The 109,906-nt window shown below is 69.8% G+C and carries 112 protein-coding genes, 1 tRNA gene and 3 pseudogenes (1 of these 116 cut by a window edge); 39 read left to right on the top strand and 77 right to left on the bottom strand.

Annotation, left to right across the window (positions count from 1 at the left end):
- Positions 1-106, top strand: partial view of an ATP-binding protein gene (locus ACFZBP_RS34545; protein WP_391419059.1) — the 3' portion only. The gene continues 1,610 nt to the left of window position 1, outside the view; the window shows 106 of its 1,716 coding nt (coding positions 1,611-1,716); its start codon lies beyond the left edge, outside the window; it ends in the stop codon at positions 104-106.
- On the top strand, positions 103-810 hold the full coding sequence (locus ACFZBP_RS34540) for a response regulator (RefSeq protein WP_383460016.1): 708 nt from the start codon (positions 103-105) through the stop codon (positions 808-810). The genes ACFZBP_RS34545 and ACFZBP_RS34540 overlap by 4 nt, the downstream gene beginning before the upstream one ends.
- A 323-nt stretch (positions 811-1,133) precedes the next feature.
- Here ACFZBP_RS34540 and ACFZBP_RS34535 read toward each other — a convergent pair whose 3' ends face one another.
- Positions 1,134-1,685, bottom strand: a complete 552-nt coding sequence (locus tag ACFZBP_RS34535; protein ID WP_383460014.1) for a hypothetical protein — start codon at positions 1,683-1,685, stop codon at positions 1,134-1,136.
- A gap of 27 nt (positions 1,686-1,712) precedes the next feature.
- Between ACFZBP_RS34535 and ACFZBP_RS34530 the strand changes: the two genes are divergently transcribed.
- The 6 genes from ACFZBP_RS34530 to ACFZBP_RS34505 all read left to right on the top strand — a co-directional run bounded on the left by ACFZBP_RS34530 (position 1,713) and on the right by ACFZBP_RS34505 (position 7,577).
- Positions 1,713-2,585 (top strand): 5'-methylthioadenosine/S-adenosylhomocysteine nucleosidase, encoded by an 873-nt coding sequence (locus ACFZBP_RS34530; RefSeq protein ID WP_391419056.1) that lies wholly within the window; start codon positions 1,713-1,715, stop codon positions 2,583-2,585.
- Positions 2,586-2,611: 26 nt separating this feature from the next.
- On the top strand, positions 2,612-3,136 hold the full coding sequence (locus ACFZBP_RS34525) for a tetratricopeptide repeat protein (protein WP_391419054.1): 525 nt from the start codon (positions 2,612-2,614) through the stop codon (positions 3,134-3,136).
- A gap of 140 nt (positions 3,137-3,276) precedes the next feature.
- Positions 3,277-4,671: an extracellular solute-binding protein gene (locus tag ACFZBP_RS34520; RefSeq protein WP_391419052.1), complete on the top strand. Its 1,395-nt coding sequence runs from the start codon at positions 3,277-3,279 to the stop codon at positions 4,669-4,671.
- A 25-nt stretch (positions 4,672-4,696) separates the two neighbouring features.
- Positions 4,697-5,584: a carbohydrate ABC transporter permease gene (locus tag ACFZBP_RS34515; RefSeq protein WP_383460006.1), complete on the top strand. Its 888-nt coding sequence runs from the start codon at positions 4,697-4,699 to the stop codon at positions 5,582-5,584.
- Positions 5,585-5,590: 6 nt separating this feature from the next.
- Complete coding sequence (locus ACFZBP_RS34510) at positions 5,591-6,430, top strand: carbohydrate ABC transporter permease (protein ID WP_383460001.1); 840 nt, start codon at positions 5,591-5,593, stop codon at positions 6,428-6,430.
- 403 nt (positions 6,431-6,833) lie between these two features.
- Positions 6,834-7,577 carry a helix-turn-helix domain-containing protein gene (locus ACFZBP_RS34505; RefSeq protein ID WP_383459996.1) on the top strand — a complete coding sequence of 248 codons (744 nt, stop codon included), beginning with the start codon at positions 6,834-6,836 and terminating at the stop codon, positions 7,575-7,577.
- 172 nt (positions 7,578-7,749) lie between these two features.
- Here the strand turns inward: ACFZBP_RS34505 and ACFZBP_RS34500 are convergent, their stop codons facing one another.
- Positions 7,750-8,775 carry an ATP-dependent 6-phosphofructokinase gene (locus tag ACFZBP_RS34500; RefSeq protein WP_391419048.1) on the bottom strand — a complete coding sequence of 342 codons (1,026 nt, stop codon included), beginning with the start codon at positions 8,773-8,775 and terminating at the stop codon, positions 7,750-7,752.
- Between the two features lie 230 nt (positions 8,776-9,005).
- On the opposite strand from ACFZBP_RS34500, the gene pta reads away from it, so the two are divergent.
- From pta to pyk, 3 genes are all read left to right on the top strand, one after another.
- Complete coding sequence (gene pta / locus ACFZBP_RS34495; RefSeq protein ID WP_391419046.1) at positions 9,006-11,108, top strand: phosphate acetyltransferase; 2,103 nt, start codon at positions 9,006-9,008, stop codon at positions 11,106-11,108.
- Positions 11,105-12,316: an acetate/propionate family kinase gene (locus ACFZBP_RS34490; protein WP_391419043.1), complete on the top strand. Its 1,212-nt coding sequence runs from the start codon at positions 11,105-11,107 to the stop codon at positions 12,314-12,316. The genes pta and ACFZBP_RS34490 overlap by 4 nt, the downstream gene beginning before the upstream one ends.
- Positions 12,317-12,410: 94 nt before the next feature.
- Positions 12,411-13,841 carry a pyruvate kinase gene (gene pyk, locus ACFZBP_RS34485; protein ID WP_391419041.1) on the top strand — a complete coding sequence of 477 codons (1,431 nt, stop codon included), beginning with the start codon at positions 12,411-12,413 and terminating at the stop codon, positions 13,839-13,841.
- 107 nt (positions 13,842-13,948) lie between these two features.
- On the opposite strand, the gene ACFZBP_RS34480 is transcribed toward pyk, so the two are convergent.
- The 5 genes from ACFZBP_RS34480 to ACFZBP_RS34460 all read right to left on the bottom strand — a co-directional run bounded on the left by ACFZBP_RS34480 (position 13,949) and on the right by ACFZBP_RS34460 (position 18,812).
- Positions 13,949-14,338, bottom strand: a complete 390-nt coding sequence (locus tag ACFZBP_RS34480; protein WP_391419039.1) for a hypothetical protein — start codon at positions 14,336-14,338, stop codon at positions 13,949-13,951.
- A gap of 131 nt (positions 14,339-14,469) precedes the next feature.
- The gene (locus ACFZBP_RS34475) at positions 14,470-15,816 is read right to left on the bottom strand and encodes a hypothetical protein (RefSeq protein WP_391419037.1); all 1,347 of its coding nucleotides are present in this window, start codon (positions 15,814-15,816) and stop codon (positions 14,470-14,472) included.
- Complete coding sequence (locus tag ACFZBP_RS34470; protein ID WP_383459980.1) at positions 15,806-16,390, bottom strand: DUF6114 domain-containing protein; 585 nt, start codon at positions 16,388-16,390, stop codon at positions 15,806-15,808. Before ACFZBP_RS34470 ends, ACFZBP_RS34475 begins: the two co-directional genes overlap by 11 nt.
- Before the next feature lie 142 nt (positions 16,391-16,532).
- Positions 16,533-17,171, bottom strand: a complete 639-nt coding sequence (locus ACFZBP_RS34465) for a DUF6230 family protein (RefSeq protein ID WP_383459974.1) — start codon at positions 17,169-17,171, stop codon at positions 16,533-16,535.
- A gap of 663 nt (positions 17,172-17,834) precedes the next feature.
- A complete protein-coding gene (locus ACFZBP_RS34460; RefSeq protein WP_383459967.1) occupies positions 17,835-18,812 on the bottom strand; it encodes a tetratricopeptide repeat protein in 978 nt (325 codons plus the stop codon).
- Positions 18,813-19,035: 223 nt separating this feature from the next.
- Between ACFZBP_RS34460 and ACFZBP_RS34455 the strand changes: the two genes are divergently transcribed.
- Complete coding sequence (locus tag ACFZBP_RS34455; protein WP_383459964.1) at positions 19,036-19,671, top strand: TetR/AcrR family transcriptional regulator; 636 nt, start codon at positions 19,036-19,038, stop codon at positions 19,669-19,671.
- A gap of 32 nt (positions 19,672-19,703) precedes the next feature.
- On the opposite strand, the gene ACFZBP_RS34450 is transcribed toward ACFZBP_RS34455, so the two are convergent.
- The 5 genes from ACFZBP_RS34450 to ACFZBP_RS34430 all read right to left on the bottom strand — a co-directional run bounded on the left by ACFZBP_RS34450 (position 19,704) and on the right by ACFZBP_RS34430 (position 24,036).
- On the bottom strand, positions 19,704-21,404 hold the full coding sequence (locus ACFZBP_RS34450) for a methylmalonyl-CoA mutase family protein (RefSeq protein ID WP_391419033.1): 1,701 nt from the start codon (positions 21,402-21,404) through the stop codon (positions 19,704-19,706).
- A gap of 74 nt (positions 21,405-21,478) precedes the next feature.
- Positions 21,479-21,811 carry a DUF3817 domain-containing protein gene (locus ACFZBP_RS34445; protein WP_234765250.1) on the bottom strand — a complete coding sequence of 111 codons (333 nt, stop codon included), beginning with the start codon at positions 21,809-21,811 and terminating at the stop codon, positions 21,479-21,481.
- Between the two features lie 48 nt (positions 21,812-21,859).
- Positions 21,860-22,369 (bottom strand): MarR family winged helix-turn-helix transcriptional regulator, encoded by a 510-nt coding sequence (locus ACFZBP_RS34440; RefSeq protein WP_383459956.1) that lies wholly within the window; start codon positions 22,367-22,369, stop codon positions 21,860-21,862.
- A 63-nt stretch (positions 22,370-22,432) separates the two neighbouring features.
- Entirely contained in the window at positions 22,433-22,747 is a 315-nt protein-coding gene (locus ACFZBP_RS34435) for an antibiotic biosynthesis monooxygenase family protein (RefSeq protein ID WP_383459953.1), read from the bottom strand.
- 20 nt (positions 22,748-22,767) lie between these two features.
- Positions 22,768-24,036 carry a cytochrome P450 gene (locus ACFZBP_RS34430; protein WP_391419030.1) on the bottom strand — a complete coding sequence of 423 codons (1,269 nt, stop codon included), beginning with the start codon at positions 24,034-24,036 and terminating at the stop codon, positions 22,768-22,770.
- A 144-nt stretch (positions 24,037-24,180) separates the two neighbouring features.
- Here ACFZBP_RS34430 and ACFZBP_RS34425 point away from each other — a divergent pair, with 144 nt between their 5' ends.
- Entirely contained in the window at positions 24,181-25,812 is a 1,632-nt protein-coding gene (locus ACFZBP_RS34425) for an FAD-dependent monooxygenase (protein WP_391419028.1), read from the top strand.
- A 35-nt stretch (positions 25,813-25,847) separates the two neighbouring features.
- Positions 25,848-26,816, top strand: a complete 969-nt coding sequence (locus ACFZBP_RS34420) for an amidohydrolase family protein (protein WP_391419026.1) — start codon at positions 25,848-25,850, stop codon at positions 26,814-26,816.
- A gap of 79 nt (positions 26,817-26,895) precedes the next feature.
- Here the strand turns inward: ACFZBP_RS34420 and ACFZBP_RS34415 are convergent, their stop codons facing one another.
- From ACFZBP_RS34415 to ACFZBP_RS34385, 7 genes are all read right to left on the bottom strand, one after another.
- On the bottom strand, positions 26,896-27,216 hold the full coding sequence (locus ACFZBP_RS34415) for a TcmI family type II polyketide cyclase (RefSeq protein ID WP_383459943.1): 321 nt from the start codon (positions 27,214-27,216) through the stop codon (positions 26,896-26,898).
- Complete coding sequence (locus tag ACFZBP_RS34410) at positions 27,201-27,656, bottom strand: SRPBCC family protein (RefSeq protein ID WP_383459940.1); 456 nt, start codon at positions 27,654-27,656, stop codon at positions 27,201-27,203. The genes ACFZBP_RS34415 and ACFZBP_RS34410 overlap by 16 nt, the downstream gene beginning before the upstream one ends.
- A 1-nt stretch (position 27,657) precedes the next feature.
- Positions 27,658-27,924 carry an acyl carrier protein gene (locus tag ACFZBP_RS34405; RefSeq protein WP_383459937.1) on the bottom strand — a complete coding sequence of 89 codons (267 nt, stop codon included), beginning with the start codon at positions 27,922-27,924 and terminating at the stop codon, positions 27,658-27,660.
- 30 nt (positions 27,925-27,954) lie between these two features.
- Complete coding sequence (locus tag ACFZBP_RS34400) at positions 27,955-29,202, bottom strand: ketosynthase chain-length factor (protein ID WP_383459934.1); 1,248 nt, start codon at positions 29,200-29,202, stop codon at positions 27,955-27,957.
- The gene (locus tag ACFZBP_RS34395; protein WP_391419021.1) at positions 29,199-30,470 is read right to left on the bottom strand and encodes a beta-ketoacyl-ACP synthase II; all 1,272 of its coding nucleotides are present in this window, start codon (positions 30,468-30,470) and stop codon (positions 29,199-29,201) included. The genes ACFZBP_RS34400 and ACFZBP_RS34395 overlap by 4 nt, the downstream gene beginning before the upstream one ends.
- A complete protein-coding gene (locus ACFZBP_RS34390; RefSeq protein WP_383459929.1) occupies positions 30,467-30,931 on the bottom strand; it encodes a cupin domain-containing protein in 465 nt (154 codons plus the stop codon). Before ACFZBP_RS34390 ends, ACFZBP_RS34395 begins: the two co-directional genes overlap by 4 nt.
- A 160-nt stretch (positions 30,932-31,091) precedes the next feature.
- Positions 31,092-32,201, bottom strand: a complete 1,110-nt coding sequence (locus ACFZBP_RS34385; protein WP_391419019.1) for a SchA/CurD-like domain-containing protein — start codon at positions 32,199-32,201, stop codon at positions 31,092-31,094.
- A 692-nt stretch (positions 32,202-32,893) separates the two neighbouring features.
- Between ACFZBP_RS34385 and ACFZBP_RS34380 the strand changes: the two genes are divergently transcribed.
- Positions 32,894-33,589: a hypothetical protein gene (locus ACFZBP_RS34380; RefSeq protein WP_391419017.1), complete on the top strand. Its 696-nt coding sequence runs from the start codon at positions 32,894-32,896 to the stop codon at positions 33,587-33,589.
- A 318-nt stretch (positions 33,590-33,907) separates the two neighbouring features.
- Here the strand turns inward: ACFZBP_RS34380 and ACFZBP_RS34375 are convergent, their stop codons facing one another.
- A complete protein-coding gene (locus tag ACFZBP_RS34375; protein WP_391419015.1) occupies positions 33,908-34,690 on the bottom strand; it encodes an alpha/beta fold hydrolase in 783 nt (260 codons plus the stop codon).
- 278 nt (positions 34,691-34,968) lie between these two features.
- On the opposite strand from ACFZBP_RS34375, the pseudogene ACFZBP_RS34370 reads away from it, so the two are divergent.
- Positions 34,969-35,397 (top strand): annotated as a pseudogene (locus ACFZBP_RS34370) (glycosyltransferase); the annotation flags it as partial.
- A 54-nt stretch (positions 35,398-35,451) separates the two neighbouring features.
- Here ACFZBP_RS34370 and ACFZBP_RS34365 read toward each other — a convergent pair.
- Entirely contained in the window at positions 35,452-35,817 is a 366-nt protein-coding gene (locus tag ACFZBP_RS34365) for a VOC family protein (protein WP_391419013.1), read from the bottom strand.
- Positions 35,818-35,909: 92 nt separating this feature from the next.
- On the opposite strand from ACFZBP_RS34365, the gene ACFZBP_RS34360 reads away from it, so the two are divergent.
- Positions 35,910-36,875 (top strand): WYL domain-containing protein, encoded by a 966-nt coding sequence (locus ACFZBP_RS34360; RefSeq protein ID WP_391419010.1) that lies wholly within the window; start codon positions 35,910-35,912, stop codon positions 36,873-36,875.
- Positions 36,876-36,999: 124 nt separating this feature from the next.
- Here ACFZBP_RS34360 and ACFZBP_RS34355 read toward each other — a convergent pair whose 3' ends face one another.
- From ACFZBP_RS34355 to ACFZBP_RS34345, 3 genes are all read right to left on the bottom strand, one after another.
- Complete coding sequence (locus ACFZBP_RS34355) at positions 37,000-37,188, bottom strand: hypothetical protein (protein ID WP_391419008.1); 189 nt, start codon at positions 37,186-37,188, stop codon at positions 37,000-37,002.
- A gap of 420 nt (positions 37,189-37,608) precedes the next feature.
- On the bottom strand, positions 37,609-37,902 hold the full coding sequence (locus ACFZBP_RS34350; RefSeq protein WP_383451972.1) for an MTH1187 family thiamine-binding protein: 294 nt from the start codon (positions 37,900-37,902) through the stop codon (positions 37,609-37,611).
- Positions 37,899-38,243, bottom strand: a complete 345-nt coding sequence (locus ACFZBP_RS34345; RefSeq protein WP_234762220.1) for a DUF3817 domain-containing protein — start codon at positions 38,241-38,243, stop codon at positions 37,899-37,901. Before ACFZBP_RS34345 ends, ACFZBP_RS34350 begins: the two co-directional genes overlap by 4 nt.
- 213 nt (positions 38,244-38,456) lie before the next feature.
- Between ACFZBP_RS34345 and ACFZBP_RS34340 the strand changes: the two genes are divergently transcribed.
- The 4 genes from ACFZBP_RS34340 (at position 38,457) to ACFZBP_RS34325 (ending at position 41,134) form a co-directional block, all read left to right on the top strand.
- Entirely contained in the window at positions 38,457-39,089 is a 633-nt protein-coding gene (locus ACFZBP_RS34340) for an AIM24 family protein (protein ID WP_391419101.1), read from the top strand.
- 1 nt (position 39,090) lies between these two features.
- The gene (locus ACFZBP_RS34335; protein WP_383451970.1) at positions 39,091-39,741 is read left to right on the top strand and encodes an AIM24 family protein; all 651 of its coding nucleotides are present in this window, start codon (positions 39,091-39,093) and stop codon (positions 39,739-39,741) included.
- Positions 39,738-40,556 (top strand): AIM24 family protein, encoded by an 819-nt coding sequence (locus ACFZBP_RS34330; RefSeq protein WP_391419004.1) that lies wholly within the window; start codon positions 39,738-39,740, stop codon positions 40,554-40,556. The genes ACFZBP_RS34335 and ACFZBP_RS34330 overlap by 4 nt, the downstream gene beginning before the upstream one ends.
- A gap of 101 nt (positions 40,557-40,657) precedes the next feature.
- Entirely contained in the window at positions 40,658-41,134 is a 477-nt protein-coding gene (locus ACFZBP_RS34325) for a MarR family winged helix-turn-helix transcriptional regulator (RefSeq protein ID WP_234762217.1), read from the top strand.
- Between the two features lie 16 nt (positions 41,135-41,150).
- On the opposite strand, the gene ACFZBP_RS34320 is transcribed toward ACFZBP_RS34325, so the two are convergent.
- A complete protein-coding gene (locus tag ACFZBP_RS34320) occupies positions 41,151-42,581 on the bottom strand; it encodes an ATP-binding protein (protein WP_391419001.1) in 1,431 nt (476 codons plus the stop codon).
- Complete coding sequence (locus tag ACFZBP_RS34315) at positions 42,578-43,246, bottom strand: response regulator transcription factor (RefSeq protein WP_383451964.1); 669 nt, start codon at positions 43,244-43,246, stop codon at positions 42,578-42,580. Before ACFZBP_RS34315 ends, ACFZBP_RS34320 begins: the two co-directional genes overlap by 4 nt.
- Before the next feature lie 139 nt (positions 43,247-43,385).
- Here ACFZBP_RS34315 and ACFZBP_RS34310 point away from each other — a divergent pair, with 139 nt between their 5' ends.
- A complete protein-coding gene (locus ACFZBP_RS34310; protein WP_391418998.1) occupies positions 43,386-44,045 on the top strand; it encodes a PepSY domain-containing protein in 660 nt (219 codons plus the stop codon).
- A 105-nt stretch (positions 44,046-44,150) separates the two neighbouring features.
- Here ACFZBP_RS34310 and ACFZBP_RS34305 read toward each other — a convergent pair whose 3' ends face one another.
- The 3 genes from ACFZBP_RS34305 to ACFZBP_RS34295 form a co-directional block, all read right to left on the bottom strand.
- Positions 44,151-45,368 (bottom strand): MFS transporter, encoded by a 1,218-nt coding sequence (locus ACFZBP_RS34305; protein WP_391418995.1) that lies wholly within the window; start codon positions 45,366-45,368, stop codon positions 44,151-44,153.
- Between the two features lie 156 nt (positions 45,369-45,524).
- Positions 45,525-46,481, bottom strand: a complete 957-nt coding sequence (meaB, locus tag ACFZBP_RS34300) for a methylmalonyl Co-A mutase-associated GTPase MeaB (RefSeq protein WP_391419099.1) — start codon at positions 46,479-46,481, stop codon at positions 45,525-45,527.
- 47 nt (positions 46,482-46,528) lie between these two features.
- Positions 46,529-47,731, bottom strand: coding sequence for an acetyl-CoA C-acetyltransferase (locus tag ACFZBP_RS34295; RefSeq protein ID WP_383451958.1), 1,203 nt, complete (start codon positions 47,729-47,731; stop codon positions 46,529-46,531).
- Between the two features lie 149 nt (positions 47,732-47,880).
- On the opposite strand from ACFZBP_RS34295, the gene mce reads away from it, so the two are divergent.
- From mce to ACFZBP_RS34260, 7 genes are all read left to right on the top strand, one after another.
- A complete protein-coding gene (gene mce, locus ACFZBP_RS34290) occupies positions 47,881-48,321 on the top strand; it encodes a methylmalonyl-CoA epimerase (RefSeq protein WP_383451956.1) in 441 nt (146 codons plus the stop codon).
- A 233-nt stretch (positions 48,322-48,554) separates the two neighbouring features.
- Entirely contained in the window at positions 48,555-52,403 is a 3,849-nt protein-coding gene (gene scy / locus ACFZBP_RS34285; protein WP_391418992.1) for a polarized growth protein Scy, read from the top strand.
- A 183-nt stretch (positions 52,404-52,586) separates the two neighbouring features.
- Positions 52,587-53,522 carry a cellulose-binding protein gene (locus tag ACFZBP_RS34280; protein ID WP_234762210.1) on the top strand — a complete coding sequence of 312 codons (936 nt, stop codon included), beginning with the start codon at positions 52,587-52,589 and terminating at the stop codon, positions 53,520-53,522.
- Positions 53,523-53,608: 86 nt separating this feature from the next.
- On the top strand, positions 53,609-54,586 hold the full coding sequence (locus ACFZBP_RS34275; protein WP_391418989.1) for an ATP-binding cassette domain-containing protein: 978 nt from the start codon (positions 53,609-53,611) through the stop codon (positions 54,584-54,586).
- A gap of 2 nt (positions 54,587-54,588) precedes the next feature.
- Entirely contained in the window at positions 54,589-55,359 is a 771-nt protein-coding gene (locus ACFZBP_RS34270; RefSeq protein WP_383451949.1) for an ABC transporter permease, read from the top strand.
- Positions 55,360-55,701: 342 nt separating this feature from the next.
- Positions 55,702-56,961: an ATP-binding cassette domain-containing protein gene (locus ACFZBP_RS34265; RefSeq protein ID WP_391418986.1), complete on the top strand. Its 1,260-nt coding sequence runs from the start codon at positions 55,702-55,704 to the stop codon at positions 56,959-56,961.
- Positions 56,958-57,827: an ABC transporter permease gene (locus tag ACFZBP_RS34260; protein ID WP_383451945.1), complete on the top strand. Its 870-nt coding sequence runs from the start codon at positions 56,958-56,960 to the stop codon at positions 57,825-57,827. Before ACFZBP_RS34265 ends, ACFZBP_RS34260 begins: the two co-directional genes overlap by 4 nt.
- Positions 57,828-57,872: 45 nt before the next feature.
- Here ACFZBP_RS34260 and ACFZBP_RS34255 read toward each other — a convergent pair whose 3' ends face one another.
- Complete coding sequence (locus tag ACFZBP_RS34255) at positions 57,873-58,205, bottom strand: ATP/GTP-binding protein (RefSeq protein ID WP_383451943.1); 333 nt, start codon at positions 58,203-58,205, stop codon at positions 57,873-57,875.
- Positions 58,206-58,428: 223 nt separating this feature from the next.
- Here ACFZBP_RS34255 and ACFZBP_RS34250 point away from each other — a divergent pair, with 223 nt between their 5' ends.
- A complete protein-coding gene (locus ACFZBP_RS34250) occupies positions 58,429-59,457 on the top strand; it encodes an LLM class flavin-dependent oxidoreductase (protein WP_391418983.1) in 1,029 nt (342 codons plus the stop codon).
- 97 nt (positions 59,458-59,554) lie between these two features.
- Here ACFZBP_RS34250 and ACFZBP_RS34245 read toward each other — a convergent pair whose 3' ends face one another.
- The gene (locus ACFZBP_RS34245) at positions 59,555-59,947 is read right to left on the bottom strand and encodes an SCO5389 family protein (RefSeq protein WP_111006621.1); all 393 of its coding nucleotides are present in this window, start codon (positions 59,945-59,947) and stop codon (positions 59,555-59,557) included.
- 273 nt (positions 59,948-60,220) lie between these two features.
- On the opposite strand from ACFZBP_RS34245, the gene nucS reads away from it, so the two are divergent.
- On the top strand, positions 60,221-60,892 hold the full coding sequence (gene nucS, locus ACFZBP_RS34240; protein WP_217213137.1) for an endonuclease NucS: 672 nt from the start codon (positions 60,221-60,223) through the stop codon (positions 60,890-60,892).
- Between the two features lie 88 nt (positions 60,893-60,980).
- On the opposite strand, the gene ACFZBP_RS34235 is transcribed toward nucS, so the two are convergent.
- From ACFZBP_RS34235 to ACFZBP_RS34220, 4 genes and pseudogenes are all read right to left on the bottom strand, one after another.
- Positions 60,981-63,557 carry an ATP-binding protein gene (locus ACFZBP_RS34235; protein WP_391418979.1) on the bottom strand — a complete coding sequence of 859 codons (2,577 nt, stop codon included), beginning with the start codon at positions 63,555-63,557 and terminating at the stop codon, positions 60,981-60,983.
- Between the two features lie 261 nt (positions 63,558-63,818).
- A complete protein-coding gene (locus ACFZBP_RS34230) occupies positions 63,819-64,142 on the bottom strand; it encodes an STAS domain-containing protein (protein WP_383451936.1) in 324 nt (107 codons plus the stop codon).
- Positions 64,143-64,348: 206 nt separating this feature from the next.
- The gene (locus ACFZBP_RS34225) at positions 64,349-65,197 is read right to left on the bottom strand and encodes a 3-hydroxyacyl-CoA dehydrogenase family protein (RefSeq protein WP_383451934.1); all 849 of its coding nucleotides are present in this window, start codon (positions 65,195-65,197) and stop codon (positions 64,349-64,351) included.
- A gap of 137 nt (positions 65,198-65,334) precedes the next feature.
- Positions 65,335-65,442, bottom strand: a pseudogene (locus ACFZBP_RS34220) (TetR/AcrR family transcriptional regulator); the annotation flags it as partial.
- Between the two features lie 100 nt (positions 65,443-65,542).
- Here ACFZBP_RS34220 and ACFZBP_RS34215 point away from each other — a divergent pair.
- Positions 65,543-66,115, top strand: a complete 573-nt coding sequence (locus ACFZBP_RS34215; RefSeq protein ID WP_383451932.1) for a cob(I)yrinic acid a,c-diamide adenosyltransferase — start codon at positions 65,543-65,545, stop codon at positions 66,113-66,115.
- Here the strand turns inward: ACFZBP_RS34215 and ACFZBP_RS34210 are convergent.
- Positions 66,112-66,726 carry a hypothetical protein gene (locus tag ACFZBP_RS34210; protein WP_391418975.1) on the bottom strand — a complete coding sequence of 205 codons (615 nt, stop codon included), beginning with the start codon at positions 66,724-66,726 and terminating at the stop codon, positions 66,112-66,114. The genes ACFZBP_RS34215 and ACFZBP_RS34210 overlap by 4 nt on opposite strands.
- Before the next feature lie 152 nt (positions 66,727-66,878).
- On the opposite strand from ACFZBP_RS34210, the gene ACFZBP_RS34205 reads away from it, so the two are divergent.
- The 3 genes from ACFZBP_RS34205 to ACFZBP_RS34195 all read left to right on the top strand — a co-directional run bounded on the left by ACFZBP_RS34205 (position 66,879) and on the right by ACFZBP_RS34195 (position 70,659).
- Complete coding sequence (locus ACFZBP_RS34205; RefSeq protein WP_391418972.1) at positions 66,879-68,066, top strand: histidine kinase; 1,188 nt, start codon at positions 66,879-66,881, stop codon at positions 68,064-68,066.
- Positions 68,063-68,704 (top strand): response regulator, encoded by a 642-nt coding sequence (locus tag ACFZBP_RS34200; protein WP_391418969.1) that lies wholly within the window; start codon positions 68,063-68,065, stop codon positions 68,702-68,704. Before ACFZBP_RS34205 ends, ACFZBP_RS34200 begins: the two co-directional genes overlap by 4 nt.
- Positions 68,705-68,832: 128 nt before the next feature.
- The gene (locus tag ACFZBP_RS34195) at positions 68,833-70,659 is read left to right on the top strand and encodes a glycosyl hydrolase family 18 protein (protein ID WP_391418967.1); all 1,827 of its coding nucleotides are present in this window, start codon (positions 68,833-68,835) and stop codon (positions 70,657-70,659) included.
- 12 nt (positions 70,660-70,671) lie between these two features.
- On the opposite strand, the gene ACFZBP_RS34190 is transcribed toward ACFZBP_RS34195, so the two are convergent.
- The 25 genes and pseudogenes from ACFZBP_RS34190 to ACFZBP_RS34070 form a co-directional block, all read right to left on the bottom strand.
- Complete coding sequence (locus ACFZBP_RS34190; RefSeq protein WP_062717680.1) at positions 70,672-71,118, bottom strand: DUF2550 domain-containing protein; 447 nt, start codon at positions 71,116-71,118, stop codon at positions 70,672-70,674.
- A gap of 162 nt (positions 71,119-71,280) precedes the next feature.
- Positions 71,281-71,655 (bottom strand): F0F1 ATP synthase subunit epsilon, encoded by a 375-nt coding sequence (locus ACFZBP_RS34185; RefSeq protein WP_030049636.1) that lies wholly within the window; start codon positions 71,653-71,655, stop codon positions 71,281-71,283.
- 129 nt (positions 71,656-71,784) lie between these two features.
- The gene (gene atpD / locus ACFZBP_RS34180; protein WP_383451920.1) at positions 71,785-73,221 is read right to left on the bottom strand and encodes a F0F1 ATP synthase subunit beta; all 1,437 of its coding nucleotides are present in this window, start codon (positions 73,219-73,221) and stop codon (positions 71,785-71,787) included.
- Positions 73,221-74,138, bottom strand: coding sequence for a F0F1 ATP synthase subunit gamma (locus ACFZBP_RS34175; protein WP_383451918.1), 918 nt, complete (start codon positions 74,136-74,138; stop codon positions 73,221-73,223). Before ACFZBP_RS34175 ends, atpD begins: the two co-directional genes overlap by 1 nt.
- Positions 74,139-74,159: 21 nt before the next feature.
- On the bottom strand, positions 74,160-75,761 hold the full coding sequence (gene atpA / locus ACFZBP_RS34170) for a F0F1 ATP synthase subunit alpha (RefSeq protein WP_234762193.1): 1,602 nt from the start codon (positions 75,759-75,761) through the stop codon (positions 74,160-74,162).
- A gap of 125 nt (positions 75,762-75,886) precedes the next feature.
- Positions 75,887-76,702: a F0F1 ATP synthase subunit delta gene (locus ACFZBP_RS34165; RefSeq protein ID WP_391418961.1), complete on the bottom strand. Its 816-nt coding sequence runs from the start codon at positions 76,700-76,702 to the stop codon at positions 75,887-75,889.
- A complete protein-coding gene (locus ACFZBP_RS34160; protein ID WP_391418958.1) occupies positions 76,699-77,244 on the bottom strand; it encodes a F0F1 ATP synthase subunit B in 546 nt (181 codons plus the stop codon). Before ACFZBP_RS34160 ends, ACFZBP_RS34165 begins: the two co-directional genes overlap by 4 nt.
- Positions 77,245-77,285: 41 nt before the next feature.
- Positions 77,286-77,519 carry an ATP synthase F0 subunit C gene (gene atpE / locus ACFZBP_RS34155; RefSeq protein WP_391418956.1) on the bottom strand — a complete coding sequence of 78 codons (234 nt, stop codon included), beginning with the start codon at positions 77,517-77,519 and terminating at the stop codon, positions 77,286-77,288.
- 75 nt (positions 77,520-77,594) lie between these two features.
- Positions 77,595-78,422 (bottom strand): F0F1 ATP synthase subunit A, encoded by an 828-nt coding sequence (gene atpB / locus ACFZBP_RS34150; protein WP_391418954.1) that lies wholly within the window; start codon positions 78,420-78,422, stop codon positions 77,595-77,597.
- Positions 78,423-78,647: 225 nt separating this feature from the next.
- The gene (locus tag ACFZBP_RS34145) at positions 78,648-79,094 is read right to left on the bottom strand and encodes a hypothetical protein (protein ID WP_391418952.1); all 447 of its coding nucleotides are present in this window, start codon (positions 79,092-79,094) and stop codon (positions 78,648-78,650) included.
- Between the two features lie 342 nt (positions 79,095-79,436).
- On the bottom strand, positions 79,437-80,792 hold the full coding sequence (locus ACFZBP_RS34140; protein ID WP_383451909.1) for an MraY family glycosyltransferase: 1,356 nt from the start codon (positions 80,790-80,792) through the stop codon (positions 79,437-79,439).
- A 140-nt stretch (positions 80,793-80,932) separates the two neighbouring features.
- Positions 80,933-82,171, bottom strand: coding sequence for a serine hydroxymethyltransferase (gene glyA / locus ACFZBP_RS34135; RefSeq protein ID WP_391418949.1), 1,239 nt, complete (start codon positions 82,169-82,171; stop codon positions 80,933-80,935).
- 103 nt (positions 82,172-82,274) lie between these two features.
- Positions 82,275-82,955 (bottom strand): protein-tyrosine-phosphatase, encoded by a 681-nt coding sequence (locus ACFZBP_RS34130; RefSeq protein ID WP_383451906.1) that lies wholly within the window; start codon positions 82,953-82,955, stop codon positions 82,275-82,277.
- Complete coding sequence (locus ACFZBP_RS34125) at positions 82,952-83,599, bottom strand: L-threonylcarbamoyladenylate synthase (protein WP_048582944.1); 648 nt, start codon at positions 83,597-83,599, stop codon at positions 82,952-82,954. The genes ACFZBP_RS34130 and ACFZBP_RS34125 overlap by 4 nt, the downstream gene beginning before the upstream one ends.
- A gap of 61 nt (positions 83,600-83,660) precedes the next feature.
- Positions 83,661-84,500, bottom strand: coding sequence for a peptide chain release factor N(5)-glutamine methyltransferase (prmC, locus tag ACFZBP_RS34120; protein WP_383452046.1), 840 nt, complete (start codon positions 84,498-84,500; stop codon positions 83,661-83,663).
- Positions 84,501-84,591: 91 nt separating this feature from the next.
- Positions 84,592-85,668, bottom strand: coding sequence for a peptide chain release factor 1 (gene prfA / locus ACFZBP_RS34115; protein ID WP_383451903.1), 1,077 nt, complete (start codon positions 85,666-85,668; stop codon positions 84,592-84,594).
- A gap of 109 nt (positions 85,669-85,777) precedes the next feature.
- Positions 85,778-86,002 (bottom strand): 50S ribosomal protein L31, encoded by a 225-nt coding sequence (gene rpmE, locus ACFZBP_RS34110; protein ID WP_018571447.1) that lies wholly within the window; start codon positions 86,000-86,002, stop codon positions 85,778-85,780.
- A 196-nt stretch (positions 86,003-86,198) separates the two neighbouring features.
- A complete protein-coding gene (locus ACFZBP_RS34105) occupies positions 86,199-87,335 on the bottom strand; it encodes an LCP family protein (protein WP_391418940.1) in 1,137 nt (378 codons plus the stop codon).
- 342 nt (positions 87,336-87,677) lie between these two features.
- Complete coding sequence (rho, locus tag ACFZBP_RS34100; RefSeq protein WP_391418937.1) at positions 87,678-89,690, bottom strand: transcription termination factor Rho; 2,013 nt, start codon at positions 89,688-89,690, stop codon at positions 87,678-87,680.
- Positions 89,691-90,101: 411 nt separating this feature from the next.
- Positions 90,102-91,031 carry a homoserine kinase gene (thrB, locus tag ACFZBP_RS34095; RefSeq protein WP_383451898.1) on the bottom strand — a complete coding sequence of 310 codons (930 nt, stop codon included), beginning with the start codon at positions 91,029-91,031 and terminating at the stop codon, positions 90,102-90,104.
- A 252-nt stretch (positions 91,032-91,283) separates the two neighbouring features.
- The gene (gene thrC, locus ACFZBP_RS34090; protein ID WP_391418933.1) at positions 91,284-92,342 is read right to left on the bottom strand and encodes a threonine synthase; all 1,059 of its coding nucleotides are present in this window, start codon (positions 92,340-92,342) and stop codon (positions 91,284-91,286) included.
- Positions 92,343-92,348: 6 nt separating this feature from the next.
- Complete coding sequence (locus ACFZBP_RS34085; RefSeq protein WP_391418931.1) at positions 92,349-93,641, bottom strand: homoserine dehydrogenase; 1,293 nt, start codon at positions 93,639-93,641, stop codon at positions 92,349-92,351.
- A gap of 159 nt (positions 93,642-93,800) precedes the next feature.
- Complete coding sequence (lysA, locus tag ACFZBP_RS34080) at positions 93,801-95,192, bottom strand: diaminopimelate decarboxylase (RefSeq protein WP_383451892.1); 1,392 nt, start codon at positions 95,190-95,192, stop codon at positions 93,801-93,803.
- A gap of 17 nt (positions 95,193-95,209) precedes the next feature.
- Positions 95,210-96,295, bottom strand: a complete 1,086-nt coding sequence (nrtL, locus tag ACFZBP_RS34075) for an ArgS-related anticodon-binding protein NrtL (RefSeq protein ID WP_391418928.1) — start codon at positions 96,293-96,295, stop codon at positions 95,210-95,212.
- A gap of 312 nt (positions 96,296-96,607) precedes the next feature.
- Positions 96,608-97,034: pseudogene (locus tag ACFZBP_RS34070) on the bottom strand (response regulator); the annotation flags it as partial.
- Between the two features lie 126 nt (positions 97,035-97,160).
- Between ACFZBP_RS34070 and ACFZBP_RS34065 the strand changes: the two are divergent.
- Positions 97,161-97,232, top strand: a tRNA-Arg gene (locus ACFZBP_RS34065).
- A 255-nt stretch (positions 97,233-97,487) separates the two neighbouring features.
- Here the strand turns inward: ACFZBP_RS34065 and ACFZBP_RS34060 are convergent.
- From ACFZBP_RS34060 to ACFZBP_RS33990, 15 genes are all read right to left on the bottom strand, one after another.
- Positions 97,488-97,685, bottom strand: coding sequence for a hypothetical protein (locus ACFZBP_RS34060; protein WP_391418925.1), 198 nt, complete (start codon positions 97,683-97,685; stop codon positions 97,488-97,490).
- Positions 97,686-97,807: 122 nt separating this feature from the next.
- Positions 97,808-98,518, bottom strand: coding sequence for a hypothetical protein (locus tag ACFZBP_RS34055; protein ID WP_391418922.1), 711 nt, complete (start codon positions 98,516-98,518; stop codon positions 97,808-97,810).
- A 212-nt stretch (positions 98,519-98,730) separates the two neighbouring features.
- On the bottom strand, positions 98,731-100,104 hold the full coding sequence (locus ACFZBP_RS34050) for a tyrosine-type recombinase/integrase (RefSeq protein WP_391419096.1): 1,374 nt from the start codon (positions 100,102-100,104) through the stop codon (positions 98,731-98,733).
- Complete coding sequence (locus ACFZBP_RS34045) at positions 100,101-100,274, bottom strand: AlpA family transcriptional regulator (protein WP_030597040.1); 174 nt, start codon at positions 100,272-100,274, stop codon at positions 100,101-100,103. The genes ACFZBP_RS34050 and ACFZBP_RS34045 overlap by 4 nt, the downstream gene beginning before the upstream one ends.
- An 11-nt stretch (positions 100,275-100,285) precedes the next feature.
- Positions 100,286-101,668 carry a replication initiator protein RepSA gene (repSA, locus tag ACFZBP_RS34040; RefSeq protein WP_391418919.1) on the bottom strand — a complete coding sequence of 461 codons (1,383 nt, stop codon included), beginning with the start codon at positions 101,666-101,668 and terminating at the stop codon, positions 100,286-100,288.
- Complete coding sequence (locus ACFZBP_RS34035) at positions 101,665-102,357, bottom strand: DNA methylase (protein WP_391418915.1); 693 nt, start codon at positions 102,355-102,357, stop codon at positions 101,665-101,667. The genes repSA and ACFZBP_RS34035 overlap by 4 nt, the downstream gene beginning before the upstream one ends.
- Positions 102,354-102,545 (bottom strand): hypothetical protein, encoded by a 192-nt coding sequence (locus tag ACFZBP_RS34030; RefSeq protein WP_391418913.1) that lies wholly within the window; start codon positions 102,543-102,545, stop codon positions 102,354-102,356. Before ACFZBP_RS34030 ends, ACFZBP_RS34035 begins: the two co-directional genes overlap by 4 nt.
- Positions 102,546-102,638: 93 nt before the next feature.
- Positions 102,639-102,977, bottom strand: a complete 339-nt coding sequence (locus ACFZBP_RS34025) for a SpdD-like protein (RefSeq protein WP_391418911.1) — start codon at positions 102,975-102,977, stop codon at positions 102,639-102,641.
- Between the two features lie 24 nt (positions 102,978-103,001).
- Positions 103,002-103,157 carry a hypothetical protein gene (locus ACFZBP_RS34020; protein ID WP_391418908.1) on the bottom strand — a complete coding sequence of 52 codons (156 nt, stop codon included), beginning with the start codon at positions 103,155-103,157 and terminating at the stop codon, positions 103,002-103,004.
- A gap of 4 nt (positions 103,158-103,161) precedes the next feature.
- The gene (locus tag ACFZBP_RS34015; RefSeq protein ID WP_391418906.1) at positions 103,162-103,371 is read right to left on the bottom strand and encodes a mobile element transfer protein; all 210 of its coding nucleotides are present in this window, start codon (positions 103,369-103,371) and stop codon (positions 103,162-103,164) included.
- Positions 103,372-103,391: 20 nt separating this feature from the next.
- Positions 103,392-104,048, bottom strand: a complete 657-nt coding sequence (locus ACFZBP_RS34010; RefSeq protein ID WP_391418904.1) for a DUF2637 domain-containing protein — start codon at positions 104,046-104,048, stop codon at positions 103,392-103,394.
- A 75-nt stretch (positions 104,049-104,123) separates the two neighbouring features.
- Positions 104,124-104,270 (bottom strand): hypothetical protein, encoded by a 147-nt coding sequence (locus tag ACFZBP_RS34005; protein ID WP_391418902.1) that lies wholly within the window; start codon positions 104,268-104,270, stop codon positions 104,124-104,126.
- A gap of 40 nt (positions 104,271-104,310) precedes the next feature.
- Positions 104,311-104,493 carry a hypothetical protein gene (locus tag ACFZBP_RS34000; protein WP_391418899.1) on the bottom strand — a complete coding sequence of 61 codons (183 nt, stop codon included), beginning with the start codon at positions 104,491-104,493 and terminating at the stop codon, positions 104,311-104,313.
- Between the two features lie 94 nt (positions 104,494-104,587).
- Positions 104,588-105,946: an FtsK/SpoIIIE domain-containing protein gene (locus ACFZBP_RS33995; RefSeq protein ID WP_391418897.1), complete on the bottom strand. Its 1,359-nt coding sequence runs from the start codon at positions 105,944-105,946 to the stop codon at positions 104,588-104,590.
- A 2-nt stretch (positions 105,947-105,948) separates the two neighbouring features.
- Complete coding sequence (locus tag ACFZBP_RS33990; RefSeq protein WP_391418894.1) at positions 105,949-106,308, bottom strand: hypothetical protein; 360 nt, start codon at positions 106,306-106,308, stop codon at positions 105,949-105,951.
- 160 nt (positions 106,309-106,468) lie between these two features.
- Between ACFZBP_RS33990 and ACFZBP_RS33985 the strand changes: the two genes are divergently transcribed.
- Together ACFZBP_RS33985 and ACFZBP_RS33980 are read left to right on the top strand one after the other, a co-directional pair.
- On the top strand, positions 106,469-107,200 hold the full coding sequence (locus ACFZBP_RS33985) for an XRE family transcriptional regulator (protein ID WP_391418891.1): 732 nt from the start codon (positions 106,469-106,471) through the stop codon (positions 107,198-107,200).
- A 41-nt stretch (positions 107,201-107,241) separates the two neighbouring features.
- Positions 107,242-107,712: an NUDIX domain-containing protein gene (locus tag ACFZBP_RS33980; RefSeq protein WP_391418889.1), complete on the top strand. Its 471-nt coding sequence runs from the start codon at positions 107,242-107,244 to the stop codon at positions 107,710-107,712.
- Here ACFZBP_RS33980 and ACFZBP_RS33975 read toward each other — a convergent pair.
- Positions 107,700-108,260 carry an HD domain-containing protein gene (locus ACFZBP_RS33975; protein WP_391418887.1) on the bottom strand — a complete coding sequence of 187 codons (561 nt, stop codon included), beginning with the start codon at positions 108,258-108,260 and terminating at the stop codon, positions 107,700-107,702. The two genes, ACFZBP_RS33980 and ACFZBP_RS33975, sit on opposite strands and share 13 nt — an antisense overlap.
- A gap of 1,271 nt (positions 108,261-109,531) precedes the next feature.
- Here ACFZBP_RS33975 and ACFZBP_RS33970 point away from each other — a divergent pair.
- Positions 109,532-109,759, top strand: a complete 228-nt coding sequence (locus tag ACFZBP_RS33970) for a hypothetical protein (protein ID WP_391418884.1) — start codon at positions 109,532-109,534, stop codon at positions 109,757-109,759.
- The last annotated feature ends 147 nt before the right edge of the window (positions 109,760-109,906 follow it).

The raw sequence follows: 109,906 nt of genomic DNA, 5'->3' as shown, positions 1-109,906 counted from the left end.
GGTGGAGGGGGCCGCCTCCAAGGCCGGTGCGGTCTCGACTCAAGGCCCGGGACCGGTGGAGGGGGCCGCCGCCGAGAGCGCGGTCGTTTCGAGAGGTGACGTATGACGGCGGCGGACGGACAGGCGATTCGGGTCCTGGTCGTGGAGGACGACCCGGTGGCGGCGGACGCGCACATGATGTACGTCGGGCGGGTGCCCGGCTTCGTCGCGGTCGGCAAGGCGCACACGGGAGCGGAGGCGCGGCGCGCGCTGGAGCGGACGCCGGTCGATCTGCTCCTGCTGGACCTGCACCTGCCGGATGTGCACGGGCTGCAACTGGCCCGTTCGCTGCGCGCCGCCGGGCATCACGCGGACGTGATCGCGGTGACGTCCGCCCGGGATCTGGCCGTGGTGCGGGAGGGGGTGTCGCTGGGGGTCGTGCAGTACGTCCTGAAGCCCTTTACGTTCGCCACGCTTCGGGACCGGTTGGTCCGGTACGCCGAGTTCCACGCGGCGGTGGGCGAGGCGAGCGGGCAGGACGAGGTGGACCGGGCGCTGGCGGCGCTGCGGGCGCCAGGGCCGGCGGCGCTGCCGAAAGGGTTGAGCGGGCCGACGTTGGAGCGGGTGACGGGGGCTGTGCGGGAGGCCGAGGAGGGGCTAACTGCGGCGGGGGTGGCCGAGGCCGTGGGGATTTCTCGGATTACGGCTCGGCGGTATCTGGAGCATCTGGTGGAGGCGGGGAGGGCTGAGCGGGCGCCGGTTTATGGGCAGGTGGGGCGGCCGGAGTTGGTTTATCGGTGGGTTCGGGGGGTGGCGGAGCGGGGGCGTTAGGGGGTGGTTTGGCCGTTGTTGAGTAACGCCGCCACCAGCCCCGCCCGCTCGGAGTCCAGCCACGCCAGCGCCTGCCCCGGTCCGCGAACCGCTCCGGCTCCGCCCTCCCCGGCAACCAGCGCAACCGGTCACCGGCCGCACTCGCCCACCGGTAAGAGAACGCCGGCACCCGCTCCCGCGCCAGTTCCCGCGCCATCCGGCGCCCGGCGTCCCCGCCCGCGCCTTCGGCCAGGGCCGCCGGCAACGCCGCTCTCATGTGGTCGTTCCGTCCCCCGCTCCCTGCCCCACCGGCCCGCGCGGAACCGTAGGTCAACGGCACGGCGTCAGGCGGGAGTTCGCGCCGGTCTCGCGTACAGCACGACCTGCACTCCGAGGCCGGCCACCGCGAGCGCCTCCAGCACCGACAGCGTGACGAGCAGTCCACCGCCCTCGCCGTCGGCCCAGAACACCACCAGCGCGGCCAGCGGCACCGCGCAGAACGCCGTCAGGTCCACCACGCTCTGGATGGCCTTCCGGGACCTGCGGCGGGCGTCGCTCCGGTGGGCCCTCTCCCAGCCGAAGGCCGCGAAGTCGCCGTCGGGCCGGGCGAGTTGGGCCAGGCGAGGGCCCAGCTCGTCCCGCACGTACCGCCCGATCGCCGAGATCTTCTCGTCGTTGACCAGGTACGTCCACCCGAGGACGACACACACGGGCGGCAGCGCGAGCAGCATGGACGCCTGCTTGGCCTGCGCCGCCGCGGCGATGACGGCGGCCACGACGGCCAGAGTCACGTACAGCAGGTTGTCGCGGAACCCGATGCGCGCCTTCTGCTCGTCCTTGACACTCTGGTACTCGGCGAGCAGCAACTGCCCGACGGTGACGTCCTGTTCCGGCACTCGATTCCCTTCCCCCGGCTGTACGTTATGAGTGTGCCGGAGACTCAGCCCGCTGTTCTCGTCCTGACCGCGCTCCCTGTCGAATACGCCGCGATACGCGCGCACGTCGAGAAGCGGCAAGAGCTGGTGCACCCTGACGGGACCCGGGTCGAACGGGGCCGACTCCCCGACTCCGCCTGGCATGTCGCCATCGCCGAGCTGGGCATGGGCGCCGAGCGGGCCGCCGCTCTCACCACACAGCTCATCAACTGGCTGCACCCCGAGGCCGTGTTCTTCATCGGGGTCGCCGGCAGCCTCAAGGACGACGTCGGGATCGGCGACGTCGTCGTCGGTACGCAGGTCTACGAGATCCACGGCGGCAAGCAGACACCCGAGGGTTTCCTGGTCCGGCCGAAGGCCCTGCCGGGCTCGCACGCACTCGAACAGGCGGCCCGTTCCGCCGTGCGGGACATGCCCGGCGTACGGGCGCACTTCATGCCGATCGCCACGGGGGACGTGGTCCTGGCGGATGCCGAGTCCGAGATCGCCGCGTTCCTCCGCCGGAGCTACAACGACGCCGGCGCGATCGAGATGGAGGGCTCCGGTGCGCTGCGGGCGGCCCACCTGAACGGCCAGTTGGACGCTCTCGTGATCCGGGGCATCAGCGACCACGCCGATGCCGGGAAGCACAGGGCCGACGCCTCGGGATCCCAGGAGCGGGCAGCCCAGCAGGCCGCCAGGGTCGCGGTCGCCGTCCTGCGGAAGCAGCGGCCGCGTGGAAGCTCCTCCGACTCCGAGGAGGGCCCCCATCCCGACCGCGCGGGCGGCGGAATCACCTACGGCGGCGATCACATCGACCTCCGGGGCGGCACCTTCCACGGGCCCGTCACCGGCAAGATCGTCGGGCGACACCCGGAGTAGCCGGGACGGGGCGACGACGGCCGGCGTTGAGGGCACAGCCCCGCAGCGCGGCGGCGATCGGCATCACCAAGGCGCCGGCTCGGGTGGCCCGGGTGGAGGAGGCGATCGACGCCCACGCCCGCGACCTCGACCTGTGTCAGGCCGTCGGGGACCGCCACGGCAAGGCCACGGCGTGGAACAACCTCGGCGTCGCCCTGCGGGAAGCGGGGCGGGTGGAGGAGGCGATCGACGCGCACACCCGCGACCTCGACCTGTGCCAGGCCGTCGGGGACCGCCACGGCAAGGCCACGGCGTGGAACAACCTCGGCGTCGCCCTGCGGGAGGCGGGCCGGGTGGAGGAGGCCATCGATGCGTACGTCAAGGCCTTGGCGGTCCACCGGGCATTCGAGGACTGGTACCGCGCCGGCCAGACCATCGGAAACCTCGCCCTGGCACACGAGGACGCCGACCGCCCCGCCGACGCCCACACTCATTGGCTCCAGGCCGCCGAAGCCTACATCCGCGCCAACGCCCCCACCGAAGCCACCGAACTCGACGAGACCGACACCTGACCCGCAAAACCTCCAGCCCTCCCTCCAGCCCCCTCTTCCAGCGGAATCCCCCGCACATCCATTGACCTGACTAGACCACTCAACCTACGTTCACCGGGCAGCCGTCCCCGCGCCACAACGAAGTGCGCCCGCAGGAGGTCATGCCCGTGCGCCCCACCGCCCGCCCCGCCCTCCCCACGCTCCTCGCCCTCACCCTCGCCGCCGCAGGCACCCTCACCGCATGCGGTGGCGGTTCCGGCAGTGATCCGGACACCATCAAGGTCTCCTTCAAGCAGTCCACGGACAACTCCATCAAGGTGATGGACACCTACCTCGCGGACATCAAGAAGCAGTTCGAGAAGGCGAACCCCGGCAAGAAGGTCGAGTTCGTGCCGATCAAGGCCCCGGACTCGGAGTACTACACCAAGCTCCAGCAGATGATGCGCTCCCCCAAGACCGCTCCCGACCTGGTCTACGAGGACACCTTCCTCATCAACTCGGACATCACCAGCGGGTACTTGAAGCCCCTCGATCCGTATCTCGCCAAGTGGAAGGACTGGGGACAGTTCATCGACACGGCGAAGGCGGCGGCCAAGGGTGAGGACGGGAAGACGTACGGCGTGCCGGACGGGACCGACACCCGGGGGCTGTGGTTCAGCAAGGACATCTTCAGGAAGGCCGGGCTGCCCGCCGACTGGCAGCCGAGGACCTGGAACGAGGTGCTGGACGCCGCCCGCACCGTCAAGGAGAAGGTCCCGGGCGTCATCCCGCTCAACGTGTACACGGGCAAGCCGGTCGGCGAGGCCGCCACCATGCAGACGTTCGAGATGCTGCTCTACGGCACGGGCACGGGCGTGAGCACCGGCAGCTCGGACCCCCTGTACGACAAGTCCGCCAAGAAGTGGATCGCGGGCAGTCAGGGCTTCAAGGACGCCCTCTCCTTCGTCGAGACCGTCTACAAGGAGAAGCTCGGGCCTGAGGTCTCCGACGCCCTCGACCCCAACGTCATGACCCGGGTCCGCGGCGAGTGGCTCCCGCAGGGCAAGCTCGCCATCGCCCTCGACGGCTCCTGGCTCCCACAGGACTGGCTGCCCGGCAGCGGCCACGAGTGGCCTCAGTGGTCGGACGAGCTCGGCCTCGCCGCCATGCCGACGCAGAACGGCCAGGCTCCCGGGAAGGTGAGCATGTCCGGCGGTTGGACCTGGTCCATTCCCGCCAAGGCAGGGAACCCCGACCTCGCCTTCGAGTTCATCAAGACGATGCAGACCAAGGCGAACGCCCAGAAGTGGTACGTCGCCAACTCCGGCATCGCGGTCCGCGAGGACGTCGCCGCCGACCCGGCGTACATCGATGCCCAGCCCGGCATCAAGTTCTTCACGGACCTGGTCGCCAGCACCCACTACCGCCCGGCCTATCCGGCGTACCCGAAGGTCTCCACGGCCGTCCAGGAGGCGATGGAGGGCGTGACGACGGGTGACATGTCGGTGGAGGAGGCGGCGAAGGGCTACGACGAGGAGCTGAAGTCGGCGGCGGACGGCCAGGTGATCGAGAAGTGAGCGCTGCCGGGACGGGGTCCCGCGGATGAAGCAGGCCCCCTCCCTCCCCCACCGCCGCCTCCAGTCCGTCATCCGCGCCCTCCCCGTCACCCCCGCCGTCGTCCTCCTCGTCCTCTTCCTCGCCGGCCCCATCGCCTACTGCGCCTACATCGCCTTCACCGACCTCCAGCTCACCGGCCAGGCCGAGGACTCCTTCGTCGGTCTCGACAACTTCCGTACGGCGTTCGACGACGAGGCGTTCCGCAACGCGGTCTGGCTCACGCTCGTCTTCACCGTGCTCTCGGCGCTGCTCGGTCAGAACACCCTGGGGCTGGCCCTGGCTGCGCTGATGCAGCGCGCGTCCAAGCCCGTACGCACGCTGGTGGGCGCCGTCGTCGTCGCGGCGTGGGTGCTGCCGGAGGTCGTCGCCGGCTTCCTCCTCTACGCCTTCTTCCGCCGTGAGGGCACCCTGAACGCCATCCTGGACTGGCTCCATCTCCCCACCCAGAACTGGCTGTTCACCCTGCCGATCCTGGCGGTGTCGTTCGCGAACGTCTGGCGCGGCACCGCCTTCTCGATGCTGGTCTACTCGGCGGCGCTGAACGAGATCCCCAAGGAGATCACCGAGGCGGCCGAGGTCGACGGCGCCGGCGGCTGGCGCCGGATGTGGCACATCACGCTCCCGATGATCCGCCGCTCCATCGGAACCAACCTCATGCTGATCACCCTCCAGACCCTGTCCGTCTTCGGTCTGATCTGGGTGATGACGAGAGGCGGCCCGGGCGGCAAGAGCCAGACGCTGCCGCTGTTCATGTACGAGGAGGCGTTCCAGAAGAGCATGATCGGTTACGGCACGGCGGTCGCCCTTCTGCTGCTGGTGGTGGGCTCGCTGTTCTCGGTGGTCTACCTGCGGCTGCTGCGGACGGAGGTGTGACGCCGTATGGCCCGTACGCTCTCCTTCCGTCGCACCGCCCGCCGGCTGGCCGCCGACGCCGGTCTTCTGGTGGTGGCCGCGGCCTTCGTGCTCCCGCTGGCGTGGGTGGTGCTGTCCTCGCTGGACACCGACGCCAACCTCCAGGTGAAGCTCCCCGACGGCGTCACCCTGGACAACTTCGACGCGGTCCTGACTCCGGACATCACCTTCACCCCGCTGCTCAACAGTCTGCTCCTGTGCGGCGGCGGAACGCTGCTGACGGTGGTGTGCGCCGCGCTCGCCGCCTACCCCCTGTCCCGGTTCCGGTCCCGCTTGAACCGGCCCTTCCTGCTGACGATCCTCTTCGCGACGAGCCTGCCCATCACGGCGATCATGGTGCCGGTGTACGCCCTGTTCGTGCAGGTGAACCTGATCGACACCATGGAGGGGACGATCTTCTTCTTCGCCGCCTCCCAACTGCCGTTCGCCATCTGGCTGATGAAGAACTTCATGGACGGGGTCCCGAAGGAGCTGGAGGAGGCCGCCTGGACGGACGGGGCGTCGTCGCTCCAGTCGCTGGTGCGGGTCGTGCTGCCGCTCATGGGGCCGGGGGTGGCGGTGGTGACGGTGTTCTCGTTCGTGATGATGTGGGGGAACTTCTTCGTTCCGTTCATGCTGCTGCTCACCCCGGACCAGATGCCGGCGGCCGTGAGCATCAACGAGTTCTTCGGGAACCGCGGGACCGTGGTGTACGGGCAGCTGGCGGCGTTCTCGATCATCTACTCGACGCCGGTGATCCTGCTGTACGTGCTGGTGGCCCGGCGGCTGGGGGGCGGGTTCGCGTTGAGCGGGGCGGTGAAGGGGTGAGCGCGGGGAGGGCGGGCAGGGCGGGGCCGTACCGCACCGTCGGGATCGAGCCGCGCGCCACCCCGTGCGTCCGCCCCGGCGGACCGTCCCCCGTTGACGCACTCGTCTTCGACACCCGCCCACATGGTCGACTCGCGCTCCGCACCCTTCACACCCGGCGCCGCGAGCCACCAGGAGATCGACTACGGAAAGCGCTCGCGAATATGCCGCCTGGCCTTGCCGTTCACCGAACGTCACCGGTGGCCGGTCGCGCCTCGACCCCGTTCCCACGGCCCCCGCACCGCCGCCCGGCCCGCCCCGCGAATGATCTCGCCCGTCAACGAACCCGCCAGTAGCCGTAGTTTCATACAATCCGTAATCCTGGCCGAACAGACCGTAGTCACGGCACCCGGCCCCGCCTACGTTGTGGCCCGTGCGCCGACCCCAAGCCCAACCGAACCAGCCCAACCGCTCCAGCCGCCGAACCCCGCCCACTCCCCCGTTCAACGCCCCCGCCGCCCGAAGACTCCGTGCCGCCCTCAACATGGGACCCGAGCACGTCGCCTACGGGATGCGCGCGTCGTACGGGCTGCCCTACGTCACCCAGGACCTCGTCGTCGCCTGGGAACGGGAGATCGCCGCCCCCGACAGCAGTGAACTCACCGCCCTCGCGGGTGTGCTGTGGTGCTCGCCCAGCGAGCTGCTGGGCAAGCCGCGGACGCTGCGCGAACACCGGCTCGCCCGTGGCCTCGCGCCCGAGGACGTGGCGCGCACCGTGGGGCACGATCTCGGCGCGTACCTGCGCATGGAGGAGAACGACGACTGGCAGGGCAACGACCGCCAGTCCGCCGCCCTCGCCGACGTCCTCGGCCTGACCGTCCCGGACTTCATCACCGTCACCGGCCGGGACAGGGCCCTCGCCGAACTGCTGCGCAGTGCCGTGACGACGCGCTGGCAGGCGTACGTCCGCCCGGTCGGCAGGATGGTGCCCCTGGACCGGCGGCTGCTGGAGGACGCTCTCCAGGAGCTGCACCAGAACTACCAGGGGCAGATGACCGCCACCCTCAGCTGGGGCGGCGGGGGCAGCGAGTCCAGTGCGGCCGGCCGCGAGTTCCTGGACCGGATCGTGGAGCAGTTCTGGGCGACGGTCGGGGACGCCACCGCGTGAACCGGCCGTCCCGGCCCCTCAGTGGTCGGTCTGCGGGTGGAGCTTGAGCAGGTCGATGCCGTAGTCGTTGCCGTTCGGCGTCCGGACGGTCGTGTGGATGTGCTGCCGGGTCGGGGTGCCGCCGGGGCCTGCCATGCCGCACCCGCCACCGTCGCCGGCGGACTTGTCGGTCCTAGAAGACCGACTCCGCCTCGTCCATCCGGTCCTTCGGCACCGTCTTCAGCTCGGTCACGGCCTCCGCCAGCGGGACCATCACGATCTCGGTCCCGCGCAGGGCGGTCATCCTGCCGAAGTCGCCCCGGTGCGCGGCCTCCACCGCGTGCCAGCCGAAGCGGGTGGCGAGGACGCGGTCGTACGCGGTGGGCACGCCGCCGCGCTGGACGTGGCCGAGGATGACCGGCTTGGCCTCCTTGCCGAGGCGGCGCTCCAGTTCGAAGGCGAGGGCCGTGCCGATGCCCTGGAAGCGCTCGTGGCCGTACTGGTCGATCGCGCCCTTGCCGTAGTCCATGGTGCCGTCGGCGGGGTGGGCGCCCTCGGCGACGCAGATCACGGCGAACTTCTTGCCGCGCGCGAAGCGCTCCTCGACCATCTTGACCAGGTCGGCGGGGTCGAAGGGGCGCTCGGGCAGGCAGATGCCGTGCGCGCCGGCCGCCATGCCGGACTCCAGGGCGATCCAGCCCGCGTGCCGGCCCATGACCTCCACGACCATCACGCGCTGGTGCGACTCCGCGGTGGTCTTCAGGCGGTCCATGGCCTCGGTGGCGACGCCGACGGCGGTGTCGAAGCCGAAGGTGCGGTCCGTCGAGGAGATGTCGTTGTCGATCGTCTTCGGTACGCCGACCACGGGCAGACCGGCGTCGGAGAGCATGCGGGCCGCCGTCAGGGTGCCCTCACCGCCGATCGGGATCAGCGCGTCGATGCCGAAGTCACGGGCGATGTCGAAGGCGCTTTCGCAGGCCTCGCGCAGCCGGTCGCGCTCCAGTCGGGACGAGCCCAGGATGGTGCCGCCGCGGGCCAGGATGCCGCTGACGGCCTCCAGGTCGAGGCTGCGGTAGTGGCCGTCCAGCAGGCCGGCGTACCCGTCCTCGAAGCCGATCACCTCGTCGCCGTACTGCGCGACCGCTCGGTGCACGACCGACCGGATCACGGCGTTCAGGCCGGGGCAGTCGCCGCCTGCGGTGAGAACTCCGATGCGCATCGTGCTGTGTCTCCTGCTCGCTGTTGATACCGGTGAGCCAGTCCGATTGTTTCACGTCCGCGAGGACGATGTCGCTCCCGTACTGACGGGCGCCTTATCCACCGCCAAGGGTATTGTCAAGAGGGTTTCGCTCACCCCACTGGGCGATTTTTCGACGCCCTCGGGGACACCCGAGACGACGACCGACGACCGACGAGAACGACGGACGACAGACGAAACGGAGAGCACGCGTGACGCGCAGCGTGTACGTGACCGGCATCGACCGCGGCGACGGCCGCCAGGTCGTCGAACTGGGGGTCATGGAGCTCCTGACCCGGCAGGTCGACCGGGTGGGGGTGTTCCGGCCGCTGGTCCACCACGTCCCCGACCGCCTGTTCGAGCTGCTGCGCTCCCGTTATCGCCTCTCCCAGGACCCGGCGACGGTCTACGGCATGGACTACCACGAGGCCTCCGCCCTCCAGGCCGAGCGCGGCACGGACGAGCTGGTGTCCACGCTGGTCGACCGGTTCCACGCGGTCGCCCGTGACTACGAGTTCGTGCTGGTCCTCGGCACCGACTTCGCCGACACCCAGCTCCCGGACGAGCTGGCCCTCAACGCCAGGCTCGCCAACGAGTTCGGCGCGAGCGTCATACCCGTCGTCGGCGGGCGGGGCCAGGTCTCCGAGTCGGTGCTCGCCGAGACGCGCAACGCCTACCGGGCATACGAGAACCTGGGCTGTGACGTGCTCGCCATGGTCGCCAACCGGGTCACCCGGGACGACCGGGACGAGATCGCCGAGCGGCTCGGATCGCGGCTGCCCGTGCCCTGTTACGTCGTCCCGGACGAGCCCGCGCTGGCCGCGCCGACCGTTTCGCAGATCGCCCAGTCCCTGGACGCGAAGGTCCTCCTCGGCGACGACTCGGGGCTCGCGCGCGACGCCCTGGGCTTCGTCTTCGGCGGTGCGATGCTGCCGAACTTCCTGACCGCGCTGACCCCGGGCTGCCTGGTCGTCACCCCGGGCGACCGCGCCGATCTGGTCGTCGGCTCGCTGGCCGCGCACAGCGCCGGCACCCCGCCGATCGCCGGTGTGCTGCTCACCCTGGACGAGCGGCCCGGCGACGAGATCCTCACCCTCGCGGCCCGTCTCGCCCCGGGCACCCCGGTACTCTCGGTGCCGGGCTACAGCTTCCCCACCGCCGAGCAGCTCTTCTCCCTGGAGGGGAAGTTGAGCGCGGTCACCCCGCGCAAGGCGGAGACCGCGCTCGGTCTCTTCGAGCGGTACGTCGACACCGGTGAGCTGCTGAAGCGGCTCTCGGCGCCGAGCAGCGACCGGGTCACGCCGATGATGTTCGAGCACAAGCTGCTGGAGCGGGCCCGCTCGAACATGCGCCGCATCGTGCTGCCCGAGGGCACCGAGCCGCGCGTGCTGCACGCCGCCGAGGTGCTGCTGCGCCGCGACGTCTGCGACCTCACGCTGCTCGGCCCGGTCGACCGGATCCGCAAGCAGGCCGCCGACCTCGGTATCGACCTGGGCGACTGCCAGCTGATCGACCCGGCCACCAGCGAGCTGCGCGACGCCTTCGCCGAGAAGTACGCGCAGCTGCGCGCCCACAAGGGGGTCACGGTGGAGCTGGCGTACGACGTCGTCAGCGACGTGAACTACTTCGGGACCCTGATGGTGCAGGAGGGTCTGGCCGACGGCATGGTGTCGGGGTCGGTCCACTCGACGGCCGCGACGATCCGGCCCGCCTTCGAGATCATCAAGACAAAGCCCGACGCCGACATCGTCTCGTCCGTCTTCTTCATGTGCCTCGCCGACAAGGTGCTGGTGTACGGCGACTGCGCCGTGAACCCCGACCCGAACGCCGTGCAGCTGGCCGACATCGCCATCCAGTCGGCGGCCACCGCCGAGCAGTTCGGCGTGGAACCGCGGATCGCGATGCTGTCGTACTCGACGGGTACGTCCGGTTCGGGCGCCGACGTCGACAAGGTGCGCGAGGCGACCGAGCTGGTGCGCGAGCGGCGGCCCGACCTGAAGATCGAGGGACCGATCCAGTACGACGCGGCCGTGGAGCCGTCGGTCGCGGCGACCAAGCTGCCGGAGTCCGACGTCGCCGGCCAGGCCAGCGTGCTGATCTTCCCGGACCTCAACACCGGCAACAACACCTACAAGGCCGTCCAGCGCTCGGCCGGCGCCATCGCCGTCGGCCCGGTGCTCCAGGGTCTGCGCAAGCCGGTCAACGACCTGTCCCGGGGCGCCCTCGTCCAGGACATCGTCAACACCGTCGCCATCACCGCGATCCAGGCCCAGTCCCCCACCCCGTCCCTCCACGAGAAGGCCGCCGCCCAGTGAGTCCGTCCCGCGTCCTCGTCCTCAACTCCGGCTCCTCGTCGGTGAAGTACCAGCTGCTCGACATGCAGGACAGCAGCCGGCTGGCCACGGGCCTCGTCGAGCGCATCGGCGAGGAGACCTCCCGGCTCAGGCACACCCCGCTGGCGGCCGGCGGCGAGAGCCGCGAGTGGACCGCGCCCATCACCGACCACGAGGCCGCCCTGAAGGCCGTGTCGGCGGAGCTCGCCAAGGACGGGCTCGGCCTGGACTCGCCCGAGCTGGCCGCGATCGGGCACCGGGTGGTGCACGGCGGCAAACGGTTCACCGCGCCGACCGTCATCGACGACGCCGTGCTCGCCGAGATCGAGCGACTGATCCCGGTGGCCCCGCTGCACAACCCGGCCAACCTCACCGGTATCCGCACCGCCCGGGCCCTGCGCCCGGACCTGCCCCAGGTCGCCGTCTTCGACACCGCGTTCCACACGACGATGCCGGAGTCGGCCGCCCGCTACGCCATCGACGTCGAGACCGCCGACGCCCACCGGATCCGCCGGTACGGCTTCCACGGCACCTCGCACGCGTACGTCTCCCGCGCCACCGCCGAGCTGCTGGGCAAGGCGCCCAAGGACGTGAACGTCATCGTGCTGCACCTCGGCAACGGGGCGTCCGCGTCCGCCGTACGGGGTGGTCGTTGTGTGGACACCTCCATGGGGCTGACGCCTTTGGAGGGGCTCGTGATGGGTACGCGCTCCGGGGACACGGATCCCGCCGTCATCTTCCATTTGGCGCGTGTTGGCGGAATGTCCATCGCGGAAATCGACACTCTTCTCAACAAGAAGAGCGGATTGATCGGCCTGTGCGGGGACAACGACATGCGGGAGATCCGCCGGCGGATCGACGAGGGTGACGAGCGGGCCCAATTGGCCTTCGACATCTACATTCACCGGCTGAAGAAGTACATCGGCGCCTATTACGCGGTGCTCGGCCGGGTGGACGCCGTCGCGTTCACGGCCGGGGTCGGCGAGAACGCGGCTCCGGTGCGGGAGGCCGCCGTGGCGGGCCTGGAGCAGCTGGGCCTCGCGGTGGACCCCGGACTGAACGCCGTACGCGGTGATGGGCCGCGGCTGATCTCGCCGGCCGGCGCGCGGGTGGCGGTCGCGGTGGTGCCGACGGATGAAGAACTGGAGATCGCGACGCAGACCTACGCCTTGCTCGGGGAGAACGTCTAAACGGCCGAGTAACACGGCTGAGCATTGCGCAGCTCATTTGTATCTTCCGCCAGACGGAATATTCCGCGGCGAAACAAACCGATAGGATCGTCTCATGCGCCGTTCGAAAATCGTCTGTACTCTCGGCCCCGCGGTCGACTCCCATGAGCAGCTTGTCTCGCTGATCGAGGCGGGCATGAATGTGGCCCGCTTCAACTTCAGCCACGGAACGCACGAAGACCACCAGGGCCGGTACGAGCGCCTGCGCGCCGCGGCCCGGGAGACCGGCCGGGCCATCGGTGTGCTCGCCGACCTCCAGGGTCCCAAGATCCGCCTGGAGACCTTCGCCGAGGGCCCGGTGGAGCTGGAGCGCGGTGACGAGTTCGTCATCACGACCGAGGACGTCCCGGGTGACAAGCAGATCTGCGGGACCACCTACAAGGGCCTGCCGGGCGATGTCTCCAAGGGTGACCAGATCCTCATCAACGACGGCAACGTCGAGCTGAAGGTCACCGAGGTCGACGGTCCCCGGGTGAAGACGATCGTCATCGAGGGCGGTGTCGTCTCCGACCACAAGGGCATCAACCTGCCCGGCGCGGCGGTGAACGTGCCGGCGCTGAGCGAGAAGGACGTCGAGGACCTCCGCTTCGCCCTCCGCATGGGCTGCGACCTGGTCGCCCTGTCCTTCGTGCGGGACGCCAACGACGTGCAGGACGTGCACAAGGTGATGGACGAGGTGGGCCGCCGCGTCCCGGTCATCGCCAAGGTGGAGAAGCCGCAGGCGGTCGCCAACATGGAGGACGTCGTGATGGCGTTCGACGGCGTCATGGTCGCCCGTGGCGACCTGGCCGTCGAGTACCCGCTCGAGAAGGTCCCGATGGTGCAGAAGCGGCTCATCGAGCTGTGCCGCCGCAACGCCAAGCCGGTGATCGTGGCGACCCAGATGATGGAGTCGATGATCACCAACTCCCGTCCGACCCGTGCCGAGGCCTCCGACGTGGCCAACGCGATCCTGGACGGCGCGGACGCGGTCATGCTGTCGGCGGAGTCCTCGGTCGGCGCGTACCCGATCGAGACCGTCCGGACGATGTCGAAGATCGTCGCCGCGGCGGAGCAGGAACTGCTGAGCAAGGGCCTGCAGCCGCTCGTCCCCGGCAAGAAGCCGCGCACGCAGGGCGGTTCGGTCGCCCGCGCGGCCTGCGAGATCGCCGACTTCCTCGGCGGCAAGGGCCTGGTCGCCTTCACCCAGTCCGGCGACACCGCCCGCCGTCTGAGCCGCTATCGCGCCGCCCAGCAGATCATCGCGTTCACCACCGACGAGTCCACGCGCAACCAGATGACCCTCAGCTGGGGCGTCGAGCCGCACGTCGTGCCGTTCGTGAACAGCACCGACGAGATGGTCGACCTGGTGGACCAGGAGATCGTCAAGCTCGGCCTGTTCAACGAGGGCGACATCGTGGTCATCACCGCCGGCTCCCCGCCCGGCGTCCCCGGCACCACCAACATGGTCCGCGTCCACCACCTCGGCGGCGGCGCGCGGGACTGACCCGGAGAGGGCCCACGAGGGCTTCGTACGGCGCTGAGGGCGCTCCCTGTGGAAGAGGGGGCGCCCTCAGTCCTTCAGTGGTGCCTGCCCCTGGCTCCCGCCGAGGGTCACGCCTCGACGGCCGCGCGCAGGAGCGCGGACGCCAAGGCGTCGAAGTTCTCGCGGTAGAAGCCCAGCCGGATATGGAAGGGCTCCTGGGCGAAGAGGCCCTCGCGCCCCGTGAACATGGTGGGCGCGGCCGTCAGCGCGCTGTGCACCATGTGCAGTTCCGCCATGGTGAGACGGAAGTCGCGTGACTCCGTGTGCCGTCCGATGAGGCGTTCCACGAGCGCGTCGACCGCCTCCCGGTCGGCGCCGACCAGCAGGGTCAGCTCCGTGTCGCCTTGGTTGCGCTCGCTCAGGTAGCTCAGCGCCTCGTACATCGCCGACACCTGACGGGGCGTGAGCCGGGCGATGAAGGCGTCGCCGTCGCGGGTGACCTTCAGCTGGGTTCGCAAACGATTCTCCTCCGCCCGCGGGCGGCAGGTCGGCACTGTGGCCCGGCCCTCCGGCTGGAGGACCGGGCCACAGTGCTTGTGCGGCTCCCGAACGGGCCTGTCGGGGGGCGTCTGGCGGGAGACGCCCCGGCTCAGTCGGTGACGAAGTTGTGCAGGCCGGGCACGTGCAGGGTGCCGCCGAACTGGCCGGCCTGGGTGACCTTCACCTTGGTGAAGTAGATCAGCGGGATGTTCAGCGGCGGCGGGTGCTCCGGGTCGAAGGTGACCGGGATCAGGCCGAGCAGGTTCCCGGAGATGCTCTCGGTGTACATCACCGTCTTGCCGTCGCGGATCGTGGACGTCGAGCCCGCGGCCGCCTGCACGTGGTAAGTCTTGCCGGACTGCTTGTCCTTCACAGTCTGGTGCAGATCGCCGATGTCGGTGCCGTCGGAGATGACGTACTTGAGCACCTTCTTCTTGGTGCCGTTGGCCGTCTTCACCTCGACGATGCCCTGGTAGTCGGCGCCCTTGAGCAGCAGCGAGCTGGCGTTCAGGTACCACGGGTCGTCGGGCAGCGGCACGGGGTTGTCGACGCCGCCCTCCTCGTCCGTGGCGACCGGGCAGTTCTCCGGGTCCGCGCTGGAACTCGCGGACGGGGTCGGCGTGGCGGTGGCCTCGTCGGCCGCCTCCTCGGCCGCCTCGGTGGTGTCCTTCACCGTGTCGGACGCCTTGCCGGTGGCGTCCTCGACGGTGTCCTTCACCGTGTCGGTGGCCTTCTCGGCGGTCTCCTTGACCGGGTCGGATTCCTTGGAGGTGTCCGTACCGGAGTCGGAGGAGCCGTCGGACGCCTCCTCGCTCGCGCTCGCGGAGGGCGTCGGCGTCGGGCTCGCGGACTCCCCGGACGTGTTCCCGCCCGTGAAGATGCCCTCGATGGCGTCGCCGATGTTCTCCAGCAGGTTGCCGCCGCTCTCGGACGGCGAGGGGGACGGCGTGGCCGTGTCGCCGGACTGGGCCTCGCTCGACTTGCTCGGGGAGGGCGTCGGCTCGGGCTCGGCCGCGTCGTCGGAACCTGAATCCGACGAGGAGGAGTCGTCCGCGGAGTCCGAGGAACCGCCGGTACCCGAGGAGTCGGAGGACTCCTCGCCCGCGGACGCCGACGGGGTCGGCTCGGCCGTGTCGTCGTCCGTGGACTCACTGGCGCTCGGGGACGGGGACGCCGAGGCGTCGTCCTCCAGAGCCGCCACGCACTCCTTGTACTCGTCCGCCGTGAGGCTGTTGGACGTCGGCTTGGTGGCGTTGTCGCTGTCGGCCTGCGCGAGTGTCGGTGTGAACCCCATTCCCATGAGGACCGCGGTGGGCATCGCCGCCAGGGCTATCGCCTTGCCGGCCGGCATGTGGAACCTGGTGAACAGCGGCTTTTTGGGTGCCGCGTGTCGCGGCCCGGTTCTCACACGGGACTTGTCCACCTCAGTCCCGTGGGTCACCTCGTCAGCCGGCACTGTGCCTCCCGTTCGCCCCGTTCGCCGGGCTCGTTCCTGACAGATCGTTCGACTTGCCCCACTGGTCCGTGTCCTGAACGGGCTGGAGGACCGTGGTGTCGGGGTCCAGGCCCTCAGGAGCGCCACCCGCTCCCGTCCCGTCCTGCGCCACCGTCTCCGCGTCGGGCGGCGTGCCCGGGACCCACGACACGGCCATCGCTCCGCCGATGAGGGCGAAGAGGAAGCCGATGAGGAAGCCACCGAGGTTGGACAGCGGGATGGAGACGAGCGCCAGCAGGATCGCCGCGACGCCCGCGAAGGTGCGGACGTGCTTCTGGAACCACAGAGTGAAGCCCAGGACGACGAGCAGCACACCGATGATCAGGGAGCTGGAGCCCCCCGCGGTCTGCATCGCCAGCGTCAGATGGCCGATCTGAAGGTTCGCGTACGGGAAGTAGGCGATCGGGAGTCCGCCGAACATGACGAACAGACCGGCCCAGAACGGCCTCGTACCCCGCCAGGCGCGGAAGTTCCGCCGAAAGACCCGGAGGTAGTGCTCGTCACGGCCGGGCGCGGCAGGAGTCTCGGCGCTCATCGAAAACAGCTCCCTGGTACAGCGTTGCTGTGATGGTGGTGCGGTGGTGGTGAGTTGTGGTGCCTGTGACCACTTGTGAAGAAAGCGGGCGGAGAGTGGACGGGCGGGGGCGCCATCGGCTCCCCCGCCCGTCAGAGAGTGCTTAGTAGCACTCCTTGACACCCGTCGACAGCGACATCTTCAGACCGCTGAGCTTGAAGGTTCCGGCGGTGGTCGCCCACGCCGTCTGCTTCACGCCGACCAGCGTGGCCTTGTCGGCCTGCTGGGCGAACCCGAAGGGGTTGGCCTGCTCGCCGCCGCCCTTCATGCCCGGACCCTTGCTGGCGTCCTTGGCGGCCACACCGATGTCGATGTTCTCGAACGTGGCGTCGGCCTCGAGGTCGGCCACGTCGATGTACAGGTTCTTGGCCTCGACCGGCTTGTTCGGGTCCTCGCCCGCCCGCAGGATCAGGCTGACGCTCCCGAGGATCGGGACGTCAGGGGTGACCACGGACTGGCACAGGCTGTTGATCGTCGCGGACTTGAAGCCCGAGACGGCGACGGGGTGAACCGTCTTCTTGCCGGTGAGCGTGTAGCCCTCGTCAAGAGCGCCGTACTGCGAGAAACCGGTACCGACGAGCTTGTCCGTCGTGACCTTGAACGACTGGCCGGAGACACTGAACGACGCGGCGAGAGCGCCCTGCGCGAGGGCGACACCTATCGCAGCCGTGGCGGCGACGCTGGGCACCATGACCACAGCGAACCGCTTCCATCTGGTCCCGCCACGCACCTGGGACTCCATATTTCCTCCTTCTCGGACGTACATCTCCTGGCCTCGACCGAACTTCCGAAGTCGACGGCTCGGCCGGGCAGGGATGGGAGAAGTGCTACGTCCTCGGGAAGGAGAGCGCCTGCGATCGGTGGCGCGAACCGCGCCCGAACAACCGGCGATCACCCCCGAGCGACAACCACTGGTCGCGCCTGACACGCATCACGCACAACCTTGCTGGACAGGCTTCGCCGGGTGGGCGAAGACCCCCCTGTCCAAGAGCCGGCGCCACTGCCGCCGCCCCTGCTCGGTGGGGACCCAGGAACTCCCGTGACCCGACCGGCTGTCGGGGTACGGAAATGGACCGAGCGTGGCCGATCGTGGTGCATTCTCGCCGCCCGCACAAGGGGCTTCGTTACTCGGTAGTAACGGCGGGATAACCGAACAACGACCCGCCGGTCTCGGACAGCGACTCAGGGTGGTGTCCAGCGACCGGACAAGTCCATTAATCACCGGACAGAGTCCGACAGAACGACGCCTCTGACTTACCCGCAGTAACTGCGGCCGCGATTACCAAGATTTGGTAAAGCGCGGCCGCAGTGATGCTCTGTCAGCAAAACCCTTCACTCGGGCAACACGCGCCGATGCGTTTAGTGACTGGTCAGAACGGGGCCGGCGCCCCGCCCCGGGACCCGGTCAGAACAGCGCACGCGCCAGGGCCCGGCGCGCCGCCGCGACCCGCGGGTCCTCGCCGCCCACGACCTCGAACAGCTCCAGCAGCCGCAGTCGCACGGCATCCCGGTCGTCACCCACCGTGCGCGCCACCGTGTCGATGAGCCGCCCGAAGGCGTCCTCGACATGTCCGCCCACCAGATCCAGGTCGGCGGCGGCGATCTGCGCGGCCACGTCGGCGGGCTTGTCGGCGGCGTCCTTGCGCACCTGCTGCGGGTCGACACCCTGCACGCGCTGGAGCAACTCGGCCTGGGCGAGCCCGAGTTTGGCCTCCATGTTGGCCGGGTCCTCGCTCAGTACGTTCCGGTACGCCTGCACCGCACCGCCCAAGTCCCCGGCGTCCAGGGCCTGCACGGCGGCCTCCAGCAACGCGTCGTACGGGCCGACCGGCACCTCGGGGGCGCTCTGGGCACCGCCGCCGGGCTCGGCGTCGGGGTCGACGGTGAGGCCGGTCAGACCGAAACGCTGCTCGGCTACGGTGACGAGCTGGTCCAGCGTCTCGCGGATCTGCGCCTCGCCGGCCGCCCCCTGGAAGAGCGGCAGCGCCTGTCCGGCGACGACGGCGAACACGGCGGGGATGCCCTGCACGCCGAACTGCTGCATCAGCATCTGGTTGGCGTCGACGTCGATCTTCGCGAGGAGGAACCGGCCGTTGTACTCGACGGCGAGCCGCTCCAGCACCGGGCTCAGCTGCTTGCAGGGCTGGCACCACTCGGCCCAGAAGTCGATGACGACGGGCACCTCGGCGGACCGCTGAAGGACCTCCCGCTCGAACCCCGCCTCATCGACGTCGATGACGAGGTCGGCGGGCGAGATGGCCCCTCCCCCGCCCTGCCGGGCGGTCTCGGCACGCGCCTGCTCCGCCTTCGCCTTGGCCTCCTGGGCCGCCTTCACCGCGGCGAGGTCGACGACTCCGCTCATGGACATGTTCCGTGGCTGCATGCGTCTATCCTCCCCCGTCCGGCGCGCACTGTGAAAAGCGGTGTGAAAGCCGGGCCTCGCCCGGCCATGATGTCGACGCCGGGTCCCCACCCCACGTCAGTGGTCGTCGCTTTCGCTACGAGTCGTAGCGTAATGGCATCGAGTGCCTCCGGAACACCACCCCCCGGTGATCTCCCTCACGACGACACAGAATCCCCGGATATCGCGGGGATATGGTCGGAGGATGCAGAGCCGCACCCCCGTCACCCGCCCCGGCCGCCCGCGCAGCGCGGCCGCGGCGACGGCGATCCTGGCGGCGACGCGGGAGGCTCTGGTCGATCTGGGCTGGTCGAAGCTCACCCTGGGAGACGTGGCGACGCGCGCGGGGGTTGCGAAAACGACCATCTATCGACGCTGGCCCGGCAAGAACGAGCTGGTGGTCGACGCGGTCGCGGAGCTCTTCGACGAGCTGGAGCTGCCCGACCGGGGCTCCCTGGCCGCCGACATCGAGGGCGTGGTCCTGCAGTTCGCGGCCATCCTGGACCGGCCCGAGGCGAGAAGCGGCCTGATGGCGGTGGTGGCGGAGTCGACACGGGACGAGGCCCTCAGGGAACGGATCCGCGAGTCGATCGTCGAACGCCAGAAACGGCTCGTCCTCCAGGGCCGCACCCGCGCCCAGACCCGCGGCGAGCTGCCCCCCGAGTCCGACCCCGAGGACGCGGCCCGCACCGTCGACCTCATCTTCGACGTCGTCGCCGGCGCGGTCGTCCACCGCACACTGGTGAGCGGCTGCCCGGCCGACGAGGAGTGGGTACGCGGCTTCACCCAGGTCCTGCTGCTGGGCCTGCGGGGAGCGGCCGCGCTCCCGGTCGAACCCTGAGCCGCTCCCCGAGCGGCAGCGGGGCGGGCGTCTCAGAAGCCCGGCGGCTCCGTGTACACCCCCCACTCGTCCCGCAGGACCCCGCAGATCTCACCGAGGGTCGCCTCGGCCCGGACCGCGTCCAGCATCGGCTCGATCATGTTGGCGCCGCCGCGGGCGGCCGCCAGCATGGCGTCGAGGGCCGTCCGGACCGCCGACTCGTCCCTCGCCGTCCGCCGCGCGGCGAGCACCCGCACCTGCTCGCGCTCCACCTCGTGGCTCACCCGCAGGATCTCCAGGTCGCCGGTGACGGACCCGGTGTGCGCGTTGACGCCGACGACCCGCTTGTCGCCCTTCTCCAGCGACTGCTGGTAGCGGAACGCCGACTCCGCGATCTCCCCGGTGAACCAGCCGTCCTCGATCCCGCGCAGGATGCCGGAGGTGATCGGACCGATCGGGTGCCGCCCGTCCGGGTGGGCCCTGAGGCCGCGCTCCTTTATCTGCTCGAAGATCTTCTCGGCGTCGGCCTCGATCCGGTCCGTCAGCTGCTCGACGTACCAGGCACCGCCCAGCGGGTCGGCCACGTTGGCGACGCCGGTCTCCTCCATGAGGACCTGCTGGGTGCGCAGGGCGATCTCGGCGGCCTGCTCGGAGGGGAGCGCGAGGGTCTCGTCGAGGGCGTTGGTGTGCAGCGAGTTGGTCCCGCCGAGCACGGCGGCCAGCGCCTCCACGGCCGTACGGACGACGTTGTTGTACGGCTGCTGCGCGGTCAGCGAGACACCGGCGGTCTGGGTGTGGAAGCGCAGCCACTGGGCCTTGTCGGTCCGCGCCCCGTACACGTCCCGCATCCAGCGCGCCCAGATGCGGCGGGCGGCGCGGAACTTGGCGATCTCCTCGAAGAAATCGACGTGCGCGTCGAAGAAGAAGGACAGGCCGGGAGCGAAGACGTCGACGTCCAGACCGCGGGAGAGGCCCAGCTCGACGTAGCCGAAGCCGTCGGCGAGGGTGTACGCCAGCTCCTGCGCGGCCGTCGCGCCGGCCTCTCGGATGTGGTAGCCGGAGACGGACAGCGGCTTGTAGGCGGGGATCCCGGCCGCGCAGTGCTCCATGAGGTCGCCGATGAGGCGCAGGTGCGGCTCGGGCTGGAAGAGCCACTCCTTCTGGGCGATGTACTCCTTGAAGATGTCGGTCTGGAGCGTGCCGTTGAGGACGCCCGGGTCGACGCCCTGGCGCTCCGCCGCCACCAGGTACATGCAGAAGACCGGGACGGCCGGCCCGCTGATCGTCATCGACGTCGTCACATCGCCGAGCGGGATGTCCTTGAACAGGACCTCCATGTCGGCGGCCGAGTCGATGGCGACCCCGCAGTGCCCGACCTCGCCCAGCGAGCGCGGGTCGTCGGAGTCGCGGCCCATGAGCGTCGGCATGTCGAAGGCCACCGAGAGTCCGCCGCCGCCGTTGCGGAGGATCATCTTGTAGCGCTCGTTGGTCTGCTCGGCGTTCCCGAACCCGGCGAACTGCCGGATGGTCCACGTCCGCCCTCGGTAGCCGGTCGGATACAGGCCGCGGGTGTACGGGTACTCCCCGGGCCATCCGATCCGCTCGAAGCCCTCGTACCTGTCTCCCGGCCGGGGCCCGTACACCGGCTCCACGGGATCCCCGGAGAGCGTGGTGAAATCCGCCGTGCGCTTGCGCGCGGCGTCGTACCGGGCCTGCCAGCGACGGCGGCCCTCCTCGATGGCGTCAGCGTCCATACCCTCGAATTTACTAGGACGTCCTAGTAAATGTCGATGGGAGAACCGCCGTACGCGTCGGTACGGCGGTTGCGTCAGGCGTTGGCGACGGCCGGGGCCGGCCCGTTGACCAGGGGTTCCACCTGGGCGGTGACCTTGCGCTCGACGAAGAAAGCGGCGAAGGGAATCGTCCCGGAGAGCAGCACCCACAGCAGCTTGCCGAAGGACCACTTGGCCTTGGAGCCGAGGTCGAAGGCGAAGACCAGGTAGATGATGTAGAGGAAGCCGTGGACCTGGGAGACGGCGAAGGTGACGTCCTCGCCCTTGTCGAAGCCGTACTTGAACACCATGCAGGTGCACAGGACGAGCAGCATGACGGCGGTGACGTAAGCCATCACCCGGTAGCGGGTCAGGACGCTCTTCTTCATGCGTACGAGCGTAACCACCCGTTCCGGAAGATCTTGGCCGGGGCCCGCTCAGCCCTCGTCGAAGTCGTGTGCCGCCACCCTCAGCGGCCGCAGCATCGCGAAGATCTCCGCGCACTCCTCGGCGTCGTACACCCCGAGCCCGAAGTCCATCGCCATCAGGTCGCGGGTGGCGGCCTCGACGACCTCACGACCCTTGTCGGTGATGGAGGCGAGCGTGCCGCGCCCGTCGTTGGGGTTGGGCCGCTTGTCGACCAGGCCGGACCTGACCAGCCGGTCGACGGTGTTCGTCACGGATGTGGGATGCACCATGAGCCGCTCGCCGATCTTGGACATCGGCAGCTCGCCGGCCTTGGAGAAGTTGAGCAGCACCAGCGCCTCGTACCGCGCGAACGTCAGCCCGTACGGCTTGACCACCGAGTCGACCTCGGCGAGCAGGATCTGCTGTGCGCGCATGATCGAGGTGATGGCGGCCATCGACGGCACGTTGCCCCAGCGCTGCTTCCAGAGTTCGTCGGCGCGCGCGATGGGATCGAAGGGAAGACTGAGCGGCTTCGGCACGCGACCGACCTTACCGGCCGGTCACATGCCGGTCAGCCCTGTCTCGCCTTTCGGTCGGCCGCGCTACCCGGCCGCCGGGCCGGCCAGGTCCCTGATCCGGAAGACGGATGTCGACCGGTCCTCGTGCAGACAGGCGTTCATCGGCTGGACCAGGGCCTGGTGGTCGGGGTCGGTCCGCCACCGCTGGACGGCCTGAAGGCTCTCCCACTCGCTGGTGAGCAGCCAGCGGGCGGGATCGTCCAGGGAGCGGCAGAGCTGCTCGCCGAGGTGTCCGGGGAAGCGCTCGGCGCGTTTCAGCACGGACCGGTAGGACTCCACGAAGTCGCTCTCGCGGCCCTCGCGGACGTGGAGCAGACGCAGTACGCGCACGCGTTCCATGGGTCGCACGGTGCCGCGCGTCAGGACGGGTCGAGGACGACGGGCAGTTCCGCGAGCCCGCGGAAGGCGGGGAACGGCACCGTCATCCAGCGCGCCTCCTCCGGTGCCACCGCCAGGGTCATGTGCGGGAACCGGTCGAAGAGCGAGGTGAGGGCGAGCTGCATCTCCAGCCGGGCGAGCGGTGCGCCGATGCAGTAGTGCGGGCCGTAGCCGAAGGCGAGATGGGTGGCCTGGACGTTCGGGCGCTGGACGTCCAGCTCCTCGGGCGCGGCGAACATCTCCGGGTCGCGGTTGGCGCCGGTGATCGAGATCTGGACGAGCGCGCCCTTGGGGATGAGCACGTCCCGGATCACGATGTCCTCCTTGGCGTGCCGGAAGGTCGAGTTCTCCACGGAGGTCTCGAACCGGAAGATCTCCTCGATGGCCGCGTTCATGGAGTTCGCGTCCCGCAGCGCCAGCGCCTTCTGGTCCGGCCGGCTGAGCAGGTGGTAGACGGCGTTGCCGATCTGGTACGCCGTCGACTTGTGGCCGGCGAAGAGCAGCACCCACGCCGTCGAGACGAGTTCGTGGTCGGTGAGCGAGCCTTCCTGGTCCTGGGCCGTGACGAGCGCGCTGAGCAGACCGCCGTCGGGTTCCTGCCGCTTGCGTGCGCACAGGTCGACGAGATAGTCGCGCAGGTTTCCCTCGGCGATTTCCAGCTTCTTTCGCGCCTCCGGTCCGAAACCGGTCTGCGCGACGGTGGCGGACCATTCCTGGGCCTGCTTGCGCTCGTTCTCCGGGACACCCAGGAGTTCGCAGATGACATGGAGCGGAAGCGGGAAACAGAACTCCGGGAGGAGGTTCACCGCCCCCGACTTCGGGCACTGCTCAAGGAGTTCGTCGGTGATCTGCTGGACGCGTGTCCGCAGCGATTCCACCCTTTTCGGAGTGAAGGTGCTGCCGACGATTCTCCTGAGCCTGGTGTGCTTCGGCGGGTCGGAGAAGAGCATGTTGTCGTCGAGCGCGATCGACGAGTCGCCGAAGATGCGGTGGTAGGCGTCGATGGCGCCGTACATGTCCTTGCTCAGCCGCGGGTCGGCGAGGGCGGCCCGGGCGTCGTCATAACGCGTGATGAGGTACGTCTCGACGCCGTGCGGCGGGGACAGCGGGCAGACCGGGGCCTGCTCCCGGAGCGCGGCGTACACGGGATGCGGGTTGGCCCGGAACTCCCGGGTGCAGTTCGAGGCCGCTGCCGCGGCCTCCTCTGGTGACAGTGCCTCGGATTCCTCGGATGCGAATGCTTGCGTCATGACTGGTCCCCGGGTCGGCGTGAATTTCCGTGGTCGGAGCCACAGTTTCCCGGGCGACAGCACGCCGCAAACGGTGCTGGTCCATATGGGTCGGCTCGTCGGAACACGTGTGTGTGACAGTCCTACTTGGTAAACATCGTCGACGTGAGCGGACACGAAGCGGAATCTGTACCAGTCCTCATCGTGGGCGGATCCCTGGTGGGTCTTTCCACTTCGGTTTTCCTGGGGCGCCTCGGAATCGAGCACATGCTCGTGGAGCGGCATGCCGCGACGTCCACGCACCCGCGCGGCCGCGGCAACAACGTGCGCACCATGGAGATTTACCGGACCGCCGGCCTGGAGTCACGTATCCGGGAGGCGGCCCGCGTGCTCTCCGGGAACGACGGCATCCTCCAGGTGGACCGGCTCACCGGGACGCAGCGCCGCTGGATCGTCGGGGACATTTCCGGAGGCATGGACATCTCCCGGGTGAGCTCCTCCGACTGGTGTCTGTGCAGCCAGAACGACCTCGAACCGGTGCTGCTGGAGTACGCGCGCGAGCAGGGTGCCGACATCCGCTTCAGCTCGGAGCTGGTCTCCTTCGCCGAGCACGCGGACGGGGTCCGGGCCCAGATCAGGCGCCGGGACACCGACGAGACGTACACGGTGGACGCCGAGTACCTGGTGGCCGCCGACGGTCCGCGCAGCCCCATCCGGGGCCACCTGGGGATCGGCCAGTCGGGGCCGGGCGAGCTGTTCCACAACGTCAGCGTGACGTTCCGCAGCAGGACCCTGCAGGACCACGTCGGAGACCGGCGGTTCGTCGTCTGCTACGTCACCGACCCCGACGGCGAGGGCGCCCTGCTGCCGGTGGACAACAAGGAGCGCTGGGTGATCCACGTGCCCTGGTATCCCGACCGGGGTGAGGAGTTGGACGACTTCACCGACGAGCGGCTCACGGCACACATCCGCGCGGCCGTCGGCGTGCCGGACATCGACGTCGAGATCACCGGCAAGGCGCCCTGGCACGCCTCGAAGCGGGTCGCCGACAGTTACGGCGCCGGCCGGGTCTTCCTGGCCGGGGACTCGGCCCACGAGATGCCGCCCACCGGGGCGTTCGGCTCCAACACCGGCATCCAGGACGCCCACAACCTGGCCTGGAAGCTCGCCGCGGTGCTGCGCGGCTGGGCCTGCACGTCGTTGCTCGACAGCTACGAGCTGGAACGGCGGCCCGTCGCCCTCGCGACCGGCACGCGCGCGTGCGTGCAGGCCGCCGACGAACAGCACCCGGGCTTCAGCCCCGCCGCCGGACGCAACAACGACCCGGCGGACCTGATGACCGTCGCCCTGTGCTACCGGTACGCGTCCAACGCCGTGGTGGGCGCCCACGCGGAGCAGCCGATCGTGCCCGACGCCTTCCAGCTGGGCGGTGAGCCGGGCAGCCGCGCGCCCCATATGTGGGTCGTGCGCGGCGACACGAGGATCTCCACGCTCGATCTGTACGAGCGTTCCTTCGTACTGCTCGCCGGGTCCGGCGGGCAGAAGTGGCGGACCGCGGTGGAGCGGGCCTCGCTGAATCTGGGCGTGCCCATCGAGGCGTACCTCGTGGGGACCGGACCCGATCACGACCTCGTGCCCGAGACGGACGCCGACTGGGCGGAGTTGCACGGCACGGCCGAGGACGGTGCCGTGCTGGTGCGTCCGGACGGCTTCGTCGCCTGGCGGGCGGACGCCGCGATGCCGGACGCCGACCGCGTGCTGACGAACGTGATGCAGAGCTTGCTCTGCCGCGACTGAACACCCTCTCCACACCCCACCCCGAGGACGTTGCCATGACCCTTGCCGGACGTATCGACGTCCATCACCACTTCACCGCCCCGGCCTGGCTGGACTGGGCCGAGGAACGCGGTGTCGTCAACCGCGAGAAGCTGCCCTGGTGGACCCGCTGGGACGTGAACGCGGCGCTGGAGGTCATGGACAAGACGGGGATCGGCACCTCCGTCATGACCGTGGCGATGCTGGGCCGGTTCCATGAGCGCGCCGAACGGCAGGAGAGCGCCCGGGTCGCCCTCGGGGCGGCGGCCGACGTCGTCGAGGCGAACCCGGCGCGGTTCGCGTTCTTCACGCCCGTCTTCCTCGACGACCTGGAGCTCTCCGCGTGGAGCGTGCGGCACGGTCTGGACGAGCTCGGGGCGATCGGGGTGAGCACCCGGACCAGCGTCAACGGCGTCTTCCTCGGCGACGAGTCGCACGACCGGCTGCTCCAGGAGCTCAACGACCGTTCCGCGGTCGTCAGCACGCACCCCATGGAGGTGGCGGTCCCCGGCAAGGACGGCGGCGAGGGACTGCCCGGGACGCCGCCGTTCGTGTGCGACTTCCTGCTGGACACCACCCGCGCGGCCATCAACCTCATCCGCAACGGCACCCTGGACCGCTATCCGAACCTCAGCTTCATCCTTCCGCACGGCGGGGGCTTCCTGCCCTACATGGCCACCCGGCTCGACCTCTTCGGCGGGCGGATCAACCCGCCGATCGAGCCCGGCCGGGTGAAGGACTACCTGCACCGGTTCTACTTCGACACGGCCGGCCCGATGTCGCCGTCGGCGACGCCCACCCTGCTGGCCACGGTCGACCCCGACCGCATCCTCTTCGGCACCGACTGGCCGCCCACCCCGGCGCACGTCATCGTCGACAGCGTGACGCCCGCCCTGGACGGCGACCCGTTCCTCTCGGAGCAGCAGCTCCAGGGCATCAACCGGGAGAACGCGCTGCGGCTGATGCCGGGGCTCGCGCGTTCGTAGGGCCGGGGTTCGCGAAGGGCCGCCGCCCGCGCGGAGGATGCGCGGGCGGCGGCCCTTTCGGTTCAGTGTTCGGCGGTCGTCAGCGTTCCCACTGGTAGAAGCAGCGCGCCATCGCGTCCTTCGGGCTCCGCCAGGTCTCCGGGTCGTACGGGCTGACGAACGCTTCGAGCCGCTTGCTGATGCCCACGAACTCGGGGTGTCCGGCCACCTTGGCGATGGCGGGGCCCGGGTCCTGCTCGGCCTCGATGAAGTGCATGTACACATCGCCGAACTGGAACAGGGAGCGCTTGGTCACCCCGACGAGGTGCGGGAGTTCGCCGCGGTCGGAGGCCGCGAAGACGTCGGCGATGTCCTTGGCCGACTGCGGGGCCATCCTGGCGACGATCAGTGCGTGGTGCATTCGGCCTCCACACGCTTGCGGATGAGTTCCATCTGGATGGGCGAGTTGCGGTTGATGATCTCCGTCATCCCGGCGTCGTCGACCGGGGCGTCGGGCTTCATCGCGAAGTCCTGCGTCCAGTGCATCCGGGTGCCGCGGGGGGTCTCCTCGTACTCCCAGACGATGTTCATGTACTCGAAGGGGCCGGTCTCGACCCTGCGAGCACGGACGACGAGCTTCTCGCGGTCGGCGACCCGCTCCGACACCCAGCTCCACACCTTGCCGTTCTCGTCGGGGTGCATGGTCAGACGGAAGGTCACGGTGTCGCCCTCGCGGGAGAGCACCTCGCAGGAGGCGTACTCGCTGAACAGCTGGGGCCAGCGGTCCAGGTCGTTCGTCATGTCCCAGACGAGGTCGACGGGTGCGGCGATGGTGATCTCGTTCTCGGTGTGTCCGGGCACTTCAGGCTCCTGTCGTGAGGGCGCCGTTGACGAGGTCGAGGAAGGCGCGCGGGCTCTTGCAGCGCTCGGCGTCGGTGGGCAGCGCCCGTCCGTGCCGGTTCTCCAGCTCGCCCACGATGCCGAGCAGGCCGAGCGAGTCCAGTCCGAACTCGCCGAAGGGTGTGTCCACCCGGCGTTCGAGTTCCTGCGGGTCCACGCTCACGCCGGCGGCCTTCTTCATCAGGGCGGCCAGTTCCTCGACGGTCACTTCGGTCACGTCGGTGGTCATGCGGGGTTCTCCTTGTTGTTGCTGTCCGGTTCAGCGGGCCGGTCCGGGGCCGCGGCGCAGGACGAGCGCCGCGTTGGAGCCCATGAGTCCCCGGCTGAGGACCAGCGCGGTGCGCAGTTCGGCCGGGCGGGGCCTGGCGGTGACCAGGTCGATGTCGTGGCAGATGTCGAAGACGCCGGGCGTCGGCGGGATCTGCCCGTGCTCCATGGCCTGCACCGCGGCCACGATGTCCAGCAGCGGTGCCCCGCAGTACGACCGTCCGATGCCGGTCTTCGGGGCGGTCACCGGCACGCGGGTGCCGTGCGGGCCGAGGGCGTCGGCGAGGGCCAGAGCCTCCGCGCGGTCCGCCTCGGGGATGCCCATGGCGTCGGCGAAGACCACGTCGATCTCCTCCGGTGCGCAGCCGGCCTCGTCGAGGGCGCCGCGGATGGCGTGCGCGAGCCCTTCCCGCGACCGGTCCCAGCGGGAGGCGCCGGTGAAGGTGGCGGCGTGTCCGGCCACGGTGGCCCGCACGAACGCCTCCCGGCGCCGGGCCCGTTCCAGGTCCTCCACGACCAGTACGGCACCGCCCTCGGCGGGTACGAAGCCGCAGGCGGCCGAGGTGAAGGGGCGGTAGGCGCGGTCCGGGTCGGCCTCGGTGCTGAGTTCGGGGTAGCCGAGCTGGCAGACCCCCGAGTAGGGGGCGAGCGGCGCCTCGGCGGCCCCGACCACGACCACGTCGGTCCCCCGGTGCACGGCCCGGGCGGCGTGCGCGACGGCGTCCAGGCCGCCCGCCTCGTCGCTGGCCACCACCCCGCAGGGGCCCTTGAAGCCCTTGCGTATCGAGATCTGGCCGGTGCTGGCCGCGTAGAACCAGGCGATGGACTGGTACGGCCCGACGAACCGGGATCCCTGTCCCCACAGCTTCTGCAGTTCCCGCTGGCCGAACTCGCCGCCGCCGGACCCGGCCGCGGTGACCACGCCGACGGAGTACGGCGAGTCGGCGGCGCTGCTGCTCAGCCCCGCGTCCTGGAGGGCGGCGTCGGCGGCGGCCAGCGCGAAGTGGGTGAACTTGTCGGTCTGGACGAGGAAGGTCTCCTCGATCAGGGCCGACGGGTCGAATCCGCGGACCTCTCCGGCGACCCGGAGCGGAAGGTGCTCGCAGCCCTCCCGGGTGATCCGGTCCAGTACGCTCGCGCCCTCCTTGACGGACTTCCAGTAGGTGTCCGCGTCCAGGCCGTTGGGCGCGACCACGCCGAGGCCGGTGACCGCGGTGTGCCGGGTGCGTCGACCGCTCATCGTCGTCTCCTCCCACTCGGCCCCGTCAGGAGCACCGCGGACTGGAACCCGCCGAAGCCGCTGCCCACGGAGAGCACGTTGTCGAGCCTGCGCGGGCGGGCGGTGCGCGGGACGTAGTCCAGGTCGCACTCGGGGTCCGGGGTCTCGTAGTTCGCCGTCGGCGGGACCACCTGACGGGCCAGCGCGAGCACACAGGCGACGACCTCGATGGCGCCGATCGCGCCGAGCGAGTGGCCCACCATGGACTTGATCGAGCTCATTGGGGTGTCGTAGGCGTGGGCGCCCAGCGACTTCTTGACCGCGGCGGTCTCGTGCCGGTCGTTCTGGCGGGTGCCCGAGCCGTGCGCGTTGACGTAGTCGATCTCGGTGGGGTTTACCCGCGCGTGGTCGAGCGTGTCGTCGATGGCCCGGGCCATCTCCAGGCCCTCACAGGTGAGTCCGGTCATGTGGTAGGCGTTGCCGTAGGTGGCGTAGCCGCCGATCTCGCAGTAGACGTGCGCGCCGCGCGCGCGGGCGTGCTCCAGTTCCTCCAGGACGAGTACGGCGGCTCCCTCGCCCATGACGAATCCGTCGCGGTGGGCGTCGAAGGGGCGGGAGGCGTGCTCCGGGTCGTCGTTGTTGGGGGAGGTGGCCTTGATGGCGTCGAAGCAGGCCATGGTGATCGGGGAGATCGGGGAGTCCGAGGCGCCGGCTATGCAGAGGTCGGCGCGGCCCTCCTCGATGGTGTGGAAGGCGTAGCCCACGGCGTCGAGTCCGGAGGTGCAGCCGGTGGACACGGTCTGCACCGGGCCCTGGGCGCCGAACCGCTCCGCGACGTCCGCGGCCAGCGTGCTGGGCGAGAACGCCCGGTGCAGTTGCGGCTCGGCGGCGCGGTGGTCGACGTCCCAGCGCTGTCCGCGTTCGCTGACGAGGACGTAGTCGTGTTCGAGCCGGGTCGTGCCGCCGACGGCGCTGCCCAGGGACACGGCGACGCGCCAGGGGTCCTCGGCGGCGAAGTCGACACCGCTGTCGGCGACGGCCTCCTGGGCGGCGACGAGGGCGAACTGTATGTACCGGTCGGCGCGTTCCACGACCTCGATGTCGAGGCCGTGCGCGAGCGGGTCGAAGTCGCACTCGGCGGCGATCCGGGAGCGCAGGCCCGCGGGGTCGAACAGGGTGATGCCACGGGTCGCCGTACGGCCGTTGGAGAGCAGGTCCCAGAAGGCCGGCACCCCGATCCCGCCCGGGGCGACCACGCCTATGCCGGTGACCGCCACGCGCCGGGTCATGACAGCACCCCTGGGCGTTCCGGCTGCGCACCCTCCCCCTGGACGAGCGGGTAGGCCTGGACGTCGTCGCTGATCTCGGGGGCCTCGGTGTCGACGTGGCCTAGCTTCGGGTTCGGCGCGAGGGGCCCCAGATGGAAGATCATGCGGGCTTCGTCGTCGCCGACGTTGCGGAAGCGGTGGCGCATGTCGATGGGGATCATGAGGCCCTGGTCGGAGCGGAGGGGAAACGTTTCTCCGTCCAGGTCGACCTCCAGCCTGCCCTCGACGACGTAGATGAACTCCTCGGAGTACGGGTGGTAGTGCTCGCTGATGCGTTCGCCGGGCTGGATGATGGCCAGGCCCATGAAGCCGCTCGTGGCACCCACCGTGACAGGGGTGAGCAGGGTGCGCAGGTCGCCGCCGCGCTTGCGGTTGGGCTCGATCTCGTTCAGGTCCACGACGCGCGGGCGCATCTTGTCCATGGTCTGTCTCCAGGTCGGTCGATGGGGGTGGGTCGCTGTACGGGTCCTCGGGCGGCCGGCGCGCGGTTCGCTCCGCGGGTTGCCGGGCGACTCGCTGTGCGGTTCGCCGGCGGTTCGCACGGTCGCGCGGTGGTCCCGGGGCGAGCGACTCCCTGGTCGGTCAGGACTGCGCTGCCCTGCGGTCGGTGATCAGTGCCATGTCGGCGTGGGTCAGGAGGCGGGTCGCCTCCCGTTCGCCCCTGAGCGTTCCCTCGACACCGAGCGCGTCGCCGTCGAGCAGCCGGGCCAGCACGACGGCCTTCCTCGGGCCATGGATGCCGAGTGCCATGACCGGATCGGTCTCGGGGTCGCCCCGTACGTCGATGAGGCGGACGACGATGTCCTCGCGCTGGAAGACGGTGCTGCGGTGCACGGGGCCGGCCGGGTCGGCCGCGGCGGTCTCGTCCTGCGTCGCGAGGAAGCGGGCCAGCGCCATTCCGCAGCCCTCTTTGGCCGGGTAGTAGAGGGCGTGCCGGGTGAGGCCGGCCGGTTCCGGGCCGCCACGGGTCACATGGTGGACGGGGGGCATGGCGGCGCGGGCGAAGAAGGTCCGGGCGGACTCGGGGTCGGTGAGATCCCGGTGCTGCTCCAGATGGGGGTTGAGGGCCTCTTCGACGGCCCGGATCTCGGGCTGGCGGGAGACGTGGCGCAGCGCCGTCGTGAGGTCGCCCTCGACCTCGACGGTTCTGACGACCCGGTTTCCGTGCATGAACAAGGTGGTGCGGCGCAGTCGCGTGGTGTCGTCGACGCGGGCCTCTGGTGGGGCGTAGCCGGCGAGGATCTCGGCGACCTTGGACTCGGAGCCGGGTTTGACGGTGAAGGTCAGGGCGTGGCGGATGACCCCGTCACCGACGCGTACGTCCTTCTGGAGGCCGTCGGTTCGGGGGTGGGCGCCGCCGGTTTCGCGGACGATGCCGTAGCGCAGCGAGCGGATCTCGCGGGCGCAGCGGGTCAGGGGCCGGACGGTCTCGATGTGCTCGTCGCTGTTGACCCAGGCGTGGTACGGCGGGGCGGTGGCCCATTCGCTCGTGATGAGCCACTGGGACGGGTTCTCCAGGGACTGGCACAGTTGGTCACCGAGGTGGCCGGGGACGGACGCGACGCGGTCGCGCATCTGCTCGTACGCGTCCAGGAACTGTTGCTCGGCGCCTTCGTGGAGGTCGACCAGCAGAAGGACTCGCATCCTGGAGCCGTCGAACGCCGACTGGAATGTGTAGGGCGAAGTGGTCATCCGGCAGACCCTTCCTTCGCGGGAGCAAGCGGCGGCCGTCCGTGTCCACCAGCGCGAACGCGGGTTTCGGCCCTGAGCCTTCATCGTGGGTCAGGGCCCTGGGGTCCGCGAGCCGCGCGGGCCAATTGAGGGACTGCGGGGGGCATGTGCCGTCGCCGGCGCGCGGGTTGGGGCGTGGGATGCCTGCGGCGGCCCGTTGCGGTGGGGTGGGGGTGCGCGTAGCGCGGTTCGGTGGGGTGGTGGGTCGGGGGGCGACCGCGGGCTCGGTGGGGGTGCGCCAGCCAGGGACCTGCCGGGACTACGGCCGCCTCGTGTCTGACCTGTCGCCGCGAACCTTGCCTGGCCGCCGCGTCCGCGATCGGCTGGAGATTCACGCTGCCCGCCGGCCTCTGTGCTCGTGGCGTTGCGGTGGCGGCCCGGGGACTGGCACACGACTGCAGCGCAATGCATGGGGAACTGGGCGTTTTCACGTGCCGAGATCTGCGATCCTCCTCGGGGCCGCTGGAGACGACGACAGGAAGGACGCGGGGATGAGTGGCAGCGGGGGCGGGGCGCCGTGGAATCCATACGGCGGAGGACAACCGCCGGGAGCGGGTTTGCCACCCGTGACGCCGACGGGCCCCTGGCCGCCGGCTCCGGCGCGCCCGCTGACCTTCGGACGTCTCTTCAATCCGATCGCTGTGGGGCGTGCGGTGTTCACGCCGTCCCGTCCGGACCGTGTGGACGACCCGGTGGTGAAGAAGGTGCAGGTCTTTCGGACGGTCGTCGGCCTGGTCGCTGTCACGTGGATGCTGTTGTCCTACGGGATCGCGTCGGACGCCGACGCCGTGATGAACGACCGCTTCGGCCAGATCCGCACCACGCTCATTGTGCTGGCGGTGACGTTCCCGGTCGCCGTCGCGGTCTTCATCGCGGCGGCCCGCCCACCCAACCGGCGCCTGTTCTTGCGCCGCGCGGTCAAGCCCGCCGGGGCCCTGCTCGCGCTGGTCGTCACGCTCGCTGTGCCACGACTGATCACGGGACTGGGGTACGTGACCGAGGACACTGACTGGACGGCGTCGGCAGGGCGGGTGGTGCTGCTGTTCGCCTTGGGGGCCTTCTGTTTGTGGCTCGCCCCCTTTGGTTTCTACGGCATCGCGCAGTCCCTCGTGCACGTCTTCCGGACAGCGGACGTCCACGAGACGGTGCCACCGCTGCTCGCGACGCTGCTCGTTTGGGAGGTCGCCCTCTTCGACGCGTTCCGGGGCGCCTACGACGGTGTGCCGTTCGCGGTGCGGATGGCCTTCATTCTGGGAGCCCCTCTGACCGTCACCGCCGTGGCGTTGTGGGAGCTGCGGCGGCTGCGTACGCGGCACGGCATCACCCTGCGTGCAGCACTGCTGCGCTGAGCCGTCGCGACGGAGGTTGCCCTGGGGATCCGCTGCTCCCGGCGCGGCTCCCGCAGCCGGTCCGCGATCCGCCCGGCCCTGATTTCCCCAGACGGATCGGTGGGCGCTTCGGGCGGGGCCTCGCGGTCCGCTTCGAGCTCTTCCTCACCACGCCTGAAGTCTTCGCCACCAGCCGGTTCCCGACTGGGAACGGTCCATCACCACCCGTGCCGACGACACTCACGTACCGCAGCTCACCGGGAGGCCCCACGGCCCTGCACAGGATGCCCCTCCTCCGGGAGTCGCTTTCAGCAGGTCAGCGAATGTCGTCGGCCGTCCTCAGTCGATGCTCGCGGACCGCAGGAGGTCGGTGATCCGGACGGGATCGTCGGACATGGGTGAGTGCCCGCAGCCGGGCAGCCGGACATGGCGGGCTCCTGGCAGGAGCCGGGCTGCGCGGCGGGCCTGGTGCCGGGGTGTCAGAAGGTCCCGGGTGCCCCAGGCGACCGTGACCGGGACGCTGGGGGTGAAGCCGGTCAGTCGGTACGTGCGTGCTGCTCGGCGGGTGGCTTTGAAGCCGGGCGCACGGGCCAGGTCGCGCAGGGCGCCCTCGGCCGTCTCCGGCGTCATCCGCCAGGGACGCGCGACGAGTTGCCAGAACGTGAGGGTTCGGCCCAGGGCGCTGTCGGTCACCCGTGCCGTGCGAGGGCCGAGGCTCTCCGCCATCGTGCGCGCGATCCGGAGCGAGCCGAGGGCGTAGGCGGCCTCGGGGCCGGTCCACAGGCCGATCGGGGACAGGGCGACGGCGCTGCCGACCACGCCGGTCCGGGCGAGTTCGAGTGCGACGGCCCCTCCGAGCGAGTTGCCGACGACGGGCGGGCGTGTGAGGCCGACCGCGGAGAACCACGTGGCGACCTCGGTGGCGAGTGCCTGGACTGTAGGAGCGGTACCACCTGGCAGCTGTGGGCTGTCGCCGAATCCTGGCAGGTCGACGGCCACGACCTCGCGTTCGCCGACCAACAGCTGGATGACGGGCGCCCAGCCCTCCCGGTCCAGTTGCCGGATCACAACCAGCGGCGGCCCTGTGCCGCGGCGGCTACTGGCCAGCTGGATATCCGACATATCGAAAGCATAAGGGCGTGATCAGTAGTCGCACGAGCTGATCCGGCCGTCCGCGCAGCGACGGCCGGTCCACCCGGCGACGGCCAGTCGTGACGCTTCTTCCAACGACCGGCCCGGAGGTATCCGGGTTGCCGGGAGTCGCCCTCTGTCAACGCGGGATATCCACCCGGGCTCAGCCGCGTTGTCAGCAGGTCAGCGAATTCCGTCGGTTCCCCCCACAACCACGCTGGAATTCGACGGCGGTGTGGGTCCGTGTCGGCGCCCGGCCCGTGCGCCGCGTGGCGAAGGAACCCCGTCGCGCCGGCACCTTCCGCCTCATCGTCTCGGGCGGAGGCATCGGCGGTCACACTTACCCGGCACTCACCGCGATCCGCACGCTGCAGAATCGGCTGACGGCCGAGGGCAGAGGCCTCGACCTGCTGTGGATCGGCACTGCTGAGGGCCTGGAGGCACGTGTCGCGCCGGCCGAGGGCATCGCGTTCGCCACGGTGACCACCGGGAAGATCCGCCGCTCAAGCAACCCGCTCAAGATGATGTCCGCGGCCAAGATGCGGGACATGGCCCGTGTGCCGCTCGGGGTAGCCCAGGCGAGGAAGCTGGTTGCCGAGTTCCGGCCGAACGTGGTCCTCGCCACCGGCGGTTACGTCGCGGTCCCCGCAGGCCTGGCCGCGCGGATGTGCCGACGTCCGCTGGTGCTTCATGAGCAGGCAGACAACGGCAGGCGCGCACGACAGGTGTCGCGCCTGCCGCATTGTGGCCTTTCAGCCCCGCGGTGCGACACGGATACGGTTCCCGTCAGGACCGGCTGCGAGGAAGGTCAGCCCGAACCCCGCATCATGTGGCTCCTGCAGGATCGTGACACCCTTGGACTGCCACTGTTTGAAGATCGCATTGACCTCGTCGGGCCCGTCGTTGGTGGCCAGACACACCTCACTGGTACGCGGGACGTCCGGCGACAGATCCTCGAACTGGCCAGACCACAGAGCGAGGTCAGCGCCTGGCCCGAGGTCGAAGGTGATGTATCCCGGAGTCTCGAACGAGGGGCTCATGCCGAGGAGGTCGCCGTAGAAGCGAGCTGCGGCGGGAGCGTCGTTCACATAGACGATGGACACGACGGATGTGGTCATGATTGTTCCTTCTCACAGGTGGTAGGTACGCATCCACCAGCCTCACCGGGATATGCGCCGCCCCCTGTCGCAATTCCTGAAAAAATTGGTGTGTGACCCCAGACCGCTTCTTCTCCCTGATGCTGCTCCTCGCATCGAGGGATGCCGTGACCACACAGGAACTTGCCTCGGCGCTAGGAGTGTCCCTTCGAACCATCACCCGGGACCTGAACTGGCTCCGCGACGCAGGTCTGCCAGTGACCGCGCAACGGGGCCGCCTCGGAGGTGTGACCATGCTGCCCGGGTCCGGGCTCGACCTCACGCGACTCACACCGGACGAGCGTGATCATCTGTCGCTCACCGGGCTGGATGAGAAGCAACGTGCGGAGCTCAACGCATCCGTCGAAAGCCAGCGCGCGCTCTCCAAGATCGGCGCTACACAGCCACGTCGAGCTCGTGAGCTCCTGCCCCTCACCGACGTAGTGCACGTGGACAGCCGTCCCTGGCTCCAGGCACCAGATTCCGACACGACTCCGGCTTCACTGATCGGCCCCGTGCGGCGAGGTCGTCGGCTACGGATCGAGTACGACAGTCCCCACGAGTCATGCTCACGCATCCTGGTCGTGGACCCCTACGGGCTGCTCGCCAAGGCCGGCACCTGGTACCTCGTCGCCGACTGTGCCCGAGCGCCACGGATGTACCGACTCGAACGGATCACGGCCTGGACAGCAGTCGACGAGCCACGGCGGATCCGCGAGAACCAGACCCTGGCCACCGTCGCTGCAGCGCTCGTTGATCAGTGGGAACACAACCATGCGATAGAGGTCAGCGCCACCATCGACCAGACCCAGATCGAGCGAGCGCAACGGATCTTTGGCCAACGACTCGTCCAGCACGACTATGAAGAATCCGTCACCGGCCACAAGGTAACGATCCGCTTCCTGCAGCTGGAGGACGTGCGAGCACTACTGCCGTTCGGAAGCGCCATCACTGTGCACGGCCCCACCGAAGCCAGGGCTCACCTCAGCAACCTCGCCATCAACCTTGCCCACCACTATGCGCCGTCACCAACGTCCTGACCTGCAACAGCTGGGCCCGGGTGCTTGCGGTCGGGGCGGGCAGTTCAGCGGGCTGTAGGAGCACTGCCTGTCAATACTCAGAGCCCTCAGCCCGTGGACGGTGGCCAGCATGTCGACAGTGAGGTCACGGTGTAGGCGGCCTTGGCGACGCACTCGACCATTCGTTCATGGTGCCGCGGCGCTCCTGGGCAGCGGTTTCCTCTGCTTCGGCGACCAGAGCCTCGTGCTCGGCCCTCAGGTGCTCGAAGACGGTCACAAGATGGGCCGTCGCGTCGGGCAAGCGGTCGTCCTCGGTCGCAAGATGCTCGGTCATCGGCGCCCTCTCAATCGACGCCGCGAACAAAGGCCGCGCGGTCGCGTGCGGTGACGCGCCGGTCGGTCGCGTCTCCGCGTACAACGGTGCCGACTTCTCCTGGACACGGGCGACAACCCCCGCCCGTCCCCACAACTACCGCCCCTGCCGAGTCACGGAACGTCACAGATCAAGGAGAAGTACAACGGCTTCTGAGCTGAGGACGAAACCTTGCCATCCCGAACCCCCACCCACCCACCCGCAGGGGCGCACCGGCCCAGGCACTTTCAGCCCGTCCGGCGTTTGAGGACGAGGCCCGGAGGGCCGATGGCGGGGGCCGGGGGCGCAGCCCCCAGCGGGGTCGAAGGGGCGGAGCCCCTGGGGATGGGACGGGTAGGGGCGGCGGGGCGAGGAAAGGCCCCGCGGCGGGGCGGGGCTGGGTCAGTCGGCCAGGTGGCGTTCCACCGTTTCGACCTTGGACGTGAGTCCATCCGTCACGCCGGGACGGAGGTCCGCCTTGAGGACGAGGGAGACCCGAGGCGCCCGCGCCTCGACCGCGGCCACGGCCCGCTTGACCACGTCCATCACCTCGTCCCACTCCCCCTCGACGGACGTGAACATCGCATCGGTGCGGTTGGGCAGCCCGGACTCCCGGACCACCCGGACGGCGTCGGCGACGTACTCCCCCACGTCCTCGCCGACACCCAGCGGAGTCACGGAGAATGCGACGATCATGCGTTGACGATCCCTTCCTTACGGGCCCGCGTGGCGATGACCGCGTCCTCGGCCTCGCGCTTGAGCCGGCGGTCGGCGAAGAACCCACCGGTCGGCAGCACGGAGAGCACGAAGTAGAGCGCGGCGGTCTTCAGCGGCCACTTGGCCCGGTTCCACGCGTCCGCCCAGAAGATCACGTAGAGGATGAAGAGGACGCCGTGGACCGCACCCATCACGGGCACCGCGTTGAAGTCCGTGGTCCGCTTCAGCACCGAGCAGACGAGCAGCAGCAGGAACGACACCGCCTCGGGGGCCGAGACGAGGCGGAGGCGGCGGAGGGCGGTGGCGGTCTTGATGTCCACGGGTCACCTTCGTTGGTTCGGGGGCTTCGGGGTATCGCGGATTCCGAGGGTGAGACCTCGGTCGCTCGGTCGAGCTTGTGAACGCAAGCACAAACGCTCGTCCATTGTGGCAAACACCGGGGCGTGGGTCGGCCTCGGGGTGGCGTCAGGGGTGAAGTCCACCCTCAGGATCTGTTGGCGCCGGGCACCGCCGGTTACCTTCGCTGCGTGGCGATGTTCCGACTGCAAGGCAGCAAGGTCCTCGCCGTCGACATGACCGGGGATGCCGTGAAGGCGAAGAACGGCTCGATGGTCGCGTACGACGGGCAGATGGCCTTCAAGAAGATGAGCGGTGGCGGCGAGGGCCTGCGGGGCATGGTGACCCGGCGGCTCACCGGCGAGCAGATGACGGTGATGGAGGTGAAGGGGCATGGCACGTGCTGGTTCGCGGACCTGGCCTCCGAGATCAACCTGGTGAACCTCCAGGGCGACAAGCTGTACGTCGAGTCGAGCAATCTGCTCGCCACGGACGCGGGGCTGCGGACCGGCACGTCCTTCACGGGGATGCGGGGAGCCTCGCAGGGCAACGGGCTGTTCACGACGACCGTCGAGGGGCACGGGCAGGTGGCGATCATGTCGGATGGGCCGGCGGTCGTGCTGCGGGTCAGTTCGCAGTATCCGTTGACCGTCGACCCTGGGGCCTATGTGGCCCATCAGGGGAATCTGCGGCAGTCCTTCCAGTCCGGTGTGACGTTCCGCACGCTCATGGGCGAGGGTGGCGGCGAGGCCTTCCAGATCCGGTTCGAGGGGGACGGGCTGGTGTACGTACAGCCGAGCGAGCGGAACACGATCGCGGGGGACGTGTGAGATGGGCTTCCGTGAGGTCAACTCCAAGATGGTCGAGGCCGTGGTCGTGCCCGGGCAGCGGCTGTTCAGTCAGCGCGGGGCGATGCTCGCCTACAAGGGCGAGGTGTCCTTCACCCCGAACATGGCCGGTGGCCAGGGCGGGATCATGTCGATGATCGGGCGCCGCGTGGCGAACGAGGACACCCCGCTGATGAGCGTCGAGGGCAGTGGGACCGTGCTCTTCGGGCACGGCGGGCACCACGTCCAGGTGATCAACCTCTCCGGGGACACCCTGTGCGTCGAGGCGGACCGTCTCCTCGCCTTCGAGGGCACCCTCCAGCAGGGCACGATGTTCCTCGGCTCGCAGGGCGGGGTCATGGGCATGGTGCGCGGGCAGATCAGCGGGCAGGGGCTGTTCACGACGACCCTGAAGGGGCACGGGGCCGTGGCCGTCATGGCGCACGGCGGCGTCTTCGAGATCCCGATCACCCCGCAGCGCCCGGTCCATGTGGACCCCCAGGCCTACGTCGCCCACCACGGCGACGTGCGCAACAAGCTGTCCACGGCGCTGGGCTGGCGGGACATGGTGGGCCGGGGCTCCGGCGAGGCCTTCCAGCTGGAGCTCAGCGGAAGCGGTGCGGTGTACGTACAGGCGTCGGAGGAGAAGCTGTGAGCCCCTACGGAACCCCCGGCGGCTTCGGAACCCCGGCCGGCCCCACGGTCTTCGACCCGGCGACACTGCCCTCGGACGACAACGTCAACGCCTACACCTTCTGCGTGGAGCTCAAGGGGAGCCAGTGGTTCCTGCAGAAGGGGAAGATGATCGCCTACTACGGCTCGATGGAGTTCAACGGCGTCGGGCACGGCCGACTCGACCGACTTGTCCGTACGTCCTTTCATTCGCCTCTGCACGCGAGCGACTGGGTCGTGGCGGAGGGCTCGGGGAAGATGCTGCTGGCCGACCGGGCCTTCGACGTCAATTCGTACGACCTCGACGACGGCAACCTGACCATTCGCTCCGGCAACCTGCTTGCTTTTCAGCCAACTCTCGCACTCAAGCAATCGATCGTGCCGGGTTTTCTGACACTGATCGGAACCGGAAAGTTCGTGGCCGCATCTAACGGGCCGGTGGTGTTCATGGAACCCCCGATCCGGGTGGACCCGCAGGCGCTCGTCGGCTGGGCCGACTGCCCGTCGCCGTGCCACCACTACGACCACGGCTACATGACCGGCGTGATGGGCGGTCTACGTGCACTGACAGGCCTCGGCGGGGCCTCCGGAGAGGAGCATCAGTTCGAGTTCGTCGGAGCGGGTACGGTCCTGCTCCAGTCGACCGAGACCCTGATGGCCGAGCAGGCCACGGGGGCCGTTCCGTCGGGGGCCGGAGTACCGGGTGCCGGCGGGACGCACACAAGCCCTTCACAGACGGCCGGTACACAGCGCCTTCCCGGACAGCTCGGAGACCTCCAGCGTCGCTTCGGGCTGTGAGCGGTAGTCTGCGGAGTGTGACATCGAACGTGTGCGCACACAGGGATGTCACAGAAAACCCTCGCTAGTTCGCCTTTCAACTTTTTAGGTAGACTTCATTCATGGAGACCGAGACGGCCACCCACTGGCTGACCGATGCGGAGCAGTGCGCCTGGCGCACCCACCTGGAGGTCAACAGGCTCTTGACGTACCAGCTCGAGAAGGACCTGCAGCCGTTCGGCCTGACAATGAACGACTACGAGATCCTGGTGAACCTCTCCGAGTCGGAGGACGTACGGATGCGGATGAGCGACCTCGCGTCCGCCACCCTCCAGTCCAAGAGCCGCCTGTCCCACCAGATCACCCGGATGGAGAACGCGAACCTGGTCCGGCGTGAGAACTGCGAGTCCGACCGCCGCGGACTGTACGCCGTCCTCACCGAGCACGGCATGGAGACCATGCAGAAGGTCGCGCCGCACCATGTGGCGTCGGTGCGCAGGCACTTCATCGACCTGCTGTCCCCCGACTCCCTGACGGAGCTCGACAAGGCCCTCAAGCCCATCGCCGAGCACCTGCGCGGCCAGCGGGGACGCCCGTGACCAGGGGCCCCCGGCTCTAGCGAGCCTGCGGCAGGCGGAGTTCGAACAGGGCTCCGCCCGCCGGCGCCCGGCCCACGGTGAGCGTGCCCCCGTGCCGTACGGCGACGTCGCGGGCGATGGCCAGGCCCAGCCCGGCACCGCCGTCGTCGCGGCTGCGGGCCTCGTCCAGCCGGACGAACCGCTCGAAGATCCGCTCCCGGTCCGCCTCGGCCACCCCGTCCCCGTCGTCGGCGACGGCCACGACGGCCCACTCCCCCTGCCGTTGGACGGTCACGGTGACCGCCGAGCGCGCGTGCCGTCCGGCGTTGTCCAGCAGGTTGGTGAGCACCCGCCCGACCTGCGCCCGTGACCCGGCCACCGCCACGGCCTCCGCGTCCACCGTCACACCCGCCCGCCCCTCGGTCTGTTCGCGAGCCAGGGCGCCGAGGTCGAACCGCGTGTCGCCGGGCCGCTCCCCCGCGTCCAGGCGGGCGAGCAGCAGCAGGTCGGAGGCGAGGTCCTGGAGTCGTACGGTGTCCTGCACGGCGCCGTCGAGGTCGAGCAGCTCGGGGTGCGCGGTGCCCACCTCCAACTGGGTGCGCAGGGACGCGATCGGGCTGCGCAGCTCGTGCGAGGCGTCCGCGACGAACCTGCGCTGGCGTTCCACCGAGGTCTGCAGGGCGGCCAGCGTCTCGTTCGTGGTCAGCGCGAGACGGGCGACCTCGTCGTGGGTGTCCGGCACCGGTACGCGACGCGCAAGGTCCTCGGACGCGGTGATCGCCGCCATCTCGGTGCGGATCCCCTCGACCGGGCGCAGAGCGCGCCGGGTGACCAGCCAGGTGACGCCCGCGACGACGCCGAGCAGCAGCGGGAAGCCGATCAGCAGGACCGTCAACGCCGTCCTGACGGCGCTCTGTTCGGCGGAGAGGGGCGCGCCCGCGTACACGGTCAGCTGCCCCCGGCCCTCGACCTCGACATGGACCTTGGCGAAGCGGTAGTCGTCGGTCTCGCCGTCGAGCGTGGCGGTGCCGTTCGTGAAGCTGGTGTGTTCGCTGATCTCGCCCGGTTCGAGGGCTTCGCCGGCCGAGTCGTCGTCGGTGTCGTCGTCGGGGTCCTCACCGCTGTCGGCCGTACCGGGCGAGGTCCGCGGCTGTGGCCGCACCGCGTCGGTGCCCGTGCCGCTGATCCGTTCCAGGTCCTCGCTGGCCGCGAGCAGGTTCCCCTGCTCGTCGAGGACCTGGACGGGTTCGTCGTTGTCCACCGACAGCGGTTCGTCCGGACGCTTGAGGGCGATGTCCGTGGCCACGGCCCGAGCGGTGTGTTCCGCCTCCGTGCCGGCCTGCCCGACCAGGTTGGACCGCAGCGACAGCAGTACGGCGGCCCCGGCCGCGACCAGCGCCACGGCGACGACGAGGGTGGCGGCCAGCGTCGCCCGGGACCGCACCGAACCGAAGAGCCGGCGGCTCACGGCGACGCCTCCAACCGGTACCCGGCCCCCCGGACCGTCCGGATCAGCCCGGCCCGCAGCTTGCGCCGCAGGGTGCTGACGTACACCTCGACGATGTTCGGGTCGCCCTCGTACGCGAAGTCCCAGACGTGCTCCAGGATCTCCGCCTTGGACACCACCTCGCCGGCCCGCACCACGAGCTGCTCCAGGACCGCGAACTCCTTGGCGGTGAGGACCGCTTCGGTGTCGCCGAGGAAGACGCGGCGGGCGGCGGTGTCGACCTTCAGATCCCCGTGGACGTGCACGGGCGAGGCCCCGGCGCCCTGTCCTCCGCGCCGCAGCAGCGCCTTGACGCGGGCGACGAGGACGACGTACGAGAACGGCTTGGTCAGGTAGTCGTCGGCGCCGGTGTCCAGCCCCTCGGCCTCGTCGTACTCGCCGTCCTTGGCGGTCAGCATCAGGATCGGCACGTCGTGTCCGGCGGCGCGCAGGGCGGCGCAGACGCGGTAGCCGTTCATGCCGGGCAGCATGATGTCGAGGATCACGAGGTCGTACGACCCCTCCGAGGCCCGGTACAGCCCCTCCCTGCCGTCATGGACGACGTCCACGGCGTATCCCTCGGCCGTCAGCCCTTTGGCGAGCGACAGGGCCAGCCGCTTTTCGTCCTCCACGATCAACAGGCGCATGCGTACAGCCTGGCAAAGCGAAGCTGAAGATCTCTTCAGGGGGCTTCAGGTTCCTCTCAGCGTCGATTCGGCAGATTGGTCTGCGTCGAAACGAAGTCATACGAAACGACGTAGACGTGATCACCCGGGAGGGAACCCCATGAAGCGCAACATCGTCATCGCCACCGTAGCCGCCGCTGCCCTGATCGGAGGCGGCACCGTCGCGGCCTACGCGGTCGGTGGCGACGACAGCGCGCCCGCCCAGCGGCAGTCGAACGTGCGGGTCGCCGACGACGACCGGGACGACGCGGCCGAGGACAAGGCGGAGGACAAGGCGGACGACAAGGCGGACGACAAGGCGGACGACCGGAACGACGACGACCGTACGGCGGTCACCGGTACCCGCGTCACCGCCGCCGACGCGATCGCCGCCGCCCTCCAGCACACGCCGGGCACCGCCGTCTCCGCCGACCTGGACGACGACGGCTCCCACGCCTGGGAGGTGAACGTCGTCAAGGGCGACGGCACCGACTACGACGTCCGTGTCTCCGCGGACGACGGCAAGGTCCTCGGCGCCCAGCGCGACGACGATGACGACAACGACGGCCGCGAGGACCTCGCCGCCCTCAAGGGCGCGAGCGTCGACGCCGGCGAGGCCGCCCGGGCGGCGTCGGCGAAGGGCACCGTCACCGACGTCGACCTGGACGACGATGGCCCCGCGGCCTGGAGCGTCGACACCACCAAGGGCGAGTGGAAGGTCGACCTCAAGACGGGCAAGGTCACGCAGGACCACGACGACCGCGACGGCGACGACGACTGACCCGCACGGACCGCACCGCACTCCCGTCCCCCGCCCCGGCCCGGGGCGCCGCCCGTCACGGGTGGTGCCCCGGGCCGGCGCCGTGACCGAGGCCGACCCGAACGGTCACGACGCCCCGGCGCGGGTGGCACCCCACGCCACGGCCAGGGCCACGAGCAGTGTCGCCGCGCCGGTCGCCGCGAAGCACCACCCCGTCGGCAGCCGTCCGACCAGTAACCCGGCGGCCGCGGTGCCTGCCGTACTCCCGGCGTTGACCGCCGTGTTCACCCAGGCCCCTGCCCGGACCCGGGTCTCGGGTCCGGTGGCCTCGTCGGCGACGAGATACGCGGTGGTGATGGCAGGGGCCACGAAGAACCCGGCGATCACCATGGCTGTGGCGAGCGTGCCGAGCCCCGACGCCAGCCCCGCGCCGAGCATCGCCAGCCCCAGGCCGAGGGCCGGCAGGGCCAGCCGCGGCCCTGCCGGAATCCGCCAGGCGACGGCCCCGTTGACGAGCCCTCCGACGGCGCTGCCGGCCGACAGCGCGGCCAGCACCCAGGCCGCGCTCCCACCGCCGTGACCCCGCTCCTCGGTGAACGCCACCACCAGCAGCTCGACGGCGCCGAGCGCGAGCCCCACGGCGACGGCGGCGATCACGGGCCGCCGGATCCCGCTGAGCACCCGAGTCCGGCCCCGGCCGCGCGCTTTCGTCCTCGTGTCGCCGGGCGCCAGGTCCCGCACCGCGGGCGAGGACACGAACCCGGCCGTCCCGGCCGCGATGAGCACCGCCCCGACGACGATCCCGAGGGCGGGCGGAGCGAACCCGACGACCACGCCGACCAGCAACGGGCCCGAGACGAAGAGCAGTTCCTCGGCGACGGCGTCCAGGCTGTAGGCACGCCGCACCAGTGCCCGGTCGCCGGCGACCCTCCCCCACACGGCCCGCATCGTCGGCCCCAGCGGGGGCGTACAGGCGCCGGCGGCGGCGCTCACCACGCCCAGCACGAGCGGCGAGGCAGCCTGAGGGCGCCACACGGCCACGGTCAGCGACCCGAGCAACGCGGTGTAGGCCGCGGCCATCGGCACGAGCGCCCGGCGCGGCCCGTACCGGTCGATCAGCGCCGCCCGCGCGGGCGACAGGAAGACGCTGGTAGCGGAGAACAGCGCCATGACGACGCCGGCCACCGCGTACGACCCGGAGGCCCGGGTCACCGCGAGCATCAGGGACAGCGGGGCGACACCGTAGGACAGCCTGCCGAGCAGGGCGGCGGCGAAGGTGCGACGGGCATGGGGGATCCGGAGAACGGCGGCATACGAAGGCCGCGCCACTGATGTGGAGGACACGGGGATTCCTCGACTCGAGGCGGAAAGGGGACGCCGAAGCGCCACGCCGGTCACGACCGAGCGGCCGTGCACCGTACGTGGGCGAGGCGTGCCTTACGCCAAGAGGAGGTGCATGCGGGTCAACCTAGCAGCGCGACACCGGAGTCGACCAAGCCCTCAGGCCTGAGTGAGCCCCGCCACCAGCTCGTCCGCCGCCCGGTAGGGATCGAGCTCCCCGGCGACGATCTTCTCCGCCAACGCACCGAGGCGGCGGTCGCCGTGCAGGTCCGCGATCCGCTCCCGCAGGGCGGTGACGGCGATGGTCTCCACCTCGCGGGCGGCGCGGGCGCGGCGGCGTTCGGCGAGGACTCCGCGCTCCTCCATCCAGGCCCGGTGCTTCTCCAGGGCCTCCAGGACCTCGTCGACGCCCTCGCCGCGCGCGGCGACCGTCTTGACGATCGGGGGGCGCCAGTCGCCGGGGCCGCGGGACTCGCCGAGGCCGAGCATGTGGTTGAGCTCGCGGGCGGTGGCGTCGGCGCCGTCGCGGTCGGCCTTGTTGACGACGTAGAGGTCGCCGATCTCCAGGATGCCCGCCTTCGCGGCCTGGATGCCGTCGCCCATGCCCGGGGCGAGCAGCACCACGCTGGTGTCCGCCTGCGAGGCGATCTCCACCTCCGACTGGCCGACGCCCACCGTCTCGACGAGGATCACGTCGCAGCCCGCCGCGTCCAGGACGCGGATCGCCTGCGGGGCGGCCCAGGCGAGACCGCCGAGGTGGCCGCGCGTGGCCATCGAGCGGATGTAGACGCCGGGGTCGGAGGCGTGGTCGGACATCCGGACCCGGTCGCCGAGGAGGGCGCCGCCCGAGAACGGCGAGGACGGGTCGACGGCCAGGACGCCGACCCGCTTGCCCTGCTTGCGGTACGCCGTCACCAGGGCCGAGGTCGAGGTGGACTTGCCGACACCCGGCGAGCCCGTCAGCCCGACCACGTACGCGTTGCCCGTCAGCGGCGCCAGTGCCGCCATGACCTCCCGCAGCTGCGGGGACGCCCCCTCCACCAGGGAGATCAGCCGGGCCACGGCCCGCGGCCGGCCTTCCCTGGCCTGGGCCACCAGGGTGGAGACGTCCTGCATCACAGCTCCGTTCACGAAAGAGGTCCTACGGGTCCTGCCAGGAGAACTCAGCCCTTGGGTACCCGCACGATCAGCGCGTCACCCTGACCGCCGCCGCCGCACAGCGCGGCCGCGCCGACGCCGCCGCCGCGCCGCTTGAGCTCCAGGGCCAGGTGCAGGACGAGCCGCGCACCCGACATACCGATCGGGTGACCCAGGGCGATGGCTCCGCCGTTGACGTTCACCCTTTCCGGGGACACTCCGAGGTCCTTCATTGACTGCACCGCGACCGCGGCGAAGGCCTCGTTGATCTCGATCAGGTCGAGGTCGGAGACCTCCAGGCCCTCCTTCTTCAGGGCGTGGGCGATGGCGTTGGACGGCTGGGACTGCAGGCTGTTGTCCGGGCCCGCGACATTGCCGTGGGCGCCGATCTCGGCGATCCAGTCCAGGCCGAGCTCCTGCGCCTTGGCCTTGCTCATGACGACGACCGCGGCGGCGCCGTCCGAGATCTGGGAGGCCGAACCCGCCGTGATCGTGCCGTCCTTGGCGAACGCCGGGCGCAGCTTGCCCAGCGACTCCGCGGTGGTCTCCGCGCGGATGCCCTCGTCCTTGCTGAAGACGACGGGCTCGCCCTTGCGCTGCGGGATCTCGATCGGGGTGATCTCGGCCTCGAAGATGCCGTTCTTCTGGGCGGCGGCCGCGCGCTGGTGGGACTGGGCGGCGATCTCGTCCTGCTCCGGACGGCGGATGCCGAGGCGGGTGTTGTGCTTCTCCGTGGACTCGCCCATGGCGATGCCCTCGAAGGAGTCGGTCAGCCCGTCGTACGCCATCGCGTCGAGCATCTCGATCGCGCCGTACTTGAAGCCCTCGCGGGACTTCGGCAGCAAGTGCGGGGCGTTGGTCATGGACTCCTGGCCGCCCGCGACGATCACGTCGAACTCGCCCGCGCGGATCAGCTGGTCCGCGAGCGCGATGGCGTCGAGGCCGGACAGACACACCTTGTTGACGGTGAGCGCCGGGACGTTCATCGGGATGCCGGCCTTGACCGCGGCCTGGCGCGCCGGGATCTGGCCCGCGCCGGCCTGCAGCACCTGGCCCATGATCACGTACTGCACCTGGTCGCCACCGATCCCCGCACGGTCGAGGGCGGCCTTGATCGCGAAGCCGCCGAGGTCGGCTCCGGAGAAGGACTTCAGCGAGCCCAGCAACCGTCCCATGGGCGTACGGGCGCCCGCGACGATCACCGAGGTCGTGCTGTTCGATCCAGACATGAGCTGCGATCCCCTTACCGGCTGCACTGCCGAGGAGTGAACGAGGGTTTACTTCGAATGTACTGAGTGGCACTCCGTGCCGTCACCGGGCCGTCGGTGTGATCGCGCGCACGTTGCGTAACCCCTTCCGGGGCGCTGCACTGAATTCCATGCTGACGCGAATCGACCACATCGGGATCGCCTGTTTCGACCTCGACAAGACCGTGGAGTTCTACCGGGCCACGTACGGCTTCGAGGTGTTCCACTCCGAGGTCAACGACGAGCAGGGCGTCCGCGAGGCCATGCTCAAGATCAACGACACCTCCGACGGCGGCGCCTCCTACCTGCAGCTTCTCGAGCCCACACGCCCGGACTCCACCGTGGCGAAGTGGCTCGACAAGAACGGCGAGGGCGTCCACCACATCGCTTTCGGTACGGCGGACGTGGACGGCGACGCCGCCGACATCAAGGACAAGGGCGTACGCGTTCTGTACGAAGAGCCCCGACGCGGCTCCATGGGGTCACGAATCACCTTCCTGCACCCGAAGGATTGCCATGGCGTACTGACAGAACTGGTCACTTCGGCGCCTGTTGAGTCACCTGAGCACTGACCCCCGTACATATGGGCCGGTAGGGTTGGGGGCGGTCGCCGCTCAGTCCAGGGTGACCCGGCCCCTCCGTCAAAGGTGGGACCGTTTCCGGGGTCCGGGTTTCGGGGGACGAGGGTGGGGCAACAGCCCGTGCTCCGCCGTTGATCTGACACCATTCCCCGGGGGCCCCGTTCGGCGGATGGACGGTGCTCGTATGGAGAGACTTGCGACCAGGGGACGGATGGGACCGCGCAGTGCGGGGCTACGAACGCCAGGAGCGAGAGCCGGCGGCTGACGTCGACCACCTCTCTCGGTTCGAGGCCGAGATGGATCGGCTGAAGACCGAGCGGGAGAAGGCGATCCAGCACGCCGAGGACCTCGGCTACCAGGTCGAGGTGCTGCGCGCCAAGCTGCACGAGGCGCGGCGGACCATCATGTCCCGACCCGCCTTCGACGGCGGCGACATCGGCTATCAGGCCGAGCAGCTGTTGCGGAACGCGCAGGTCCAGGCGGACCAGCTGCGCCAGGAGGCCGAGCGCGAGCTCAGCCAGGCCCGGGCGCAGACCCAGCGGATCCTCCAGGAGCACGCCGAGCAGGCCGCCCGGCTCCAGGCCGAGCTGCACCAGGAGGCGGTGACCCGCCGCCAGCAGCTGGACCAGGAGCTGGCCGAGCGCCGCCAGACCGTCGAGTCGCACGTCAACGAGAACGTGGCGTGGGCGGAGCAGCTGCGCGCCCGCACCGAGCAGCAGGCCCGCCGGCTCCTCGACGAGTCGCGCACCGAGGCCGAGCAGGCCATGGCGACCGCGCGCGCCGAGGCCGAGCGGCTCACCGGCGAGGCCCGCCAGCGCCTCACCAGCGCGGCCGAGGAGGCCCGCGCGGAGGCCGAGCAGATCCTGCGCCGCGCGCGTACGGACGCCGAGCGGCTGCTGAACGCCGCCTCGACGCAGGCCCAGGAGGCCACCGACCACGCCGAGCAGCTGCGCAGCTCCACGGCGACCGAGTCGGACGCGGCCCGCCGGCAGGCCACCGAGCTCAGCCGGGCCGCCGAGCAGCGCATGGCGGAGGCCGAGGAGGCGCTGCGCAAGGCGCAGTCCGAGGCCGAGAAGCTGGTCGCCGAGGCGAAGACGGCCGCCGAGAAGGCGCTCTCCAGCGCCGAGTCGGCCAACGAGCAGCGCACGCGTACGGCGAAGGAGCAGGTCGCCCGGCTGGTCAGCGAGGCCACCAAGGAGGCCGAGAGCACCAAGGCGGACGCCGAGCAGGTCGTCGCGGACGCCCGCGCCGAGGCCGAGAAGATCGTCGCCGAGGCCGCCGAGAAGGCCCGCACGATCACCGCCGAGGAGAGCGCGACCCAGCTGTCCAAGGCGGCCAAGACCGCCGAGGACGTCCTCAACAAGGCGCAGGAGGACGCGCAGAACACCACCAAGGCGGCGGCCGAGGAGGCCGAGCGGATCCGTACGGAGGCCGAGGCCGAGGCGGACCGGCTGCGCTCCGAGGCGCATGACATCGCCGAGCAGCTCAAGGGTGCGGCGAAGGACGACACCAAGGAGTACCGCGCCAAGACGGTCGAGCTGCAGGAGGAGGCCCGTCGGCTGCGGGGCGAGGCCGAGCAGCTGCGCTCCGAGGCGGTCGCCGAGGGCGAGAAGATCCGCGCGGAGGCCCGCAAGGAGGCCGTCCAGCAGATCGAGGAGGCGGCCAAGACCGCCGAGGAGCTGCTGTCCAAGGCCAGGCAGGACGCGGACGAGCTGCGTCAGAAGGCCACGACGGACAGCGAGAAGGTCCGTACCGAGGCCATCGAGCGGGCGACGACGCTGCGCCGGCAGGCCGAGGAGACCCTGCAGCGCACCCGTCAGGAGGCCGAGCGGCACCGCGAGGAGGTCGTCGAGCAGGCCGAGGGCATCAGGTCCGACGCCGAGCGGGCCGCGCGGGAGCTGCACGAGGAGACCGAGCGGGCCATAGAGGCCCGCCGCAGCGAGGCCGCCGAGGAGCTGACGCGGCTCCAGAGCGAGGCCGAGCAGCGGCTCGCGGCGGCCGAGCAGGCGCTGACCGACGCCCGCGAGGAGGCCGCGCGGATCCGGCGTGAGGCGGCCGAGGAGACCGACCGGCTGCGCACCGAGTCCGCCGAGCGGATCCGTACGCTCCAGCAGCAGGCCGAGGAGGAGGCCGACCGGCTGCGCGACGAGGCCGCGTCGGACGCGTCCGCGTCCCGTGCCGAGGGCGAGGCCGTCGCCGTACGCCTCAGGTCGGAGGCCGCGGCCGAGGCCGAGCGGCTGAAGTCGGAGGCGCAGGACACCGCGGACCGCGTGCGCGCAGAGGCGCAGGCGGCCGCCGAACGGCTCGCCACGGAGGCGTCCGAGACGCTGGCCGCCGCCCAGGAGGAGGCCGCCCGGCGCCGCCGCGAGGCCGAGGAGACCCTCGGTTCCGCCCGCCAGGAGGCCGACCAGGAGCGCGAGCGGGCCCGCGAGCAGAGCGAGGAGCTGCTGGCCTCCGCCCGCAAGCGGGTGGAGGAGGCGCAGACCGAGGCGGTGCGCCTGGTCGAGGAGGCCGACCGGCGCGCCACCGAGATGGTGTCGGCGGCCGAGCAGCACGCCCAGCAGGTCCGCGACTCCGTCGCCGGGCTGCACGAGCAGGCCCAGGAGGAGATCGCCGGGCTGCGCAGCGCCGCCGAGCACGCGGCGGACCGTACCCGCCGGGAGGCGCAGGAGGAGGCGGACCGGGTCCGCTCGGACGCCTATGCCGAGCGGGAGCGGGCCAGCGAGGACGCGGGCCGCATCCGGCGCGAGGCGAACGAGGAGTCCGAGGCCGCCAAGTCCCTCGCCGAGCGGACGGTCGGGGAGGCCATCGCGGAGGCGGAGCGGCTGCGGTCGGACGCCGCCGAGCACGCCCAGCGGGTGCGTACGGAGGCCTCCGACGCCATCGCCGAGGCCGACCAGGCCGCCTCGCGCACCCGGGCGGACGCCCGCGAGGACGCCAACCGGATCCGGTCGGACGCGGCGACGCAGGCCGACACCCTCATCACCGAGGCGCGTTCGGAGGCCGAGCGGCTCCAGTCGGAGACGATCGCGGAGGCCGACCGGGTGCGCACCGACGCGCTCGCCAAGGCCGAGAAGCTGGTCGGGGACGCCACGTCGGAGGCGGAGCGGCTGCGCGCCGAGGCCGCGGAGACGGTGGGGTCGGCCCAGCAGCACGCCGAGCGGGTCCGCGGCGACTCCGAGCGCGTCAAGGCCGAGGCGGCCGCGGAGGCGGAGCGGCTGGTCAACGCGGCGCGCGAGGAGGCCGAGCGCACCCTGGAAGAGGCCCGCAAGGACGCCGGCAAGCGACGCCAGGACGTGGCCGAGCAGGTCGACAAGCTCATCACGGAGACCACGGCCGAGGCGGACAAGCTGCTGACCGAGGCGCAGGCGCAGGCGCACAAGACGACCGCGGACGCCGAGGCGCAGGCCGACACCATGGTGGGCGCGGCCCGCAAGGAGGCCGACCGGCTGGTCTCCGAGGCGACGGTCGAGGGCAACTCGATGGTGGAGAAGGCCCGTACGGACGCGGACGAGCTGCTCGTCGGCGCCCGCCGGGACGCCACCTCGATCAGGGAGCGCGCGGAGGAGCTGCGCGACCGCATCACGACCGAGATCGAGGAGCTGCACGAGCGGGCCCGCCGTGAGTCGGCCGAGACGATGAAGTCGGCCGGCGACCGCTGCGACGCGCTCATCAAGGCCGCCGAGGAGCAGTTGGCCAAGGCCCAGGCGAAGGCGAAGGAGCTGGTCTCGGAGGCCAACTCCGAGGCGGGCAAGGTCCGTATCGCCGCCGTGAAGAAGGCCGAGGGGCTGCTGAAGGAGGCCGAGCAGAAGCGGTCCACGCTGATCCGGGAGGCCGAGGAGCTCAAGGCCGAGGCGATCCGCGAGGCGCGGCGCACGGTCGAGGAGGGCAAGCGCGAGCTGGAGGTCCTGGTCCGGCGTCGCGAGGACATCAACGCCGAGATCTCCCGTGTCCAGGACGTCCTGGAGGCGTTGGAGTCCTTCGAGGCGCCGTCCGCCGCGAAGGACGGCGGGGTCAAGGCGGGTGCGACGGTGGGAGCACCTCGATCGGGTGGCAAGTCGTCAGACGGCTAGCGGAGCGTGCGCGTTCGGGTGTCTCCTGGGGCCTTTGACCAAGTTTTTGGCAAGCCGTCCGACGGTTAGCCACTCAAAAGGGGTCTCATTCTCCAGATCAAACACGTATCCGCTCGATGACACACCGCTTCGGCCCCTAGGATTCCACTTATCACCTCACCGGTCTCATTCGACAGGAACCCCATGAGCGACACTTCCCCCTACGGCTTCGAGCTTGTGCGGCGTGGGTACGACCGCGCTCAGGTGGACGAACGGATCTCCAAGCTCGTCTCCGACCGTGACAGCGCTCTCGCCCGCATCACCGCTCTGGAAAAGCGCATCGAGGAGCTCCACCTCGAGACGCAGAACGCCCAGGCCGCCGTGACCGACGCAGAGCCGTCGTACGCGGGTCTCGGCGCGCGTGTCGAGAAGATCCTCCGCCTCGCCGAGGAAGAGGCCAAGGATCTGCGCGAGGAGGCCCGCCGCGCCGCCGAGCAGCACCGCGAGCTCGCCGAGTCGGCGGCCCAGCAGGTCCGCAACGACGCAGAATCGTTCGCTGCGGAGCGCAAGGCCAAGGCCGAGGACGAAGGCGTCCGGATCGTCGAGAAGGCCAAGAGCGACGCTTCCCAGCTGCGTGCCGAGGCGCAGAAGGACGCGCAGTCCAAGCGCGAGGAGGCGGACGCCCTCTTCGAGGAGACCCGTGCGAAGGCCGCGCAGGCCGCCGCCGACTTCGAGACGAACCTCGCCAAGCGCCGCGAGCAGTCGGAGCGCGACCTGGCGTCCCGTCAGCAGAAGGCGGAGAAGCGTCTCGCGGAGATCGAGCACCGCGCGGAGCAGCTGCGTCTGGAGGCGGAGAAGCTGCGCACCGACGCCGAGCGCCGGGCCCGCCAGACGGTGGAGACGGCCCAGCGTCAGGCCGAGGACATCGTGGCGGACGCCAACGCCAAGGCCGACCGTATCCGTTCGGAATCCGAGCGCGAGCTCGCGGCGCTCACCAACCGCCGCGACAGCATCAACGCTCAGCTGACGAACGTCCGCGAGATGCTGGCGACGCTCACGGGCGCCGCGGTGGCCGCCGCCGGCACCCCGGCCGAGGACGAGCCGATCTCCCGTGGGGTTCCCGCCCAGCAGACCCGGTAACGATCCGGCACACGTCTGCTGAATTTTGGCAAAGCCCTCTGCCACTGGGGTGGCAGAGGGCTTTGTCCCGTTTTAGCGTGGGCGGCATGATCGAGCTCGAGGGGCTGACCAAGCGGTACGGCGAGAAGGTGGCGGTCAACAACCTCACCTTCACCGTGAGACCGGGCATCGTCACCGGCTTTCTCGGCCCCAACGGCGCCGGGAAGTCCACCACGATGCGGATGATCCTCGGCCTCGACCACCCCACCGCAGGCCAGGTCCGTATCGACGGCAAGCGCTACGACCAGCTCAAGGACCCGCTCACCTGTATCGGCGCGCTGCTGGAGGCCAAGGCCTGGCACGGCGGGCGCAGTGCGTTCAACCATCTGCTGTGCCTCGCGCAGAGCAACGGCATCGCGACGAACCGGGTGCGCGAGGTGTTGGAGACGGTCGGGCTGACGGCGGTCGCGAAGAAGAAGACCAAGGGCTTCTCGATGGGCATGGGCCAGCGGCTCGGCATCGCGGGCGCGCTGCTCGGCGATCCACGGATCCTGATGTTCGACGAGCCGGTCAACGGCCTCGACCCCGAGGGCATCCACTGGATCCGGAACCTGATGAAATCGCTGGCCGCACAGGGGCGGACGGTGTTCGTCTCCTCCCATCTGATGAGCGAGATGGCCCTGACCGCCGACCACCTGGTGGTCATCGGGCAGGGGCGGCTGCTCGCCGACACGTCCATGGCCGACTTCATCGAGCGGAACTCGCGGTCGTACGTCCGGATCCGCACCCCGCAGCGGGAGCTGCTGCTCGACGTCCTGCACACGGCCGGGATCTCGGCGGTTCAGACCGGGGACGGGGCGCTGGAGGTGGACGGCAGCAAGGCCGAGCAGATCGGTGAGCTGGCGGCGCGGCACGGGGTCGTGCTGCACGAGCTGAGCCCGCAACAGGCCTCCCTGGAGGAGGCGTTCATGCAGCTGACGGCGGAGTCGGTGGAGTACCACGCGCACGCCGACGGCCTGCCCCCCGAACAGCGGGGGCTTCAGCAACAGCAGCAGCCGTGGGGCAGCGAGTGGAGGAGGAGCTGAGCATGGCAGCCACCCAGGTCGTCCGCTCCGAATGGACCAAGATCCGGTCCGTGGCCTCCACCGTGTGGACGCTGTCCCTCGCCGTGGTGGTCACGATCGCCCTCGGGATGCTGATCTCGGGCCTGTCGAACCACGAGTTCGACAACATGAGCGAGCGGGACCGGATCTCCTTCGATCCGACGTTCATCAGCTTCGCCGGGATGAGCCTCGGTCAGCTCGCGCTGATCGTGTTCGGGGTGCTCGTGGTGTCGAACGAGTACAGCACCGGCATGATCCGCACCTCCCTGGCCGCCGTGCCGCAGCGCGGGACGTTCCTGGCCAGCAAGATCGCGGTGGCGACCGGCCTCGCGCTCGTCGTCGGCCTGGCCACCAGCTTCGTCACCTTCTTCCTGGGGCAGGCGATGCTCGGCGACCACCGGGCCGAGATCGGCGACCCCGGGGTGCTGCGGGCGGTGATCGGCGGCGGGCTGTACATGACCCTCATCGCGATGTTCTCGATGGGCGTCGCCGCGATGCTGCGCTCGCCGATGCTGTCGCTGGGCATCCTGATGCCGTTCTTCTTCCTGGTCTCCAACATCCTCGGCAACGTCTCGGCGACCGAGAAGATCGGCCGCTATCTGCCCGACCAGGCCGGCAGCAGGATCATGCAGGTGGTCACCCCGGTCGACGACGACAAGCCGTACGGCCCCTGGGGCGGCCTCGGGATCATGGTGCTGTGGGTGATCGCGGCGCTGCTCGGGGGTTACCTCACGCTCAGGAAGCGGGACGCCTAGGGGGTGCTTCGGAGGTCCCGTGCGGTGCCCGCGCCCGCCACGGCAGCGGCTGGTGTCGCAGCCGGTGCGTGCCGTCGGCGCGCCGGACGAAGGCCCTCGTACTGGACGTACCTGGGCCTTTGGCCGGTGCGGCGAGGGTGCGTGCCGGGCCCCGCGGGTGCTGTGCGGGACGTTCGAAACACCCCCTAGCGGGGCGTGGGGGCAGGGCGTGGGGCGCTGGAGAGCCGTGGACGCGCGAAGTTTTACCTGCCCTTGAGTGGAACCGTCAGCGCCTAGGTATCCTCCTAACCCTTACGGGGGGCGTGTGCCCCGCTGTCCTGATCCTTTCGATGGGTGCGGAGCATGATCGAAGCAGTCGGCCTGACCAAGCGCTACGGCGACAAGACCGCTGTGTACAACTTGTCCTTCCAGGTGCGGCCCGGTTCCGTCACCGGCTTCCTGGGCCCCAACGGCTCGGGCAAGTCGACGACGATGCGGATGATCCTCGGCTTGGACAACCCGACCGCGGGGCGCGTCACGATCGGCGGCTACCCGTACCGCAAGCTGCCCAACGCCCCCCGCCAGGTCGGCGCCCTGCTGGACGCCAAGGCCGTGCACGGCGGCCGGGCCGCCCGCAACCACCTGCTGTCCCTCGCCCAGCTGTCCGGCATCCCGGCCCGGCGCGTGGACGAGGTGCTGGGCGTGGTCGGCCTCCAGGACGTGGCAAGCAAGCGCTCCAAGGGCTTCTCGCTCGGCATGGGCCAGCGGCTCGGCATCGCCGCCGCGCTGCTCGGCGACCCGCAGGTGCTGCTGTTCGACGAGCCGGTCAACGGCCTCGACCCCGAGGGCATCCTCTGGGTGCGCAACCTGATGAAGTCGCTGGCCGCCGAGGGCCGTACCGTCTTCGTCTCCTCGCACCTCATGAGCGAGATGGCGCTGACCGCCGACCACCTGATCGTGATCGGGCGCGGCCAGCTGCTCGCCGACATGAGCGTCAAGGACTTCATCGCGGCCAACTCCGCGGGCTTCGCCCGGGTCCGTACGCCCGACACCGAGCCGCAGCTGCGCGAGAAGCTGTCCGCGGCGCTGACCGAGGCGGGCGGGCATGTGCTGCCCGAGCAGGACGGCGCACTGCGGGTGACCGGGCTGCCGCTGCCCCGGATCAGCGACCTCGCGCACGACACGGACGTACGGCTGTGGGAGCTGTCGCCGCACCAGGCCTCGCTGGAGGAGGCGTACATGCGGATGACGCAGGGCGCGGTCGACTACCGCTCGACGATCGACCAGAAGGCAGGGCTGATGCAGCAGTTGCCGCCGGGTGCACAGCCGCCGATGCCGGTGCCGGGGCAGGGCCAGCCCGGCTGGTACGCCCCGCCGCCGCCCCAGCAGGGCGGGCAGCCGCTCGCCGCGCCGCAGGATCAGCCGGGGCCGTACGGCGGTCCTGGCGCTCCCGCCGCGGCGCCGGGGGCGGACGCGCCCAACCCGTACGCCCAGCAGGCGCCCCAGGCGCCCCAGGCACCGGCTCAGCCCCCTGCCGCACCGCCGCAGGCCCCGGCCCAGCCGCCCGCCGAGCCCGCCCCCTCCGCCCCTGCCGCCCTGACCAAGCCCGAGGACGCCCGATGAGCACGCCCCAGCCCCCGATGCCGCAGACCGCCGCACCGAACTGGCAGGCGGCGCCCGGCTCCTCGTACCCCACCTACACCTCGCCGATCCCCGTCGTGCGCACGCACCTCGGGCACGCGCTCGCCTCGGAGTGGACGAAGATCCGGTCGGTGCGCTCGACGATGTGGACGCTCGGCGTCTTCGTGCTGCTCGTCGTCGGCATCGGCCTGTCCGTCGCCGCGCTGATCGCCGGCAATGCCTCGGACGGCAGTCTGAGCAAGGAGAACCCGCTGTCGTTCGGGTTCTTCGGGCTGCTGCTCGGCAGCATGTGCATCATCACGCTCGGCGTGCTGACCACCGCCTCGGAGTACGGCACCGGCATGATCCGGACCACGATGACGGCGTGCCCGTCCCGTGGCCGGGTGCTGGTGGCGAAGTCGATCGTGTTCTTCGCGGTCGCGTTCGTGGTGACGCTGGCCTCGGTCCTGCTCGTCGCCCTCGCCGACGTGTCCATGCTGGACGCGCGGGAGCCCAGCGGCCAGGAGTGGCTGAAGGGCACGCTCGGCATCTCGCTCTACATCGCGCTGCTCGGCCTGCTCTCGCTGGTCGTCGGCTCGATCATCCGGCACTCGGCGGGCGCGATCACGATCATGATCGGTGTGCTGCTGGCCCCGCTGGTCATCGCGCTGTTCATGTTCTCGGACTCCCTGCGCGACCTGCAGGAAGCCCTGTTCCAGTACTCGATCCCGAGCCAGCTCGGCGTCTTCTACTCCCAGTCCCTCACCGACTCCGGCCCGACTGGCTGGGACCCTCTGTGGATCATGCTCGGCGTCACCGCGGCCGCCTTCGCCGGCGCCTACGCCCTCCTGGAGCAGCGGGACGTCTGACCTGACCTCCCCTGGCGCCTCGGCGCCTCACGGGACCGCCGACCCCTAGAACTTCGGCGCGTTACGGGACCGCTGCACCCGCGTGGTGCGGCGGTCCTTGGCGTTCCAGCAGGCCTTGTGCCAGTGGCGGCGGTCGTCGACGCCGGCGTGGGCCGGCCAGGCGACGACGTGCGGGACGCCGTCCGGGATCAGTTGGTCGCAGCCGGGGCAGCGGTATGCCTTGCCCTGGGCGCTCGCGCCCGCCACATGCCGTACGTTCCACTCCTCGCCCTCCCAGCTCTCCGTGGACTGCCAGCCGCCGTAGCGGCCGGAGCGGTCGTCCTCGGCGCTGTGTCCGGACGAGCCGGCTCCCTTGGGTCGGTTACGACGCGGGGACACGGAACACCTCTCGGGGCTATACAGGATGCAGGGGCCGTGTCCAGCCTACGCGGCGCGGACAGGGGTAGCCGTACGGCACCAACCCCCACAAGTCCCCCACGCCGACGATCGATTCTGCAGACAATCCGCAAATCTCTTCGCCAGGCCGTGTCCTCGGCACGTGTCAGACGGTTATGCCGGGTGGGGGAGCTCCGCGTCGGAGCCAAGGAAGCAGGAAAAGGCAATGCACGTAGGTAGTTTCGTGTTGGCGGCCCGGTTCCCGGGACAGGGCGAGGGGGAGGCACTGCACCGCGCGGTGCGCTCCGCCGAGGTCGCCGAGGAAGCGGGGCTCGACACGGCCTGGATCGCCGAGCACCACTTCGTGCCGTACGGCACCTGTCCGTCCGCGATCACCCTGGCCGCCTTACTGCTCGGCCGCACCCGCCGGCTGAGGGTCGGCACGGCGGTCAGCGTGCTGCCCACCGCCCACCCGGTGGCTCTCGGCGAGCAGGCCGCGCTGCTGCACATCACCTCCGGCGGACGGTTCTCGCTGGGCGTGGGACGCGGCGGGCCGTGGGTCGACCTGGAGGTGTTCGGCTCGGGTCTCAAGGCCTACGAGGAGGGCTTCCCCGAATCACTCGATCTGTTGCTGCGCTGGCTGCGCGAGCCGTCGGTCGCCTCGGCGGGCGAGCAGTTCGACTTCCGCGAGGTCCCCGTCGTGCCCAGGCCGTCGGAGTGCCTCACCGACGCCGAGGGCCCCGAGGTCGTCGTGGCGTGTACGTCACCGAAGAGCGTGCGGCTGGCGGCCGAGCGCGGGCTGCCGATGCTGCTCGGCATGCATGTGGGCGACGAGGAGAAGGCCGAGATGGTCGCCCTGTGGCGGGAGCACGCCCGCGCGGCCGGGCGACCGGCCGACGAGATCCGGGGCGCGGCCCATGTGTCGGCCGGCGTCTGTCAGATCGCGGACCGGCGCACGGACGCGGTGGAGACGCTGACGAAGGCGATGCCGGGCTGGCTGCGGCAGGGCCTGGAGGCCCATGTCACGGTGGACGGCCGCCATCGCGCGATGCGCGACCCGCTGGCGTACACCGAACTGCTCTGCGGACTGCACCCGGTGGGCACCCCGCGCCTCGCCGCCGACCGCCTGGCGGCGACCAGCGAACGGACCGGCATCTCCCGTTTCGCCCTGCTCGTCGAGGGCTCGGGCGACCTGGCGGCGACCGAGGAGAACGTCCGTCGACTGGGCGCCGAAGTGCTGCCGCACCTCGGCTGAAAGGCCCTGTCCCGTCCCACCGTGTCGCCAGGGGGCTTGCCGCCCAGTACTTATTGCACCTCCCGCGTACGGAGCGGCAAGCAAGCGGCTTACTGCGTCAGCAGTCCCTGAGTTCCGGCGACTGGTTCAGCAGCTGGTTGCGCACCGAGGTGAAGCGGGCGAGCGTCTCGTCGACCGAGGCGTCAAGCGGGAACACCGCCACCCGGTGGCAGTTCTGGAAGGCCAGTCGCACCCCGAAGTGCCGCTGCAGCGCGCCGCGTATCGCGTCACTCGCGAGTGCACGCAGCAACTGGCCACGTGCCTGCTCGTCCGGCGGGGGCGTCTGGTTGTCGGCGAACTGACCGCCGTCGACCTTCAGCTGGGCCACCAGGGAGCTGATCATCTCCCACGCATAGGGCAGGGAGGTCCGGACGCAGTCGACGAAGGCTGCTTCATCGACCTCGCCTCGCTCGGCCTGTTCGAGTAGGGCCGGTGAGACGTCGAGCGACATGGGTTCTCCTCTCGCACCCCCGAAGAGCAGGGGTTGCCTGACAGATAAGGGAGTTCGCGATATCGAACACTCTGTGTACACGCCTCGCGACCTCCCGTTTAATACGGTAGGCAACAGACGGTGACGGCACCAGGAGAATGCGTACATGGGCGGTCCTCGTTGGACACCTCAGGCGCACAATCGGCCAGAAATGAACAGGGGCAGTCCGGGGTCATACGGACTCCCCCAGGGCGAATCGCGTCGACACCGGCCCGTCGAGTAGCGTTGCGGACCATGCGTCTCGTCATTGCCCGATGCTCCGTCGACTACGCGGGCCGGCTCACCGCCCACCTGCCCTCGGCGCCCCGTCTGATCCTGGTCAAGGCGGACGGAAGCGTCTCGATCCACGCGGACGACCGGGCCTACAAGCCCCTGAACTGGATGTCGCCGCCGTGCACCCTGAAGGAGGGTGACGGCGAGCAGAAGGACGTCTGGACCGTCACCAACAAGGGGGGCGAGAAGCTCATCATCACGATGGAGGAGATCCTCCACGACTCCTCGCACGAACTCGGCGTGGACCCCGGCCTGATCAAGGACGGCGTGGAAGCGCACCTCCAGGAGCTCCTCGCCGACCGCATCGAGACCCTCGGCGAGGGCTACACGCTCATCCGCCGCGAGTACATGACGGCCATCGGCCCGGTCGACATCCTGTGCCGCGACGCCGACGGCCAGACGGTCGCGGTCGAGATCAAGCGCCGCGGCGAGATCGACGGCGTGGAGCAGCTGACGCGCTATCTGGAGCTGCTGAACCGGGATCCCCATCTCGCCCCGGTCCGCGGGATCTTCGCCGCCCAGGAGATCAAGCCGCAGGCCCGCGTGCTCGCGACGGACCGCGGCATCGGCTGCCAGGTGCTGGACTACGACGCCATGCGCGGCATCGAGGACGACAAGCTGCGCCTGTTCTGACGCGCGGCTGTCGGCAGTTCTACGACAGTGAGGGCCGGGTCCGTTGGACGGACCCGGCCCTCTTGTCCTGAAGCGGGCCTCAGGTGCGTCAGATCACGGTGTCCGAGCCGGTGGTCGGGGTGCCGTCGTCCGCGCTCTGCGAGGCGCTGGCGGTCTCCGTGGGGCTGGAGGAGGCCGGGCCGCTGGCCGAGGTCGAGCTGGTCGGCGGTTCCGTCGGAGAGGTCGTCGGCTCGTCGGTCGGCGTCGGCTCCTCCGTCGTCGGGTCCTCCGTCGGCGTCGGCTCCTGTGTGGTCGGGTCCTCCGTCGGCGGCTTGGTCGGGGAGGTCGGCGGCTTCGTCGGCGACGACGGTGGCTTCGTCGGCGAGTTCGAGGAACCGCCGCCCGGCTTCTGCGTCCCGCTCGGGTCGTCCGACGGCTCCGTGGCGTCGTCCGTCGGCGTCGGGTCGTCCGACGTGCCGTACGTCCCGTCGGGGCCCGGGTCGGTGGGTCGGCTGGTGGCCGTGCCCGTGTCGCCGGAGCTCTTGCCGTCGTCGCCCTCCGCCTTGTCGGCGCCGATGCTGTCGTCGCCGATGCCCTGGCTGGCGGACGGGTTGACGCCGACCTGGGTGGCCGGGCTGTCGGTGTTGTTGTCGGACGTGGCGCCGAGGGTCACCACGGTGCCGAGGACGGCCACGAGCAGGGCGCCCGAGCCGGCCGCGACGAGGTTGCGCCGGGCGAAGCCGCGGACGCCGCCACGGCCCTTGTGCGAGGTCGCCGGGGACGGCGACGGCGAGGGTGCCGAGGCGCGGTGGGTGACCAGCGTCGTGGCGTCCCCGCCGGGCGGCGGGAACGCGGCGGCCGGTACGCCTCCGGGCGGCGACTGCGACTCCTCGTACCGCGCGTCCGGCACCTCCTCCCCCGCCGTCGCGCCGAACGCGGCCACTCCCGGCGTCGTGCCGGAGCGGTCCGAGACCAGGGCGAGGGCACGGCGGCCGGCGACGGTGCCGCGCTTGTCGGCGAGGGCGCCGCGCAGGCCGATGGAGGTCTCCAGCTCGGCGCGGGCCCGGTCCAGCCGGCCGCCGCAGAGCGCGAGGATGCCCAACTCGTGGTGGAAGTAGGCCTGTTCGGTCACCTCACCGGCCAGGCGCGCGGCCTCGGCGCCGGCCCGCAGCGCCCGCTCCCAGGCGCTCCAGTGCAGCCCGGCCGCGAACGCGGGCCCCGCTGTGCGGGCGAGCCGCACGGTCGGGCTCTCCTCGCCCTCGGCGGGCGGCGTCGTGCCCGGCACGAGCACGCCGAGGGCGGCGAGCACGGCGTCCGCCTCGGCGCACACGCGCTCCGGGGTGACCGAGGGGTGGCCGGCCCACCAGGCGTAGTGCTGGGCGGCGGTGAGGGCGTTGTCCTGGACGTCCGCGGCGTATCCGGCGGCCTCCAGCTGGGCCTGCACGCCGGCGGCGAGCCGGTAGCGGGAGCCGACGGCCGAGACCAGCCCGCAGCCGGCGAGCTCGCCCAGCGCGGCGTCCGCGTGGGTGTCGCCGACCAGGGCGGGCAGATGCGCCTGGTGTGGCACCTCGCCGCCGAGCGCGACGGCGAACCGCAGGGCGCTGCGGGCCGAGGCGCTGAGCCGTGAGGCGAGCAGCGGCGCGGGTCCGGCCGCCTCGCCGAGGGAGGGCAGGGGTGTCTCCTCGCCGCGGCCCTCGGTGCCGTACGCCTCCTCGAAGGACGCGTCGGGGGAGGGCGGGGTGTCCTCGAAGACGCCGTACTCGTCCACCGCGTCGGCGCCGGCCCGCAGCCGGTCGCGCTGCCGCAGCAGGGCACCGGCCTGGACGAACCTGAGCGGCAGTCCCTCGGACTCGAACCACAGGTCGCCCGCCCAGTTCGCCTCGTCCTCGGTCAGGACCCGGCCGACCTGGCGCTCCAGGAGCTCCACGCTCGCGGCCCGGTCGAACCCGGCGAGGGCGACCTCCTCGATGCCGGAGTCGACGGACGGCGCGGGCACGTCGGGCGTGGCGGCGAGCAGGAACGCGCACTCGGGGGTCGCGTCCAGCAGGTCGTCGAGGGCGGCGCCGCCGAACTCGATGTCGTCCAGCACGACGACCGCGCCGATCTCACGCACGAGGTCGAGCAGTTCGTCCTGATCCGGGCGGTGCAGCGGGGCGCTGTAGACGGCGTAGAAGAGGTCGTACAGCAGGTCGTCCGGTGTGCGGTGGTGGCCGGTGAGCCGGACCACGCCGTCGGGGGCGAGGTCCGCGCAGTCCTCGGCGACGAGGTCGAGGAGGCTGGTGCGGCCGGCTCCCGGGGCGCCGACCAGGCGTACGGAGCGGCCGCGGGCGAGCATCCGGACCAGCTGTTCGCGCTCGTCCTGGCGGGCCAGCAGTGGCTCGGCGGGACGGGTCGGGCCGGGTGGGACGGGTGGCTTGGCGGCGCGGTCGGCCTCGGCGCGTTCGGCCGGGGTCAGCTTCTGGGGCCGCGACGGCCGCTCCGCCGGCGGGCAGACCTCGATCTCGCTGCCGTCGACGGGGTTGACGGTGAGCAGGAAGTCGCCCGAGACCAGCTGCACGGTGCGGGCGAGCGCGGGCGCGTGCTGTCCGAAGTCGGTGGTGAGGGGGTCCCTGGGCGGGCGATGGCGCGACGACTGGCCGTCACCGTCATGGCCGTACTCCTCGGGTCCCCGGTTGTTCGGGTCCATAGGTTCAAGCCCCCCAAAAGCGTCGTGTGCGTATGCCAAGCCCCTCCCGGCCTTGCTGCACACCGCGCTGTCGCTTCTGGTCCGGGCCCGCCGAGAAGGGTTTGTCTAGGTGGCGGGCAGCCGAACCCTAAACCTTTGCACAGTATCTACGACAGACCGGGGTGCCGCGCCGTCCGAGACATCACAGTCTCGTGAGGATTGTGCGTGACGTGCCCTTCGCAACCGGAACGCCCGACTGTCCCGCCCCATCCGTGCCGGGTGTCACACCCGGGGCAGGGACTCCACTCCGATACCGCCCTCGATCGCCAGGATCCGGTGCAGCCGGGTGGCCACCAGCAGGCGCTGCATCTGCGGCGGTACGCCGCGCAGCACCAGGCGTCGGCCGCAGCGGCCGGCCCGCCGGTGGGCCCCCATGATCACCCCGAGTCCGGTGGCGTCCCAGGAGACCAGTTCGGACAGGTCGAGCACCAGATCGCCGACTCCGTCGTCGACGGCCGAGTGCAGGACCGTACGGGCGTCCGCCGCGCTGCGGACGTCGAGGACGCCCCCGACGACCAGTTCGGCGTGGTCGCCCCTGATGTACATATGCGCTCCCCAAGCGTGCGTCGTTGCTCCGCGATGCGTTGCCCGTGCTGTTCCTGTGCCTGTGTTTGCTATGAGTCTTCGCTGTGGCCGGTGATGCAACCTCTGACTGCGTTCAGCGGCCAGAGGTTGCCGTCTGTAAGCGAACCGATACCGAATTCACCCCATCGCGTGACGCGCCCAGCGGCTGTGCGGTGTTTTACGAAACCTCAGTAGCTGTAAAAGCCTTGCCCGCTCTTGCGGCCGATGTCACCCGCGTCCACCATCCGGCGCATCAGCTCCGGCGGGGCGAACTTCTCGTCCTGGGACTCGGTGTAGATGTTGCTGGTGGCGTGCAGCAGGATGTCGACGCCGGTGAGGTCGGCCGTGGCGAGCGGACCCATGGCGTGGCCGAAGCCCAGCTTGCAGGCGAGGTCGATGTCCTCGGCCGTGGCGACGCCCGACTCGTACAGCTTGGTGGCCTCGACGACGAGGGCCGAGATCAGCCGGGTGGTGACGAAGCCGGCGACGTCCCGGTTGACGACGATGCAGGTCTTGCCGACGGACTCGGCGAACTCCCGCGCGGTGGCGAGGGTTTCGTCGCTCGTCTTGTAGCCGCGGACCAGCTCGACGAGCTGCATCATCGGCACCGGCGAGAAGAAGTGGACGCCGACGACCCGCTCGGGGCGCTCGGTGGCCGCCGCGATCTTGGTGATCGGGATCGCGGAGGTGTTGGAGGCGAGCACGGTGTCGTCCCGCACGATCTTGTCGAGCGCGCGGAAGATCTCGTGCTTGACCTCGAGCTTCTCGAAGACGGCCTCGATGACGACGTCCGCGTCGGCGGCGGCGTCCAGGTCGGTGGTCGCGGTGATACGGGCGAGGGCGGCGTCGGCGTCGTGCGCCTCCAGCTTGCCCTTGCTGACGAACTTGTCGTACGACGCCTTGATGCCGTCGGTGCCACGCCTGAGAGCCTCGTCGGTGACGTCCCTGAGGACGACGTCCCATCCCGCCTGAGCGGAGACCTGGGCGATCCCGGAACCCATCAAGCCGGCGCCGATGACGGCAAGCTTCCGTGCCACTGTTGCGACTCCCCTTTGAAACGCCTTACACCCTGTTTACGTTGCTTCTTCGGCGGACCCTAGCGCTCGTGAGGGACTGTGTGACCGGTTAGTAACGCGAGTCACGTCTCATCTGACGGACATCACACCGGCACGGGTCATTCCACGCCTCGGACGGCGTAGTTGAGCCCCTTGTCGCTCAACAGCTCCTCGATGCCGTCGAGAAGGACGAGTACCTCACGTGACACTTCGTCCGGATTGTGTCCCTTGCTGTACGGCGTCCTGGTCGCGCTCGGCCTCCCCGCGCCGGCCGTGACGGTCGGCACACGCGTGTCCGAACCGGCGGAGCGTAACTACGCTGGTCACATGGTCAATCTGACGCGCATCTACACCAGGACCGGCGACCAGGGCACCACCGCCCTCGGCGACATGAGCCGGGTCGCCAAGACCGATCTGCGGATCTCGGCGTACGCCGACGCCAACGAGGCGAACGCCGTGATCGGCACGGCCATCGCGCTGGGCGGGCTGGACGAGGAGGTCGTCAAGGTCCTCACCCGGGTGCAGAACGACCTGTTCGACGTGGGCGCGGACCTGTCGACGCCGGTGGTGGAGAACCCGGAGTTCCCGCCGCTCAGGGTCGAGCAGGCCTACGTCGACAAGCTGGAGGCGGACTGCGACCACTTCCTCGAAGGGCTGGAGAAGCTGCGCTCCTTCATCCTCCCGGGCGGCACGGCGGGCGCGGCGCTGCTGCACCAGGCCTGCACGGTCGTCCGCCGGGCGGAGCGGTCGACGTGGGCGGCGCTGGAGGTGCACGGCGAGGTGATGAACCCGCTGACGGCGACGTATCTGAACCGGCTGTCCGACCTCCTGTTCATCCTGGCGAGGACGGCGAACAAGGAGGTCGGGGACGTGCTGTGGGTGCCGGGCGGGGAGCGCTAGCCGCTCCGCGGGGAGTGCCGCGACCGGTGCGCTGTCGTCTGCGGGTCCGTCGTGGCTGGTCGTGCCGTTCCCCGCGCCCCTGAAGGTGGCTGCTTCGGCCAGATCAGGTAGGCCAGCGCGACCAGGCCGTGGATGCCCGCGGCGCGCAGTGCCGCCCACTGGAAGGACCGCAGGGACGAGGTGTCGCCGTCCCCGACGTACCAGATCGCGCTCTGGAGCAGGGCGAGGGCCACGGCCGCCGCGAGGAGTGTGCGCAGCCACAGGCGGCCCTCGTGACGGGCCCGGGCCATGCCGTACTGCGGGGGCTTGGGCGGGGGTGGGGCGCCGGCCAGGCGGTGGGCGGCGTGGCCGTCGAGCCAGCGGATCGTGTAGTGACCGTAGGCCACGGTGAAGCCGATGTAGAGCGCGGCCAGGCCGTGCTCCCACCCGGGCTCGGCGCCGTTCTTGAGGTCGATCGCCGTCACGACGAACAGGACGAGCTCCAGCACCGGCTCGCACAGCAGCAGCACCACGCTCGTACGGCGCCACTTCAGCAGGTAGCGCACGGCCAGGCCCAGGGCCAGCAGCACCCAGAAGCCGACCTCGCAGGCGATGATGAGGGCGACGATCACAACATGCTCCCTTCGGTCACCCTTCCAGGCTCCCGGCGGGCGCGTCCCCTTTCGTCGTCGGCGGTGACGAAACCGCCGTACATCGAAAGATGCAGTCCAGGACCCTCCCCCGGAATCACGCGTCGCCCGCGGCCACCGTGTTGGATGGAGTCATGGCCCTCCCCCGCCCCCACCGCTTCGACGTGTACGTCGCCATCGGCGGGCTGCTCGGCGGCCTGCTGTTGGTGGGCATCGGCCTGGCCACACGGCCCGCCAAGGATCCGATCACGCTCTTCGACGGCCCCTGGCCGATCCTGGTGCCGCTCACCGTGATGGCGGGCTGCGAGCTGCTGCGCCGATCGGCGCCGCGCGCGGCCCTGCTGATCGGCACGCCCGCGATCTGCGCGGACGTCTTCACCCAGGGCAACCTGGCCACGCTCCTGATGTTCACCGACCTCATGTACGCGGCCGTGCTGTACGGCCCGCTCGCCGCGGCCCGCCGTACCCAGTGGATCACCGGTCTGCTCACGGTGGCCGGGACGCTGGTGCCGTTCGCGGTGTGGCGCGTCCCGGAGGCGCTGCTGATCGGCGTGGCGGTCGGTGTCGTGGCGTACGCCCCCGCCGCCACCGGCTGGATCGTGCGCAACCACCGCGACGCCGCCGAAGCCGCGCGCCTGCGCGCCGAACAGACCGCCCTGCTCGCCGAGATGGACCGCGCCCAGGCCGTGACGTCGGAACGCGCCCGTATGGCACGGGAGTTGCACGACATGGTGGCCAACCATCTCTCCGCCATCGCCATCCACTCCACGGCCGCGCTCTCCCTCGACGACCCGAAGACCTCCCAGGAGGCGCTCTCGGTCATCCGCGAGAACAGCGTCGCGGGGCTCGCCGAGATGCGCCGGCTCATCGGCATCCTGCGCGACGCCGGCGGCGACACCGAGCCGGTCGCCGCACCCACGCTGGACGGCCTCGACGCGCTGGTCCAGGGCGCCCGCGTCAACGGCCTCGACGTCCACCTCGACGCGGAGCGGTGCGGCGTCCCCGCCCCGGTCGAGCTCGCCGCCTACCGCATCGTCCAGGAAGCCCTGACCAACGCCCTCAAACACGCCTCCCCCGGCCAGGTCACGGTCGTGCTCGCCCAGCGGGACGGCTCCCTCACCGTCGACGTGACCAGCCCCTTCGGTGACCGCGACGGGCCGCGCGCCCCCGGCTCCGGCGCCGGGCTCGTCGGGATGCGGGAGCGGGTCGAGCTGCTGGGCGGCGCTTTCGAGGCCGGTCCCGTCGACGATCCGGCCTCGACGGACGGCAAGATCTGGGTCGTACGCGCCACGCTTCCCGTGACCGAAGGAGACCGAGAATGATCCGCGTCCTGGTCGCCGAGGACCAGTCCGCCGTCCGCGCCGGGCTGGTCCTCATCCTGCGCAGCGCGCCCGACATCGAGGTGGTCGGCGAGGCGGCGGACGGCGAGCAGGCGGTGGCCCTGGCCCGTGAGCTGCGGCCCGACCTGGTACTGATGGACGTGCAGATGCCGCGCCTCGACGGGGTGTCGGCGACCCGGCAGGTGGTCGCCGACGGACTGGCCGACGTGCTGGTGCTGACCACCTTCGACCTCGACGAGTACGTGTTCGGGGCGCTGCGCGCCGGGGCGTCCGGGTTCCTGCTCAAGAACACCGAGGCCAGGGACCTGCTGGCGGCCGTCCGCACGGTCGCGCGCGGCGAGGGCCTGATCGCTCCGGCCGTCACCCGGCGTCTGATCGCCGAGTTCGCCGCGAAGCCCGTGCGGGAGCCGACGGCCGACCCGGCCGTCCTCGACGCCCTCACCCGGCGCGAGCGCGAGGTGCTGTCCTGCCTCGGCGAAGGGCTGTCCAACGCCGACATCGCGGTGCGGCTCGACATGGCCGAGGCGACCGTGAAGACCCACGTCAGTCGGCTGCTGGGGAAGCTGGAGCTGCGCAGCCGGGTGCAAGCGGCCGTGTTGGCGCAGGAGTTGGGGATCTAGGGGTTCGGGGCACGGCCGTATACGAGAGTGGTCCAGACCTATTGACCCGTGGTCCAGACCTTTCTATTCTCGCGGCACCGTGGGCGTGAAGGCTCAGTCACGCCCCCAACTCCCCGAGGAGGCGCAGCATGCGCTTCAGACACAGAGCGGTGGCGGGGTTCGCGACCCTGCTGCTGCCGCTGGCCGGTCTGGTCGGCCTCGCGAGCCCGGCCGAGGCCGCGACGTCAGCCACCGCCACCTACGCCAAGACCCAGGACTGGGGCTCCGGCTTCGAGGGCAAGTGGACGGTGAAGAACACCGGCACCACCTCCCTCAGCTCCTGGACCGTCGAGTGGGACTTCCCCTCCGGCACCTCCGTCACCTCCGCCTGGGACGCCGACGTCACCTCGTCCGGCACCCACTGGACCGCCAGGAACAAGTCCTGGAACGGCACCCTCGCCCCCGGCGCCTCCGTCTCCTTCGGCTTCAACGGCGCCGGCTCCGGCTCCCCCGCCAACTGCAAGCTGAACGGCGGCAGCTGCGACGGCGGCACCACGGAACCCGGCGACAGCGCGCCAAGCGCCCCCGGAACGCCGAGCGCCTCGGACATCACCAACACCTCGGTGAAGCTGAGCTGGTCCGCCGCCACCGACGACAAGGGCATCAAGAACTACGACGTCCTGCGCGACGGCGCCAAGGTCGCGACGGTGACGACCACGTCGTACTCGGACACCGGCCTGACCGCCGGTACCGACTACTCCTACACCGTCCAGGCCCGCGACACCGCCGACCAGACCGGCCCGGTCAGCGGCGCCCGCGCGGTCCGCACCACCGGCGGCACCACCGACCCGCCGCCCACGGGCGACAAGGTCAAGCTCGGCTACTTCACCGAGTGGGGCGTCTACGGCCGCAACTACCACGTCAAGAACCTGGTGACCTCGGGCTCCGCCTCGAAGATCACCCACATCAACTACGCGTTCGGCAACGTCAAGAACGGTCAGTGCACCGTCGACGACACCTACGCCGCCTACGACAAGGCCTACACCGCCGACCAGTCCGTCAGCGGCACCGCCGACACCTGGGACCAGCCGCTGCGCGGCAACTTCAACCAGCTGCGCCAGCTGAAGGCCAAGTACCCGCACATCAAGGTGCTGTACTCCTTCGGCGGCTGGACCTACTCCGGCGGCTTCGGCCAGGCCGCCGCCAACGCGGCCGCGTTCGCCAAGTCCTGCAAGGCCGTGGTCGAGGACCCGCGCTGGGCCGACGTCTTCGACGGCATCGACATCGACTGGGAGTACCCCAACGCCTGCGGCCTGACCTGCGACACGAGCGGCCCCGCGGCCTTCAAGAACCTGATGTCGGCACTGCGCACCGAGTTCGGCCCGAACTACCTGGTCACCGCGGCCATCACCGCCGACGGCTCCTCCGGCGGCAAGATCGACGCGGCCGACTACGGCGGCGCCGCCCAGTACCTCGACTGGTACAACGTGATGACGTACGACTACTTCGGCGCCTTCGACGCGGACGGTCCGACCGCCCCGCACTCGCCGCTCACCTCGTACGCCGGGATCCCCCAGGCGGGCTTCAACTCCGCCGACGCCATCGCCAAGCTCAAGTCCAAGGGCGTCCCGTCCAAGAAGCTGCTGCTCGGCATCGGCTTCTACGGCCGCGGCTGGACCGGCGTCACCCAGGCCGCCCCCGGCGGCTCGGCGACCGGCGCGGCTCCCGGCACCTACGAGGCAGGCATCGAGGACTACAAGGTCCTGAAGAACTCCTGCCCGGCCAACGGCACGATCGCCGGCACGGCGTACGCCTACTGCGGCAACAACTGGTGGTCCTACGACACCCCGTCGACCATCGCCGGCAAGATGACCTGGGCCAAGAACCAGGGCCTCGGCGGCGCGTTCTTCTGGGAGTTCAGCGGCGACACCGCGGGCGGTGAACTGGTCACCGCCATCAACAACGGCCTCAACTGACAGGCTGACCAACTAGGCGACATTGACGCGCTGACCGGGCGGGGCTGCTTCGAGCCACGCGAGGAAACCGGTCAGCGCGTCTTCGCTCATGGCGAGTTCGAGGCGCGTGCCCCGGTGCAGACAGGTGAGGATCACGGCGTCGGAGAGCAGCGCCAGTTCCTCCTCGCCGTCCGGTACGCGGCGGCCGGCCACCTCGATGGCGGAGCGCTCCAGGATGCGGCGCGGGCGGTAGGCGTAGGAGAAGACGCGGTACCACTCGATGCGGTCGCCGTTGTAGCGCGCGACGCCGTAACTCCAGCCTTTGCCGTTGGTGTCGGGTTTCTCCGGGACGTCCCAGCGCAGGGAACAGTCGAAGGTGCCGCCCGAGCGCTGGATGAGTCTGCGGCGCAGGCCGAAGACGAACAACCCCAGCACCACGAGGGCGACGACGATTCCGCACACAGTCAGAGCGAGGACCATCGACACCGACCTCCTCGTCTCCTAGGTAACGGAACGGAAAAAACTTCCATATCTGCCTCAGCCGCGACCGGCACCGGATTGCTCCGGTCCCAGCCGCGGCTGAGTGACGTCATCGCGTGCGCTCCCCCAGAGCCTAAAGGGCTCGGGAGGTGACCTGGGGGGTCAGCGCGCCGTCGCCGCCCGCAGGCGGACCTCCGCGCGGCGCTCGGCGGACGCGTCGTCGTCCCCCTTCGCGCGCTCGAGTGCCCGCTCCGCGCGCTGGACATCGATCTCGTCCGACAACTCGGCGATCTCGGCCAGCAGCGACAGCTTGTCGTCCGCGAAGGAGATGAAACCGCCGTGCACCGCGGCGATGACGGTTCCACCTTCACTCGTACGGATGGTCACCGGGCCCGACTCCAGCACACCGAGCAGCGGCTGGTGACCGGGCATGACGCCGATGTCGCCGGACGTGGTGCGCGCGACGACCAGGGTGGCCTGGCCGGACCAGACCTCACGGTCGGCCGCGACCAACGCGACGTGCAGCTCAGCAGCCAAGGTGGCTCCTCGGGTCACCACCCGGCGGTTCTGCCGGGTGTTGGTTACAAGTCTAGTAGGCGTGAGTGAGGGGGCGGGACGTGCCCCGCCCCCTCACCAAGAGCTCAATGGCTCACGAAGACCGGTGCGTCAGGAGACGCCCAGCTCCTTCGCGTTCTTCTTGAGGTCCTCGAGACCACCGCACATGAAGAACGCCTGCTCCGGGAAGTGGTCGAACTCACCGTCGCAGATCGCGTTGAACGCGGTGATCGACTCGTCCAGCGGCACGTCCGAGCCGTCCACACCGGTGAACTGCTTGGCGACGTGCGTGTTCTGGGACAGGAAGCGCTCGACGCGGCGGGCACGCTGGACGACCAGCTTGTCCTCCTCGCTGAGCTCGTCGATACCGAGGATCGCGATGATGTCCTGGAGGTCCTTGTACTTCTGGAGGATCCCCTTGACGCGCATGGCGGTGTTGTAGTGGTCCTGCGCGATGTAGCGCGGGTCCAGGATCCGGGACGTGGAGTCCAGGGGGTCCACGGCCGGGTAGATGCCCTTCTCGGAGATCGGACGGGACAGAACCGTCGTCGCGTCGAGGTGGGCGAAGGTGGTGGCCGGGGCCGGGTCGGTCAGGTCGTCCGCGGGGACGTAGATCGCCTGCATCGAGGTGATCGAGTGACCACGGGTCGAGGTGATGCGCTCCTGGAGGAGACCCATCTCGTCGGCCAGGTTCGGCTGGTAGCCCACCGCGGAGGGCATACGGCCGAGCAGGGTCGACACCTCGGAACCGGCCTGCGTGAAGCGGAAGATGTTGTCGATGAAGAACAGCACGTCCTGCTTCTGCACATCGCGGAAGTACTCCGCCATGGTCAGACCGGCGAGGGCCACGCGCAGACGGGTGCCCGGGGGCTCGTCCATCTGACCGAAGACCAGCGCGGTCTTGTCGATGACGCCCGACTCGCTCATCTCGTCGATGAGGTCGTTGCCCTCACGGGTGCGCTCACCGACACCGGCGAACACCGACACACCGTCGTGGTTGTTGGCGACGCGGTAGATCATCTCCTGGATGAGCACCGTCTTGCCGACGCCGGCACCACCGAACAGACCGATCTTTCCACCCTTGACGTACGGGGTGAGAAGGTCGATGACCTTGACGCCGGTCTCGAACATCTCGGTCTTCGACTCGAGCTCGTCGAAGTTCGGGGCCTTGCGGTGGATGGACCAGCGCTCGCCCTCGTACTGCTCGTCGACGTTCAGCACCTCACCGAGGGTGTTGAACACCTTGCCCTTGGTGAAGTCGCCGACCGGGACGGTGATGCCGTCGCCGGTGTCGGTGACCGGGGCCTGGCGGACCAGACCGTCGGTGGGCTGCATGGAGATGGTGCGGACCAGGCCGTCACCCAGGTGCTGGGCGACCTCCAGGGTCAGGATCTTCTTCTCGCCCGCGTTCGCCGGGTCGGCGACCTCGACGTGGAGGGCGTTGTAGATCTCCGGCATCGCGTCGACGGGGAACTCCACGTCGACGACCGGGCCGATGACCCGGGCGACGCGGCCCGTAGCCGTCGCGGTCTCAACAGTGGTGGTCATTAGCGGTCACTCCCCGCGGTCGCGTCGGCCAGGGCGCTCGCGCCACCGACGATCTCGCTGATTTCCTGGGTGATTTCGGCCTGGCGGGCCGCGTTGGCAAGACGGGAGAGCGTGTTGATCAGCTCGCCCGCGTTGTCGGTGGCCGACTTCATCGCGCGCCGCGTGGCGGCGTGCTTGGAGGCGGCCGACTGGAGCAGCGCGTTGTAGATGCGGCTCTCCACATAGCGCGGCAGCAGGGCGTCGAGGACGTCCTCCGCCGAGGGCTCGAAGTCGTACAGCGGAAGGATCTCGCCCTTGGGGGCTGCTTCCTTCGCGACCTCTTCGAGGCTGAGCGGCAGGAGCTGGGCGTCCAGCGCCTGCTGCGTCATCATCGAGACGAACTCGGTGTAGACGATGTGGAGCTCGTCCACGCCGCCCTCAGCCGTCTCCTTCTCGATGGCCTCGATCAGCGGCGCCGCGACCTTCTTGGCGTCCGCGTACGTGGGCTCGTCGGTGAAGCCGCTCCACGACTCCGCGATCTTGCGCTCGCGGAAGTTGTAGTGCGCCACACCACGGCGGCCGACGATGTAGACGTCGACCTCCTTGCCCTCGCGCTCGAGACGCGCGGTCAGCTGCTCCGCCGCCTTGATGGCGTTGGAGTTGAAGGCGCCGGCAAGGCCACGGTCGCTCGTGAGGAGCAGCACCGCGGACCGCGTGACCGTCTCGGCCTGCGTGGTCAGCGGGTGCTTGGTGTTCGAGCCGGTGCCGACCGCCGTGACCGCGCGGGTGAGCTCGGTCGCGTACGGCGTGGAGGCCGCCACCTTGCGCTGCGCCTTGACGACGCGCGAGGCGGCGATCATCTCCATCGCCTTCGTGATCTTCTTGGTCGCGGTGACGGATCGGATGCGACGCTTGTAGACCCGGAGCTGGGCTCCCATGAGTCAGGTCCCTTCCTTACGTCACTTGGAGGCGCTGGTCGCCTTCGGGCCGGCCTCTTCGCCGAGCAGCTTGCCGTCCGCGGTCTCGAACTGCTTCTTGAACTCCGCGATGGCGTCGGCGACGGCGGTGAGCGTGTCGTCCGACATCTTGCCGCCCTCCTTGATGGAGGTCATGAGGCCCTGCTCCTTGCGGTGCAGGTACTCCAGCAGCTCCTTCTCGAAGCGGCGGATGTCGGCGACCGGCACGTCGTCCATCTTGCCGGTGGTGCCGGCCCAGACGGAGACGACCTGGTCCTCGGTGGACATCGGCTCGTACTGCGCCTGCTTCAGCAGCTCGACCATGCGCTGACCGCGCTCCAGCTGCGCCTTCGACGCGGCGTCGAGGTCGGAACCGAAGGCGGCGAACGCCTCCAGCTCACGGAACTGGGCGAGGTCCACGCGCAGACGGCCGGAGACCTGCTTCATCGCCTTGTGCTGCGCGGAACCACCGACTCGGGAGACGGAGATACCGACGTTCAGCGCGGGGCGCTGACCGGCGTTGAAGAGGTCCGACTCCAGGAAGCACTGGCCGTCGGTGATGGAGATGACGTTGGTCGGGATGAACGCCGAGACGTCGTTGGCCTTGGTCTCGACGATCGGCAGACCGGTCATCGAGCCGGCGCCCATGTCGTCGGAGAGCTTGGCGCAGCGCTCCAGCAGACGGGAGTGCAGGTAGAAGACGTCACCCGGGTAGGCCTCACGGCCCGGCGGGCGGCGCAGCAGCAGGGACACGGCGCGGTAGGCGTCGGCCTGCTTCGAGAGGTCGTCGAAGATGATGAGGACGTGCTTGCCCTCGTACATCCACTGCTGACCGATGGCCGAGCCGGTGTACGGCGCCAGGTACTTGAAGCCGGCCGGGTCGGACGCCGGGGCGGCGACGATGGTCGTGTACTCCAGCGCGCCGTTCTCCTCCAGCGCGCGGCGGACCGACGCGATCGTCGAGCCCTTCTGGCCGATGGCGACGTAGATGCAGCGGACCTGCTTGTTCGGGTCGCCGGTGCGCCAGTTGTCACGCTGGTTGATGATCGTGTCGACGGCCAGGGCGGTCTTGCCGGTCTGACGGTCACCGATGATCAGCTGACGCTGGCCACGGCCGATCGGGGTCATCGCGTCGACGGCCTTGTAGCCGGTCTCCATCGGCTCGTGCACCGACTTGCGCTGCATGACCGTGGGGGCCTGCAACTCAAGGGCACGGCGGCCGGACGTCTCGATCTCGCCGAGGCCGTCGATCGGGTTGCCGAGCGGGTCGACGACGCGGCCGAGGTAGCCCTCGCCGACGGCCACGGAGAGGACCTCACCGGTACGGGAGACCGGCTGACCCTCCTCGATGCCGCTGAACTCACCGAGGACGATGGCACCGATCTCGCGCTCCTCGAGGTTGAGGGCGAGGCCGAGGGTGCCGTCCTCGAACTTCAGCAGTTCGTTGGCCATGGCCGAGGGCAGGCCCTCGACCTTCGCGATGCCGTCGCCGGCAAGGGTGACCGTACCGACCTCCTCGCGCGAGGCCGCGTCCGGCTTGTACGACTGGACGAAGTTCTCCAGCGCGTCCCGGATCTCCTCCGGCCGGATCGTGAGCTCCGCCATCTGGGTTCCCTGCTCTCCTTGTTGGGCCCGAAGTTTCACTTTGGGGGTCTGGGGGCGACCCCCAGGATTCTTCTGCACGGCCCAACCAGGGCCGTCGTAAGTATTACTGCCTATTGAGTTGCTGTTCAGCTCGCCAGGCGGCGGCCGGCGGCCTCGATGCGGTCCGCGAGGGAGCCGTTGATGACCTCGTCACCGACCTGCACCCGGATTCCGCCGACGACCTCGGGGTCCACGTCGAGGTTGAGGTGCATCGGGCGGCCGTAGAGCTTCGCGAGGGCGGCGCCCAGGCGCTGCTTCTGCCGGTCGCTCAGCGGTACCGCCGAGGTGACCACGGCCACCATGCGGTCCCGGCGGTCGGCGGCGAGCTTGGACAGGGACTCCAGTCCCGACTCCAGGCTACGTCCACGCGGCGCGGTCACAAGACGCGTGACCAGACGCTCGGTGGTCGCCTTGGCCCGGCCGCCGAGCAGGCTGCGCAGCAGCTCGCCCTTGGCCGTCCCGGTGGCCGCGCGGTTGGTCAGCGCGGCCCGCAGCTCGGTGCTCGAGGAGACGATCCGGCCGAACCGGAACAGCTCGTCCTCGACCTCGTCGAGCGTGCCCGCCTTCTGCGCGGCGGTGAGGTCGGCGGTGTTCGCCAGCTCCTCCAGCGCGTCCACCAGGTCGCGGGACTGCGACCAGCGGGAGCGCACCATGCCGGCCAGCAGATCGGCGGTCTCGCCGCCGACCTGACCGCCGAGCAGGCGCTGGGCCAGCTCGGCCTTGGCCTCGCCGGCCTGCGCCGGGTCGGTGAGGACCCGACGCAGCGACACCTCGCGGTCGAGCAGCGCGGTGACGGCGGCCAGCTCGTCGGCGAGCTTGGCCGCGTCGACGGACGTGGAGTCCGTCAGCGCGTCGAGACGCTCACGTGCGGCTGCCAGGGCCTCGCGGCTCGCTCCGTTCATCGCGCGGCCTCGGCCTTCTCCTCGAGGTCCTCGAGGAAGCGGTCGATGACGCGGCTCTGCCGGGCGTGGTCCTCGAGGGACTCACCGACGAGCTTGCCGGCCAGGTCGGTGGCGAGCTTGCCGACGTCCTGGCGCAGCGCGGACGCGGCGGCCTTGCGGTCGGCCTCGATCTGGGCGTGCCCGGCGGCGACGATCTCCTCGCGCTGCCGCTGGCCTTCCGCGCGCATCTCGGCGATGAGCGTGGCGCCCTGCTCCTGCGCCTCCTGACGCAGACGCGCGGCCTCGTGCCGGGCCTCGGCGAGCTGAGCCTTGTACTGCTCGAGCACGCTCTGGGCCTCGGTCTGGGCGGCCTCGGCCTTCTCGATACCGCCCTCGATGGCCTCGCGGCGCTCTTCCAGAACCTTGTTGATGTTCGGGAGGAGCTTCTTGGCGAGGAAGCCGAAGACGATGACGAAGGCCAGGAGACCGATGACAAGCTCAGGGATCGGCGGAACGAGGGGGTTCTCCCCGCCCTCGCTCGCCGCGATGAGCAGCTGGCTCATGTGAGTGCCTTTCGTCTAGTCGGCTGGACTGGATTCGCTGATCAGTAGCCGTAGACGAACGGCATGACCAGACCGATCAGGGCGAGCGCCTCACAGAAGGCGAAGCCGAGGATCTGGTTGGCACGGATCAGGCCGGCGGCCTCGGGCTGACGGGCCAGGGCCTGGGTGCCGTTACCGAAGATGATGCCGACGCCAACGCCCGGGCCGATCGCGGCGAGGCCGTAACCGATGGAGCCGAGGGAGCCTTCGACAGCAGCAAGGGTCGTCGCAGACATGCCAGTTCTTCCTTTTCTTTACGGACCGGTGGGGGTTGGCCACCGGACGATCTGTGGAGGTGTGAGGGCGGTGGCTCAGTGGTGCTCGGCGAGGGCGCCCTGGATGTAGGTGCACGTCAGCAGGACGAACACGTAGGCCTGAAGTGCCTGGATGAACAGCTCGAAGGCGGTCATCACAATGACCATCACGAACGAGACACCCGCGTAGGCGATGCCGAAGCCGTTCAGCATGTACCAGCTGGCGATGGTGAAGAGCAGCAGCAGGGTGTGGCCCGCGAACATGTTCGCGAAGAGTCGCACCGCGTGCGTGAACGGCCGGATCAGCAGGTTGGAGAAGAGCTCGATCAGCATGGCCAGCGGAAGCACCGCGCCGAGCGACTTGTCGTAGCCGGTGACGTTCTTCCAGAAGCCGACGAAGCCGTGCCGCTTGAAGGTCAGGGACACCCACAGGATGTAGACGATCAGCGCCAGGACCAGCGGGTACGAGATGATCGAGGTGACCGGGAACTGGGCGATCGGAATGATCGACCACAGGTTCAGCATCCAGACGAAGAAGAAGAGCGAGACGACGAGCGGTACGTACTTCTCGCCTTCCTTCTTGCCGATGGTCTCGTAGACGACACCGCGGCGGATGAAGTCGTAGCCGGCCTCGGCGACCATCTGGAGCTTGCCCGGCACGACCTGCGGCCTGCGGAAGGCGGCCCAGAAGAAGCCCACGATGATGATGGAACCGAGCAGCGCCAGCAGCATCGTCTTGTTGAAGTACACGTTGCTGTCGCCGTCACCCCACAGGGGCTGGAACATGAACGAGTGCAGGCCCGGGGACACATCGGCGAAGCCACACCCGTCGAAGATGTGGCAGTTGGTGTCGAAGGCGAGCACCTGCGTCGGGTCAGCACTCACCGCGGGCTCCTTCAGCGTGGCGCATAGGTACGGCAACCTCGTTGTGTCGGCGCGGCGCGCAGCCGCGGTTCGGCACGGGACTGGTGTTACGGATGTGGGGGCGGCTGGGGGGCATCTCGCCTCGCGATTGAGCAGGCGTCAGCTCAGATGCCCGCGCCCGCGATGCCGCAGTTGGCACCGGACGATAGCAGGACTTCTCAAGCGCCTTTATCCCGCCCCTACCTCTCACGACGAGTGCCCCGTCTTTTCGGGCTTGTCACCCTTCGAGGGAGTGCCCGAATCGGGTTCAACGTAGAGGATCTTGGCCTTCATGTGGGCGCGCGTCTGCATGGCGATCCACACGAGAGTGCCGGCGAGCAAGGTGAACGCGAAGGCCCGCGGGTGGAACAGCGTCGTGTTCTTGAAGGCGGCCATGAAGATGAACAGCAGCAGGATCTGTGCCGCGTACAACATCAGGCCCATCGCCTGGAACAGGTGCGGAAGCGATTTGGCAGTGCGTTGCAGAACGATGAGGCCGAGTCCCATGAAGAGGATCACGACCACCGTCGCGACGACAGCCCCGATCGCCCCCTTGCCACCGGCGACCACACCACTGACGACGGCTGCGACAGCGCCGACGGCGGCTGTGGGCACAGCGGCCTGGAGCAGGATCCGGGCGTCATTGGACGGCATGGCGGCAACTCCGCTTTCACGGTGGGGGCAGGGTGTCGTCATGGACGAGCGTAGTCCCGGGTTGAGAGAGAACCTCACGCCGGTGGACCGTCGCACTGCGGTCCTTCGGCTCTATCCGGGGGTTCTCGTGAACCGTATCACAAACTATTTGATGAGGTCTTTACCTGAGGCGTGTGCTCGGTGTCACACATGAGAGTGACGCTGCGCGTCTGTGCAGAAACGGCGCCCACTTGTCTGATATTGGGGCGCTTCGTTCCCCCATGAGTTGGCAATGCTCTAGTCAGATTCTTACCTTGGCCACGGTCTTACCTTGACCGCCGTCGCCGCCCCCGTGGGCGGCCGTCAGCGCGACGTTCCGGCTTTCCGTCGGTCCAGGAAGCGCGAACGGGCGCCGATGGCGGTCGCGCCGTTGACCCCGGCCACGCCGGCGGCGACCGGAGTGCGCGGTTCCTCCGCGGACAGGGGCTCGTCGGCCGGGAGCTCGGCGGCAGCGGTCTGCGGTGTGGTGGCCGCGGGCTCCGCGACCGCCCCGTGCCGCCGGTACCGCGGCGGCACGAACGCCTCCGCCCAGCGCGGGGTGCGCGGGGTGAAGCGCGGGAGCAGGAGCAGGAGCAGGCCGATGGCGCTGAGGAAGACGACGCCGAGCACGATCCACATGGACGCCGAGTTCACGGAGTAGGCGAGGGCGCCGAAGGCGATCAGTGCCGACCAGAAATACATGATCAGCACCGCGCGGCTGTGGGAGTGGCCGATCTCCAGGAGGCGGTGGTGCAGATGGCCACGGTCGGCGGCGAACGGCGACTGGCCGCGCCAGGTACGCCGGACGATCGCCAGCACCAGGTCGGCGGCCGGGATCGCGATGATCGTCAGCGGCAGCAGCAGCGGGATGTAGACGGGCACCGTCTGGTGCACGGCCTCCTTCTCGGAGCCGGCGAACAGCTTCAGCGCGTCCGGGTCGACCTGTCCCGTGATGGAAATCGCGCCCGCGGCCAGCACCAGGCCGATCAGCATCGAGCCGGAGTCGCCCATGAAGATGCGCGCCGGGTGCATGTTGTGCGGCAGGAAGCCCAGGCACATGCCCATCAGGATCGCCGAGAAGAGCGTGGCGGGGGCGGCGGCCTCGATGCCGTACGACACCCAGACACGGTAGGCGTAGAGGAAGAACGCGGCCGACGCGATGCAGACCATGCCCGCCGCGAGGCCGTCCAGGCCGTCGACGAAGTTGACCGCGTTGATGGTGATGACGACCAGGGCGACGGTCAGCAGGGTGCCCTGCCACTGGGTCAGGGCGACCGAGCCGAAGCCGGGGATGGGCAGCCACAGGATCGTCAGACCCTGCATGACCATGACGCCGGCGGCGATCATCTGGCCGCCCAGCTTGATCAGGGCGTCGATCTCGAACTTGTCGTCCAGGACGCCGATCAGCCAGATCAGCGCCGCTCCGGAGAGCAGGGCCCGCGGTTCGTTGGACTTCTCGAAGACCGCGCTGAGGTTCGTGAGGTGGTCGGCGACCAGCAGGCCGGCGCACAGGCCGAAGAACATCGCGATCCCGCCGAGCCGCGGAGTGGGTTCCCGGTGCACGTCACGTGCCCGGATCTCCGGCATCGCTCCGGCCACGATCGCGAACTTCCGTACCGGCCCTGTCAGCAGATACGTCACCGCGGCCGTGATGCAGAGCGTCAGCAGGTATTCACGCACGGGCTTCCCCACAGGTCTCGCTGGCCATCTCAGCCCCACACCCTAGCGACGTACTCATGGCCGACGCATATGTGTAGGGACTTCCGGGTAGCGACGATGGTTGCACGTGTGGCTGTGCACGCAGGTGCGTCTACCCCCGCTCAGCCGGGATACGGCGGAAATCTACCGGTCAGCTCCCGCACTTCTTCACGGGCCTTCTGGCTCTCCGTCTCCCCGCGCAGCACGCCCGCCAGCAGCGCGGCGAGCCACGCCATCTCCTCCTCCCCCATGCCCTGGGTGGTCACGGCCGCCGTGCCCAGGCGCAGGCCGCGAGCGTCGCCGTGCGGCAGCGCGCAGCAGTCCAGCACGATGCCGGCGGCGGCGAGCCGGCCGCGGGCGTCACGGCCGTCGACGCCGAGAGGCGCCGGGTCGGCGGTGATGAGGTGGGTGTCGGTGCCGCCCGTGGTGACGACGAGCCCCTCCGCGGCCAGCCCCGCCGCCAGCATCCGCGCGTTGGCGACGACCTGATGGGCGTACGCGGCGAAGGCCGGGGTTGCCGCCTCGCCGAACGCGACGGCCTTGGCGGCGATGGTGTGCATCTGGGCGCCGCCCTGGGTGAACGGGAAGACCGCGCGGTCGATCCGCTCGGCGAGGTCGGCGCCGCACAGGATCATCCCGCCGCGCGGTCCGCGCAGCACCTTGTGCGTGGTGGCGCAGACGACGTCGGCGTACGGCACCGGACTCGGCGCCGCTCCCCCGGCGACCAGCCCCATCGGGTGGGCGGCGTCGGCGATGAGATACGCGCCCACCTCGTCGGCGACGTCACGGAAGAAGGCGTAGTCGATGTGGCGGGGGTAGGCGATGGAGCCGCACACGATCGCCTTGGGCCGGTGGCTGCGGGCGAGCGTGCGCACCTGGTCGTGGTCGACGAGCCCGGTCTCGGCGTCCACGCCGTACCCGACGAAGTCGAACCAGCGCCCGGAGAAGTTGGCGGGCGAGCCGTGCGTGAGGTGTCCGCCGTACGGCAGTCCGAGGGCGAGGACGGTGTCGCCGGGGCGCAGCAGGGCGGCGTACGCGGCAAGCACCGCCGACGACCCGGAGTGCGACTGCACATTGGCGTGCTCGGCCCCGAACAACGCCATCGCCCGCTCCACGGCGAGCCGCTCGGCGACGTCGACCATCTCGCATCCGCCGTGGTACCGGGCCCCCGGATACCCCTCCGCGTACTTGTTGGCCAGCGGCGACCCGAGCGCCGCCAGCACGGCCGGAGAGGTGAAGTTCTCGGCCGCGACGAGCTGAAGCGTCGTCGACTGCCGATCGAGCTCCCCGAGCAGGATGTCGGCGAGCTGAGGGTCCTGACGGCGCAGGACATCGGCCTCGAGGGTATGGGTGACCGACATGGTGGGCTCCGGGCGTGCGTCGACGATGACGTACGTCCAATGTAGGCCGGGGACGTCGGGGCTGCCCGGCGTTGTCACGCCTTCGCGGGCACCCGCGTCCACTTCACGCCCGCGCGGGAACCCCCGTCAACGCCGTCACCACCGGATCCAGCGCCTCGTGTATCTCGTCCCCCACCGACCGGAAGAACGTGAGCGGTGCCCCGTACGGGTCGTAGACCTCGTCCGCCTCCACCGTCGGCGCCAGCAGCCACCCGCGTAGAGCGGCGGCCGCACGGACCAGGGCGCGTGCGCGGAAGACGACACCGTCCTCCAGGGGAGGCAGGGTCGCCGGGTCTATGGCCTTCACCAGGCGGGTGAACTCCTTGAGGGTGAAGGTGCGCAGGCCTGCCGAGTGGCCCATGGAGATGACCTGGGCGCGGTGGTCGCGGGTGGCGGTCAGGACCAGGTCGGCCCGAATGACGTGTTCGTCGAGGAGCTCGCGGCCGACGAAGCCGGAGGCGTCCGCGCCGAAGTCGGCGAGGACCGTCTCCGCGTTCGACTCCATGGGCGCGCCCTCGTGGCCCCAGGTGCCCGCGCTCTCCACGATCAGCCCGCCGCCGAGCACACCGAGGCGCTGCGCCACGAAATGACGGGTCAGCCGCTCGGTGATCGGCGAGCGGCACACGTTTCCGGTGCTGACGTGGAGGATGCGGAAGCTGTCGCGCGGCAGTCCCACGAAGGTCGTCGTGATCTCCGCCGCGCTTTCCCCGTTGCCTATGCCACGCCCCACATCAGGGGCTGTCAATTGGCCACCTCGAGGTCGGGTACGACCTTCCGCAGCTCGTCCGCGGAGATCGCGCCCGCGCGCAGCAGCAGGGGCACCTCGCGCGTGACGTCGACGATCGACGACGGGACGTTGCCGGGGGTCGGGCCGCCGTCGAGGTAGACGGAGACCGAGTCGCCGAGCATCTCCTGCGCGGCATCGCAGTCCTCGGGCGCGGGGTGGCCCGTCAGGTTCGCCGAGGACACGGCCATCGGGCCGACCTCGGTCAGCAGCTCGATGGCGACGGGGTGCAGAGGCATCCGCACCGCGACCGTGCCCCGGGTGTCGCCCAGGTCCCACTGCAGCGACGGCTGGTGCTTGGCGACCAGCGTCAGGGCGCCCGGCCAGAACGCGTCGACCAGCTCCCAGGCCAGCTCGGAGAAGTCGGTGACGAGACCGTGGAGCGTGTTCGGGGACCCGATCAGCACAGGGGTGGGCATGTTGCGGCCCCGTCCCTTGGCCTCCAGCAGGTCGCCGACGGCCTCCTTGGTGAAGGCGTCGGCGCCGATGCCGTACACCGTGTCGGTCGGGAGGACCACGAGCTCGCCACGGCGGACGGCGGACGCGGCCTCACGCAGACCCGTCGTGCGGTCGGTCGCGTCGTTGGTGTCGTATCGCCGTGCCATATCTAGCGGGCCTCCTCGTACACGAAGTACACGTACTGCGGGATCGAAGTCGGGGCGGTGGTCACGGCAATGCCTTGCGGGCCGTCGCGAACCGGGGGCGGTTGTTGAGGTCCGGGTGGTCGGCCGCGTCGGCCCACCCCCGCTCCTCGGTGAAGATCCACGGCACCTGGCCGCCCTGGGTGTCGGCGTGCTCGATGACGACGACGCCGCCCGGGCGCAGGAGCCGGTGTGCGGTCCGTTCCAGACCGCGGATGAGGTCGAGGCCGTCCTCGCCTGAGAACAGGGCGAGTTCGGGATCGTAGTCCCGCGCCTCGGGAGCGACGTACTCCCACTCGGTGAGCGGGATGTACGGCGGGTTGGAGATGACCAGGTCGACCTGGCCGTCGAGGTCGGGGAAGGCGTCGAGGGCGTTGCCCTGCCGCAGGTCGACCCTGGACCCTTCGACGTTCTTGCGGGTCCAGTGCAGCGCGTCCTCGGACAGCTCCACGGCGTGCACGCGCGAGCGCGGCACCTCCTGGGCGAGGGCGAGCGCGATGGCGCCGGAGCCGGTGCACAGGTCGACGATGCAGGGCTCGACGACGTCCATCGCGCGCACGGCGTCTATGGCCCAGCCGACCACCGACTCCGTCTCGGGGCGGGGCACGAACACCCCGGGCCCGACTTGGAGTTCGAGATAGCGGAAGTAGGCCCGTCCGGTGATGTGCTGGAGCGGCTCGCGCTGCTCACGCCGGGCGATGACCTCCCAGTAGCGGGCGTCGAAGTCCGAGTCCTTCACTGAGTGCAGCTCGCCCCGCTTCACACCGTGCACGAACGCGGCGAGCTCCTCCGCGTCGGTGCGCGGCGAGGGCACGCCGGCGTCCGCCAGCCGCTGGGTGGCCTGTGCCACCTCCGCGAGCAGCACGCTGCGAGGGCTTGGGGTCCGCCCCCCGATGAATTGCTGCACGCAAGTCCTCCGTGTCGTACTCGTACGTGCGTACGTCCGTCCCTACGCCCTACGCGGCCGCCAGCTTCGCCGCCGAGTCCGCGTCGACGCACGCCTGGATCACCGCGTCGAGGTCGCCGTCCAGGACCTGGTCCAGGTTGTACGCCTTGAAGCCGACGCGGTGGTCCGAGATGCGATTCTCCGGGAAGTTGTAGGTACGGATCTTCTCGGAGCGGTCGACGGTGCGGACCTGGCTGCGGCGGGCGTCGGCGGCTTCCTTCTCCGCCTCCTCCTGTGCCGCAGCGAGCAGCCTGGAGCGCAGGATACGCATCGCCTGCTCCTTGTTCTGCAGCTGGCTCTTCTCGTTCTGGCAGGAGGCGACGACTCCGGTGGGAATGTGCGTGATGCGCACCGCGGAGTCGGTGGTGTTGACGGACTGGCCACCCGGGCCGGACGACCGGTACACGTCGATGCGGAGGTCGTTCGGGTTGATCTCGACGTCGATCTCCTCGGCCTCGGGGGTCACGAGGACACCGGCCGCCGACGTGTGGATACGGCCCTGGGACTCGGTCGCCGGCACGCGCTGCACGCGGTGCACACCGCCCTCGTACTTCAGCCGGGCCCAGACGCCCTGCCCGGGCTCGGTGGCGCCCTGGCCGCCCTTGGTCTTCACTGCGACCTGGACGTCCTTGTAGCCGCCGAGCTCGGACTCGGTGGAGTCGATGATCTCGGTCTTCCAGCCGACGCGCTCGGCGTAGCGCAGGTACATCCGCAGCAGATCGCCGGCGAACAGGGCCGACTCGTCGCCACCGGCGCCGGCCTTGATCTCGAGGATGACGTCCTTGTCGTCGCTGGGGTCGCGCGGGACGAGCAACAGCCGCAGCTTCTCGGTCAGCTCCTCGCGCTGCTTGTCCAGCTCCTTGACCTCGGCGGCGAAGTCCGGGTCGTCGGCGGCGAATTCCTTCGCCGTCTCGATGTCGTCGCCGGTCTGCTTCCAGGAGCGGTACGTGGCGACGATCGGGGTGAGCTCGGCGTAGCGCTTGTTGAGCTTGCGCGCGTTGGCCTGGTCGGCGTGGACCGACGGGTCGGCGAGCTTCGTCTCCAGGTCGGCGTGCTCAGCGACCAGGTCCTCGACGGCCTCGAACATCTTGGGCTCCTGAACTGCGTAAGAAAGAAGGGGGAAGGCGGGCGACCAAAAACGCCGGTCCCGGCGCGCCTGCGAGGGGCGCGGCCGTGGACCGGCGAATTGGAGCTCGCTACTTCTTGGAGCCGGCAGCAGCCTTGCCGAAGCGGGCCTCGAAGCGGGCCACACGGCCACCGGTGTCGAGGATCTTCTGCTTGCCCGTGTAGAACGGGTGGCACTCGGAGCAGACCTCGGCGCGGATGGTGCCGCTGTCGATCGTGCTACGGGTGGTGAACGACGCGCCACAGGTGCAGCTGACCTGCGTCTCGACGTACTCGGGGTGGATGTCGCGCTTCAAGGTGTCTCCTAGTTTCGGGAGGGCGCCGGGTCGCATCCGCGGGGTGCGGGGGCGTGAACCGGAGCCGACGTACCAGTCTGCCAGGACTGGTGTCCATCAGCCAAAACCGGGGGTGCGCGTGGGGTATTCCCTGCGGGCCGGTGGGGGTTGATCGCGCCCACGCGGCGGAGCCGCAAATCGATACAGCCCCGCGCCCCTAGCCGGCGTTCACCACGCCGTTGGCACCGCCTGTGGCCGTGCCCTTCGTGGCCGACTTCGGGATCGCCTTGTCGTTCTTCAGGGCGTCCCACACCAGCTGGGACTTCGCTTTCGCCACCAGCACCCGGTTCGGGTCGGCCGGGTCGTACTGGACCGGCATCGTGACCATGGTCATGTTCTTGGAGCTGATGCCCTTCAGACCGCCGGCGAAGGACATCAGCTTGTTGACCGAGCCGAGGTCGGAGTCGGTGGTGACGGCCTTGGTGGCGGTGTTGGCGAGGTCGAGGAGCCTCTTCGGGTTGCTGAAGAGGTTGATGTCCTTGACCTGGTTGATCAGCGCCTTGATGAAGGCCTGCTGGAGCTGGATGCGGCCGAGGTCGGAGCCGTCGCCGACGCCGTGCCGGGTGCGGACCAGGCCCAGGGCCTGCTTGCCGGTGAGCTGGTGGGTGCCGGCCTTGAGGTTCAGGTGGCTGTCGGGGTCGTCGATGTTCTTGGTGGTGGTGACCTCGACACCGCCGAGCTCGTCGATGAGCTTCTGGAAGCCGGAGAAGTCGACCTCCAGGTAGTGGTCCATGCGGATGCCGGTGAGGGACTCGACCGTCTTCACGGTGCAGGCGGCGCCGCCCGTGGAGTACGCCTCGTTGAACATCACGCCGGACGCCGCGGAGTGTGTGTCGCCGTTGGTGTCGGTGCAGCGGGGGCGGTCGACGAGGGTGTCGCGCGGGATGGAGACCACGCTGGCCTTCTTGTGGCCCTCGTAGACGTGCACGATCATCGCGGTGTCCGAGCGGGCGCTGCCGTCGTCGGTGCCGCCGCCGAGCCGCTTGTTGCTGCCGGAGCGGGTGTCCGAGCCGAGGACCAGGATGTTCTCGGAGCCGTTGTCGACCTTCTCCGGCCGCTCGGTGCCGAGGGCCTGGTCGATGTCGACGCTCTTGAGGTTGCCGTTGAGTTTGAAGTACAGGTACCCGGCGCCGGTACCGCCCAGGATCACGATCCCGGCGGCCGTCCAGGCCATGATCAGCATGCCCTTGCGTTTGTCCCGGGGCTTGCGGCGACGGCCCTTGGCGCGGTGGCGCGGACCTGGGGTGCCGGTCTCGCCCGGTATGCCGGGCTCCGGCGTGCTCTCGGCGGACACTGTGCTCCTCGGTTCTCGTTCCGGTCGGTTACCCCCTGCTTTCAGGGACAGGCGTGGCCATTTGGCCCGTACCACACCATCGTCGCCCCGTCCGGTCAGACGGGGAAACTCGAAGAAGGGTTGCACAACGGACCGTGCCCACCGCCGGACAGCGAGGGGCACGGTCCGTAGTCGGCGCTCCCGGCCAGACCGGTCTCACCTGCGGTTTCAGCCGAAGACGCGGTACCGCTCGTGATCGGTGCCGACGGCCTTCGGTGTGCGGAAGATCTCGCTGTCAGCAACAAAAGGCCGCCCCCCGTCACACAGTGACGGGGGGCGGCCTCAACGCCTTGAGGGGCGCGGTTAGTCGCCGTTGCCAGGCGTCGGCGTCGTCTTCTGAATCTGCATCAGGAACTCGACGTTCGACTTGGTCTGCTTCATCTTGTCGAGCAGCAGCTCGATCGCCTGCTGCTGGTCCAGCGCGTGCAGCACCCGCCGCAGCTTCCAGACGACCGCCAGCTCCTCGTTGCCGAGCAGGATCTCTTCCTTACGGGTGCCGGACGCGTCCACGTCCACCGCCGGGAAGATGCGCTTGTCGGCGAGCTTGCGGTCGAGCTTGAGCTCCATGTTGCCGGTGCCCTTGAACTCCTCGAAGATCACCTCGTCCATGCGGGACCCGGTGTCGACAAGAGCCGTGGCCAGGATGGTGAGCGAGCCACCGTCCTCGATGTTGCGCGCCGCACCGAAGAACCGCTTCGGCGGGTACAGCGCGGTCGAGTCGACACCACCGGACAGGATGCGGCCGGAGGCGGGCGCGGCGAGGTTGTACGCACGGCCCAGACGCGTGATGGAGTCGAGCAGCACGACCACGTCGTGGCCCAGCTCCACCAGGCGCTTGGCGCGCTCGATGGCGAGCTCGGCGACCGTGGTGTGGTCCTCGGCCGGGCGGTCGAAGGTCGAGGAGATGACCTCGCCCTTGACCGACCGCTGCATGTCGGTGACCTCTTCCGGACGCTCGTCGACGAGGACGACCATCAGGTGGCACTCGGGGTTGTTGTGCGTGATCGCGTTGGCGATCGCCTGCATGATCATGGTCTTGCCGGTCTTCGGCGGGGCCACGATCAGACCGCGCTGGCCCTTACCGATCGGCGACACCAGGTCGATGATGCGCGTGGTGAGGACGCCCGGGTCCGTCTCCAGGCGGAGGCGGTCCTGCGGGTAGAGCGGGGTGAGCTTGTTGAACTCCGGGCGGCCGCGGCCGTGTTCGGGCGCCATGCCGTTGACGGAGTCGAGACGCACCAGCGCGTTGAACTTCTCGCGCCGCTCGCCTTCCTTGGGCTGACGGACCGCGCCGGTGACGTGATCGCCCTTGCGCAGGCCGTTCTTGCGGACCTGGGCGAGGGAGACGTACACGTCGTTCGGGCCGGGCAGGTAACCCGACGTACGGATGAAGGCGTAGTTGTCGAGGATGTCCAGGATGCCCGCGACCGGGATCAGGACGTCGTCCTCGGCGATCTGCGGCTCGCTGCCCATCTCGTCGCGGCCGCGACGGCCACGCCGGTCGCGGTAACGGCCGCGACGGCCACGCCGGCCGCCCTCGAAGTCGTCGTCGTCCTGCGGACCGTTGTCACGCTGACGGTCCTGGCGGCCGCCGCCCTGCTGCTGGCCCTGCTGGCGGTCCTGACGGCCGCCGCCCTGCTGATCGTCGCCCTTGCGACGGTCACCGCGGTCGCCGCGGTCCCCGCGGTCCCCGCGGTCACGGTCCCGGCCGCGCTCACGGCGGTCGCGACGGCGGCCCTCGCCGCCCTCACCGGCGTCGCCCTTGGCGTCACCCTGCTGGCCCTGCGACTGCGCGGGCGTCTCGGCCTTCGGCTCGCTCTTCGCCTCGGCGGCGACCGTCTCGGGGGCACCGGCGTCGGCGGTGGCGCGGCGACGACGGCGCTCGACCGGCGCGTCCTCGCTGGCCGGCTGGCCGGGGATCTCGATCTGCTGCTGGGCCACGGCCTTCTCGGCGGGGGCCTCGGCGGCCTTGTCCGCCTTCTTCGCGGCGGCGGCCTCGTCGCCCGTACGGGCCCGGGAGGTGGCGCGGCGCTTCGGCTTGGTCTCGGTGGCGGCCTCGGCCTTCGCCGGGGCGGATCCCCCTCCGGCCTGCGCCTCCTTGATGACCTCGATCAGCTGGCTCTTGCGCATACGCGCCGTGCCCCTGATGCCGAGGCCGGATGCGACCTGCTGCAGCTCGGCCAGCACCATGCCCTCGAGGCCGGTACCGCGGCGCCGCCGGGAGCCGGCACCGGTGGCAGGCGCGGAGGCGTCCGTGGCGGGCGCGGCAGCGGTCTCCTCGACACGTGCGCCCATCAGATCGGTGGTGTCGCTCACGAAGGGTCCTTCCCTGGAGCGGACGTCGGCCTGTCTGGCTCGGCGACCGGTTGTGCTGTCCGGCTTCGGTCCTTGGTGTGTGGACCGTGCCGGGGCGGTGGTCCGCCAAAGCGGCGGAGGAAATATCTGGTGATGACGCTTCCCAGAGCCGTGGCACTCAGTGTCTGTGTCACTCGGCTCGGTCGCGCCGGTTCCGGAGCGTGCCCGGCAAGTCGCTCAGCGCCCGCGTACGAGGTACTGCTCACATACGTCGTACGGAACACAGTGCGGCTTGGGAGGCTCCCGGAAGAATGTCTGTCCCGGACGGGGACACGAAGCACCTCGCCATGGTGGGGTCGGGTGCAGACTTGAGGTTAACACTACCGGATCCAACAAACATTCCCCCTCTCGAAATCCGGCAACCGCGCGCTCCTAAATGTCACCGGAGGGAGCAAGCGGCAACACGCTCGCTCCCTGCGCGTCGAGGTCGAGCCGGTTCGCGGCCCAGCCCTCGCCTGCCAGATGGGCCACCTTGTCGGCGCTGTCCGCGTCGGCCAGCGCGAGCACGGTGGGTCCCGCTCCTGAGATGACTGCCGGGACTCCGTCGGCCCGCAGTCGCTCCACCAGCGCGGCGCTCTCCGGCATGGCCGGTGCGCGGTACTCCTGGTGGAGACGGTCCTCGGTGGCGGGCAGCAGCAGCTCGGGGCGCCTGGTCAGGGCCTCGACGAGCAGGGCTGCACGGCCCGCGTTGGTGGCGGCGTCGACGTGCGGGACGGTGCGCGGGAGCAGGCCGCGCGCGGTCTCGGTGAGGACCGGCTTTCCGGGCACGAAAACCACCGGAACGATGGAATCGGCGGGCTCCATCCTGATGGCCCGGGCGGCGCCGGCCTCCATCCAGGAGAGGGTGAACCCGCCGAGCAGACAGGCCGCGACGTTGTCGGGGTGGCCCTCGATCTCGGTGGCCAGCTCCAGCAGGGCGGCGTCGTCGAGCTTGGCCTCGCCGCCTATGGTCACGGCGCGGGCGGCGACGATGCCGGCGCAGATCGCGGCCGAGGAGGAGCCGAGTCCCCGGCCGTGCGGGATGCGGTTGGCGCAGACGATCTCCAGGCCGCGCGGCTGGCCGCCCAGCAGATCGAAGGCGGTCCGCAGGGAGCGTACGAGAAGGTGCTTTTCGTCACGCGGCAGCGTCTCGCTGCCCTCACCCGCGATGTCGATGTGCAGCCCGGAGTCGGCCACCCGGACGACCACGTCGTCGTAGAGCCCCAGCGACAGGCCGAGGGCGTCGAAGCCCGGGCCGAGGTTGGCGCTGGTGGCGGGGACGCGCACCCGGACGGCGGCGGCGCGGAACGCTGGACCGGCCATCGCTTGATGACTCTCCTTGAGCTGCGTGGTTGTCGAAGACATTCGATGAGTACGAGAACCCCTGGGGCCGCGTCCGGGCCGCGGAGACGGCGCGGCACCGCGCCCCATGCGGAGGCATATGCGGCGGGCGGGTCAGGTACAGCCTATCGAAGGTAGGTTCTGCGGCGACATAGGGCGCACAGGAGGCGCACGATGCGTGTCGTATGCCCCCTGTGCACCCCATCCAGGGATTTCCCCGGGTCAAGCGGTACGTCAGACCAGGCCGAGGCGCTCGGCGGCAGTGGCGGCGTCCACCGGAACGGTGACCGGCTGCGGGGCGCCGGCGACGGCCCAGTCGGGGTCCTTCAGGCCGTTGCCGGTGACGGTGCAGACGATGGTCTGGCCCGGGTCGACCTTGCCCTGTTCGGCGGCCTTCAGCAGACCGGCGACGGACGCGGCGGAGGCGGGCTCGACGAAGACGCCCTCCTGCGCGGCCAACAGCCGGTAGGCGCGCAGGATTTCACGGTCCGTCACCTCGTCGATGAACCCGCCGGACTCGTCCCGCGCGGCGAGCGCGTACTGCCAGGACGCCGGGTTGCCGATGCGGATGGCGGTGGCGATGGTCGACGGGTCCTTGACGACCTCGCCGCGCACGATGGGCGCCGAGCCGGAGGCCTGGAAGCCCCACATGCGCGGGGTGCGCTTGGCGATGCCGTCGGCGGCGTACTCCGTGTAGCCCTTCCAGTACGCGGTGATGTTGCCCGCGTTGCCGACCGGCAGGACGTGGATGTCGGGGGCGTCGCCCAGCATGTCCACGATCTCGAAGGCGGCCGTCTTCTGCCCCTCGATACGCACCGGGTTGACCGAATTGACCAGCGCCACGGGGTAGTTGTCGCTCAGGGCGCGGGCGAGCGCGAGGCAGTCGTCGAAGTTGCCGTCGACCTGGAGGATCTTCGCGCCGTGCACGAGGGCCTGGCCCATCTTGCCGAGCGCGATCTTGCCCTGCGGGACGAGGACGGCCGAGACCATGCCGGCGCGCACGGCGTAGGCGGCCGCCGAGGCGGAGGTGTTGCCGGTGGAGGCGCAGATGACGGCCTTGGCCCCCTCCTCCTTGGCCCGCGTGATGGCCATGGTCATACCGCGGTCCTTGAAGGACCCGGTCGGGTTCGCGCCCTCCACCTTGAGGTGGACCTCGCAGCCCGTGCGCTCGGAGAGCACCTGCGCGGGCACGAGGGGCGTGCCGCCCTCGCGGAGCGTCACGACCGGCGTGGTGTCGGAGACGGGCAGCCGGTCCCGGTACTCCTCGATGATTCCGCGCCACTGGTGGGTCATTGCTGGTTACTCTCCTTCAACCCGCATGATGCTGGCGACACCCCGCACGGTGTCGAGCTTGCGCAGCGCCTCGACGGTCCCGACGAGGGCCGCGTCGGACGCACGGTGGGTGACGACGACGAGGGAGGCCTCGCCGTCCTTGCCCTGCTGCCGAACCGTATCGATCGAGACACCGTGCTCGGCGAACACGGTTGCCACCTGGGCGAGAACACCCGGTTTGTCCGCCACGTCGAGGCTGATGTGATAGCGCGTGACGACATCACCCATCGGCGACACGGTCAGGGCGGCGTACGCCGACTCGCCGGGCCCCGTTGCCCCACTGAGCCGGTTGCGACAGACGGCGACGAGGTCGCCGAGCACGGCCGAGGCGGTCGGCGAACCGCCCGCGCCCGGACCGTAGAACATGAGCTGACCGGAGGCGTCGGACTCCACGAACACGGCGTTGTAGGCGCCGCGCACGGAGGCGAGCGGGTGGGTCAGCGGGATCATGGCGGGGTGCACGCGCGCGGTGACCGACCGGCCGTCCGCGGCCCGCTCGCAGATGGCGAGCAGCTTGATGGTGCAGCCCATGTTCTTCGCGGAGGCGAAGTCGGCCGCGGTGACCTCGGTCATGCCCTCGCGGTAGACGTCGTCGAGCCGCACACGCGTGTGGAAGGCGATGCCGGCGAGGATGGCGGCCTTGGCGGCGGCGTCGAAGCCCTCGACGTCGGCGGTCGGGTCGGCTTCGGCGTACCCGAGGGCGGTGGCCTCGTCGAGGGCCTCCTGGTAGCCCGCCCCCGTGCTGTCCATCTTGTCGAGGATGAAGTTGGTGGTGCCGTTGACGATCCCGAGGACCCGGTTGACCTTGTCGCCGGCGAGGGATTCGCGCAGCGGGCGGATCAGCGGGATGGCGCCGGCGACGGCGGCCTCGTAGTAGAGGTCCTTGTTGTTCGCCTCCGCCGCCGCGTGCAGGGCGGCGCCGTCCTGGGCGAGCAGCGCCTTGTTCGCGGACACGACCGAGGCGCCGTGCTCGAAGGCGGTGGTGATGAGGGTGCGGGCGGGCTCGATGCCCCCGATGACCTCGACGACCACGTCGATGTCGCCGCGTTTGACGAGGGCGGTCGCGTCGGTGGTGACGAGCGCGGGGTCGATGCCCTCACGGACCTTGGAGGGCCGCCGTACGGCCACGCCCGCGAGCTCGACGGGAGCGCCGATCCGCGCGGCGAGGTCGTCGGCGTGCGTCGTCATGATGCGCGCCACCTCTGAGCCGACAACCCCACAGCCCAGCAGCGCCACCTTCAGCGGACGCGTACGCATCATCCGACCTCGTTTCCTCATACCGTCTACGGTTGCACCAGTCTCACTCACCGGACGGGAGTTTCTGCCCTTCGTCCGGATCGTGAGACATCGATTTCATTTGTACGGGGGTGGATGACAGGAGATCTTCCTCCCCCGGGTCTTCGTCCCCGGCCCCTGGGGTCACCCGACGTCGAGACGCAGGAGGTCCTCCTCCGTCTCACGCCGGACGATCACCCGGGACTCGCCGTCGTTCACGGCGACGACGGGCGGCCGGAGCACATGGTTGTAGTTGCTGGCCATGGACCGGCAGTACGCCCCGGTCGCCGGTACGGCGATGAGGTCACCCGGTGCCAGGTCGGAGGGCAGGAACGCGTCCTTCACGACGATGTCCCCGCTCTCGCAGTGCTTGCCGACGACCCGGGCGAGCATGGGCTCGGCGTCGCTCGTCCGGGACACCAGGGCGACGCTGTACTCGGCGTCGTACAGCGCGGTGCGGATGTTGTCCGACATGCCGCCGTCGACGGAGACGTACGTCCGCAGCCCGTCGAGGGGCTTGATGGTGCCGACCTCGTAGAGCGTGAAGGCGGTCGGCCCGACGATGGCCCGTCCGGGCTCGACGGAGATGCGCGGCGTACGCAGGCGGGCGGCCTCGCACTCGCGGGTGACGATCTCGGTGAGCGCCTTGGCGATCTCGTGCGGCTCACGGGGGTCGTCGTCGCTCGTGTACGCGATCCCGAGGCCGCCGCCGAGGTCGATCTCGGGAAGCTCGACACCGTGCTCGTCCCGGATGTCCTTCAGCAGGCCCACCACCCGATGCGCGGCCACCTCGAAGCCCGACATGTCGAAGATCTGCGAGCCGATGTGGGAGTGGATGCCGATGACCTCGAGCCCGTCGAGCCGCAGCGCCCGCCGCACGGCCTCGGCGGCCTGTCCCCCGGCGAGCGGGATCCCGAACTTCTGGTCCTCGTGGGCGGTGGCGATGAACTCGTGCGTGTGGGCCTCGACACCGACGGTGATACGGATCTGGACCCGCTGCCGCTTGCCGAGTTCCTGCGCGATGTGCGCGACCCGCACGATCTCCTGGAAGGAGTCGAGGACGATCCGTCCGACGCCGGCCTCGATGGCGCGGCGGATCTCGTCCTTCGACTTGTTGTTGCCGTGGAAAGCGATGCGATCGGCGGGCATGCCGGCCGACAGGGCGGTGGCCAGCTCACCCCCGGAGCACACGTCCAGGTTGAGCCCTTCCTCGTGCAGCCACCGCACGACGGCACGGGAGAGGAACGCCTTGCCGGCGTAGAAGACGTCGGCGTCGGCCCCGAAGGCACCACGCCAGGCCCGGGCCCGGGCGCGGAAGTCGGCCTCGTCGAGGATGTAGGCGGGGGTGCCGTGCTGTTCGGCGAGGGTCTTCACGTCGATGCCGCCGACGGTCACGACGCCGTCGGCGTCGCGGGCGACGGTCTGGGCCCACACCTTGGCGTCGAGGGTGTTGAGGTCCGCGGGCGGGGCGGAGTAGTGGCCCTCGGGGAGGACGTCTGCGTGGCGGGGCCCGGCGGGGTGTGCGGAACGGCTCATGACTTTCGTGGGCTCTCTCAGAGGTGTTCGGGTGCGTCGATGCCGAGCAGGGACAGGCCACCGGCCAGCACCGTCCCGGCGGCTTCGGCGAGCGCGAGCCGGGCGCGGTGGGCGGCCGAGGGTTTCTCCGCACCGCGGGGCAGGACGGCGGGCAGCAGCGGCAGCACGGCATCGGCGACGCTGACGAGGTGCCGGGCGAGCCGGTCGGGCGCGCGGTGCGCCGCCGCCTGGGCCAGGACACGGGGGTGGTCGGCGAGGAGGACGGTGACGTCGTGTCGTACGTCCCCGGGTTCGGCGCCGAACCCCAGGTCGGCGGCGTTACGGCTGAGGGCCCGGGTGCGGGCGTGGGCGTAACGGACGCGGAAGAGAGGGTTGCTCTCCCGCTGGACGAGGTGCTCGTCGGTGATACGGGGCCGGTCGTGCCCGGCGGGGTGCAGCAGCGCCCAGCGGCCGGCGTCCCGGCCGAGCGGGAGCGGGTCGGCGGGCGCCGGCACGGGCCGTACGCCGACATCGAGCGGCGCCGGGGACTCGGCACTGCCGTGAGCGTCGACCCGAGCCCCGAGAACGGCCTCCCACTCCGGCTCGGGCCGGCCCTCGCAGCTGGTGCGGACGAGGGCGCCCTGGGAGCGCAGGAGACGGGCGAGGACGTCCGTGACGACGACGGCACGGACGTCGTGGGCGCAGTGCAGTTGCAGAACCTGCCCGAAGAGGCCGCCGTGGTCCCTGCGGGCGCGGGGCCCGGCCTGCCCGTCAGCCCCGTCCACGAACCCGTACCGCTTTCCACGCCGCAGGATTTCCTCGACGAGGGCGGCGGGAGCGGTGTCGCGCAGGCTGATGTTGATGAATCCGGGCCCGGTGACGACGACGTCGGCGACGCCGTCCGCGTCGGCGAGGTGCGGTCGCAGGATCTCGGCGACCCGCAGGGGCGGCTCCCCGGCCGGGCGGGCGAGCTGGAGGGCGATGTTGGTGGCGTAGTCACCGCAGCCACCGGGCCCGGGGGCGCTGACCAGGGCGCGCTCCGGCACGGCGACGCGCAGCTCCCCCTCGTCGACAGCACGACGCACCGCGCGCAGCACGGTACGGGAGAGCTCGACGGGGGTCACGGGACAAGCGTAGGGGAGGAGGGGGGCGGGTATGCGAACGGGTTTGGGCTGGGTCCCGGGATGTGGACGCCGGCGGACGCCCGGTGCCGGGTCAGGCGCCCGTCCGCCCGGCGGCTTCTCCGGCGGCCCTCAGGACACCGCCGACGACGGCCGCGTCAGCGCTCCTGCCCGACCTTTCCGTCCCGATCGACCTGTCCTCCCCGATCGACCTGTCCGAGCGATCGGCCCGGTCCGACGGGTCCGACCTTCCCGCGCTCCTGCCCTCGCCCTGACCTTCCCGCTCCCCCTTCCTCTCTCCCATCCGCTCCCCACCCGGACTCCGCTCGATCAACCGCCGCACGAGGCTGACGAGTTCGGCGGGCTCGAAGGGCTTGGCGAGGAAGGCGTCGACGCCGGCGTCGAGGCCGGTGTCGACCTCGTACTGGGTGCAGGCGCTGATGATGGCGAGGGGGAGATCACGGGTACGCGGGTCGGAACGCAGTCGCGCGGCGGTGCGCAGTCCGTCGAGGCGGGGCATGACCACGTCGAGGGTGATCACGTCGGGGCACACCTGATGAACGACTTCCAGACACTCGGCACCATCGGCCGCGGTCACCACCTCGAGCCCCTCCAGCTCGAGATTGACCCTGATCAGCTGCCGGATGACCTTGTTGTCGTCCACAACAAGCACCCGGCCCGTCGCGCCTGGCACAACTCGAGAGTAGGTCGGGACCGGCCATCGCGTCCGGGTTTTCCCCACTTCCACCCCGCGCGAGCGAGCCACCCCAGGTCACGCCCGGTGCCGCCGCCCCTTAAACCCGTTCATGGACACCCCCCAAGAGCTGGTAGGGTTCTACCCGTCGCCGCCAAGCAAGGCGCCCGACACGCCCCCGTAGCTCAGGGGATAGAGCAACGGCCTCCGGAGCCGTGTGCGCAGGTTCGAATCCTGCCGGGGGCACCCTGTATGAGGTGCCCAAAGACCCCGTCACCAGCGGAAACGCTGCGGTCGGGGTCTTCGCGTATGTGCAGTCGTATGCCACCCTGAGCGGCCGTATGTCGGGGTCCGTGGACTATTTGTGGACACGATCTTGAGGCATCGTCCCTGGTCAGCCCCCGGAACGGCAAAGGCCCCCGGACGGATCCAGGGGCCTGTAGCCAGGGCCGTAACCATCTTGGCCTGAGAGTTCGACGTGCGAGACGGGAGGGCGCGGGGCTACTGAGCAGAAGCCTTACGCTGCTCTAGGTCGCGAAGAAGTTCGGCCACCGCGTCCTTAACCGTGTCCGAGGGGTCGGACTTCAGAAGGTCGTCGTAGTAGTCGGCCTTGGCTCGCCCAAGCTCCTGAAGAAGGAGGTTGCGCTGCTCCTGCGTGAGCCTCATACCCACCCGTATTTTCCGTATCGTGCTCGCCATGATCGCCACCAGTCTCGTCGGGGCATGCCCCAACCAGCTCGCTGCGGAACTAAAGGTTCAGTCCCGGGCTGTCTTCCTACAGTACGCGCGTTTGCACGTCAACGGAGAGAAGCAGGTTCATGTCAGTTCCGGGGCTTCATCATTCGACCCACAAGATCGGCGGCGGCAGCCGCCTGGTCTGACACATAGTCATCTTCCAGAAGTGACGGCTCCGCGTCGGGCGCCGGATCCCCCGCATGCGGTATATCCACCACAATACAGCCGATGGGCTCATCGTTTCCGTCAAGTATCGGCCAAGCCCCCACTTCGGCGAAGTGCTTTATCAGCTTGCAGTATTCCTTGTACAGCAAGCCCATTCCTTCAGAGGCATCCAGTTGGTTAAACGCATCCTCGCTCGGTGTTTTCGTAATTTCCAGGACTTTCTTGCGAAAGTTCATAGGCTCAGGCTCTTTGGTCTCCCAGCACCGGCCCAGCGGCCCTTTGCCTTTTGTCCATCGTATGTCGACGGGACCCGGACGGGCCCTCACCCGAAGGCGGTGGATTCTTTTCAGATGCTTTCGCCCTCCCCATCCCTTCACGCGGAATGCATGCACCCCTACTCGCTTCCAGTCCGCGCCGGTAGCGTCTGCAACATGGGCCAGGAGCGTGACCAATGCATCATTGATTGGCACAAAGAGTTTATCGTCAGAGGGAGGCCGGTACTCCTTGACAAGCTTAATGATCTGATCGATCAGAGCTGCCCCAGCCACAGCATAGACGAACCAGATATCCCAGCCCTTACCCGAATCCCACAGGCCCCCACGTATCAGGGAAACTGCTGCGGTGGCGCCCACCAGGATCACTATGATTGCGCCCCTGAAGACGATTACACCCGTACGCCTACCCGAGCGGAACGACATACGCTCGCCGCCCTTCTGAGTTACGGAAGGGTCCTCATTCCAGAATGCATCATGCCGAGTGACCCGCAACTCGTCGCCAGCAGCGACGGGCAGCCGCCCACCGTAATCAGGCAATCCCTTAGCAAGCACGGCCTAGCGCCGAACGATCACTCGTACTCGCGCAACAACTCTTCGATCTTGCGGTTGGCAATCTCCTGCCGACCGTCGATGCACTTCGCGTAGCGGCTCAGCAGGACCTCAACACTGTTGCCCGCACGCTCGGCGACCTCGGTCGCGTCGACACCGGAGTTGAGCCACGTCGACAGCGCCGAGTGGCGGAGGTCGTACGGGCGGGCGGCGAGCGGCGAGGCCAAAACGGCCGGCGGGAGCGCCAGCGCGCGAGCCTCCTGCCAGACCCGGAAGTAGGTCGACGAGCCGACCACTCCCCCGCGCTCGTTGGTGAACAGGCGCCCGTCGTCAGCTACGCCGAAGGTGTCGATGTGCTCCCGCAGCATCGCGACGAGGTGGGGCGGGATCGGCACAGGCCGCACCTCTTCTACGGGCCGATTCTTGAGTCCGCGGTCGTCGTGCGTTTCGCCAGAGTCGGTCCACCGCTTGCCGACGCTGGGACGAGTGCTATTCAGCAGCGCCGTTCCCCAGCCCTTTTCCGGCAGCTTCAGATCTGCCTCTTTGAGACCAACAGCTTCGGCCGGACGGAAGGCGCCGTAGTACATGCAGGCGAAGAGGCCGACCAGTCGACGGCCACGCGCCCGGCCATAACCGCCGACGTAAGAGACCGCGGCCAGCAGGGCGCGGGCCTGTTCGGGGTTGGCGACCACACGAGGGTCAACTTCCTTGACAACCTTCGGTTTCTTCCAGCGGACCGAGGTGACCGGGTTCTCTTTGAACTCGCCGAGATCTACCGCGTAGTGCATTGCGTTGACGAGGGTCCGCCGCTTGCGCCGTACGGTCTCCGCAGCTGCTGCCGTCCCGTCGAGCTTCAGCTTCAACGAGTCCAGCACGGCCCTGCCGATCGCCGCGTCGCCGAGGTCCGAGAGCGGGCGCGAAGCCTTGGCCACCCAGTGCAGCGTGTTCGCAATCTCTGTCGGCAACTCGCGGTCATCAGGACCGGGCAGGACGAAGGCCCAGTTGCGGAGAGCCTTCCTCAGCAGTTCGTCGGCCGGTCGTCCCGGACGGTCGTCGAGGAGAGCCACGGTCACCGCGGTCAGCGACTCGTTGATCCCGTCGCGCGTGTTCGGCGCAGCGTGCGGCCACTTCATGGCGAGGTACTTCAAGGCGAAGGTGTACCACGTCATCGAGGGCGCCTTTTCGACCATCGAGTCAGGCAGCCCGGTCACCGTGTCGAATTCCTCGCCGTCACGCATGGCGCGGAGCAGCTTGGAACGGAAGTTGTCGGCAAGTCCCTTGGTGCGGAACTGCTCGGGGAAAACATTCCCGGCGACAACCCACCTGACGTCGTAAGACGGCTTCTTGGTGTTCCTCTTCCGTACGCCCCAGACCTTCACGTCGAGCGACTTCATGCCGCCGCCCTTTCCCGACTGTTCAGCCATGCCGTGAAGTCGCTCCGCCATACCCTCAGTTCGCCGTTGGGCAACTTGAAAGCCTGCGGAGCCTGGCCCAGCTCGCGCCAGCGGTAGAAGGTCCGGCGTGAGATGCCCTTGAGTTCGGCGAGGATCTCCGGAACGGTCATCAACTCGTCTTTCACGTCGGTTCTCCCTCCAGGGCTTCGCGGGCCGTTTCGCGGTTGAGTTGGAGGTCGCGGGCGATCGAGGCCGCGAGGGCAGATTCGCCGGGAGTGTGGCCGTGGCCGGCGTACTGCCAGGAGGCGAGAACGAGCACGGTGTCCGGCTCGTGGCCGTCGAGGCCGAGGGCTTCGCGTTCCTGGACGGCGCGGTAGTCGGCGCGGATCTGCCGGAGCACGCCGAGGGTGGCGGAGTAGCGGCGGGACTTGGAGCTGAAGTGGCCGCGGAAGCCGAGCATGTGGGCCCAGGCCCGCAGCCGGCGATCCGGGTAGACCGCGTCGAGGTCGAAGCAGGCTTCGATGAGGCGGCGGGGGTGGTCGGGCAGGCCGAGGAGAATGGCAGCTTCGCGGTTGCCGATGCGCCGGTCCACGGTGCCGGTGTTCTCGGCGGCTTTGGTGGCGTACTTGGCGACGTAGGAGGCCACTGCCTGTTCAGTGATCTCGGAGTCGTCGCCGAACGCCTTGATGGGGCGGACGTCGAGCTGCCGACCCCAGCGCAGCTTCCACCCCTGGGTGTATCCAGCGCCTTCACGCGTGGGGACCTCGGCCGTGACGTACGGATGCGCAGCGGCAGCGCGGACGGCCCGAGTGAGCAGTTCCGTGCTTGCCCACGAGGGTGGTGCGGTGTCGGGCCCGTCGGGGCCGTCGAGGCGGATCACGGCGTGGAAGTGGACGGCGCCGCGCTTTTGGAATTCGGCGACCTTGCCGTACGACAGCCGGGCGACCTCTTTGAACGCTTTCTGTGTGATGCCAACCTGGGCGGCGATCTCGCGGCGCAGCCGGTTGACGAAGCGGTGCCATAGCTCGCCGGCATGGTTGTTGAACAGCACTGCCCCGGCATAGTCGTAGGCGTCGGCATCGAGCGGCGTGCCGAGCACCGGGTCGTCGTCGCGGTGGGCGGTGCCGCAGCGGCAGGCACCGTGCGCGGGCCGGTTGTGGACGGGGCCGAAGGACGGTGCGGTGAGGGTGGCGAAGACGCGGGGCCGGTGCCGGATTGCGGCGGGGATCTCGTGCCGGGTGTCGCCGACGAGTCCGGCGCGGATGAGGTGGAAGGTGTCGCCGGCGTAGGTCCAGGCGCAGGCCGGGCAGCGGGAGGCGCGGCGGTTGCCGCAGGCGATACGCAGCCGCCCGCCCGGTTCGGTGTCGGTGGTGTAGCTGCGCAGCATCTCGCCGGTCGCCTTGTCTTTGGTGATCGACCAGCCGGTGAGGTGGATCGGGTCGGAGCAGCCGCCGGTTCGGCGGATCTGGTCCTGCCAGCGGTTGAAGTCGGCCGAGCCGGCCACCCGCAGCATGTCGCCGAGGGTGGCCGCGTCCAGACCGGCCGGGGTGGCGGTGTTGGTCACGCGAACACCTCCTGGCGGGCAGTCAGAAACGAGGTGCCGATCCATCGCGTGTAGGCCGGGGGAATGGCCTCGGTCAGTTCCTCGGGGACGTCGGTCCAGGTGATCCCCATTGCCTGTTGCATCTCAGGGACGGTGGCCTTGCCGCCGCCATCTCCGTACGCGGCCACATAGGGGCCGTCGCGGTAGACGCCGTGACGCCAGCCGCGCACATAGCCCCGATGCCGAGAGTGGGCCGGCTGCACGGCACCCCAGCCTCCCAGCTCGAAGTTGCGGTGTCGTAGGACTCCGAGGCCGAACATCTCGCCGCAGAGGGACACGTCCTTGCGGATCTCGGCACGGCCGTTGGGCTGTTCGATCACGTACGGCAGGCCCGTCTTGTCGAGCAGGGTCCGCGTGGGGGCGACGAGGTCGGTGTGCGTGCCGCCCCAGCCCTGAGACTGGTTGGTGCCGACCGTCAATGCGCAGCCGGCCTGGCAGGGTGGGGAGGCATGCACGAGGGTGTACCGCTCGATGTCGCCCGTGAAGATCAGAGAGGCAAGGTATTCGAGGGCATCGCCCCGGTGGTAGGGGAAGGGGTAGCGGGACCGGTCGGCGATGTCGCAGCCATCGACCGCGAACCCGGCGAGGTGGTAGCCCCAACCGGCGCCGCCGGCGCAGGAGAACAGGTCCAGGACGCGAGGGCGGTTCATGCGGCGACCTCCCAGTCCGTCGGGCGAGGGCGGCGAGCCGGCGCGGTGCCAGTGCCGTGGCAGGCCGGGCAGTGGGTCGTGATGGTGTGCAGGTGGCCGTGGCGGTTGCGTCCGCCGAGGGTGACCTTGGCGGAGGCGAAGCCGTCGCAGTCGCGGCAGATGCGCGCGTTCGGGGCGTTCTTCGGCATGATGGGCCTTGCCTTTCGGGTCCGGTGGATCGGGAAGGTGGAAGGCGCCCGGAGCGGCGGAAGTTTGGCGACCGAGGCCGCTCCGGGGGCCGGTCAGCGTCGCTTCGTCTCGGAGGCGAGCAGCGAGCGCAGAACGACGGCGCACACGGCCACGGAGGCGCCGGTGATGGCGACCGCGAGGAGCATGGAGACCAGAACGGCGCCGACGACGAGGACCACGGCGGTGCCGCCACCGACGAGGGCGATCACAGTGCCGGGGGTGAGCTGGACCGCCGGCCGGGACGTGGCGGGAGCGGTGGGTGCCGGGGCGTGGTGCTGACAGCCGCACGGGGCCTGTCCGGACTCATGCGGGACGACGGCGCCGAGGGTTGTGATGGTCGGGGGGATCTCGCCCGTGGGCTTCTCGTTGACCGGCACGCGGGGCCTGAGCATCGGTGAACTCCCTTCCAAAGTCGGTTACTTGACGAACGGGTCGATGTTCGGGGCGAGCAGGCTGCCAGCGAGGATGTAGCCGCCGATCAGCAGGACGAGCACGAGCCAGAGCGGCGGGCGGACGAGCTTGACGCCGACCACGGCCAGACAGGCGATGAAGAACCACAGCGGCACGGACATGGCGTTAGCTCCCTCGGTTCTCGTACTTGCTCTTGATCCGGCAGTGGTGGCCCTTGGCCGCGATGCAGACGGCGCCGTAGGTGGTGTACTCGGCGGACCAGCCGCACTGATCGGCGGTGCAGGAGGCGATGTAGCCCTTCTCGCCGTCCCGGGTGAGGGCGCGGCCGATCTCCACGGGGCCGTAGCGCACCAGGCGCTGGAAGAGGAAACCCATGGCTTCAAGTCCTTTCGGAATTAGGCGAGTTGGGCGGTGATGGCGTCCGCCATGGCGGGTGGGACGTTGAGGCGGGCGCGCAGGGTGTCGAGGTCGATCGGCGTTCCGGTGCGCGTTTGGTGGTCGTCGGCGAGCCGGCGGGCGTGCGCCACGAGCGCTGGCGGGGCCTCGACGGCGGGAGCAGCGGGGGCTTCGGGCAGGGCCGGGGTCGGTTCGGCGGCGGGGATCGGCTCGGGTTCGGCGAGCGGCTCGGGGGCACGCGTCACCGTGGCTGGCTCAGGGGCATCCGGGTCGTGGTCGGCGGGTGCCGGGCGGGGTGTGGGGCTGTGGGCGAGCAGGGTGCCGCCGAGGAAGGCGAGTGCGGGCCAGCCGGCGACGCCGAGGCGGAGCAGGGCGGGCGGGTGTTCGAGGTCGAGGAATCCGGCGGTGGCGACGTTGGCGCCGAGCGAGGCGACCAGGGCCACCAGGAACCAGCACCAGGCCAGCCGGGACGGGCCGTCCGAGCGCAGCCGGCGCCACGCGGCCACGAGCAGGAGGTCGACGGAGACGGGGTAGGCCCAGGCTTTCCAGCCGGTCTGTCCGGCAGCCTGGGCGAGGTCGTGCAGGTGGGCGAAGGACAACGCACCGGCGATCACGGCCTGTACGAGGACGGCGTCCGGGCGGATCGTGCGGCTCATGGTTCTTCACCTCCTTCAGGGGGTTGGGCCGGGGCGCGGCGGGGATCGAGGTCCGACCGCCGCACCCTGGGCGGTTCAGTCGGCGGCGGCTTCGCCGGAGCCCAGGCAGGCCAGGCAGATGCCGGTTTGCCGGCCGACGGGACGCCGCTTGCGGCCGACGTGGACGGTGCGGGAGACCTCTCCGGTGCCCTCGCAGGTCGGGCACTGAGACGGTTCGAGCACAGGCGCCGGGGCCTTGCGCGCTTCTTCGCGGCCATGGCGGTCAGCCGCCGTGGCGGGGGTAGCCGTGTCCGGCCGGGGGTGCCGGCTGGTAGCCGAGCGCGCTCCACACGACCGCGGCGAAGTGCCGGTCGTGCCCCTTCATGTGCCGGTAGCGGTAGATCGAGGCGCGCAGGTGAACGGTGCGCTCGCTATCGTCCTGCCGGGTCTCGGGGTTGTGGTTCATAGTCGTTCTCCCTTCCAAGCGTCCGGATTTGGGCATGGAGCGGGTAGGGACCTGGCGCGAGGCGGTCACGCCGACCGGATGGGGCGGGGAGGGATCAGGCGGCTTCGGCGAACGGTTCAGCCGTCGCGGGCGCCTTGACCGGGTCGAGGTCGAGCACCGGGCGGAAGCGGGCCAGTTCCGGGATGTCTGGGGTGAGGCCGGCGTGCCTGTTGCAGGCGGTCACTGCTTCCCGCATCGAGGTGTGCGGAGCCCGGATACGGGTCCAGTCGCCGTTGGAGTGGCCGACCACGGCCATGCCGGGCCGGTCGTTGCGGATCTGCGTGGCGGCGAACACCGCGTGCGGGGACACGTCGCCGAACGCCATCTTCGCGGACGATTCGTCGTTGACGCGGTGCGCCATCCGGCCGGTGAGCTGGGCGCACAGCATGGTGATGCCGTCGCCGAGTTCGGAGCCGAAGCGCTGGCCGTAGATGTCGAGGAAGATACCGGCGGCGCGACCGAGCTGGGCCAGGCGGACCAGGGCGACGATGATGCGCTCGCGCCGCTTCTTCTCCGCCGCGGTGGTGAACAGGGCGAGTTCGGCGATCTCGTCGATGGTGAGCACCACCGGCACCGGCCGCAGATGCTCAGGCAGGCCCCAGATGTTCGCGGTGATCTCCGCATCCGGGGTGTCCGCGCTGATCCGCTGTTCCCGACGGATCACCTGATACGTCGCCTCCATCCGCGCCACCAGCGCTTCCAGCAGGTCGGCCGCATCGTCCGGGTTGTCCGCGAGCGCAGAGAACCGACGGGCCAGCGGGGACAGCTCAACACCGCTCTTGCAGTCGATACCGACCAACGCCACATGCTGCGCAGCGAGTTCCTTGATCACCCGGCGTTGCGTGACGGACTTGCCGGAACCGACCGCACCGAGGGTCACCGAGTGCGGCACCTCCTTGTAGTCGCGATAGTGCACCGAGCCGTCCTCACACAGCGCGACCGGGATACGCAGCTCGCTCCGCTCGGTCCGAGCCGGCATCTGCACCCGCTTGAGCACGTCATAGCCGGTCGTCGCGATCTCGACCACGCCGGGCTTGATCTCGCGGGAGGTGACCTGATGGACGCCGAAGGCATGCCGCAGCCGGTCGACGGCCGCCGAGTAGTCGAAGGCGTCCTGTCCCGGCATCATCCGGATCCGCAGCCGCAGACCCGTCCGGGTCGGCTTGATCCACATCAGGCGAGGGACGCGCTGGCGCGGCGTCTGCCACTTGAAGAACCTCGCCAACCACAGCCGGAACCGGGAGGCCGGGACCGTCAGGTCACAGGCATCCATGACCGACGCGTAGCGCAGGCGGACCTTGGCCGTGGCGTAGACGACACCAAAGGTCATCCAGAACCAGGCGGGGCGGCGCCACCGCAGCAGCAGCGCCAGCCCGACAACGTCCACCACGACGGCGATCAGCAACCACCGCATGATCAGGCAGCCTTGAGGTTCTTCGACCCGCCGGCGTCCACGGCGGTGACCGCGACCGCACGGAAGCTGATGCCGTGCCGCTTCTGGCCGTTGAACTCGTTCTCCCACGGCCGCGCCACCAGACCGGTCAACGCGACCGGCGTACCCATCGCCAGCTCACCGGAGATGGCCGACTCCCCCACCGTGATTTTGACGACCTCGGCGTTGCCGTTCATCACGAACAGCACGTCCAGAGTCACCAGGAACTCACCGGTCTGCCTGTCCGCAGCCCGCTCCTGGGTCTTCTGGTTCGCGTACTTCGGCTGAGGCGGCTGAGCCACCATCAACGTCGCTCCGGCGGTGTCCACGGGGATCTGCTGCATGGTCTGTTCTCCTGATCTCTCGGAGAGTTGGAACCGATCGTTCGTCGGTGAGATCAGGAGACCGCGAAAGGTGGTGGACATATCACGGTCCGTATGGACGTTTGGGGACGTCTGAGCTATCGTCAGAACGTCCCTGATACGTCCCAGGAGAGGCTACGTCATGGCGAACGAGCGTCTGCGTGCGGCGATTTCGGCAAAGGGCGAGACAATCCAGTCCTTGGCTCAGCATGTCGGAGTGGACCCGAAGAGCGTGGAACGCTGGATCACGACGGGCCGGACGCCGCATCGGGGACACCGCTGGAAGGCCGCGAGCTTCCTCGGAGCAGACGAGGTCTACCTCTGGCCCGCCGTCGAGAAGCAGGCAGAGACAGCGAGCACGTCCGAGCTGATCACGTACTATCCGCACCGGGGCGCTGTGCCGGCGTCCTTGTGGTCATCGCTGATCGAGAAGGCAACAGATCAGGTAGAGATCCTCGTGTACGCGGGGTTGTTCCTCTTCGACAGCCACCCGGATCTTCCAGACCAATTGGCCGAGAAGGCGAAGGCCGGGGCACAGGTTCGCATCCTGCTTGGCGACCCTGACTCAGCCATGGTGCGCCGGCGAGGCGACGAGGAAGGCATCGGCGATGATCTGGCCGCACGCGCCCGGATCACCCGGCGCTACCTCCAACCAGCGATGACCACACCCGGCGTCGAGGTCCGGTTGCATGACACGATCCTCTACAACTCGATCTACCGGTTCGACGACGACGTGTTGGTGAACCCACACGTGCTTGGCGCTCCCGCCGGACAGAACCCGGTCCTGCACTTCCGCTACCTGCCTGGTGCCCGAACGTTCCGCCACTACATGCGGAGCTTTGACTACACCTGGGACCGCGGACAGCCCGCATAGCCCGCCCGCTCAATGGTGGTTGGTCATGCGAGAGTGGAGGCATGGCCCGTATCGACTACTTCAACGATCCGAACGCTCCGAAGGCGAACAGCATCGTGCCATCGGTTACCACCGTGGCACGGAATGAGGCTGGAGAAGTCCTCTTGATCCACAAGACGGACAACGATCTCTGGGCACTTCCTGGGGGCGGAGTTGACGTCGGTGAATCGGCCCCCCATGCGGCGGTGCGCGAGACGAAGGAGGAGACCGGATTCGACGTCGAGGTGACCGGCCTGGTCGGCCTCTACACGAACCCAGCACACGTCATGGCCTACGACGACGGCGAAGTCCGCCAACAGTTCTCGATCTGCTTCACGGCCCGCATCGTCGGCGGCGAGCTGAGGACCAGCAGCGAGAGCAAAGAAGTCGCGTTCGTCGCGCCGAGCCGGCTCGACGAGCTGAACATTCACCCGTCCATGCGGATGCGTATCGACCACGGCTTGGCTGACCGACCCAAGCCCTACGTGGGCTGATCACCAAGGCGGGCACGCGTACGCGCGATGGCCGCGCCAAGGTACGGCCGAGCTTTGCTAATCGCGGTGTGCACTTCACTGCCCGGCTCGTACCGTTCCAGGATCTCGTCAATGCGCTGATCGAAGTCGAAGGACTGTCCTGCGGGGCCGGTCGTCATGTCGGCGTAGATCAGTGCGTCCAGGACTGGGGAGTCCTCACGCTCGTACACGGCCAGCTCAGCAGTGAGATCACGCTGTTCGGCTTCGTACACTGCGCCGGAGTGGTGGGCGACGAGCCGCACGAGACGCGCAGGGGCGCCAATCCGCTCCAGGTGGCGAGCTCCGTCGAGGGGATGAAACCCGGTTTGCCGTAGCTCTGGGGCATAGCCGATGTCGTGCAGCCAAGCAGCGGCTACAAGCAGATCACGATCCTCGTCGGACACCGCCGCAGATACCTCGCGCGCACGGGCCGCCACGGCTTGAGTGTGCAGCCAGCGATTCCCGAGCGGGGGCAACAGAGTCTCGGCCAGTTCGGCCGCGCCGTGCGGCGTGTCCAATGCAGAGGGCATGTAAGGAACCGTAGCCGAGTCTGGCCAATCGCCGACAGCCCGGCGCCAGCCGTTCCGGATCATGGCGCGGACAGAGTTTCCCTACTTCATCAAGGCTCGCTGCGCTCGCTCGTGCGGCGGCTGACCGTGCTTGTCGATCATCGCCAACCCGACCGCCGCAGACTCCGCCGAAGCACATCAACGGCCGCTCCCGGCCCGCATGTCACCGCCACCACGATCCGGCCTCGGAAGGGGAAAGACGCAACAGCGGTCGGACCTCAACGCCCCGCTACCAGGGCCAGCATGCGCCCCTTTCCACCCGGTTGCCTACGAAGTAGGTCGGATCCAACCGAGGGCCGCGCCAAGCGCGGCGGCGCCGGCCGGTCGCCGCCGCGCCGCCTCCATGTCTTCGCCACCGGCGCACGTCGCCGCCCGCCCGTCGCCGCACGCATCGGCCACATTCCAACACGGGCACGGGGACGAACGGTGATCCCCAACAGTGCAGGTCAAAGACGCTTTGTGTTACCGAAAGAGGCCGGATCGTGGTGGCGGTGACACGCGGGCCGACGCTGCCAGATGCGCGGGCGTTCATACGGCCCACTGATCCCGCACCAGGCCACCGGCCGGCGGGCGCGGCCATGAGTGGAGGAGAACCCCGCTGTGGCTGGGGCGGTCGGCTCCACGACTTTAGCCAGCCACTTTGGCGCGAGCCTCGAAGATCATGGCCCCAACGTCGTGCTTTAACGGGCAGGTCAACAGACTGCCCGACGCGCCGGAAGCTTACGGGGCCATGATCACTCGCGCCAAAGCAGCTCCCGGCCAAAGTCGCTCCGCCGACCGCGTTGTTTCACGGAAGGTTTCACGATCTTGGCGAGGCGGCGGATCTGACTGCGCGCACGCCGTTAGTGCCGTTTCTGGCGTAGGCGGTGTACGTCATTTCGCAAAGTGTCGGCAAAGCATAAAAGGGTCATGTCCGACAGGTCCGGTTTCATTGGGGGCTAGGCCGCGCCCGAGTGTCAGTCAGTGGCTGTATAAGCAGGACACGTAGGAAGAACGCGCAGATCAGAGACCCCGGCGATCGATTGATGCGGGGTCGAGCCCTCTTCGACGCCGAGATGGTGGTCGTCCAGGAGGGCGCTAACTGCCAGTTGTTCGCCGTAGGGTGCTCACCTTCCGCGCCGGCCATCATGGTTCCTGTCATGAAGAAAGCCCACCGACGCCGCGCTGGCTACCAAACGAGAGCGGCATAGGTGGGCCTGGAACCTTGGAGGTCCGTCTTGAGTCTCCCTCGGGTGACCCAGCAGCTGTCAACTCGTCCGCAGTCGGTCGTCGTGATCACGGTGATCGTCTGCATCCTGTGGGGCGTCCTTCCCCAGGCTCAGGAGTTGATCACGTCCCTGATCGTTCTCAACGCCCTGTGGCTCGCCCAATCGAGCATTCAGGTCACCGGTCGGGGCTTCGTGGGGCGACTGGCTGTACAGCAGCGGAGTACAGCAACCACAGCAACTGGCAGTGCCTAGCGGCGGCCCTGTCGGGCGATAACGCAACCTGTATGACCCCAAGCGACCGACCCACATAGAGCTACGGATCAGAAGGTCGCCCGTCCCCTGCCTCGTTCGTCATCGTGCCTGGCAAAATCACCAGCACAACAACGACGAGGCGGGGGA

Source organism: Streptomyces sp. NPDC008086, assembly GCF_042957325.1.
Taxonomy (GTDB): Bacteria; Actinomycetota; Actinomycetes; order Streptomycetales; family Streptomycetaceae; genus Streptomyces.
This window is presented reverse-complemented; position numbering and strand designations above follow the sequence as displayed.

What these genes read in the sequence shown, in the direction of transcription:
- ACFZBP_RS34540 (WP_383460016.1), top strand. Translation starts at nt 103, where the DNA reads ATGACGGCGGCGGACGGACAGGCGATTCGGGTCCTGGTCGTGGAGGAC.
- ACFZBP_RS34530 (WP_391419056.1), top strand. Translation starts at nt 1,713, where the DNA reads ATGAGTGTGCCGGAGACTCAGCCCGCTGTTCTCGTCCTGACCGCGCTC.
- ACFZBP_RS34520 (WP_391419052.1), top strand. Translation starts at nt 3,277, where the DNA reads ATGCCCGTGCGCCCCACCGCCCGCCCCGCCCTCCCCACGCTCCTCGCC.
- ACFZBP_RS34515 (WP_383460006.1), top strand. Translation starts at nt 4,697, where the DNA reads ATGAAGCAGGCCCCCTCCCTCCCCCACCGCCGCCTCCAGTCCGTCATC.
- ACFZBP_RS34510 (WP_383460001.1), top strand. Translation starts at nt 5,591, where the DNA reads ATGGCCCGTACGCTCTCCTTCCGTCGCACCGCCCGCCGGCTGGCCGCC.
- ACFZBP_RS34500 (WP_391419048.1), bottom strand. Translation starts at nt 8,775, where the DNA reads ATGCGCATCGGAGTTCTCACCGCAGGCGGCGACTGCCCCGGCCTGAAC.
- pyk (WP_391419041.1), top strand. Translation starts at nt 12,411, where the DNA reads ATGCGCCGTTCGAAAATCGTCTGTACTCTCGGCCCCGCGGTCGACTCC.
- ACFZBP_RS34470 (WP_383459980.1), bottom strand. Translation starts at nt 16,390, where the DNA reads ATGAGCGCCGAGACTCCTGCCGCGCCCGGCCGTGACGAGCACTACCTC.
- ACFZBP_RS34465 (WP_383459974.1), bottom strand. Translation starts at nt 17,171, where the DNA reads ATGGAGTCCCAGGTGCGTGGCGGGACCAGATGGAAGCGGTTCGCTGTG.
- ACFZBP_RS34460 (WP_383459967.1), bottom strand. Translation starts at nt 18,812, where the DNA reads ATGCAGCCACGGAACATGTCCATGAGCGGAGTCGTCGACCTCGCCGCG.
- ACFZBP_RS34455 (WP_383459964.1), top strand. Translation starts at nt 19,036, where the DNA reads ATGCAGAGCCGCACCCCCGTCACCCGCCCCGGCCGCCCGCGCAGCGCG.
- ACFZBP_RS34450 (WP_391419033.1), bottom strand. Translation starts at nt 21,404, where the DNA reads ATGGACGCTGACGCCATCGAGGAGGGCCGCCGTCGCTGGCAGGCCCGG.
- ACFZBP_RS34445 (WP_234765250.1), bottom strand. Translation starts at nt 21,811, where the DNA reads ATGAAGAAGAGCGTCCTGACCCGCTACCGGGTGATGGCTTACGTCACC.
- ACFZBP_RS34435 (WP_383459953.1), bottom strand. Translation starts at nt 22,747, where the DNA reads ATGGAACGCGTGCGCGTACTGCGTCTGCTCCACGTCCGCGAGGGCCGC.
- ACFZBP_RS34430 (WP_391419030.1), bottom strand. Translation starts at nt 24,036, where the DNA reads ATGACGCAAGCATTCGCATCCGAGGAATCCGAGGCACTGTCACCAGAG.
- ACFZBP_RS34420 (WP_391419026.1), top strand. Translation starts at nt 25,848, where the DNA reads ATGACCCTTGCCGGACGTATCGACGTCCATCACCACTTCACCGCCCCG.
- ACFZBP_RS34415 (WP_383459943.1), bottom strand. Translation starts at nt 27,216, where the DNA reads ATGCACCACGCACTGATCGTCGCCAGGATGGCCCCGCAGTCGGCCAAG.
- ACFZBP_RS34405 (WP_383459937.1), bottom strand. Translation starts at nt 27,924, where the DNA reads ATGACCACCGACGTGACCGAAGTGACCGTCGAGGAACTGGCCGCCCTG.
- ACFZBP_RS34400 (WP_383459934.1), bottom strand. Translation starts at nt 29,202, where the DNA reads ATGAGCGGTCGACGCACCCGGCACACCGCGGTCACCGGCCTCGGCGTG.
- ACFZBP_RS34395 (WP_391419021.1), bottom strand. Translation starts at nt 30,470, where the DNA reads ATGACCCGGCGCGTGGCGGTCACCGGCATAGGCGTGGTCGCCCCGGGC.
- ACFZBP_RS34390 (WP_383459929.1), bottom strand. Translation starts at nt 30,931, where the DNA reads ATGGACAAGATGCGCCCGCGCGTCGTGGACCTGAACGAGATCGAGCCC.
- ACFZBP_RS34385 (WP_391419019.1), bottom strand. Translation starts at nt 32,201, where the DNA reads ATGACCACTTCGCCCTACACATTCCAGTCGGCGTTCGACGGCTCCAGG.
- ACFZBP_RS34375 (WP_391419015.1), bottom strand. Translation starts at nt 34,690, where the DNA reads ATGTCGGATATCCAGCTGGCCAGTAGCCGCCGCGGCACAGGGCCGCCG.
- ACFZBP_RS34365 (WP_391419013.1), bottom strand. Translation starts at nt 35,817, where the DNA reads ATGACCACATCCGTCGTGTCCATCGTCTATGTGAACGACGCTCCCGCC.
- ACFZBP_RS34355 (WP_391419008.1), bottom strand. Translation starts at nt 37,188, where the DNA reads ATGACCGAGCATCTTGCGACCGAGGACGACCGCTTGCCCGACGCGACG.
- ACFZBP_RS34350 (WP_383451972.1), bottom strand. Translation starts at nt 37,902, where the DNA reads ATGATCGTCGCATTCTCCGTGACTCCGCTGGGTGTCGGCGAGGACGTG.
- ACFZBP_RS34340 (WP_391419101.1), top strand. Translation starts at nt 38,457, where the DNA reads ATGTTCCGACTGCAAGGCAGCAAGGTCCTCGCCGTCGACATGACCGGG.
- ACFZBP_RS34335 (WP_383451970.1), top strand. Translation starts at nt 39,091, where the DNA reads ATGGGCTTCCGTGAGGTCAACTCCAAGATGGTCGAGGCCGTGGTCGTG.
- ACFZBP_RS34325 (WP_234762217.1), top strand. Translation starts at nt 40,658, where the DNA reads ATGGAGACCGAGACGGCCACCCACTGGCTGACCGATGCGGAGCAGTGC.
- ACFZBP_RS34315 (WP_383451964.1), bottom strand. Translation starts at nt 43,246, where the DNA reads ATGCGCCTGTTGATCGTGGAGGACGAAAAGCGGCTGGCCCTGTCGCTC.
- ACFZBP_RS34310 (WP_391418998.1), top strand. Translation starts at nt 43,386, where the DNA reads ATGAAGCGCAACATCGTCATCGCCACCGTAGCCGCCGCTGCCCTGATC.
- meaB (WP_391419099.1), bottom strand. Translation starts at nt 46,481, where the DNA reads ATGCAGGACGTCTCCACCCTGGTGGCCCAGGCCAGGGAAGGCCGGCCG.
- ACFZBP_RS34295 (WP_383451958.1), bottom strand. Translation starts at nt 47,731, where the DNA reads ATGTCTGGATCGAACAGCACGACCTCGGTGATCGTCGCGGGCGCCCGT.
- mce (WP_383451956.1), top strand. Translation starts at nt 47,881, where the DNA reads ATGCTGACGCGAATCGACCACATCGGGATCGCCTGTTTCGACCTCGAC.
- ACFZBP_RS34280 (WP_234762210.1), top strand. Translation starts at nt 52,587, where the DNA reads ATGAGCGACACTTCCCCCTACGGCTTCGAGCTTGTGCGGCGTGGGTAC.
- ACFZBP_RS34275 (WP_391418989.1), top strand. Translation starts at nt 53,609, where the DNA reads ATGATCGAGCTCGAGGGGCTGACCAAGCGGTACGGCGAGAAGGTGGCG.
- ACFZBP_RS34270 (WP_383451949.1), top strand. Translation starts at nt 54,589, where the DNA reads ATGGCAGCCACCCAGGTCGTCCGCTCCGAATGGACCAAGATCCGGTCC.
- ACFZBP_RS34265 (WP_391418986.1), top strand. Translation starts at nt 55,702, where the DNA reads ATGATCGAAGCAGTCGGCCTGACCAAGCGCTACGGCGACAAGACCGCT.
- ACFZBP_RS34260 (WP_383451945.1), top strand. Translation starts at nt 56,958, where the DNA reads ATGAGCACGCCCCAGCCCCCGATGCCGCAGACCGCCGCACCGAACTGG.
- ACFZBP_RS34250 (WP_391418983.1), top strand. Translation starts at nt 58,429, where the DNA reads ATGCACGTAGGTAGTTTCGTGTTGGCGGCCCGGTTCCCGGGACAGGGC.
- ACFZBP_RS34245 (WP_111006621.1), bottom strand. Translation starts at nt 59,947, where the DNA reads ATGTCGCTCGACGTCTCACCGGCCCTACTCGAACAGGCCGAGCGAGGC.
- nucS (WP_217213137.1), top strand. Translation starts at nt 60,221, where the DNA reads ATGCGTCTCGTCATTGCCCGATGCTCCGTCGACTACGCGGGCCGGCTC.
- ACFZBP_RS34235 (WP_391418979.1), bottom strand. Translation starts at nt 63,557, where the DNA reads ATGGACCCGAACAACCGGGGACCCGAGGAGTACGGCCATGACGGTGAC.
- ACFZBP_RS34230 (WP_383451936.1), bottom strand. Translation starts at nt 64,142, where the DNA reads ATGTACATCAGGGGCGACCACGCCGAACTGGTCGTCGGGGGCGTCCTC.
- ACFZBP_RS34215 (WP_383451932.1), top strand. Translation starts at nt 65,543, where the DNA reads ATGGTCAATCTGACGCGCATCTACACCAGGACCGGCGACCAGGGCACC.
- ACFZBP_RS34205 (WP_391418972.1), top strand. Translation starts at nt 66,879, where the DNA reads ATGGCCCTCCCCCGCCCCCACCGCTTCGACGTGTACGTCGCCATCGGC.
- ACFZBP_RS34200 (WP_391418969.1), top strand. Translation starts at nt 68,063, where the DNA reads ATGATCCGCGTCCTGGTCGCCGAGGACCAGTCCGCCGTCCGCGCCGGG.
- ACFZBP_RS34195 (WP_391418967.1), top strand. Translation starts at nt 68,833, where the DNA reads ATGCGCTTCAGACACAGAGCGGTGGCGGGGTTCGCGACCCTGCTGCTG.
- ACFZBP_RS34190 (WP_062717680.1), bottom strand. Translation starts at nt 71,118, where the DNA reads ATGGTCCTCGCTCTGACTGTGTGCGGAATCGTCGTCGCCCTCGTGGTG.
- atpD (WP_383451920.1), bottom strand. Translation starts at nt 73,221, where the DNA reads ATGACCACCACTGTTGAGACCGCGACGGCTACGGGCCGCGTCGCCCGG.
- ACFZBP_RS34175 (WP_383451918.1), bottom strand. Translation starts at nt 74,138, where the DNA reads ATGGGAGCCCAGCTCCGGGTCTACAAGCGTCGCATCCGATCCGTCACC.
- atpA (WP_234762193.1), bottom strand. Translation starts at nt 75,761, where the DNA reads ATGGCGGAGCTCACGATCCGGCCGGAGGAGATCCGGGACGCGCTGGAG.
- ACFZBP_RS34165 (WP_391418961.1), bottom strand. Translation starts at nt 76,702, where the DNA reads ATGAACGGAGCGAGCCGCGAGGCCCTGGCAGCCGCACGTGAGCGTCTC.
- ACFZBP_RS34160 (WP_391418958.1), bottom strand. Translation starts at nt 77,244, where the DNA reads ATGAGCCAGCTGCTCATCGCGGCGAGCGAGGGCGGGGAGAACCCCCTC.
- atpE (WP_391418956.1), bottom strand. Translation starts at nt 77,519, where the DNA reads ATGTCTGCGACGACCCTTGCTGCTGTCGAAGGCTCCCTCGGCTCCATC.
- ACFZBP_RS34145 (WP_391418952.1), bottom strand. Translation starts at nt 79,094, where the DNA reads ATGCCGTCCAATGACGCCCGGATCCTGCTCCAGGCCGCTGTGCCCACA.
- glyA (WP_391418949.1), bottom strand. Translation starts at nt 82,171, where the DNA reads ATGTCGGTCACCCATACCCTCGAGGCCGATGTCCTGCGCCGTCAGGAC.
- ACFZBP_RS34125 (WP_048582944.1), bottom strand. Translation starts at nt 83,599, where the DNA reads ATGGCACGGCGATACGACACCAACGACGCGACCGACCGCACGACGGGT.
- prfA (WP_383451903.1), bottom strand. Translation starts at nt 85,668, where the DNA reads ATGTTCGAGGCCGTCGAGGACCTGGTCGCTGAGCACGCCGACCTGGAG.
- thrB (WP_383451898.1), bottom strand. Translation starts at nt 91,031, where the DNA reads ATGGCCGGTCCAGCGTTCCGCGCCGCCGCCGTCCGGGTGCGCGTCCCC.
- thrC (WP_391418933.1), bottom strand. Translation starts at nt 92,342, where the DNA reads ATGACCCACCAGTGGCGCGGAATCATCGAGGAGTACCGGGACCGGCTG.
- ACFZBP_RS34085 (WP_391418931.1), bottom strand. Translation starts at nt 93,641, where the DNA reads ATGATGCGTACGCGTCCGCTGAAGGTGGCGCTGCTGGGCTGTGGGGTT.
- lysA (WP_383451892.1), bottom strand. Translation starts at nt 95,192, where the DNA reads ATGAGCCGTTCCGCACACCCCGCCGGGCCCCGCCACGCAGACGTCCTC.
- ACFZBP_RS34060 (WP_391418925.1), bottom strand. Translation starts at nt 97,685, where the DNA reads ATGGCGAGCACGATACGGAAAATACGGGTGGGTATGAGGCTCACGCAG.
- ACFZBP_RS34050 (WP_391419096.1), bottom strand. Translation starts at nt 100,104, where the DNA reads ATGAAGTCGCTCGACGTGAAGGTCTGGGGCGTACGGAAGAGGAACACC.
- ACFZBP_RS34045 (WP_030597040.1), bottom strand. Translation starts at nt 100,274, where the DNA reads ATGACCGTTCCGGAGATCCTCGCCGAACTCAAGGGCATCTCACGCCGG.
- ACFZBP_RS34035 (WP_391418915.1), bottom strand. Translation starts at nt 102,357, where the DNA reads ATGAACCGCCCTCGCGTCCTGGACCTGTTCTCCTGCGCCGGCGGCGCC.
- ACFZBP_RS34030 (WP_391418913.1), bottom strand. Translation starts at nt 102,545, where the DNA reads ATGCCGAAGAACGCCCCGAACGCGCGCATCTGCCGCGACTGCGACGGC.
- ACFZBP_RS34025 (WP_391418911.1), bottom strand. Translation starts at nt 102,977, where the DNA reads ATGCTCAGGCCCCGCGTGCCGGTCAACGAGAAGCCCACGGGCGAGATC.
- ACFZBP_RS34020 (WP_391418908.1), bottom strand. Translation starts at nt 103,157, where the DNA reads ATGTCCGTGCCGCTGTGGTTCTTCATCGCCTGTCTGGCCGTGGTCGGC.
- ACFZBP_RS34015 (WP_391418906.1), bottom strand. Translation starts at nt 103,371, where the DNA reads ATGGGTTTCCTCTTCCAGCGCCTGGTGCGCTACGGCCCCGTGGAGATC.
- ACFZBP_RS34010 (WP_391418904.1), bottom strand. Translation starts at nt 104,048, where the DNA reads ATGAGCCGCACGATCCGCCCGGACGCCGTCCTCGTACAGGCCGTGATC.
- ACFZBP_RS34000 (WP_391418899.1), bottom strand. Translation starts at nt 104,493, where the DNA reads ATGAACCACAACCCCGAGACCCGGCAGGACGATAGCGAGCGCACCGTT.
- ACFZBP_RS33995 (WP_391418897.1), bottom strand. Translation starts at nt 105,946, where the DNA reads ATGCGGTGGTTGCTGATCGCCGTCGTGGTGGACGTTGTCGGGCTGGCG.
- ACFZBP_RS33990 (WP_391418894.1), bottom strand. Translation starts at nt 106,308, where the DNA reads ATGCAGCAGATCCCCGTGGACACCGCCGGAGCGACGTTGATGGTGGCT.
- ACFZBP_RS33985 (WP_391418891.1), top strand. Translation starts at nt 106,469, where the DNA reads ATGGCGAACGAGCGTCTGCGTGCGGCGATTTCGGCAAAGGGCGAGACA.
- ACFZBP_RS33980 (WP_391418889.1), top strand. Translation starts at nt 107,242, where the DNA reads ATGGCCCGTATCGACTACTTCAACGATCCGAACGCTCCGAAGGCGAAC.
- ACFZBP_RS33975 (WP_391418887.1), bottom strand. Translation starts at nt 108,260, where the DNA reads ATGCCCTCTGCATTGGACACGCCGCACGGCGCGGCCGAACTGGCCGAG.